Below are 114,542 nucleotides of genomic sequence, written 5' to 3' on the forward strand. Positions count from 1 at the left end.
AGCCTCACCGACCCCGTCGCCAACATCGTCGCCGCCGCCAACTACGCCGCCGACAAATACGGCTCCATGGACAACGTCAACTCCGCCTACTAACCCGCCCAACCGACCACACACCACCCCAACCACCTGAGTCCGAGGGACGGCTGACACCTCCGGGAACAGCAGGACTCAGGTTCTGACGAGGGCCGGAACCGGTACACCCACCCGTTCCGGCCCCCGCCCATTCTCCTCCCCACCCCACCCCTGGGGTGCACGGCTCAGCTGCCGCGCAGGACGTCCGGGAGACGACGGATGGAGTCGATGACGTAGTGGGCTCCGGCGGCCCGCAGTTGGAGCTCCGTGTGGGCTCCGGTCAGGACGGCGACCACCAGACCCGCTCCGGCGCGCAGGCCCGCCTCGACGTCGTACGGAGTGTCGCCGACGACGACGGTGTGGTGGACGGAGGGCGTCCTGGTGCGCAGGACGGCGGTGAGCACCATGTCGGGGTGCGGTCGGCCGCGACCGGCGTCGGCCGGCGAGAGCACCTCGTCGGCGAGGTCCAGCCAGCCGAGGGATGCCAGCAGGCCGTCGCGGGTCCGGGGCGAGAATCCCGTGTTGAGGACGACGGCGACGCCGGACGCCCTGAGGGCTTCGATGGTCTCCCGCGCTCCGGGGATCGGTGTGCAGCGGCCGGCGGCGACGAGTTCTGCGTAGGCTCGCTCGAAGATGTCGTTCGCCCGGCCCGCGTCGTCCGGTGCACCGAGAAGATGACGGAACACGGAGATCTTGGACTCGCCCATGGTGGCACGGACGTGGTCCATCATGCGGGCGTGGGGTTCACTGCCTTCCGCTGTCCATGGGGCAAGGGCCTGGACGAAGGCGTCCTCCACGGCGCCCGCATCGGTGACCGTGGTACCGGCCATGTCGATGACGGCGAGGCTGATTTCGTCGCGGGACCCCATGCGCTGAGCAGTCCGGGGAGCGGTGTGATGAGCAGAGGCAGAGGGTGTCAGGGGCACGGTGCTTCCTCCGGTGCTTGGTTGCTGCGGACGATGTCCGCCTGCAGGGCGGCTGCCAGGGCGAGGGCCGCGATGTCCGATCCGGTGCAGCCGCGCGAAAGGTCGTGCAGGGGTGCGGCAAGACCCTGGAGCAGTGGGCCGACGGCGGCGGCTCCGCCGGCCCACTGGGCGATCTTGTAGCTGATGTTGCCCACGGCGAGGCCGGGGAAGATAAAGGTGTTGGCTCGGCCTGCGACGTCCGATGCGGGCGCCTTGGACCGGCCGATCGCAGGGACAGCCGCCGCGTCGTACTGCAGCTCGCCGTCGACGACGAGGTCCGGTGAGGTGGCACGGACCAGGCTCAGTGCCTCGCGCACCCGGTCCACCTGCGGGTGGGAGGCGCTGCCCTTGGTGCTGAAGGACAGCAGCGCCACCCGGGGTGGCTCGCCGGTGAGGGCCCGGTAGGTGACGGCGGTGGCCAGGGCGATGTCGGCGAGTTCTCTACTGGTCGGGTCGACGACGACCGCGCAGTCGCCATAGCCGAGCAGGCCGCCGTCGGGCATCACCATCAGGAAGCTGCTGGAGAGGGTGCGGATACCGGGGGCGAGGCCGACGACGTGCAGTCCGGCCCGCAGGACGTCTGCGGTGGGGCGGTTGCTGCCGGCGACACACGCGTCGATGTCCCCCAGGCGCAGCGCTGTCGCGGTGAGGTAGAGGGGATCGGCGGCGAGCGCGCGCCGTCCGGCGAGTGCGAGACCGCGCCGGGCGGACAGCGCGTCCGCGAGGGTGCCGGCGCAGCGGTCGTCGGCAGCCAGCGCTGCCGGGTCGAGAAGGTCGAGCCGGTCGGGGTCGTCGGGCAGCTTCAGGCCGAGTTCGGCCGCACCCGCGCGGATGTGTGCCGGGTCGCCGACCAGTACCGGGGTGACGGCGTGCTGTTCGGCGAGGTGGACCGCGGCCCAGAGCGCCCGTGGGTCGGTTCCTTCGGCCAGGGCGACGCGGGGGCGGCGGGGGGCAGGCCGCAGCCGCTGTGCCCAGGTGTCGCGCAGGTGCTGCACAGCGGCTCCGGCCGGTCCTGCAGGGGGCCGCGCCGGGGCGAGCGGGTCGATGAGCATGGGGCAGTTCCCTTGACGTGGGCGGACCGGGGTCGGTGCACGGGCCGTGGCGCCCGGATTCCGGAAAGGCGCCGTGCGCGTGAGGGGCGCGCACGGCCACCGGCGCGGAGGCCCTGGCCCCTGGCAGGGCAGCCGGGGCCGGGACCTCCGCAGTCGCAGCCGGACGTGAGGGCGCGAGCGCCCGCCGGCCGGAGTCCCTCAGACGTAGTCCTGGTACTTCTCCAGGTAGCGCACGGGCTTGGACAGCGCGTCGCGGCGGAACGGGTCGCCGAGCTCACGGGTGCACATGATTTCGATGACCGTGGTCCTGCCCTCGTTCATCTGGGCGTCGACGGCCTTCTGCAGGGCCGGACCGACATCGGACAGCTTCTCCACGACGATGCCGTCGGCGCCCATGGCCTCGGCGATGGCGGCGAAGCTTTCGTTCTCCAGCTCTCCCGCGATGAACCGCCGGTTGTAGAAGTCGACCTGGTTCTTCTTCTCCGCGCCCCACTGGCGGTTGTGGAAGACGACGGCAGTGACGGGGATGTCGTGCCGTACGGCGGTCATGATCTCGCCCATGCTCATGCCCCAGGCGCCGTCTCCCGCATAGGAGATGGCCGGGCGGTCCATGGCTGCGGCCTTGGCTCCGATGATGGTCGGCAGGGCGTAGCCGCAGTTGCCGAAGCTCATCGGCGCGAAGAAGGAGCGGGGCTCCTCGAAGCGCAGATAGCTGTTGGCGACGGAGTTGATGTTGCCGATGTCGGTGGAAACCATGACGCGGGGCGGCATGGCGCGCTCCAGCTCCCGCAGCACTTCGCGCGGGTGCAGCCAGTCGCCCTCCTCTTCCTCCTGCTCGGCGATCATGTCGAGGCTGAACGGGTCCTTCTCGTGGGTCCAGGCGCTGAGTTCTTCCTCCCACGCGTCCTGTTCGGCCTTCATGGTGGCGGCACGCCGCTCGCGTGTGGCGTCGCAGTCCAGGGTCCGGCCGGTGAGTCGTTCGGTGAGAGCGGCGGCAGCGTCCCGAGCGTCGCCGCAGATACCGACCGTGATCTTCTTGACCAGGCCGAGCATCTTGTGGTCGGCGTCGATCTGGATGATCTTCGCGTTCTTCGGCCAGTAGTCCATGCCGTGCTGCGGCAAAGTGCCGAACGGACCGAGGCGGGACCCCAGCGCGACCACGACGTCGGCCTGCGCGATCAGTTTCATTGCCGCCTTGGAGCCCTGGTAGCCCAGCGGTCCGCACCACTGCGGGTGACTCGCCGGGAACGAGTCGTTGTGCAGATAACTGTTGACGACCGGGGCGCCGAGCCGCTCGGCGAGTGCTTTGCACTGGTCGACCCCGTCGGCCATGACGACGCCGCCGCCCGAAATGATGACCGGGAATTCGGCGGTGGCCAGCAGTTCGGCGGCCTCGTTCAGGCTCTTCTCACCGCCGGCGCCGCGATCCAGCCGGTTCGGCCGCGGGATCTCGGTGTTGATGTCACCGTAGAAGTAGTCGCGCGGGATGTTCAGCTGGGTCGGGCCGATCTCGGACATGGCCCGGTCGAAGGCGCGGCCGGTGAACTCGGCCATGCGGTTCGGATTGTTCACGTGGGCCTGGTACTTGGTGAACTCCTGGAACATCGGCAGCTGGTTGGCCTCCTGGAAGCCGCCCAGGCCCATGCCCATGGTGCCGGTCTCCGGGGTCACGATGACGACGGGGCTGTGCGCCCAGTACGCGGCCGCGATGGCGGTGACACAGTTGCTGATGCCCGGGCCGTTCTGGCCGATGACGACACCGTGCCGGCCGCTGACCCGGGCGTACCCGTCGGCCATGTGGGCGGCGCCCTGCTCGTGGACGACCGGCACCAGGCGGATACCGGCCGGCGCGAAGATGTCCATGGCGTCCATGAACGCCGAGCCCATGATGCCGAAGATGTCGGTGACGTCATTGGCCACCAGCGTCTCGACGAACGCCTCCGACGGGGTCATCCGCTGCGGGTCTGCGGCGACAGTACGGCTGGTGTCCGCGGGGTTCTCGCTCATGGTTCCACTCCTTCAGCACACCGGATCTCTTAAAGAATCGGTACGTGGCGTTCCTGAAATCAGGATCTGAGTGGACCATAGGAGTCCTACCTCGCTCCGTCAACGGAATGTTCCGAAAATCGATACCTGATACGCTAGTTTCCGGAACTTGGATCTACCTGGAGCTACCGTGGACCTGTCTCGAGAACCCGACTCCGCCGCACTGAACGGCGACACGCCGACCATGCGGCTCTTCGCGCTGCTCGAACTGATCGCTTCGAAGGACCAGTTGGTCTCACTCCAGGGACTGGTCGAGGAGACCGGCATGCCCAAACCGACGCTGCACCGCATGTTGCAGCAGTTGGAGAGCGCGGGCCTGCTCATTCGCCAGAGCGACGGCAGGCACTACGGCACCGGATCGAGGCTGCGGCGGCTCGCCGAGAACCTGCTGCTCAACGCCACCCATCACGGTGCACGCCACGCGGTGCTGCGCAGTCTGGTGGACGAGCTCCGCGAGAGCTGCAACATCACCACGCTCTCGGGCAACGAGATCGTCTATCTCGACCGGGTGGAGACCCCCGAGCCGCTGCGCTTCTATTTGCGGCCCGGTTCCCGGGTGCCCGCCCACTGCTCGGCCAGCGGCAAGATGATCCTCTCCCAGATGCTCCCGGCGCAGCGGCGCAAGCTGCTCGCCCACGCGCCGCTCAAGCAGTGCACCCCCAACACAGTGACCGATCTCGAAGCTCTGGAGGAGGAGTTCCGGCGCGTGCGCCGAGACGGATTCTCGCTGGACGACGAGGAGTTTCTGCCCGGTCTGGTGTGCGTGGCCGTCCTCGTGCCCACCGCGGGCACCCGTTCCAACCTGTGCGTCGCCGTGCAGGCACCCGCCGTACGGCTCACCGCCGACAAGGCCCTGCAGGTCCTGCCCGCGCTCCAGCGCGCCGCTGCGGCGATCAGCCGCATCGAGGCGGAGGGAACGCCGGACGGCGGCACCGACTCCCCCTGATGAAGGGAATTCCCCATGACGACCTGTACCGCGACCGCGGGCCACACCGACGGCGCGGCGGAGGCCGAGCCCGCTCCTCCGACGTCCGCACCGGACGTCAGGCTGGCCGTGAAGGACGTGTTCGGCATCGAATCACCCCTCACGGTCCCCGCATTCTCCGCGCCGTCCGAGCACGTGCCCGAGACCGATCCCGCCTACCGGTTCAACCCCGATGTGACCCTGGCTCTGCTGGCCGGCTTCACACACAACCGGCGGGTGCTGGTCCAGGGACTGCACGGCACCGGCAAGTCCACCCATATCGAGCAGGTAGCTGCCCGGCTCAACTGGCCCTGCGTACGCGTCAACCTGGACGGCCACCTCAGCCGCCTCGACCTCGTCGGAAAGGACGCGGTGGTGCTGCGCGAAGGCCGCCAGGTGACCGCCTTCCAGGAAGGGATCATCCCGTGGGCGCTGCGCCGGCCGGTCGCCCTGATCCTCGACGAGTACGACGCGGGGCGCCCGGACGTCATGTTCATCATCCAGCGGCTGCTGGAACGGGAGGGCAGATTCACCCTGCTCGACCAGAACGCGGTGCTGCGCCCGCACCCGCAGTTCCGGCTGTTCGCCACGGCGAACACGGTGGGTCTGGGCAACCTCAACGGGCTCTACCACGGGGCGCAGCGCCTCAACCACGCCCAGATCGACCGCTGGAACATCGTGGCGGCCCTCAACTACCTGCCCGCCGACGAGGAAGCGGCCATCGTACGGGCACGCGTCCCCGCGTTCGCCGACGAGGCGGGACGCGAGCTGGTGACCGCGATGGTGGCGGTCGCCGCGCTGACGCGTGCGGGGTTCCGCGCGGGCGATCTGTCGACGCTGATGTCTCCCCGTACGGTCATTACGTGGGCGGAGAACGCCGAAATATTCGGCGACTGCGCCGCGGCGTTCCGGCTGTCCTTCCTCAACCGCTGCGACGAGGGCGAACGCCCCGTCGTGGCCGAGTACTTCCAGCGCTGCTTCGGCAGGGAGCCCGAGCAGCCGGAACGGGTGTCCGGTCACAGCCCGCTCGTCGGCGAGCCGGTCCGGGGCGCCTGAGGTGGGCGGTACCCAGGCCGCGGCCCGCAACCGGCAGCAGGTCCAGGAGCTGTGCGGGGCAGCGGTCCGCGCCCTGTGCGGTGTCCCGGACCTGCACTTCCGCGGCGGGCGGCCGCACCGCGGGCGGCAGGCGCTCCCGGTGTTCGCACCGCATCTGTATCCCTCCGCGCAGGACGACTTCGGCTCCTTCCGGGGCGCGGCGGACGGCCTGGCGCTGCGTCTGGCCCACTCCGACCAGGAACTGCACCTGCGGCTGCGCCCGGACGACCGGACGGCGCGGCTGGTCTTCGAGATGCTGGAGCAGTTCCGGGTCGAGTCGCTGGCGCCGGCGCACCTGCCCGGGATGGAGCACAACCTGCAGCATCGCCACGAGCAGTGGTCGCTCGCCTTCCACCAGTCGGGGCTGACCGAAACAGCAAGCGGCCTTCTCCTCCACACGGTCGCGCAGGTGTGCCGGGCCATAATCACCGGACGCCCGGTCGTCGAGGAAACCGAGGGGGTCATCGAGGCCACCCGCGGCGCCCTGGCCCCGGTGATCGGCCATGAGCTGGCGGGGCTGCGTCAAGACCGCTCGGAACAGGCCCGATTCGCCGTGCATGCCCTGGCGATCGCCCGTGCCGTGGCGGGGATGACGGCTTCCGCCGGGGCGCCCGCCCGCCGGGGCCGCGCGGAGTGCGACGACGCACGGCCCGCTCCCGCACGCAACGGATTCACCCTGCTGACGGAGTTCGATGACGGCCCGGGAGGCAGCGCCGCCGCGCTCCACGGCACGGACACCGGCGAGGACGACGGTTACCGCGTCTTCACCACCGTCTACGACCGGCAGTGGCGGGCGGGCACTCTGGTGCGCCCCGCGGCGCTGACCGGTTACCGCGAGCGTCTCGATCGCCGGATCGCCTCGCAGGGCGTCAACCTGTCCGCAATCACGCGGGAGTTGGCGGCGCGGCTCGCGTCGCCCACGACCCGGGGCTGGGACGGCGCGCAGGAGGAGGGGTACATCGACGGCCGCATGCTGGCCCGGCTGATCGGATCCCCGACCGAGCGGCGGGTGTTCAGGGCCGAGCGGACCGAAACGGCGACCGATGCGAGGGTGACGTTCCTGATCGACTGCTCGGGCTCCATGAAGGAGTACGGCGAAGCGCTCGCCCTGCTGGTCGATGTGTTCGCCAGGGCACTGGACCGGGCCGGGGCCGAGTGCGAGGTTCTGGGCTTCACCACCCGAGCCTGGAACGGCGGACGGGCCCGGCGCGACTGGCTGCGCGCCGGACGGCCGCCGCGACCCGGGCGGCTCAACGAACAGTGCCACCTGGTGTTCAAGGACGCCGCAACCCCGTGGCGCACCGCCCGCCGGGACATCGCCGCGCTGCTGAAACCGGACCTCTTCCGTGAGGGTGTGGACGGCGAAGCAGTAGCCTGGGCGGCCCGCCGCACCGCGGGCACAGCGGCGGAGCGTGGCCCCGGGAGCCGACGGCTACTGTTCGTGCTGTCGGACGGTGGCCCGATGGACACCGCGACACAGCTCACCAACGACCGGTACTTTCTCGACCGGCATCTCCAGGACATGGTGGCGCGGTACGAGCAGTCCGGCGCGGTAGAGGTCTACGGGGTCGGGCTGGGTCTCGATCTGAGCCCGTACTACCGCCGTTCCCGCGTCCTGGACCTCTCGCGAGGCCCGGACAACGGGGTGTTCCGGGAGATTCTCGGCCTGATCGGCAGTGATCCGCCCCCGGCAAGCGCCGCCTAAGCCGCCGCCAGCATCCTCTCCACCAGCCCGCCCAGAATGCTGATGCCCGGGTCGATCGCGGGTACCTGTGGAGCCGCGAAGCCGATCCGGAAGTGGTTCAGTGGCGGCTGCCCCGAGAGGAAGTAGATGTCGCCGCGCTCGATGAGCACGCCGCGCCGCTGGGCCAGCTCCACCAGTTTGCGGCAGTCCAGTTCGCGTGGCCCGGTCATCCACAGGCTCACCCCGCCCTGCGACGGCGCGGTGTGCCAGGGCAGGTGGGTGTTGACGGCAGCGGTCATGGCCTCCCACTTGCGCATCAGCTGGCCCCGGTAGCGGCGGACGGCGCGGTGGTACTCGCCCGACTGGATGAGCAGCGCGAGGGCGCGCTGGATGTGCCCGGACGGATGCCGTACGGAGTAGCGCCGCAAGTCACGTAGTTCCCTGATGAGTTCGCGGGAGGCCACCATGTACCCCATGCGCAGTCCGGGTGCCAGAAACTTCGAGAACGTCCCCAGATAGACGACCTGGCCGGTGCTGTCCAGCCCCTTCAGCGCGGGGGTCGGGCTGCCCTGGTAACGGAACTCGCTGTCGTAGTCATCCTCGACGATGACCGTGCCGCTCTCCCGCACCAGCGAAAGAAGCTCCCTGCGCCGTCCGATACTCAGCGTGACGTTGGTCGGATGGTGGTGGGACGGCGTCACATGCAGCAGATCCACCCCCGCCAGACCGGCCGGCGGGACCACCCCGGCGGAGGTGACCGGCAGCGGGAGCAGCCGGGCGCCGGCCCGTACGAAGATGTGTCTGGCGTCCAGATAGCCGGGGTCCTCCACGGCCACGGTCGAGCCCGTTCCCAGCAGGGCCCGGCTCAGCAGGTCCAGCCCCTGCTGGGACCCCACGGTGACCAGGACCTCGTCCGGCGCGGCCTCCACCCCGCGGGCGGGCAGTAGTTGGCGGCAGAGCATCTCGACCAGCAGCGGGTCGTCGGCGGCGATGCTGTCCTGGAGACTGTACTGGGCGTGCGGCTGGTAGAGGGCCTCGTTGAGCGCTCTGGACCAGTCGCGGGCGGGGAAGGCCCGCAGGTCCACCTGCCCGGCGAGGAAGGGGTACGGGTAGTCGGCCCAGTCGGGCAGCTTCTCGATGTGCGGCAGCCGGTCCTCGGGGTGACCGCGCAGCCGCGCCCCCCAGTCGAAGCGCTCGGCCGGCGGGCGCACCTCCACCGCGCAGTAGGGGCGCATCTCGCGGTTGACGAAGATGCCCTGCCGTTCGCGGCTCTCCACGAACCCCTCGGCGACCAGCTCCTGGTACGCCGCGTTGACGGTGTTGCGGGAAAGGCTCAGCTCCCGGGCCAGCTCCCGCGATGAAGGCAGCCTCCGCTCGGCGTCGATGGTTCCGACGGCGATGCCGTGTTCGAGCGCTTTGCGGATCTGCCGGTAGAGCGGCTCCCCCGACGTCCGGTCGATTTCGATCAATGTACGTGGCATACGCGCCTCCTGCGGATGACGTGGGCCGCGCGCGGCCCACCGGGCCGGGCCCCGGGCGCGGTACTCCGCAGTCCCCATCCGGCAGGCCGCTTCCGGGCTGCTCGGGGGTACCAGCTGACCGGCAGCGTAGCCGTGGAACAGCCTTTACTCCAGAGGTCGAAGCGGGCGAGATGCCGGGATCCCGCTTCCGGGCTGGACCCGTCGGACTGCGCAGAACTGGCGCTTTCCCCCGGACCAGCCGGTCGGCAGTCTGGTGGTGCATTCAGCACGGTGTGCCCCGCCGGGGTACCCGTCCGCATTGCGGGTCAGCCGTTCCGGGCCTGCCCCGGCACGGCTCCAGCGCTCCGGCACGAGCCGCAAGCGCCCCGCATCACCGAGGGGAGATCGTCGTGAAGATCGGGATTCCGCGCGAGGTCAAGAACCACGAATACCGGGTGGCCATCACTCCCCCCGGCGTCCATGAGCTGGTCCGGGCCGGTCACACCGTCAAGGTCGAGAAGGATGCCGGCACCGGCTCGTCGATCGCGGACGCCGACTACGTCCGGGCGGGCGCCACGATCGTGCCGACCGCCGATGAGGTCTGGGCGGATTCAGCGCTGGTACTGAAGGTCAAGGAGCCCGTCGCGGAGGAATACCACCGCATGCGCGCCGACCAGACGCTGTTCACCTACCTGCATCTGGCGGCCTCCAGGGAGTGCACGGAGGCGATGCTGGAATCCGGGATCACCGGGGTGGCGTACGAGACGGTGCAGTCGGTCGACGGCTCGCTGCCGCTGCTCTTCCCGATGTCCGAGGTAGCCGGTCGGCTGGCGCCGCAGGCCGGCGCCCACCACCTCACCCGGGCGGCGGGTGGGCGTGGCGTACTCATGGGAGGCGTCTCAGGGACCAGGCCCGCCAAGGTCGTCGTGATCGGCGCCGGGGTGTCGGGGATGAACGCGGTGGCAGTGGCTACCGGTATGTGGGCCGACGTGGTGCTGCTCGACAAGAACATCGACAAGCTACGGGCCGCCGACCGGATGTACGGGGGCCGGATCACCACCGTCGCCTCCAACGCGTACGAGGTCGAGGCGGCGGTTCTGGATGCCGATCTCGTCATCGGCGCGGTGCTGATCCCGGGCGCCAGGGCGCCGAGGCTGGTCTCCAACGACCTGGTTTCGCGCATGAAGCCGGGGTCGGTCCTCGTCGACATCGCCATCGACCAGGGCGGCTGCTTCGAGGACTCCCGGGCGACCACCCACGCAGATCCCGTCTACCGCGTGCACGGCTCGGTCTTCTACTGCGTCGCGAACATGCCGGGCGCGGTGCCGAACACCTCCACCTACGCGCTGACCAATGTCACGCTTCCGTACGTTCTGAACATCGCGAACAACGGGATCGCCGCCGCCGCGGAGTCGGACGCCGCCATCGGGCGCGGCATCAACATCGTGGGCGGCCAGGTCACCTACCGCCCGGTGGCCGAGGCGCACGGTCTCAAGTACGTCGAGGCCGAACAGGCGCTCGTCTAGGCCGCCGCGGCACTCGTCCGGGCCGCATCGACGGGCCGGCTCAACTGCCGCCGCATCCAAGCACATCCGCAGTCCACCGCACACCACTCGCCCGGCGGCTGCCGGGCCAGGAGGGGAGATCCATCGTGACCACCGAGTCCGCGTTCCGTGCCAGGGCGCAGCGCCATCTGGGGCAGCACTTCACCCGCCAGGATGTCTGGCGGAGCGACGAGCTGCCGGTCTTCGTTCGGGGCGAGGGATGCTATCTGTACGACGAACAGGGCCGGCGTTTCCTCGACGGTCTGGCGGGCCTGTTCTGTGTGAACATGGGTCACAGCCGCGGGGACATCGTCACAGCCGCCACCCGGCAGATGGAGACGCTGGCTTATTCGACCAACTGGGGCGCCGCGCACCCGCCTGCTGTGGAAGCGGCGAGCCTGATCGCGGAACTCGCCCCCGGGGACCTGGAGGTCACGTGGTTCGTGAACTCCGGCTCGGAGGCCGTCGAAACGGCGATCAAGTTCGCCCGGCAGTATCACCGCAGCCAGGGCCACTCCGAGCGTACGAAGATCATTAGCCGTGACATGTCCTACCACGGCGTCACCCTGGGCGCCCTGTCGGTCACCGGCCTTCCCAAGATTCGCGATCCGTTCCTGCCGCTGCTGCCCGGCATCCGGCATGTGCCCAACACGCTCGGCCACACCGGCGACTGTGGACCTGCCGACGAGCTGGATTGCGTGCGGGCGATCGAGGCCGCCATTCTCGAAGAGGGCCCCGAGACCGTCGCGGCCGTCTTCGCCGAGCCGGTGCAGAACGGGCGCGGCGCGCTCGTCCCGCCGGACGGATACTGGCGCGAACTGCGCCGGATCTGCGACCGGTACGGGGTCCTGCTCGTCGCCGACGAGGTCATCTGCTCCTTCGGGCGGCTGGGCCACTGGTTCGGCAGCGGCTATTTCGGCGTGGTGCCGGACATGATCACCTTCGCGAAGGGCTCCACTTCCGGCTACGCCCCGCTCGGCGGCATGATCGCCCGTGAGCCGCTGGTCCGCGGGCTCTACGAGGCTCCCGGCGGCGGAACGTTCACCCACGGCGCCACCTGGGGCGGGCACCCGGTGTCCACCGCCGTCGCGGTCGCCAACATCACCGCGATGCGGGACGAGAAGGTCCTGGACAACGTCAGCAACCTCGGGCCCGAACTCCGCGCCGGCCTCGACGAGATCAAGCGGCGCCACCGCGTCGTCAAGGACGTACGGGGCATGGGCTTCTTCTACGCGGTCGAGCTGACCGCAGACCGTGACACAGGGCGCGAACTCAGCCCGGAGCAGGCGCAGAAGGTGCTGCGTGAGGTGCTCCCGCAGGCGTTCAGGCAGACCGGGGTGATCCTGCGACCGGACGACCGCGGCGCGACGATGCTGATGATCTCGCCGCCCCTGGTGGCCGACCGTGAGGTGCTCGACGAATTGCTCGCGGCGGTCGACGTGATGGCCGGCGACGTCCAGAAGAGCGTCAACGGCTGACGGGAAGCAGCCGTATGCCGGTGCGGCGGGAGAAACGGTCCTCCTCCCCGCACCGGCTGCCCCGCTGTGCACCCGCGTACGCCTTCACCGCCCCTGGCCGGAATTCCACCCCGTTCCGCTCGTGAATACGCGTGAATACGCGTGAATACGCTGCGGAGATTCCGGTGGGACCGGAAACCAGGGACTGGTACCGGGTCAGCGGCCCGTCCTGGATCTTCCTCATGCATCCACTTTTCAGCCAACATTCCGGGCACTGCTGATTTCTCGACGGCAGCTCCACGCACTTTCCGACATAAGGGGTCCCCGTGGCAGAGAACAACGGGTCCGGCGAGATCGGACGCGAAGAGACCGGAGGGGCCGGACTCCGGAGCGAACTCAAACAGCGGCACATGACCCTGATCGCGCTGGGCGGGGTGATCGGAGCAGGGCTCTTCGTCGGCAGCGGAGTGGTGATCGACGAGACCGGGCCGGCCGCGATCATCGCGTTTCTGCTGGCCGGCGGGCTTGTCATCCTCGTCATGCGGATGCTGGGCGAGATGGCGGTGGCCCGGCCGGCGGTCGGCTCCTTCTACGCGTACGCCCGGCTCGCCCTGGGCAACTGGGGCGGCTTCACCATCGGCTGGCTCTACTGGTACTTCTGGGTCAACGTGGTCGCTCTGGAAGCGGTGGCGGGCGCCAGCCAGATCCATGCCTGGCTGCCCGGGGTCCCTCTGTGGGTGGTCAGCCTCTGCCTGATGGTGCTGCTCACCGGGGTCAACATGTTCTCGGTGCGTTCGTTCGGGGAGTTCGAGTACTGGTTCTCCTCGATCAAGGTCGCCGCCATCACCGTCTTCCTCGTCGTCGGCCTGGTCTTCGTCCTCGGTCTGTGGCCCGGAGCCCATGCCGACGTCAGCAATCTGACCCAGCACCACGGTTTCGCCCCGCACGGCGTCGGCGCGGTGCTCACCGCCGTGATTCCGGCAGTCGGCTTCTTCACCGGCGCCGAGATCGCCGCGCTGGCCGCCGCCGAGTCCAAGAACCCGCAGCGCAGTGTCGCCAGGGCGACCCGCTCGGTCGTGCTGCGCGTCCTGATGTTCTACGTGGGCTCGATCTTCCTCGTCATCGCGATCGTGCCGTGGAACGACCCGTCGGTGGCGCAGGGCCCGTACGTCGCGACGCTGCAGCACATCGGGATCTCCGGCGCCGGCAACCTCATGCGCGTGCTGATCCTGGTCGCGGTGCTCTCCTCGCTCAACGCCGGCCTCTACAGCGCCTCCCGGATCGTGTTCGCCCTGACCGGGAACAACGACGCGCCGCGCAGCCTGACCAAGCTCAGCAAGCGGGGCGTACCCCGGCGCGCGATCCTGCTCGCGACGGTGCTCGGCTATGTGTCGGTGACCATCGCGTATGTCTCGCCGGACGCCGTTTTCTCCTTCATCGTCCACTCCTACGGGGCGGTCGCGCTCTTCGTCTATCTCCTGGTCGCCCTCTCCCAAGTGCGATTGCGGCGGCGGCTGGAGCGCGAGGACCCGGGGTCGCTCACGCTGAAGATGTGGTGCTTCCCCTATTTGAGCTGGTTCACCATCGGCGCGATGGCCGTGGTCATCATCACGATGGCGGTCCTGCCGTCCACCCGCTCCGACTTCGCCGCCAGCGTGCTGACACTCGCGGTGGTGCTGGGCGCGTACGGAATCCGTGCCTACCGTGCCCGCAGTCAGGCGCGTACGGACGGCGGTCCCGCCGCGACCGGCCCTGAACCGGTGTCCCGCCCTGTTCTGGACTCCCAGAAGTGATGTCGAAGCCATACCTGCGGCAGCCCGGTGATCGGGGCAGCCCTGTACAACGGCCAGGCACCTGTCCCACCAGGCGACCGATGAGTTCCGGGGCCCGGGGCGGTCTGTCTCTGCACAAGCAAAAGCTGCGCACGAGCTCTGTGAGGGACCATGACCACCCACGCACTACCGCCCGTCGTCGACGCCGCAACCTGGGAACGCCGGCTCGAGGACCTGCGCGCCCGGGAGAAGGCCGCGACGCGGGAGCTTGACGCCATCGCCGCCGAGCGTCGTCGTCTTCCGATGGTCGAGATGCCCGACTACACCCTGGAGGGCGAGGACGGCGCCGTTCGACTGGCGGACGTCTTCGAAGGCAAGAGGCAACTGATCGTCTACAACCACATGTGGTTCGCCGACAAGGAATGGCAGTGCCCGGGCTGCACGGGCTTCACCTCGCAGTACACCCGCCTGGCCTTCCTGGACAACTACGATGCGCGCTTCGTCGTCGTCACCCCGGGCCCGATCAAAGAGGCACTTGCCTACAAGCAGCGGGTCGGCAACCGGATGACGTGGTACTCGACTGCCAATAGCTCATTCGGCACCGACGTCGGCGCACCGCCGGACGGAGGATTCGCGGTCAACGTCTTCCTGCGCGACGGCGACACCGTCTACCGCACCTGGCACACCAACGGCCGGGGAACCGAGCAGCTCAGTCACACCTTCGCGCTGATCGACGTCCTGCCGTACGGACGGCAGGAGCGATGGCAGGACTCGCCCGAGGGCTGGCCTCAATCGCCCACCTACAGCCGGTGGGCGACGTCCCAAGACATCGCGGCGCTCCACGGCTCGGGCTCCGGCGGCGGCTGAACGACCTGCAGCACGGTCGACGAGCAGGTGAACCGGTGTGCCGACCGGGCTGCTGCCGGCCCTCGTCCGGCGCTCGACGATCAACGCACCGGGGCGTCGAACCGCGGTGTCGTCGTGAGCAGATGAGAGACGTCCGACCCCACCGGAAGCTCCTGCGGCTGTGCGCCGCGGCCGAATAGCCGGGCGGGGCGGGCGCCCTGCACCCGGGCCTGGCGGCCGTCGACCCGCAGCCATGACCCTTCGCGCAGGCCGAGTACCGGCACGTCGTTCTCCTCCAGGAACTCGGCGAGCCGCTCCGCGCGGGTCTCGCCCTTGTGGGTGCTCTCCGGGTCCGGGTCCAGATAGTGCGGGTTGATCTGGAACGGGACGAGGCCGAGTGTCTCGAACGACGGCGGCTGCACGATGGGCATGTCGTTGGTGGTACGGAGGGTGGGTGCTGCCATGTTCGTCCCGGCGCTGGCCCCCATGTACGGCAGCCCGCCCCGGACCGCTTCGGTCAGGGCGTCGCGCAGACCGGTCCGGTACAGAGCGCTCAGCAGCCGGAAGGAGTTGCCGCCGCCGATGAACACGGCGTCGGACGCGGCGAGTTCCGCGACCGGGTCGGTGTTCTCATGGACGCCGCGGACACTGATGCCGGACGGCGCGAGGGCGTCGCGCACGCGTGCGGTGTACGTGTTGTGGTCGGCGAGAGCGTACGGGACGAAGGCCAGCCGGGCCCCGGAGGGCAGGAACGCGGCGACGGTGTCGAGGGCGTGTTCCAGATAACCGCGGCCGTACTGGGTGGAGTTGGAGAGCAGCAGCAGATTCACGAGTTTCCTTTTGGTTTTGTTCTGATGCGTCAGTCGGTGCGGGGGCGGCGGGCGCGCGGCTTCGGGCGCTGCGGAGGGTGGGTGAGCCGCCTCTCCAGCAGCTGGGCCGCGTGGCGCAGCGCGTCGAGCCGGTCCTCCGGCGCCTCGCGGAAGAGCGCCTCGGCGCCGCCGAGGCTGAGGCTCCCGTACGGTTCCCGCCCGAGGAAGACCGGGACGGCGACGGTCGCAATACCGGTGTCGTACTCGCCGACCGTCCAGGCGTAGCCCTGGGCGCGGACCCTGAGGAGCTCCTCCTCCAGCCGGTCCGGATCGGTGACCGTCCGGTCGGTGAAGCGGGCCATCGGGCGGCCCCGGAAGAGCCGGTGGCGCTGCTCGTCGGGCAGATACGCGTAGTACGACTTACTGGTGGCCCCGGCGTGCGCCGGGTAGAGCTCGCCGACCAGCGGGTAGTAGCGCAGCGGCCCTGCCTCCCCTTCCTCCGCGGCGACGCACCGCATGTGGAAGCTGTCCGGCAGACAGAACAGGACGGTGTCGCCGGTGACCCGGCGCAGTTCCTCCAGGACCGGTCCGGCCAGCAGCTCCAGCGATCCGGAGCGTTCCCAGAGTCTGCCCAGGCGCAGCACGGCGGGGCCGATGCGGTAGCGGCGCGTAACCGGATCCGAGACCAGGAAGCCGCGCCCCGCGAGAGTGGCGAGCAGCCGCTGGGCCACCGAGGTGTCCCAGCCGAACTCCTCGGCGACCTCGCTCACGCCCAGGTCGGGCCGGGTCCGCTCGAAGGCGAGCAGTACCAGGAGCGCCCGGTCGACGGTTTGCAGAGCCCCGGCCGGGGTGCGCCGGTCCAGATCGAAATCCGCCATCGTCATCTCACCATTCAGACCTGAATTGCAAATAACGGGAAACAGTTGCGCTCAAGGCTATCCGATCCCGAATGTGGCCTCAGCACCCAGCCCCGCGCGCCCTGTCGGGTGTCGGCCCGGGTGCCCGGATGAGTGAGAAAGGCCCCCATGTTGAAGCACGTGCTGGACATCGTCGATCTGCTGGACGATCCCCAGGTCAATGGCAAGACAGTCGTCGAGTACCTCGACTCCGTAGCCGGGGCCGAGGGCTCGTCCGCACAGGTGACCACGGTCGCCGGCGAGCAGGGCTCGACGGACTTCGTGATGGTCCGCATCCCGGGCGCCCGAGGGCGTGCATCCGGAGGCGGCGCCCGCACGCTGGGCGTGGTGGGCCGGCTCGGCGGGATCGGCGCCCGGCCCGAGGTGACCGGCATGGTCTCCGACGCCGACGGCGCGGTCTCCGCCATCGCCACCGCGGCCAAGCTGCTCGACATGCGCCGCCGGGGCGACGTGCTGCCCGGCGACGTGATCGTCGCGACCCACATCTGCCCGAACGCGCCGACCGAACCGCACGATCCGGTGCCGTTCATGGGCTCGCCCGTGGACATCGCCACCATGAACCGCCACGAGGTGACCGGCGAGATGGAGGCCGTGCTCTCCATCGACACCACCAAGGGAAACCGGATCATCAACCACAAGGGCCTCGCCCTGTCTCCCACCGTCAAGCAGGGCTGGGTGCTCCGGGTCAGCGAGCAGCTCGGTGAGCTGCTGGCCGTGGTGACCGGTGAGCCGTTGGTCACGTACCCCGTGACCACGCAGGACATCACCCCATACGGTAATGGGGCACACCACATCAATTCGATCCTGCAGCCCTCCACCGCGACGGCCGCCCCTGTCGTCGGCCTTGCCATCACCTCGGCCGCCGCGGTGCCGGGCTGCGGTACGGGCGCGAGTCACGAGAGCGACATCGCGTCCGCCGCCCGCTACGCCGTGGAGGTCGCCAAGGCCTACGGCAACAGCCACCTGGACTTCCACGACGCGGTGGAGTTCGAAAACCTCGTCAACCGCTACGGGTCGCTGGCTCACCTGCAGACCTTCGGCCGTACACCCCAGGAGTCCTGATGGCAGCCGCCCCGCAGGCCGAGGCACTGGCCCCCGAGGCCAAGAGCATCGGCAGCGACGACTACGCGCTCTCCCGCGTCCCGCGTGACGAGCGTTTCGGGTTCTGGTCCATGCTGCTGCAGTGGCTGGCCCAGTCCGGCTCGATATCGCAGTTCACCCTCGGCGCCACCATCGGTGTCGGCATGACCTTCGGGAACGCCTTCCTCGCCTTCACGCTCGGCGCTGTGATCCTGGAGGTCGTGATCTTCGCGATCGGCCTGGCCGGGATGCGCGAGGGTCTGGCGACCCCGTTGCTGACCCGCTGGGTCGGCTTCGGGCGCAACGGCTCGGCGCTGGTCAGCTTTGTCATCGCGGTCAGTCTCGTCGGCTGGTTCGGCGTCCAGAACACGATCTTCGGCACCAGCGTCTCGGCGCTGGTCGGCGGCCCGTCCTGGATGTGGTGCGTACTGGCGGGCATCGCCATCACCGCCCTGGTGATCTTCGGCTTCCGTTATATGGCCGTCTTCGCCAAGGTCGTGACGCCGCTCTTCTTCGCGATGGTCGCCTGGTCGATCATCGCGACACTGAAGGACCACTCCCTCAGCGACCTGATCCACTCGCCGGCCCCCGGCCGGACGATCCCGCTCGCCGTCGCCGCCACCGCCATCGCGGGCGGTTTCATGACCGGCGCGATCGTGGCCCCGGAGATGACCCGGTACAACAGGAAGGGCTCGCACGTCTTCCTGCAGAGCGCCTCGTCGATGATCCTTTCCGAGTACATCGTCGGCCTGACCGGTGTACTCCTGGGCCACCTGGTGCGGAGCAACGAGGTCTCGCACATCGTGCTGTCCACCTCCGGTGCCTTCGGTGTCATCGTGGTCCTGATGTCCACCGCCAAGATCAACGACTGGAACCTGTACGGCTCATCCCTCGGCGTCGTCAACTTCTTCCAGGTCGTCTTCGGCAAGCGGATGCACCGCGGCGCGGTCACGATCGCCCTCGGCATCGCCGGCACGGTACTGTCCGCGGTCGGGATCATGACCCACTTCACCGAGTTCCTCTCCATCCTGGGCGTCGCGATCCCGCCGATCGGCGGGATCATCGTGGCCGAGTACTGGGTCGTGAAGCGAATGCGGGCGCCGCTGGACGCCACCCGTGAGGCCGAGACGCTGCCGACGTCATCGCCGACCTGGGTGCCGATGTCCCTGGCCATCTGGATCGCGGCGTTCTGCGTCGGCAAGTTCTACGACGGCGGCATCCCGGCCCTGAACTCGCTGGCCACCGCCTTCATCCTGTACAGCGTCCTGGGCCTGCTGGGCTGGGTGAAGCCGTACGGCACCTCCACCCTGGCGGATGAGGACAGCGCGGTCCCCGCCGCCCACGTGACAACCTCTGTGGGAGCAGCATGACCACCCCCGGCACCACCGCTTCGTTCGTCCCGGCCTCCGACGAGGCCCAGGACGAAGTCATCGAACTGTGCAGCGAACTCATCAGGTTCGACACCTCCAACCCCACCAGCGACGAGCGCGCGAGCGCCGACTGGGTGGTGGGGCGCCTCGCCGATGCGGGTATCGACTCCCAGCTGATCGAGTCCGCCCCGGGCCGTGCCAGTGTCATCGCCCGGATCGCGGGCAGCGACCCCGAGCGCGGTGCCCTGCTGGTCCACGGCCACCTGGACGTCGTACCCGCCGACGCCTCCGAGTGGCAGGTACCGCCGTTCTCCGGCGAGATCCGCGACGGGTATCTGTGGGGCCGCGGTGCGATCGACATGAAGGACACGGTGGCCGTCATGCTGGCCACCGCCCGTCACTTCGCCCGTACCGGCACCAAGCCGTCGCGCGACCTGGTCCTCGCCTTCCTCGCCGATGAAGAGGCAGGCGGCAGGTTCGGCGCCCACTGGCTGGTCGAGCACCGGCCGGAGCTCTTCTCCGGGGTCACCGAAGCGATCGGTGAGGGCGGCGGTTTCTCCTTCGCCATCGACGACACCCGTCGCCTCTACCCGATCGAGAACGCCCAGCGCGGCATGGCCTGGATGGAACTCACCGCCACCGGCCGGGCCGGCCACGGCTCGTCGCCCAACGACGAGAACGCGGTCACCGACCTCGCCGAGTCGCTGACCCGCATCGGCCGCGAGACCTTCCCGATCCGCCTGATCGAACCGGTCCGCGCCCTGCTCGAAGAGGCAGCCCGCCTGTTCGGTGTCGAGTTCGACGAGAACGACATCGAGAGCAGCCTCAACAAACTCGGTCCGGTCTCCGACTTCATACAGGTGGTGCTCCGCAACTCCGCGAACCCCACCCTGTTCAACGCCGGCTACCAGACCAATGTCATCCCCGGAAAGGCGACCGCCCGGGTGGACGGCCGCTTCCTGCCCGGCCACGAGCAGGAACTGATCGACACCATCGACAAGCTCCTCCTCCCTTCGGTCACCCGCGAATGGGTCAACCACGACATCGCGCTGGAGACGACGTTCGACGGCCCGCTCGTCGACGCCATGTGCGCAGCCGTCCGCGCCGAGGACCCGGACGGCCACCCGGTCCCGTACTGCAACCCCGGCGGCACCGACGCCAAGGCCTTCACCCACCTCGGCATCCGCTGCTTCGGCTTCAAGGGCCTCAAGCTCCCGCACGACCTGGACTACGGCCGCCTCTTCCACGGCGTGGACGAACGCGTCCCGCTGGAGGGCCTGCGTTTCGGCGTCCGCGTCATGACCCGACTCTGGCAGAGCTGCTGACTTCCACATCGCAGCCCGGCCCTGCCCCGACCCGGGACCGCTGCTCCTTCGCCCCCGCCGCTGCCACCGTCGGAGGCGAAGGCCGCAGCGGGAGTCAGAGCGGTATCCGGTCAAGGTCGTTTCCGACCACCACCCGCCCGCTGAACCCCTTCGCCGCCCGGCGACGCCAGGAGGCATTCGGGACCAGGTAGGTGTCCGCGGGGACAAGGTGGGTCAGCACAAGCATCGAGACCCCGCACCGCTCGGCGATCGGCCCGAGCAGCGAGACGTCGGTGTGCGCGGCGGCGAAGTGGTCCAACAACGCCTGGCTGTAGCCGGAACTGTGTCGGTAGAAGTCCAGGTCGATAGCCTCGTGCACCAGGATGTCAGCGCCCCGGGCGAGGCGGACCAGGTTGTTGCTGGGGGCGGTGTCGCCCGAGAACACCACCGATCCGTCCGGAGTGTCGAAGCGGTAGGCGAAGCTCGGGTACACCAGGCCATGCGGCACCAGCACCGCGCTGACCCGCACCGTTCCGTCGTCCATGACCGGGAACGGCTCCATGTCCGGCGCGCGGTCGCCGAGCGGGTCGGCCGCTACGTCCGGCACAGTGATCTCGTGCACCTGTACACGGGTACGCGGGTCCGAGGCTCCGGACTCCCGGCTGAAGATGTTGCTGCTGTAGGCGCTGGCGTTCAGCGAATCCCTGGTCAGCTCCCGCAGCCCCGGCACGGGGTCGGCAAGGTCGACCGGCGGCGCCCCGTCGCCGCCTCCGACGGGCAGGGCGCCGGCGGACCCCGGCCCGTAGGCGGGAAACGGGGTGGGTGCGGCATCGCCGACGTCGTTGCGGCCATGCGCCGCGAGCAGGACGAAGTTCGGGTAGTCCGCGATGTGGTCGATGTGCAGATGAGTGATGAACACCCCGGCCAGATCACCGAACTTCAGCCCGGCTCGCCCGTACTGCGTGACGGCGGAACGTCCGCAGTCGACGACGTACACCCGGCCGCGCACCGACAGTGCGGCGGCGGTGCCGGTCCGGGTGGTGACCGGTGGCGGGCCGCCGGCGGTGCCGAGCAGGCAGAGCACAGTCCGGTCACGCGGGGCAGCGGACAGCGACTCGTGTGCGGCAGCGGTTTGGCCGCTTCCATGTGCCGCCGCGAAGGCGTCCTGTGCCCCGGTCCCCTCGGCTCCCACTGTTGCGGCCGCGACGATGGAAGCGCCAAGCAGTCGCCGCCTGGACAACGCCCCCGAACTGTCGCTGCTCCGACGGTCTGTCCTCTTCACCGGCTGCCTCCCAGGTTTCTCACGCAGGGCGCCCGAGCATACATATGGTTAAGTGCTTAGAGAAGTGGTCGAGGGCGATCCCGGATCGCCAGCGGCGCCGCCCGGACGGTGCGGTGAAACTGCACAGGCGTTGGTTACGAAAATGTCCGCATTGCGTAAAGTGAGCTGAAGTCTGCGCCTCAGCCAGGGGCCCAGGCTTCAGAGTGTGGTCTCCCCGGCTTGTTGAGCCGGGACCGCACCGCGCATGGCCCTGACCTGGGCCCGAGCGCCTGTACTTGAGGGGACATCACTTGTCTGCTTCTCATTCCGTCCGTCGTCTCGTTGCCACCGTCCTGCTGGCTGGGTCCGTCATCGCCGCGATGGCGACGCCGGCCTCCGCACACGACCGTGGCCGTCACCACCAGGAGCACTCCCACTCGGCCCGCGACCACCGCGACCACCGCGACCACCGAAACGACGGCCGCGACCACCGCGACCACGGCCGCGACCACCGCCGTGACCACCGCGACCACGGCCGCGACCACCGTGACCACGGCCGCGACCACCGCAACGAGGACCACGGGAACCGTCGTTGACCTGACCCCCGCCCGCTCGCTACTGATCACGCGGGCCCTTGCGTAGCCCAGGCGTGCCGCCATATCCCGCTCCGAGGGGTGGCGGCACGCCGCTGGGTCCCGTCTGCCATAGCGCCATCACCGGTGGACGCAGGGAAGGTTGGGCCTCTTTGGAGTGCCGTGCCGCGCGGCAGTGGTTCGGCGCCGAGACGCCGGGGACGCCGCCGGCGATGCCGCGCTCCCGCCTCCAGCGGTGTGCCTCGTGTCACACATCCAAAGAATGCCCAAGTTGCGTGGCTCACAGCGGAAATGTCCCTTTAGCGTGCATGCTCGGAACAGATGCCGACCTCCGAAGTGGAGCGCAATGGCATCGACTTGAGTACGAACTGTTGAAGTGAGTCATGTCACAGCACGCGTGGCATCCCCATCGTTCTGCGCAGAAAGGTGCGAATTTTGACTGCTTATCTGTCTCCTCCCGCGGTGATACACGGCGACTACGCCGTGGAGACCAGCCAGATAGCGGCGGAAGTGCGCGGCCGGCACCCGCACGCGGCATGGGCGCCGCGGATCGACGGAATCGCGGCCAGCACGGGCATCGACACCCGCGGATGGATGCTGCCGCTGGAGACGGCCGTCGCGCCCGGCAGCGGGAGTGGCCTGGGTACTCCCGGCATCGGCCCGGCCCGAGAGGCACTGGCCCGTGACGGGTTCACCGAGCAGGACGTGGACCGTGTGATCGCCACCCTTGAGGCAATACCTGCGCCGCAGACCGTCCAGGAACGTACCGCGCCGGCCTGGGAGGCCGTGCAGTCCTATGGGGAACGTGCAGCGCGCGGGGCCCTGCAGAGCGCCGGGCTGGATGCTTCCGATGTCGACTGCCTCATCACCAGTCACTCCACCACCCCGGCGCTGCCGGGTCTGGACGTCGCCCTGGCCAACAAGCTTCCGCTCCGCGATGACGTGATGCTGCTCCCAGCCACGCAGTGGGCCTGCATCGCCGGGACCCGCTCCTTGGCGCTGGCGGCGGATCTCGTGGCCGCGGACCCCGACCGGGTCGTCCTGGTCGTGATCGCGGAGGCACTGAGCACCACCTACCAGCCCGCGGACGACACTCTGGAGTCCTTGATCGTCCGGCTGCTGTTCGCCGACACCGCGGTCGCCGCCGTCGTCACGGGCCGCCGAAGGCCCGAGTCAGTGCTGCGGCTGGACGCGGCCTGGCATCACACCCTGCCCCGCACCCAGGATCTGCACCGCCTGGAGACGCGGGCCGACGGCGCCCACTTCGTGATGGACCGGCGCGGGCCGCGCGCCGTGCAGGACACGGTTACCGCGATGTGGGAGTGGCTGCGGATCCGTCACCAGGACGACCCCGACTCCTGGCACCCCGACCTTCTGCTCGCGCACCCCGGCGGGACCCGGGTCCTGGAGTACATGGAGCAGACGATGCCGGCCGAGTGGCCCTCGGGGCTGCTGGACTACAGCCGGGACAGCTACACCAGCGGCAACCGCGGAGGCGCCGCCGTGTTCGACATCCTGCGGCGGGCCCACGACTCCGGGCAGCAGCCGGGCAGCCGTGCCGTGCTGTTCGCGGCGGCCCCGGGCCTCACGGCCACCGCCGTGGAGGGAGAGTGGCTGTAGCGCAACCGTGCGTCAGCCGTGCCACCGGATACGCCGGCCGTGACCGGCCGCGCTACCTGGCGACTTCCGCCCAGACGACCTTGCCGGTGTCTGTCCACCGCACCCCCCACCGGGTGGTGAGTTTGTGCACGACGTGCAGGCCGCGCCCGTTGTCGTCGAGCACCCCGCCACGGCCCAGCCGAGGCCTGCCGTTGCCGGTGTCGCCCACCTCGCACAGCAGGCCGTGACCGACCCTGATCAGCCGCACCGTGATGGGTCCGGTAGCGAAGCGGACCGCGTTGGTGACCAGCTCGCTGATCAACAGCAGCACGCTGTCCCGGGTGTCGTCCCTGGTGCCCCATTGCAGCAACAGCGCCGAGACCAGCGTGCGGGCCCGGGCGGCCGCGTCGACGCGGGCGGGCAGCCGCCAGGTCGCGGTGTCCCGTTTGCGGCAGCCGACCATGCGCGCGAGCAGCAAGGTCACGTCGTCGCGCGAGTGGCTCTGCGCCGCCAGTTCGGTGACCACGCGTCGAGCGGCCTGCTGCAGATCGTCCCAGGGATGCACCGCGCACACGGTCTCCGCCAGTCTGCCGATGCCCTCGTCGATCGAGACGGCGGGATCCTCCACCAGGCCATCGGTGTAGAGAGCGATCACGGAACCCGGGGGAGCGGCAAAAGTTTGCACGTCGAACGGTTCCCGCAGCGCGAATTCGGCGCCCAGGCTGGGGTGGGGGCGGACCGCGAGCGTGCTGACGGACCCGTCCGGGAGCACCAGGACCGGGGGGAGGTGACCGGCGCTGGACAGCACCACCTGGTGGCTGACCGGATCGTAGACGGCGATGCAGCAGGTCGACCCGAGGGCGCTGTAGCCGGCCGCCAGCCCGGCTTCCGCCTCGTCCAGCAGCGTCACTGTCTCGTCCAGGTGCTCCAGCACCTCGTCGGGTGCCAGCCCCGCGGACAGCAGCGCACGGGCCTCCATGCTCAGCTGGCCCATGACCGCCGCGGCCCCCAGGCCGTGCCCGACGACGTCACCGACCACCAGAGCGGTACCGCCCCCGGGCAGCGGAAAGCTGTTCACCCAGTCACCGCCGACACCCGCGCTGTCGGGGGTAGTGGGCTGATAGACGCTGGCGACCTTGATGGTGTCGCCGCCGGCCCGCGGTAGCAGCCGACGCTGCAGCGCCAGCACCTGCGTGTGCTCGCGCTGGTGCTGACGGGCCAGGTCGACGTGATGGGCGGTCCTGGCCACCAGCTCCTGCAGGTCGAACAGCTCGCTGTCGTGGAAGGGACGGTCCGCTCGCCGCCAGACCTCCGCCACGCCCAGCACGACGGGCGCGGCGCCGTCCAGGCCTGCCAGCACCAGCGGTATGCACGCGACGCTCGCCGGCCGCTCACCGGGCACCAGAGCACGCACCAGCCGCGGATCGCCGAGTACCCGCTCGAGCGCCTCCCGGTCGGGTATGACGATGGCCTGCGGGACGTCATCACGCCGGACGGCGAGGGACAGCAGGCGACTCGCGTCGCCGGGCAGGTCGTCACCCAAAGTGACGTACCCCTCGGGCCACGCCCGGTCCGGCACCAAGGCCGCCCGTCGCAGCCGGATGCGCTCCTGCGCCTGCTCAGTGACCGCCTCGCCCGTCCACACGGCGAAGTCGAGATCGATGGCGGCCACGTCTCCCCAGGCCAGCAGGGACTGGGCCAGGGACTGCGCGGTGTCGCCGATGTCCAGCGAGGTGCCGACCGCGGTCTCGGCGGCGTACAGGTGCAGTCTCCTGGCCATGGCGATCACGGAGACGGTCACGCCCTCCTGAGGCGCCGCGGCGGGCAGGATGCTCATCGAGACCACCAGCTCCGACCCGTCACCGCGCCGCAGGCGCTGGACCCGGGCGACGTGCGCCTCACCTGTGTCAAGGACCTGCCGCAACCGCCGCGTGACCGTCGGTACGTCGCCGGGGGGCAGAAGGTCGACGAAAGGACTACCGGTCACGGCATTCAGCCCCGCGAAAACAGGGGCGTCCAGATTGCAGCGGGTGATTCTCAGATCACGGTCCAGGTTGACGGCACCGAGTATCTGCTCCTGATGGCCCGCCGTCATGCCGGCGTTTCCTGGATCGGGGGTGGAGTGTTCCTCCCCCTGCGAATCGGCAGGACCGGCGGCCGCTGCCGCTCCACCGCGCGGAAGGTAGTGCCCCAAGGCACTGCTGACCAGGTCGAACGGCGACGAAGACGAGGGGGAGGGTGTGGAGTCCATTCGGCTCTCTCAGCTCGCTCGCCGACCCCGGCACCTTGCCGGGACTTACCCGAATCCGTGCGATGGAGCCCCCGAGTTCCCGGACCGCACACCTCATTGAATAACACTCGAGGCCGCTTCGCCCACACCAGCAGATCGTGCACCGAACGCGGACGGTGACGAATCGGCACCCGTTCCGCTGCGGCGAGCGCCGTCACACCTGTCCGAAATTACCGTGAACTTTCTCGCCGTCGAGCGCATCACACTTCTTGTAGGACGCCGCAAGAACGCGAACCGCACAGGTGAGAGTGGAGATCGATCGACATGGCTGAGCAGCACCGGACCAGCGCCGTCACGCGCGCCCGCGCACCCCGTACCCGTACCCGTACAGCCCGCCGTATCGGAGGTGCGGGGCTCGCCGTCTTCGCTGTTGCCGGACTCGGCCTCGCCGGAGCCGGGGCCGCGCAGGCGGCGGGCAGCCGAACCGTGCCTACCTGCACCACCTCGGGGCTCTCCGCCTCCTTCGGGCAGGGCCTGGCCGGCGGGATGAACCACCAGGGGGTCGTCCTCAAGCTCAAGAACATCAGCAGTCATACCTGCGACCTGCGTGGATACCCGGGACTCGGGCTCCAGGACGCAGGCCACCACACACTCGCCTCCTCCGTGCACTGGGGCAGCACCTGGTACACCAAGGGCCCGGCCAAGCAGACGCTGACCCTGAGGAGCGGTCAGAGTGCCGAGGCGGTCATCGCCTGGACGCACGCCAACACCGGCACCTCCGACGCCAGGCATGCCTCCTACCTCGTGGTCACTCCTCCCGCCGCCACCACCCACAAGACCCTGAAGTTCCCCCAGTGGGTCGACAACGGCGAACTGGACGTCACCGCGCTCGCCTCACACATCGGCATCACCGGCTGAGCGGGCGGCGGCACACCGGGAATCAAGCCTGGGGCGTGGTCGGCATCAGCGCTCCATGACCGCGGCGCCGGCCACGCAACAAGCACGCCGGGGCCGGCGCTGTACGCGACCGGCCTTCCTTCTGCGGCAGTCGGCGGCCTCTGAAGCGCCCGATGTGCCCGTGACAATGGCGACGAGTGCGCACAGCATGGCCATACCGACGAAGACGCCGGGGTTCACCCAGGCAATGCCCGTGTAGAAGTTCCCCAGTGAGGCGATGCCACCGAGCGCGAAGAACGCACTCACCTTGGCCGGCCCGTTCCTGACGGTTCCCGTGCCGGCGTGGCCCGCGCTCGCCTGACTCCGAGTGTCACTCAACGTCGTTCCCCCTCTTGCTTACGGTCAATGATCTTACGGAGCCGTGACGGCCGTTCCACACGTCCCCGAGACGCCGGTGGCCCGCGGCGGCGAACACCGGGAGACTGGCCGCGGTGCCCCAGGGGGCTCGTTCCGTTTTTGCTCGAAGGAAGGCAGTGACATGACCGTTCTCGACTCTCCGATCCCGCGGTTCCACCTGGCCATGCCGGTGGACGACCTGGCCGCCGCGCGCCGTTTCTACGGTGAGGTGCTGGGCCTGGAGCAGGGCCGCAGCGCGGACACCTGGGTGGACTGGAATCTGCAGGGCCACCAGTTCGTCACGCACCTCGCCCCGGAGCGCGCACCGCGCATACACAATCCGGTCGATGGCCATGACGTTCCCGTGCCGCACTTCGGGCTGATCCTGACGATCCCCGGGTTCCAGAAGCTCGCGGACCGGCTGCGCGCGGCGGGCACCGAGTTCGTCATCGAGCCCTACGTCCGCTTCGAGGGTCAGCAGGGCGAGCAATGGACCATGTTCCTCCTCGATCCGGCCGGCAACGCCTTGGAGTTCAAGGCGTTCGCCGACGACTCTCAGGTGTTCGCCGCCTGACTGCGGACGCTGGTCGGGTTTCTCGTGGGGTGCGCTGTTGCAATTCCTTATTCTGTCGGAGTGTTGACGGAATAATTCGGGGTTCCTACCTTGACCGGCATGCAGATGCCCACGGGAGTGCACGCGTTGGTGAGGCGTACCCATGAAGAACGCGTGCTGCGTGCGTTGAGGGAGCACGGCGCCATGAGCCGCGGCGAGATCGCCCGCTTCGTCGGTCTGTCCAGGACCACTCTCTCGGAGATCACCGGCAGCCTCCGCCAACGGGGCGCCATCGTGGTCGTGGACACCGACGCCGCCAGGCGGGAGGGCAGCGGGCGGCCGGCCGAGCGGCTGGCGCTCGACCCGGCCTCCGGACAGTTCATGGGCGTCGACTTCGGGCACCGGCGGGTCCACGTCGTCGTTGCCGATGCCTCACACGAGATCATGGTTTCGGGGTCCGTCCGCTACGACGCCACGGCGTCCTGGCGGACGCGGACCGAGCTGGCGCTCGAGCTGGTCGACCAGCTGAGCAACGGGGCCGGCGTCCACTACGGAGCACTCCAGGGCATCGGGATCGGCGTACCGGGGCCGTACCCCGTCCCCGAGGGGGCCTGGTCCAGCGCCGGCTCGGGGACGTCGGTGCTGCGCCCCGCCCCGGAGGGCGTCGACATGGCCTTCGCCGAGCGCTTCGACGCGCCGGTGGTCGTGGACAACAACACCCGCCTGGCAGCCCTCGCGGAGGCGATCAGCGGCACCGACAGCGTCGCTGACCTGGTGTACGTGCGCGTGTCGGACGGCGTCGGCGGTGGCCTCGTCGTCGGCGGCCAACTGGTCACCGGCTCGTCGGGGCTGGCAGGCGAGTTGGGACACGTGACCGTCGAACCGACGGGCCGGCCGTGCCGGTGCGGCAAGCGCGGCTGCCTGGAGACCGTGGCTTCGGTCCCCGGGATCCTCGCCTCCTGCCGGGTGCTCGGCCTCCGCCTGGAGAACCTCGGGGATCTGGCGTCCGCTGTGGCTGCCGCGCATCCCGTCGCGGACCGGGTGCTGCGGGAGGCGGGTGCGGCGCTGGGACGCGTCGTCGGGGCAGCGACGATGACCCTCAACCCGGCGAAAGTGGTCATCGGCGGCGAGATCACCCGGCTGGCGCCTCTCCTCGTCGAGCAGGTCGCCGCCACCCTCGCCACTGAGCTCTTTCCGACCGCCCCGACCCGCCCCGTCGTCGAGGCGGCACGGCTCTCCGACGACGACGGCGCCCTCGGTGCCCTCGCAGCGGTCTTCCACAGTTCCCCCCTCCTGGCCAGGTACCCCGGAACCGCCGACGTGACGGGCCGTTCCGATGCACACCACACCACCACCGAAGGAGCCGCGCATGTCCGTCGTTGACCAGCAGGGCGCCGGCCGGCCGGGCCCGGTACCCGACAAGGAGCCAGGGGCCTCAGCCGGCTCCGGGGCCGTCGGCGATACGAAGACCGCACCGCAGCGCTCGCCTTCGGGGCGACGCGGGCTGCCTCTGGTGCTGAACGCCGTGTCCGTCGCGCTGGGTATCGCGATCTGGTGGGGCCTGGCAGACGCAGGTTTCAAGCTGCCGACTCCGCCGGAGGTCGTGTCGCAGGGATGGACGCTGATCGGCAACGGGACGCTCGGCGAGGACGTCGTCGCCAGCCTGACGCGGGTGCTCATCGGCTTCGCGCTCGGCACGGCCGTGGCCGTGCCGGTCGGCTTTCTGATGGGCTGGTACCCGGTGCTGCGTGGCCTGATCGAGCCGTGGATCCAGTTCTTCCGAACCATCCCACCGCTGGCGATCATTCCGATGGCCATCGTGGTCATGGGCATCGACGAGACACCGAAAATCTTCGTCATCTTCCTGGCCGCGTTCCTCGCGTGCGTCATCTCGACGTTTCAGGGCGTGGTCAACGTCGACCGGACACTGATCAACGCCGCCCGGGTCCTCGGCGCCAAGGACATGACGATCTTCGCCCGTGTCGTGGTACCGGCCTCCACGCCGTTCATCCTCGTGGGCATGCGGGTGGGCCTCGGCTCGGCCTGGGCCACCCTGGTGGCCGCCGAGCTGATCGCGGCTCAGAAGGGCCTGGGCTACCGGATGCAGAACGCCCAGCTCTACTACGACCTGCCGACCATCTTCGTCGCGCTCATTTCGATCGGAATCCTCGGGCTCCTCATGGACCGCATCCTCCTCCTCGCAGAACGCAAGCTCACCGGATGGCAGGAACGCCGATGACCAGCAACCCGGCCAAGATTTCCGTCCAGGGCGTCACCAAGACCTTCGCCCTGGGACGCGAGACGTTCACCGCTCTCGACGACGTCTCGCTCGACATCGCGGACAACGAGTTCGTCACTGTCGTCGGCCCCTCGGGCTGCGGCAAGAGCACCCTGCTGAACATCCTCGCCGGACTGGAGGAGCCGACCAGGGGCCGGCCCCTGGTGGACGGCGTACCGGTGTCGGGGCCGGGGCCCGAGCGCGGAGTGATCTTCCAGCAGTACGCTCTCTTCCCCTGGCTCACCGTCCGTCAGAACGTCGAGTTCGGCCTGCGGACCGCCGGCATGCGGAAGGGCGAACGCCGGGCCCGGGCCGAGCACTTCATCAGTTTGGTCGGGCTTGATCAGTTCGCCGATTCGCTCCCGAAGACGCTCTCCGGCGGTATGCGGCAACGGTGCGCCATCGCACGCGCGTACGCCGTCGACCCCTCGATCCTGTTGATGGACGAGCCGTTCGGCGCGCTGGACGCGCTCACCCGGGTCAAGCTCCAGGAGCAGCTCCTGGATACCTGGAGCAAGGAGAAGCGGACGGTCCTGTTCATCACGCACGACGTCGACGAGGCCGTCTTCCTGGCGAACCGCGTGATCGTCATGGCCGCCGGTCCCGGACGCGTCTACGACGTCATCGAAGTCGGCCGGAACCACGAGCGGAACGAGCAATTCCGCCTCAGTCCGGAGTTCGCCGCCCTACGCAATCGCGTGTGGCACTCCGTTTACCACCAGGACGGCCGCACCGCCGTCTCCCAGCCGTCGACGACGGCCTGACCACAAGGGATGCACGTATGCCCCTCGCCACCTCACGCAGAGGCTTCACCGCAGCGGTCGCCGGCCTGGCCGCCTCCGCCCTCCTGACCGCCTGCGGCAGCGACTCCTCTTCCGGGAAGGGGGGTGAGACGGTGCGCATCGGGTACATCGGCGACTTCAACGGCACCAGCCTCATCGCCATCGCCGACGCCAAGGGTCTGTGGAGCAAGCACGGTCTCTCGGCCGAGAGCAGGGTCTTCACCAATGGGCCGCTGCAGATCCAGGCCCTCGGCACCGGCCATCTCGACTTCGGGTACATCGGCCCCGGTGCGATGTGGCTGCCTGCTTCCGGCCAGGCGAAGGTCGTCGCGATCAACACCCTCGGCAACGCCGACCGCGTCCTCGCCCAGCCGGGCATCACCTCCATGAAACAGCTCAAGGGCAAGACCGTCGCCGTGCCCGAGGGAACTTCGGGTGACATGATCCTCACCCTGGCCCTGGAAAAGGCAGGGATGAGCAAGAGTGACCTCAAGATCGTGCCGATGGATCCCTCGACCATCGTCTCGGCGTTCTCCGCCAGGAAGGTGGACGCCGCAGGCTTCTGGTACCCCGCGGCCGCAACCATCAAGAAGCAGGTGCCGGACCTCGTCGAACTGGCGAAGAACTCCGACTTCGCCGAGCAGGTCTCCTTCCCGACGGCCTTCGTCGCCGGCAATGATCTCGTGGCCAAGCATCCGCAGAAGGTGAAAAAGGTCCTCGCCGTGCTGCGGGAGGCGATCGCGTTCCGCTCCGCGCATACGGCCGAGGCCATCGAACTCACCGCCGCCAAACTCCGTATCCCGGTGGAACAGGTGAAAGCGGATGCCGCCAACGTCGAACTGCTTGATCTGACCAAGCTGGACGCGCTGACGAAGGACGGCACCATCGACAAATGGCTCAAGGGCATGAACGACTACTTCGTCCAGGTCGGCAAGCTCAAGCGGCCGGTCGATCCGAAGACCTACTACACCGGCGATCTCTTCACGGGAGCAGGAGAGTGACCCCTTCCGGCACGCCCAGGAACATCCTCTTCCTCATGACCGACCAGCACCGGGCGGACACGCTCGGCGCCTATGGCAACCCACTGGCGCACACCCCCGCCCTCGACGAACTCGCCGCCACCGGCACCCGCTTCGAACGCTGGTACACCCCCACCGCGATCTGCACTCCGGCCCGGGCCAGCCTGCTGACCGGCCAGGCTCCGTTCCGGCACAAGCTGCTGGCCAACCACGAGCGCAACGTCGGCTACATCGAGGACCTTCCCGATGACCGGTTCACATTCTCCCGGGCGCTGCGGGACAACGGCTACAACTGCGGCCTCATCGGCAAATGGCATGTCGGCAACGAGCGGAAGGCAGCCGACTACGGATTCGACGGCCCGGATCTGCCCGGCTGGCACAACCCGGTGGATCACCCGGACTATCTTGCCTACCTCAGCGAGCACGGCCTCCCGCCGTACGAGATCAGCGACCGGATCCGCGGCACGCTGCCCAACGGCGGTCCCGGTAACCTGCTCGCCGCCCGGCTGCACCAGCCGGTCGAGGCCACCTTCGAGCACTACCTGGCCACCCGTGCCATACAGAAGCTTGAGCAGTACGCCGCGGACTCCACCGAGCGTGAGCAACCGTTCTTCCTCGCGCTGCACTTCTTCGGCCCGCACCTGCCGTACATCCTCCCGGACGAGTACTTCGACCTGTTCGACCCGGCGGACGTGGAACTGCCGCGATCCATCGCGGAGACCTTCCAGGGCAAACCTCCGGTGCAGCGCAACTACAGCGCGCACTGGACCTTCGACACCCTGCCGATCGAGACGACCCGCAAGCTCATCGCGGTCTACTGGGGCTACGTGGCCCTGATCGACATGCAGATCGGCCGAGTCATGAAAGCAATGGAGGAACTCGGCCTGGTGGACGACACCGCCGTGTTCTTCACCTGCGACCACGGCGAGTTCACCGGATCCCACCGGCTGCACGACAAGGGCCCGGCGATGTATGAGGACATCTACCGCACGGCCGGCCTGCTCCGTGTCCCTGGCGCGCCCGGCGGTGTCGTGCGCCCTGAGTTCGTCAGCCTGCTCGACTGCACCGCCACCATCCTGGAGCTGGCAGGCATCGACCCGGGGCCGGCGGTCGACTCGCGCAGCCTGCTGCCGCTCGTGCACGGCGAGGAGGTGCCGTGGGACGAGGACATCGTGTGCGAGTTCCACGGCCACCACTTCCCGTACCCGCAGCGCATGCTGCGCACCGACCGGTACAAGCTCGTCGTGAACCCCGACTCGGTCAACGAGCTCTACGACCTGCGGACCGACCCGGACGAACTGCTGAACGTATACGCCCACCCCGAACAGGCGGAGGTCCGCTCCCGGATGATGCGCCGGCTCTACGACGTCCTGCGAAAGCGCGGCGACAACTTCTACCACTGGATGACGTCGATGTACGACGTCGGCGAGGTGGCACACGACCCGACGCTGAGCGGGCTCGACGAGTCCACCTACCAGGCACAGAAGAGGTGACGCCGAAGACAGCTCGCCGGATCGAACCGACCCGCGGAACCGCACACCGGTCCGCCATCGAGGACGTCACCATGGCCCACGAGCACCACCCCTGCTGCGCGCCCACGAACGTATCGGCCACCACGCCCGGGTCCGCCCGGTCCGCGGTGCTGCCGATGCCGGTCCGCACCGCCCGCCGTCGCTCGCTACGCGGGCAGATCAGCCTGCCCGGCGGCGAGTTCGCGATGGGTGACGCCTTCGGTGAGGGCTATCCCGCTGACGGCGAGACACCCGTCCACCCGGTACGGGTCAAGCCCTTCCACATGGACGAGACCGCCGTGACCAACGCTCGGTTCGCCACCTTCGTCAAAGCCACCGGTTACGTCACAGAGGCCGAGCGCTACGGTTCCTCTGCGGTCTTCCACCTGGTGGTCGCCGCATCCGCTGCCGACGTTCTCGGCAACGCCGTCGGAGCCCCGTGGTGGATCAATGTCCGCGGCGCACACTGGCGCCGGCCGGAGGGTGCCCGCTCCGATATCACCGACCGGCAGCACCACCCCGTCGTGCACGTCTCCTGGAACGATGCGAGCGCGTACGCCCGGTGGGCCGGCAAGCGTCTGCCCACCGAGGCCGAGTGGGAGTACGCCGCGCGCGGCGGACTGACCGCCCGCCGGTACGCCTGGGGTGACGAGCTCAAGCCCGACGGCCGGTGGCGCTGCAACATCTGGCAGGGGCGTTTCCCCCACACCAACACCGCCGATGACGGCTATCTGACCACCGCGCCCGTCAAGTCCTACCGCCCTAACGGCTTCGGTCTGTGGAACACCGCCGGCAATGTGTGGGAATGGTGCACCGACTGGTTCTCCCCCACCTACTACACCCAGGCCCCCCTGGAGGACCCGCACGGCCCGCAGAGCGGAACGGCACGAGTCATGCGCGGCGGCTCCTACCTCTGCCACGACTCGTACTGCAACCGCTACCGGGTCGCCGCACGCTCCTCCAACACCGCTGAGTCCTCATCGGGCAATCTCGGGTTCCGCTGCGCCAACGACGCTTCCGGCTCGATGGCATAGCAACCGCCCGGCGCCGTCGTGGACGGCGGCGGCCGGCCTCCGTCCACGGAGAACCGGACCGCCGCCAGGTGCTCAACCGCTGATCGCGCGTCCCCGGTTCCGGCGCTGGACGTACAGCCGATCGCCCTGCGGACCGGTCCATTCAAGCCGCACGACGCCGGGCACGGCAGCGTCGGCGACGCGGGACGGGTCGGACCAGTAACCAGCAGCCGGGTTGCGGAAGAACGTCGCCCACAGGTGGCCGCTGCCATCGACGAAGAAGTTGTTGTGACCGGCGCCGACACCCGCGGTCCACCGCTTGGAGTAGGGGCCTTCGAAGTGGTCGGAGACGGCGACGATGGCGTCGTACTGGTACTGCACGCGACCGGGGGCGGGCGGAGCGTAGGCGTACCGCGTGCTGCCGTCGGAGTTGAGGGATGTCCAGTCCCACGCGGACTGGACGAGGTAGTACTTGCCCCCGTACTTGAACACGTACGCACCTTCGAGGTACGGCTCGGGCGAGTAGGGCGTCTGCTGGAACTGCGGGAGGTTCGTCGCCGGGATGATGTCCTCCATATCGTCCCGGAACTTCGCGTAAAAGTTGTTGTGCAGCACGAGCCACGCGTCGTCGCCCTCGCTGTAGAGACCGCCGTCGATGTGGTGGTAGGCACCTGGTTCGATGAACTTGGGTCCCCCGATGAACGAGTCGCCGAATGGCTTGTCGAGGTTCCCCTCGATGAGCCGGTAAGGTCCCTCGACCCCGCCGTCGCTCACGAGCATGAACGAACCGACCTTTCGGGAGTGGTCGCCCATGCACGCGACGATGTACCACCTGCCGCGGAAGTAGTGCAGCTCCGGGGCCCATGCCTCGCCCCGCTTGCCGAACTGGTCGTCGTACCAGTACTCCTGCCAGGGAGCGACGACCGTACGCCCGGACCGGTTCTCGCCGACGAACTCGGGTGACCACACCTTGCCCTTCTCGGCTCCGGGCCGGATGCCGGTCGTGTCCGCCAGCCGCCATGGACCCTGCAGGGACGGGGCCAGCCACACGAAGATTCCGTCGTTCCACGGGGCGGCCGCTTCCAGGCCGGGCACCCGGGTGGTGCCCGTGGCGACGTAGGTCGGGCGACCGTCGACGACGAAGCAGTTGACGTAGGTGTCCCGCATCCAGACCCTGCCACGCTCCTCATCGCGGGGACGCAACTCGAGCGGGAGGATGAGGGAGTTGTCGTCACGCGGCCACAGGTCCAGCCGCGAGTCCGCGAGGCCGTAGGGCTCGAGGTCGGGCCGGTTCGAAGGGTATCGCCGCCTCGACGGGCCCTCCGCCGGAGCCGCCTGCGCGGCGGTCGCGGGCAGCGCCGCGGCCATTCCCAGGGAGCCGACGACGCCGGCCAACAGGGACCGCCGGCCGACATGCCACCCGTTCTCGGAGCTGGTCATACAGTCACGTCCTCCCTCGTCGGCAGGACGCCGGTGCCCTGCTCGGGAGAGACACTAGTGAGACTCATTTCGACAGTGAACAGGCGACAAAAAGGCTTTTGGGACGCACCGCGGCGCTGCCGCCTTCGCCTCTCTCACCTCCAGGTCCACCGCCGAAGTCCGGTCGGCTAGCGGTCGGACCGCTCCAGCGGCTGCATGAAGGCCCGGAGCGGGGGCCCGTCCATGGTTGCCGCGGTGCCGCCGATGTCCTGCCAGCCCCAGGCTCGGCACACGGCCAGGCCGTCGTCATCTGCCTGCTCAACCAGGGTGACGCCCACCGTCGCCTCCTGGTCGGACAACAGCTGATCGCGCAGGCTGGCCCCGATACCGCTGCGCCGGTGGTCGGCGAGCACCATCAGCTGCGCCACGGCGAACACCTCGCCCGCTGCTGTCAGTTGTTCCACGCTGGGCGGCAGGCCGGTCTCCAGCTCGGGCCACCACGAACCGTCTCGGTCCACGAGGTAACCGTAGGCACATGCGACCAACGTCGATGTCTCTGCGATGAACATCGTGAATCCCGGCCGCCGGGTATCGGCTTCCAGACGCGCAAGGAAGTCCTCCCGACGCTGGTATTCCTCGCCGGGCGTGGCCGGGGAGGCCGCCACGTAGAGATCCGCAAGCTCCTCACGGTGATCATCGGCCTGCCAGCGGTCGAAGGGCCGGAAGTGCACCTCGGGGACGTCCGTCCCGCCGGAGCCCGCCAGGTCCTCGGGCAGGGAACCGGGCAGGGAGGTCATCGACCGCCACCGCCCGTCGCCGGTATCAAGGGAACGTCCGCGCGACGTCGATGAAGCATGTGGCCTCCCAGGGTCCAACGGTCTGATCGGGCGGGGCATCTGCCCCCAGCCTTCCCCGAGTGCCGGGGCCCATGCGCTGGGCGTGGCCGGCCGGCTGAGGGCCGGTCAGCGCATGCCTTCCGACGGACGACCGGACCGCAGTCGCCGTATGCCGAGCGGGGCGGCGGCCTTGCGTCACGGACGCAGTGTCGCGGCGGTCTCGACGAGGATGGCCGCAATGGCCCCGGCCGACGGGGTGAGTGGGTGGTCACGCAGCCGGGCGAGCAGGAAGGCGATCTGCGCATCGACGACGACGCACGCGTGCTGGACCTGAGCGGCCGCCCCATCACGGGAGTCTCAACGCGGTGGCGTGGAGTGTGCCGACGCTGGCAGCTGCGCCGTTGCTGACCGGCATGGGGCTGTCGGCGATTCGTGTTCGTCTTCGGCGCGCTGGGACTGCTCGCCCTGCCCCTGGTCGACCGGTTGCCGGAGAGTCCGGGCCGGCTCGGCCGTGCGGACTCGCGTATGGGCTCACGTTCAACACGGTGGCCATCGTGGCCTTCGGGTTCTGCGTCAATGCCCTCATCCGGACCTTCGCCGCGCTGCTCTATGCGTACACACCCGAGCTCTACCCCACGGAGCGGCGCAATTCAGGCAACGGACTGGTGTACGGGGTGGGCCGACTCGTATACGTCGCGGCCTGCTGGGTGGTAGTGGCTCCGGTTCATCCATCAAGCTGGTTCTGCCGGCCGCCGCCCCGCGACGGCCGGCAGAACCGCGTGTGGGTCGGGGGCCGCGGGCGGTCCGCTTCCGGTCTCCGGTCGGCTGTGGGGTGCGATCCGGGCTAGCGTCGAATGTATGAACATTCTCCGGTGGGAGCCACCGCACCGTGTTCTTCAGCTGATCACGGCCGTGGCCGCTCTGCTCCTGGCGCTCGGTACCGTCGTGACGACGGCCCCGGTGGCCCGAGCCGACTCCGATCTCTCCGCCGTCGCGGACGCCTTGCGCAAGGGGCCTGTGTATGTCGACCCCTCGATGCGGAACCAGGTCTCCCGAGCGGACCAGGACGCCCTGGCCAAGCGGATCAAGGACGCGGACAAGGCCGTCTTCGTGGCCGTCCTGCCGGCGGATACGCCGACGTCGCAGCTCTTCAGGAATCTGCGGACCAGGACGGGCATCACCGGCGTGTATGCCATCCGCCTCGGGAACCGCTTCGATGCCAGAGCGGACTCCAGCGTCATGAGCGGCCAGTCCGTCCGGTCCGCGGTCACCGCCGTTCAGGGCGAGAGTGCCCGTAAGCAGCTCGACGATTTCACGGACATCGCGGTGCGCAGCGCTCGCGGCTCGGCGCCGACGTCGTGGGGTGGCGGGGGCGGCGGCTCCGCGACGGGCGTGTTGATCGGTATCGGTGCGGTGGTCCTGGTCGGCGGGGTGGGTCTCTACGCGGTCGGCCGGCGCCGGCAGCGCAAGCGTGCGGAAGAGCAGCACGCCGCGCTGGACAAACTGCAGATCGTCGTGGACGAGGACATCACCACCTACGGCGAGGAACTCGACCGGCTGGACTTCCGGCCGGACGAGGAGGGCGCGAACGACGCGATGCGAGCGGATTACCAGCGGGCCCTGGACGCGTACGAACAGGCCAAGGCGGTCATGGCGGCTGCCCGGCGGCCGGAAGACGTCCGCGGTGTCACGGAGGCCCTCGAGGACGGGCGGTTCTCGCTGGCCACACTGGAAAGCCGCCGCAACGGGACTCCGCTGCCGAAACGGCGTCCGCCCTGTTTCTTCGACCCCAGGCACGGCCCCTCCGTCGCCGACACGGTGTGGGCGCCGCAGGGCGGCGCGGAGCGCGAGGTGCCTGTCTGCGCCGCTGACCTCGCACGTTTGCAGGACGGTCGGGACCCGGACATCCGCACCGTGGCAACTGACATGGGCCGACGGCCGTACTGGGAAGCAGGCCCGGCCTACGGCCCCTGGGCGGGCGGCTACTTCGGCGGCGGCATCCTACCCGGCCTGCTGTTCGGCACGATGCTGGGCAGCATGATGGCCGGCCCTGGCTATGGCGCGTACTACGGTGGCGGTTACGGGTACGGCGATTACGGCGGCGGCCCGGACAGCTTCGGTGGCGGCGACGTGTCCGGCTCCGACTTCGACCCCGGGGACTTCGGCGGCGGCTTCGGTGGTGGGGGTTTCGGCGGAGGCGGCGGGGACTTCGGAGGCGGTTTCTGAAGGCCCCGGTGCTCGGAGGACCGGCCGTGCAGGGCGCGCGGCGCGTTTCACGGCCGGCCGGGCCACCCTGGTGCTCGGCATGTTCCGCGCCTCGCGACGTGGTGGATTCGCCACTACCGGACCCGCCCGCGAGAACCTACACGCTGAGTCAGGGCGGCATCAGTCCTGGCTGATCGGCGGGGCCCACGCGGGTCGGCGGATGAGGCAGAACGGATGACCCGCCGGATCGGCGTAGACGTGCTTCTCGCCGTCGAGTTCCGTCGCCCCCAGCGCCAGGACTCGAGGTCCGGCCTCGACGACGTCTTCCACCATGATGTCCAGGTGGAGCTGGATCGGGACCGCGGGGTCCGGCCACGTCGGCGGACGCTGATCGGGCGCACGCTGGAACGCGAGACCCGAGGTTGCCTCGCCGGCCGCGACCACAACCCAGTCATCGCTTCGATAGGTGACCGGCTGTGCCAGCAGCTCCGAGTAGAAAGCGGCGAGTGCGGCGGGGTCGGGACAGTCGATGATCACGTGGTGCAGCCTTCCGATCATGCCTACCACAGTGCCAGGCGAGTCGATCGGCTGCAGCCTCGCGTCTCCGGGGCAGCGCTTGTGTGCGGCGAGGCCGGCCGAGGCGGGTGGGCCCGGCCGGCCGGGGCGTCAGCTCTGGGCGAGGGCCGCGATCTCGGCTGCCGTCAGCGTCTTGCCGTACACACGGAAGTCGTCGACGGCGGCCTTGAGATACGGGTCGGGGTACTGGGACTTGCCGATGTAGGCAGCACGGATGTGGTTGCCGAACCATTCCGGCTGGGCGGTGACCTCCTCGTTGCGCCCCACCTCCCGGCCGTTCACGTACAGCACCGCTGTCCCGTCACCGTACGTCACCGCTAGGTGGACCCATTCGTCCGTCGGAAGTGGATCGGCGTCGATGCGCTGCTCCGCTCCCCCTCCTGCGACGGTGATCGCGAATCGCAGGGTTTCCGCGTCGCTGCGCGGGGTCACGAACATGTTGGCCGTGACGCCGGTGCCGATGTCGAAGATCCGGCTCCAGGCTTGCGGCCGGCCGTTGAGCCGGACCCAGGTCGCAACGGAGTACGCGGACGCTCCCGCCAGGACGTCCTCCGCGAGCCGTACGTGTCCGCCGGAGCCGTTCAGAGCGACGGCTCCACCGATCTTCCCGGCGGCCCAGGAGGCGCCGTCCACCAGTTGCGCGGCCTTGCCGTTGCCGGTGGCGTCTGCGGCGGTGGTGCCCGAGGACTCATCGAAGCGGTGCCAGGCGGCGAACGCCGGCGGAGGCTGCGGTGGTTCACCGGTCAGCCAGTAGACGTTGTAGTGCTGGTGATGCATGCGCGCGACGGGAAGCAGGGTGACGGTGTCGCCGCCGGCCCGCGCGGTGAACCGCATCGCGCCGGTGCCCTGCTTCTGCACGGACTGGGTGTCGAGGCGCGGCATGCGCATCGCGGCGCGGTCTCCGTAGGCGCCGGCGAGCACCACTGGACCGAACCGCACGGCTTGTACGTCCGGGTCGTCCGGTGTCGGCTCGATGGCCAGTCGCATCGGCAGGGAGACCTCCACCCGGTCGCCGGTCTGCCATGGGCGGTTCAGTACCAGCCAACTGCCGGGCTGCGGACGGTCCCGGAGCGGGCGGTTGTTCAACGTGACGCGCGCGCCGGAGGCCCAGGACGGGATACGGATACGCAGTTCGTGTTTCGCCTTCCCGGCGGCAACGGTGAGGGCGACGGAGGACCGGTCCGGAAAGTCGGTGGTCTGTCGCCAGGTGATGTCCTTCTCCCGCCACTTCACCTCGGAGGGGACGAAGAGGTTGACGAACAGGGTGTTGGCGCCGTGCGTGTAGATGGTGTCCGCGAACTTCGCCTGGGTCTCCATGCCGGTGCCGTGGTCGCAGGAGAAGTTGTCGTAGTCCGTGGAGTAGGCGTTCGGGTCGGTGCCCATGAAAGACGGCTGCTGCTTGAAGGCTCCCGGTACCAGACCGGTGTAATAGATATTGAAGCCGTGCGCGGAGTCCGGGTCCTGCTCTCCGAGCATCTGATTGAACAGAGTGCGCTCGTAGTAGTCGAGCAGATCGGTCCGCTCGGGTGCGCGGAAGTGCATCAGCCGGGTGAGCTTGAGCATGTTGTAGCTGTTGCAGTTCTCGCAGCAGGTGTTGGACAGCTGAGAGGCGATGGCGTCCGGTTCGTGGAACGCCTCGCCATTACTGTTGCCGCCGATGACATACGTGTGGTGATCCGTGACGATCTGCCAGAAGTTCTCGGCGATGGTGCGGTACCGGTCGCCCAGCCCTTCCTCCCAGAGCCGCATCGCACCGACCATCTTCGGTATCTGGGTGTTGGCGTGCAGTCCGGCGAGCCGGTCGTCGTTCTTCGCGAGCGGATCGAAGACGGCGGCATGGGTGAACCGCTCGGCGACCTTCAGCCACGTCGCGTCGCCGGTGACCGTGTGCAGGTCGGCGAGCACGTCATTCATGCCACCGAACTCGGTTTCCAGCACCTGCTGCATGTGCTGGTAGCTGAGCTCGGCCGTACGCGCGTCCACCCAGGCGGCCTGGCGCAGCACGACATCGAGGGCCTGCTCACTGCCCGCGGAGCGGTACTGCTCGAGGAGACCCGCCATGATCTTGTGGATCGTGTAGTACGGCGCCCAGACGCCGGTTCCGGCCTCGAGGCGGTCGAAGAAGCTCTCCGGGAACGCCGACAGGTACCCGGTGCCGTATCCGGCCTGCGGGGACGCGGCCTGGCATTCGGCGAGCGCGGCGACCAGCTCGCGGCCCTTGTCGCGCAGCGCCCGGTCCCCCGTGTTGGCGTAGGTGAGGGCGAGGCCGGACAGCAGATGGCCGGTGCTGTGGCCACGCAGTTCGACGTCCGGGGCCTCCCATCCGCCGCATGGCTGTGCGCTGCTCGCCAGGCCGACGTTGCGGCGGAAGGTGTGCAGCAACCGGTCGATGTCCACGAAGTGGAGATAGGCGGTGTTACGCGACTGATTGTCGCGGAAGGCGCTCGGGAGCAGGGTCACGGCGTCGAGCGGGAACGGGTGGCTGGTGCTGTCGCTCGCCGGTGCGGGCCGGGCGGGGACGTCGGCACGGGAGGCACTCGCCTGCGCTGTACCGGCGCTGTTTGCGGTGAGCATCGCGGCCGCGGCGCCGGTGGCGGCGGTCGCGATGAAATGCCGTCTGCCCAGCGGGCCGAGGTTCCGGGTGGGGGCGGGGGTTGGTTCGTGGATGCGGCTCACGGCGGTCTCCTCGCACACTCAGCGTTCGTTATATCGAACAATGAACGTAACTTCGGACGAGGAGACCATAGGATCCCCGAACATGGTCGTCAACGCCTGACGCAGACCCACTTCGGTTCCCAACTGCCCTTATCGCGTCCGGCGTTGCCCTCGCCCGGGCATAGCGCCCCAGCCCACCACGGGCGCACGAGACACACCCTCCGCGCAGAGGTCTTGGCGCGGCACGTTAGCCTGACCGGCGTACCGGACACGGGGTGCCCCGCCCAGGGGCTGAGATCACACCCGCCGAACCTGAACCAGTTAGCACTGGCGGAGGGATGTCAGACATGTCATTGCCACCTGCTCCGAGCGGCACGCCGGACACCGGCTCGCGCTCCGTCTTCGACGGCCGGATGCCTGCCGCGCCCGGCGACCTGCGTGTCGAGGCGCGCGGTATCACGCCGGTGCCGGAGCACCATCGCTATGGCGGCCCCGGGCGGCTGTTCACCGTATGGTTCGCTCCGAATCTGACGATGACCGGTGTGTTCACCGGCACCGTGGGGATCGCGCTCGGCCTGGACCTGCCCACCGCGCTGCTGGCCGTGGTGCTGGGCACCCTGGTCGGCGCCGTTCCCACCGCATACCTCGGCACCTGGGGAAGTCGGACCGGCGCGGGCCAACTCCCGCTGGCCCAACTCGCGTTCGGCCGCTCCGTAGCGGTGCCGGGGCTACTGCAGTGGCTTTCCTCGGTTGCCTGGGATGCTCTGATCGGACTGTTCGGCGGGGACGCACTGGCCCGGCTCTGCGGCTGGCCCTTCTGGCTGGGCGTGCTGGTGATGATGCTGGGGCAGGGGGCGCTCGGCGTGCTGGGATACGAGGCCATTCACCGGCTGCAGAAGCTGATGACCTTCGTGCTCGCTGCCGCGTTCATCGCCCTGGCCGTCAGACTCCCGCACAGCGCCCATCCCGCGGCCACCGGCAGCGCCCACGGTGCCGACCGTGTCGGCGCTTTCGTCCTGACCAGCACGATCGCGCTGAGTCTGGCGCTGTCGTGGGCGCCGTATGCCAGTGACTTCAGCCGCTATCTGCCGCGCAGCACGTCACGCCCGCGCATGTTCTGGTACACGCTCCTCGGCGTCAGTGTGTCCTTCGTGGCCGTGCAGACGCTCGGTCTGTGGGGAGCATCGGTCTTTACGGACCAGACCGCGCGGGGTGTCGACGCGTTGTTGGGTGGTGGCGTACTCGGCGGACTGGGGCTGCTGGCCGTGGCGCTCGCCGCGCTGTGCAGCAATGCGATGAACGACTACAGCGGCTCGCTGGCCCTGCAGACCATCGGCTTGCGCGTCCCGCGTCCGCTCGCGGCGGCTCTCGCCGCCGCACTCGGCTTCCCGCTGGTCCTGTGGATGCACGCCGCCGACACCACGGCCCGGTTCCAGAACGTGCTGTTGTTCGTCGGCTACTGGATTCCGGGCTTCGTGGCCGTCGTGGTGGTGGACTGGCTGGCCCGGGCCCGGACGGGTGCGCCTGTCGACCTGGCCACCGGGAGCAACCGTTCCCCGTCCGGCCGGGCCGCGCTGGTGGCCTTCTGCGCCGCCTTCGCCGCAGCGGTTCCGTTCATGAACACCGGCCTCTACACCGGTCCGGTCGCTGCCGCACTGCACGGTGCCGACCTCGCCTATTACGCGGCGTTCATCGCTGCACTGGTCGTCTACGCCCCCCTCAGACTGCGCCGCCGCACGGTCCGCTGAACGAGCCGCCGCGGGCGAAGGCCGAGGCGGCGAAGCGTTCGCCGATGCGGCGATGTGTGGCGGCGTCCGGGTGGAGCTGGTCGGGCAGCGGCAGTTCGGCGTGGTCCGTCTCGCCGTAGAGGTCACGACCGTCGAGGTAGTACACGTTCGGGTCCTCCCCCGCCCGCTGTGCCACGATCCGGGCGAGCTCGGCCCGGATGACGTTGAGCGTCAGCTTCCCGCTCGCGCGTTCCGCCGGAGCACCCATGGCCTTGAACTGGAGCCTTCCCTCACCGATGTTGCTGAAGTCCGGGGCGGCCGGGCCGGGGGTGTCCTCGTGGATCGGACAGTAGATCGGCGAAACGACCAGCAAGGGCGCGGTCGGGTGCCCGTCCCGGATGGTGTCGAGGAAGCCGTGGACAGCGGGGCCGAAAGCGCGCAGGCGCATGAGGTCGGCGTTGACCAGATTGATGCCGATCTTGACGCTGATCAGATCCGCAGCGGTGTCGCGCATGGCCCGTGCGGTGAACGGGTCGAGCAGAGCACTGCCGCCCAGGCCGAGGTTCACCAGATCCACGCCGCCGAGGGAGGCGGCGAGCGCGGGCCAGGTGGTGGTAGGGCTCGCGGCGTCGGAGCCGTGGCTGATCGAGCTGCCGTGATGCAGCCACACCCGGCGGTTCCCCGGCGGCGCGGGCTCGACGGGGGCGTCGGTGCGCAGGGCGATGAGTTCGGTGGTCTCGTTGTGCGGCAGCCAGATCTCGACGTTCTTCATGTCGTCGGACAGCCCGGCGAAGCGCAGGGTGCCGGCCGGGCCGGACCGGGTATCGGCCTTTCCGGTGGTCATGTCGATGGTCAGGGTGTTGCCGCCGGCAACGCAGGCCTGCTCGATCAGGCGGCCGTCGACGAGCAGGTCGTACACGCCGTCCGGGCGGGGCGGGGCGCCTGCGTAGACCCGCTTGGTGGGCAGCGCATCCAGCTCGATCGCGGTGGCCCGGGTGCGGAAGAGCAGCCGTACCCCGGAGGGCTGGGACTCCGCCATCGCCAGCTGTCCGTCGGCGCATTGGGCCCGGGCGTGGGCGGGCAGCCGGTGCGGCAGCACGCCGTGAGCGGTGTGCTCCACGTCGAGGCAGCCGCGCAGGAGGTCGGCGGTGACGGGTGTGGTGATCCACTCGGGCTTCGTATGCATGCTCTCGTCCTGTTGTTCACGACAGTGGTCTGTTGGTCAAAACGGTCGACGAGTCAGCGTGCGGGCCAATTCCGCAGCAGGGCGTCCAGGGCGTCCAGGACCCGCGACCAGGTTTCCTGCGCGTCGGGGGCGCTGTGGCTGAACCCGCCCTGCATCTCCAAGCTGACGTAGCCGTGGAAGACACTGCCCAGCAGCCGGACTGCGTGGGTCTGGTCCGGCTCCACCAGGTCGTAACCGCGCAGGATGGCCCGCGTCATTCGTGCGTGCCTGCCACCGGCGCTGTCGGCCGCCGTCTCCGGGTCGAGCCTCAACTGGGCGGCGGCATAGCGGCCGGGGTGTTCCCGGGCATAGTCGCGGTAGACGTTCGCGAAGGCGATCAGGGCGTCCTTGCCCGCCCGCCCGGCAAGGGCGGCGGCGCCTCTGTCCGCGAGTTCCTCCAGGGCCAGCAGGGCGATCCTGGTCCTGAGGTCCTGCGAGTTCTTGAGGTGCGAGTACAGGCTCGCGACCTTGACGTCGAACCGCCTGGCGAGCTCCGAAACGGTCACCTGGTCGAAGCCGACCTCGTCGGCCAGTTCCGCCCCGGCCCGGGTCAGGCGTTCCGGAGTAAGTCCTGCGCGTGCCATGACCGTCCTCGCTCGCCTGCGGCTACTAGGGCCATACCTAATAGCATTAGGCACCAGCCTAGCATGGTCCGTCCACGGTCGGCGAATCGGTCGAAATTGTTGATTCCGGGCAGGAGGTGCATGGTTGACACGAAAGCTGCACTGAGTTGTTGACCGCCGAGCCACGGAGGTTGACCGCATGCGAGAAGGTCGAGCGCCACGTTCTTCGGCCGGAGAGCTCACTCAAGAAGTCGCGAAATTCAGCGTGGTCGGTGGCGCGGGAGTCCTCGTCAATCTTGTTTTCTTCAACCTGGCCCGCCACTTCGGTCATTTCCCGGTGGTCCGGGCCGGCGTGATCGCGACCCTGGTCTCGATCGCATTCAACTATGTGGGACTCAGATATTTCACCTACCGGGGCCGCAGGAAACGACAGCAGACAACGGAAATGCTTCTCTTCCTGGTTTTCAGCGCCCTCGGGCTGCTCATAGAGAATGGAGTTCTCTACACGGCCACCTACGGTTTCGGCTGGGACAGCGGGCTGCAGAGCAACATATTCAAGTTTCTCGGCATCGGCCTCGCCACCCTCTTCCGCTTCTGGTCCTACAGAACCTGGGTCTTCAAGGCGCTCCCCAGGGCGCGAGCCGGATGAAAGAGCGGTCCACGGCTTCGGGCGGGCGAAGCCGTGGACCGGTGTCTCAGGCGACGGCCGAGATGAGCAGGGCCATCAGCAGCCCGCAGACGCTCACGATCGTCTGGATCATGGTGTGCGATTTCGTGGCCTGCCCCAGAGTCATCCCGAAGGACTCCTTGACCAACCAGAATCCTGCGTGGTTGACGTAGTTCAGGCCGATCGAGCCCGCACCGATGGCGACGACGAGCAGCGCGGTGTGCAGGCTGCCGCCGTTCTCCGCCAGAGGCGCGAGGATCCCGGTCGCTGCCACGATCCCCACCGTGGCCGATCCGGTCGAGAAGGAGAGAAGCAGGGCCAGCAGCCAGCCGAGCAGCAGCACGTTGATGTTCAGTCCGGATGCGGCGGCTTCGACGGCCTTCCCGATACCGGAGTCCTCCAGTACCTGGTTGAATGCACCGCCCCCCGCGATGATCAAAAGGATGCCGGCGACGGCCTTGAGGCTGTCCGTCAGCGAGGAGCGGATCTCGTCCGGTGCCAAGTCACTGCGGTAGCCCAGGGCGAACAGCGCGAAGAGGAATCCGGCGAGCATGGCGACCACCGGCTCGCCGGTGAAGGTCAGCACGTGTCGTACCGGGCTGGACTCGCCGTACAGCAGCTCGGCGATAGTGCGCAGCAACATCAGCACCACGGGGACGAGCACCGCGGTCAGGGCCCAGCCGGTGCGGACCTTGTTCCCACCAGGTGCCTGCGGGGCCTTGTCGGCCGTCGGGTCGTTCCCGGTGAATTTCGCGATCAGCTCGGGGTCGGGACGGACATCGAGGCGCGGTGCGATCCACCGGCCGTAGACCGGTCCGGCGATGATGATCGTCGGAATCGCGCAGGCCAGGCCGATGAGAATGGTGATGCCGAGGTTGGCGTGCAGCCCCTCCACCGCGACCAGCGGGCCTGGGTGCGGTGCGACCATCCCGTGCAGCGTCGACAGGGCGGCGATTGCGGGCGTGGCCAGATAGACGTACGGCGAACCCTTGACCTTGTGGGTGCTCTGCAGGCGCTGGGCCACGCTGAAGATCAGCGGAAGCAGCACGATCAGGCCGATCTCGAAGAACATCGGAATGCCGATCACGAAGGCCGCGCCCGCCATGTACCAGGGCAGCGAACGGGTGCTCGCGCGGTCGACGATCAGCCGGGCGATCTTGTCCGTGGCTCCCGAGGCGGAGAGCAGCCTGCCCAGCATCGCGCCGAACGCCAGGGTGACACCGACGTTGCCGAGGATGCTGCCCGCTCCCGACTCCAGCGAGTCGGCGATCTTCTCGGCCGGCAGTCCCGCCGCCAGGGCGACGCCGATGGAGACGGTCATCAGCGCGACGAAGGGATGAAACCGCAGCCGCGAGTTGATCAGCGTGATCAGCGCTGCGATGGCCGCCGCCAGGATGATCAGGAGCGTCCACGTGTGGCCCGTCACAGCCGGCCTCCGGCGGCACGAGTCGTACGCCGGGATGGCTCGGTGCGCGTTATCTTCATCGAAGAACTCCTGGTTTGCGGCTCGTTGTGTTCCGGCCCGGAAGTTATCCGGCGCGCGCCGCGCTTCTCCAGGTTCTGCGCGCAACCCGCGAAAGCTCTGATCCGGACGTTGTGCGCGTTCTGTGCACGGACGCGCGCCGGTTACCGTCGGCGGGGTGAGAATCTTCGAGCCGTCCGCCCGGCGGCCGTCGGTGCGCCGGCAGGGGCATGTGCGGCTGAGAACGCAGGTGCTGCTCCTGCAGTGCGCGGTCGTCGCGGTCACCCTTGCCGCAGCGTTCGGCGCCTTCGCGTATTCCAACGAGCACCGGCTCGTCCGGGAGTACCAACTGCGCGCACTCGCGGTGGCCCGGACGGTCGCTTCCGAACCCTCCGTCCGGCGCGGCGCCGCGCAGTATTCGGCGGCGAACGCCCGCCCCGGGGGCGGTGCGGCGCACACTCCTCCCGCGACGCTGGCCGCCGGCCAGGTCCAGGCGGTGGCCCAGGCGGCACGAGCCCGTACGGGTTCGTTGTTCGTGGTGGTCACCGACGACCGGGGAATCAGACTGGCCCACCCGGAGATCTCGCAGCTGGGCAAGAAGGTGAGCACCGACCCCTCTGTCGCGCTCTCCGGGCACGAGGTCATGGCGCGCGACCACGCTCACCTCGGCGACGAGGTGGTGGCCAAAGTCCCGGTATACGCACCGGGCTCGAAGAGAGTGGTGGGTGAGGCCAACGCGGGTGTCGCCGTCTCGGACGTACAGGCCCAGCTGATCCGCGTCCTGCTCGGCGGGCTAGGCTGGCTGGTGGTGGCCCTGCTGCTCGGTGTCGGTGCTTCGGCGCTGCTGGCCGGGCGCTGGAAGCGGCTGACTCTCGGTCTCGAACCGGAGGAACTGGCCGGTCTCGTGCAGGAGCAGGAGGCGGTCCTGCACGGCATCGGTGAAGGGGTGCTGGCCATCGACACCGAAGGAAGGGTGACCATCGTCAACGACGAGGCGCGCCGGCTCCTGGCGACCACCGCGAAACCCGGCAGAGCCGTCGCTGACCTCGGGCTGACGCCACGGGTGCTGGAGACGCTCCACGCCCCGTCCGGAAGCCCGGTGATGGCGGCCGTCGGCGAGCGGGTGCTGGTGATCTCGTCCCGGCCCGTCGAACGTGACGGGCGCGATCTCGGTACCCTGCTGACCGTCAAGGACCGCACCGATGTGGAGTCACTGACCCGCCAGCTCGACGCGGTGCAGGCCATGAGTTCCGCGCTCCGTGCCCAGCGCCACGAGTTCGCCAACCGGCTGCATGTGATCTCCGCGCTGGTCCGCGGTGACCATCTTGCGGAAACCACCGACTACATCGAGACGCTTCTCGGTACGGGGCCGCTCGGTGAGTCCCTGCCCGGCATCGACGCAGTCCGGGACTCCTACCTGCGCGCCTTCCTGTCCGCGAAGGCCGCACAGGCGAGAGAGAGCGGCGTGACCATGGTGCTCGGGGGCGCGACCTGGACCGACGGCGTCGTGGCGGCGCCGGTGGACGTCACCACCGTGTTCGGCAACCTCGTCGACAATGCCATTGATGCCGCCCGGCACGGGGCGCGCACCGCTTCCCTCGTGGAAGTCGAGCTCATGACGGAGGGGGCGACCCTGCTCATCACCGTCGCCGACACCGGCGACGGTGTCGCTGACGGCCTGGCCGACGATGTGTTCCGCGAAGGCGTGTCGACGAAGAACCACGCATCGGTCATCGGCGGGCGTGGCATCGGCTTGGCGCTGGCCCGGCAGATCGCCCGGACGCGGGGCGGCGACGTCTACCTCGCCGAGCCCGGCGGCCCGCCCGGCGGCGACGTGCTTAACGATCGTGAACGGGTCTCGGGCGGCGCGGTGTTCGTGGCCCGGCTGCCGGGCGTCATGGAGATCAGCCGATGAGGGACCACGAACCACTGTCCGTGCTGGTCGTCGACGACGATTTCCGAGTTGCCGGAATCCACGCCTCCCTGGTGGACGGCGTACCCGGTTTCACCGTGGCCGGCACGGCGAACACAGCCGGTGCGGCGCTGGATGCTGCCGTCGACGTCGACCTGGCCCTGGTCGACGTGTATCTGCCCGACGGGTCCGGCATCGACCTGCTGCGCCGCCTGGACTGTGACGCCTTCGTCCTCAGCGCCGCAGCCGAGGGAGCGGCGGTACGCCGCGCCATGTCGGCCGGCGCGCTGGCGTATCTGATCAAGCCGTTCCCGCCGGAGCTGCTCGCGGAGAAGCTGCGGGGATACGCCAGGTTCCGGCAGCTGACGGATGCGGAGACGGTCGATCAGGACGCGGTCGAGAGCACGTACGGTGCGCTGCGGAGCCCGGCGGGCGGCCGTCCGGTCCGTCGGCCCACCATCCGTACCGTCACGGGTGATGCGGTGCTGACAGCGGTACGCGACTCCGAGGTCCCGCTGTCCGCGGGCCAGGTCGGCGAACTCATCGGAGTCTCGCGCGCCACCGCACAGCGCTACCTCGCGGGTCTTGTGACCGCAGGGCTGCTGCGGATGAAGTTGCGTTACGGGGCGACCGGGCGTCCCGAGCAGGAGTACCGGATGCCGTGAGTGCCGGGTGCGCCCCAGGGCCGCGGCCCGCTACCGGCCGTCGCGGGCCTGATCAGGCGTCGAGGTCACGGCTGATCAGCAGCGACAGCTCCTCGATCGCCGCTTCGGCGCCGGCGCCCTCGGCGGACAGCACGACGGATTCGCCGCACTGGGCCCCCAGCGCCATGACGGAGAGCAGACTCCGGGCATCGACGGGGGCGTCACCGTCGCGGCCGATGGTCACCTTGACGGGCTGGCGGGCCGCTGCCTGAACGAACAACGAGGCCGGCCGGGCGTGCAGTCCGCTGGCAGAGGCGATGACGACGGTGCGCTGCGACATGGGGCGACTCCTGCATGGGTTGCGAAAGACGGACGGGCCGGACAGATGTTGATTTTGATCCGTTTCATGTCCGACCCTGTGGCTCTGCGGATAGATTAAGGGCCCGTCTCGGCGAAGTAAACAGAGTCGGGCAAAAATGGGGCACAGACGGACTGGTCCGTGCGAGTCGCCCACCGTGCCTGCACCGCCGCACCACCGGCGTCCGTCAGGTGGAACGGCGTATGGATTCCGTTAGGGTGTGCGGTCCCCCCGAAACGCCCCTGTGCCGTGCCGATGGGCGGCGCCAGGGCCTCCTGGCAGGGGGTTGCGGGTGGCGGCCGGACTCGTATGGCCGATTCGGCGGCGGGTCGGCGGCCGCCGAGCCCATCGCCCACGCCTTACGCTCCCCGACGTGGCAAAACTTGTTGATGTGGTCAAGCGGGTCGTCGTCGGACGGGCGCTGCCCAGTGAGGGCCTGCAGGAAACCCTGCTGCCCAAGCGGCTGGCGCTACCGATCTTCGCATCGGACCCGCTGTCGTCGGTGGCGTATGCGACGCAGGAGATCCTTCTGGTTCTCACGCTGGGAGGTCTGGCCTTTTTGCATCTGACGCCGTGGATCGCCCTCGGCGTGGTGCTTCTGATGGCCGTGGTGGTGCTGTCCTATCGGCAGGTCGTGCACGCCTACCCGTCGGGCGGCGGCTCGTACGAGGTGGTCGCCACCAACCTGGGCCCGTCAGCCGGACTGGTGGTGGCCGCCTCACTGCTGGTGGACTACGTAATGACGGTGGCCGTGTCGGTTGCCTCAGGTGTCGACAACATCATCTCCGCGGCCCCCTCCCTCAACAGCTACCGCACGGTCATGGCGGTGGGGTTCGTGGTGGTGCTCGCGGCGGTCAACCTGCGGGGCATGCGCGAGTCGGGCCGGGCGTTCGCCGCCCCCACCTATCTGTTCGTCGCCGGAATCCTGATCATGTGCGGTACCGGGCTCTTCCGGTGGGTGGCCGGTGACGCCCCGGTCGCGGAATCCGCCGCCTACGGTGTCACCGCGGCCCCCGGCGACAGCAACCTCACCGGACTGGCGCTGCTGATGCTGGGCCTGCGCGCCTTCTCCAGTGGCTGCACCGCGCTGACCGGAGTCGAGGCGATCTCCAACGGAGTGCCCGCCTTCCGTAAGCCCAAGTCCCGCAACGCGGCCACCACGATGGGTGCCATGGGACTGATCGCGGTCGTCATGTTCTCCGGCATCACCGCACTCGCCATGATCGCGAAGGTCCATATCACCGAGGACACGTGCCGGCTCACCGGATTCACCGGCGACTGCGCGAACACCCCGCAGCGCACCGTCATCGCCCAGCTGGCCTCCGCGATCTTCGGCGGTGACCACAGCTTCGGCTTCTTCTTCATCCAGGCCGCCACCGCGCTGGTCCTGATCCTGGCGGCGAACACCGCCTTCAACGGCTTCCCGCTCCTGTCGTCGATCCTCGCCCAGCACCGCTATCTGCCCCGCCAACTCCACACCCGCGGGGACCGACTCGCCTTCTCCAACGGCATCGTGGCCCTGGCCGTCGTGGCCGGTGGCCTGCTCTGGGCCTTCCACGCCTCGGTCACCAATCTGATCCACCTCTACATCCTTGGCGTCTTCACCTCCTTCACCCTCTCCCAGAGCGGCATGGTCCGGCACTGGAACCGCGCCCTGCGCACCGAGACGGATCCCGCGCTGCGCCGCCGCCACCGCACCGCGCGCGCCGTCAACGGCCTGGGCGCTCTGGTCACCGGACTGGTGCTGGTCATCGTGCTGCTCACCAAGTTCACCCAGGGCGCCTACCTCGCGGTGATCGCGGCGGTGCTGCTCTGGCTGATGATGCGCTCGATCCGGCGGCACTACGACAACACCGCCGACGAGCTGGCCATCAGCGGACCCGCCGAAGGCACGGTTCTGCAGGGCCGCGTCCACGCGCTGGTCCTGGTCTCCAAACTCCACAAACCCACCGTGCGCGCGCTGGCCTACGCGCGTGCCTGCCGCCCCGACGTCCTGGAAGCCCTCACCGTCGCCGTCGAACGGGACGAAGCGGACTCCCTGAAACAACAATGGGCGGACTCCGACCTCGCGCTTCCGCTCAAGGTCCTGGACTCTCCGTACCGGGAAATCACCCGCCCCGTGCTGGAATACGTACGCGGCATCGCCCGCAGCAACCCCAATGACGTGATCAGCGTGTTCATCCCCGAGTACGTCGTCGGACACTGGTGGGAGAACCTGCTCCACAACCAGACCGCGCTCTGGCTGAAAAGCCGGCTGCTCTTCACACCGGGCGTCATGGTCATCAGTGTTCCCTGGCAGCTCAGCTCCTCCACGAACAAACCCGCGCGCCCCGCCCCCCGCGCCCCCGGATCCGTCCGCCGCGGCGAACCGGCTCAGCGCCCCCTGGACCGGCAACCGACGTCCGCGAAGAAACCGCACCCCGGCCCCTGACCGCGAGCCGCGGATCTCCTGCAGGCGCGCCGGCAGTGCCTGCTGAAGCGCCTCTCGTTGTGCGGGCAGGGACGTACGGAGCGAAACTTGACGCGGAGCCGCCTGCGACGGCAGTGGAGGAGCTGATGGACCCGGTCACCGCGTTGAGGCGGATCGCCTTCCTGCTGGAGCGCTCCCGGGCTGCCACCTACCGGGTGCAGGCTTTCCGCCGGGCCGCCGACGCGGTCGGCGCGATGGCGGAGGGCGAGCTCGCGGAACGGGTGGCAGCCGGGTCGCTGGAGGCGGTCGGCGGCATCGGGCCGAAAACGGCCACGGTGATCCGAGAGGCACAGGCCGGAGAGGTTCCCGGGTACCTGAAACGGCTGGAGGACGAGGCAACCGCGCCCCTCACCGACGGTGGTGAACGTCTTCTTTCCCGGATGCGGGGCGACTGCCATGTGCATTCGGACTGGTCCGACGGTGGAAGTCCGATCGAGGAGATGGGCCGCTCCGCAGCGGAGCTGGGTCACGAATGGGCGGTGCTCACCGATCACTCCCCGCGGCTGACCGTGGCCCGGGGGCTGTCGCCCGAGCGGCTGCGGCGGCAACTGGACACGGTGGCCGAACTCAATACGCGCTGGGCACCGTTTCGCCTGCTCACCGGTATCGAGTGCGACATTCTTCCGGACGGCTCGCTCGATCAGGAACCGGAGCTGCTGGACCAGCTCGACGTCGTGGTGGTGTCCCTGCACTCCAAACTCCGGATGGAGACCGGGCCGATGACTCGGCGTCTGATCGCAGCGGTCAGAAATCCGCGCGCGGATATCCTGGGACACTGCACGGGACGTCTGCTCACCGGACGTGGGCGCCCCGAATCGGATTTCGACGCGGACCGGGTCTTCGCCGCATGCGCCGAGGCAGGCACGGCAGTGGAGATCAACAGCCGTCCCGAGCGGCTCGATCCGCCCAGGCGCCTCATCAGCCGGGCCGTTGAGGCAGGCGTCCTCTTCGCGATCGACACCGACGCTCACGCGCCGGGGCAGCTGACCTGGCAGATCCTCGGATGCGCCCGGGCGGAGGAGTGCGGCGTACCGGAGCAGAGTGTGATCACGTCCTGGACGGCGGAAGAGGTGCTGACCTGGACACGCACCGGCTCGACACCGCTCGCTTCCCCGGGCAGCACAAGCGCACGGGGGTCAGCCGTGTAGGGCGAGGTAGGGCGCGAGCGCGAACAGGGTGACGATCAGCACCTTCTTCAGGCTGCGGGTCGGCAGCGCGTGGGCGATCTGCCAGCCCAGCAGCACACCGGCGAGTTCCGGAATGCCGACCAGGGCGGCCAGGGGCCAGTCGATGGCGCCGTGAAGGAGATAGCCCAGGGTTCCGACGCCGGCGATGACGATCGACTGCGCCTGGGCCGAGGCGAGAGACTCAAGTGCCGGCACGCCGAGGGCGACCAGCAGGGGGACGGCGAGCATGGGTCCGCCGATGCCGACGATGCCCGCTGCCAGTGCCACCGAGAAACCCAACCCGGCCAGCAGCGGCGCCGACGGGTGGGACCGGGTCGCTGCCGGACGACGGCGTTCGCGAAACCACACCAGTGCGGCCACAGCCGCCACGAAGAGCCCGAGCACCGGACCGAAGGCACGCTGGGACACGAACGTGTTGGTCCAGACACCGATCGGAGTGCCGACGACGGCGGTCCCGGCGAGGATCAGCGCCGTGCGCCTGGTTTCGGGTTCGCGCAGCTGGCCGGATCTGGTGTAGGCCGCAGTGCCCAACGCCCCCGTGGCAATGTGGGTGACGATGGCCGTGCCGGCCACCGCGGCCGGAGACAGTCCGGTCAGGGCGAACAAGCCGATGGTGGGGAGCACTCCACCGGGTCCGACGGCGGTGATGCCGATCCCACCGACGAGCCCGAAGACGCCCAGCACGCACAGCACCGGTATCGACAGCCCTGCCATTACCGGCTCGCCTCGGCTTGCATCGGGCGCGGCGCGGGACAGGTGGGATCCGACGGCAGACCGCGGTACATCGTGGCGCGCAGGGCCATCCGGTCCGCCCGGATGCGGATCGACTCCGCGTCCACCGGGCGCCCGTCGGACAGCCGGGTCAATCGCTCCAGCGCGAAGATCGCCGCTCCGACCGGTACCTCCAGCAACGCGGCGGTGTCCGGATCAGCCGTGACCGCATGGACCACGATGTCGGCATGCCCCAGGCGGCAGCCGGTGGTCTCCTCGATGAGGGAGAAGACATCGCGGCCTGCCAGGTCGCCGGCCAGCACGCCGGAGCCGACGTCAGCGGTGAGGTAGGAGGTGTCCAACGACAACGGCAGTCCGTCCAGCCACCGCACCCGTTCCAGACGCACCCCGCCCGCTGCGGCGGGCACCTCCAGCCGCTCGGCGATCGCGGCCGGCAGTTCGGTCACCGCCTCCGCCACCCGGACGTCGTTGGTCACGGTGCCATACCCGGTCAGCACCTCGGCCAGCCCCGCCAGCCGGTCCAGCCCGTGCCCGTACTTCGGCATCACCACTGTGGTGCCCACCCCGCGCCGTCGGGTGATCAACCCTTCCCGGCGCAGCAGGCCCAACGCCTCGCGTACCGCGTTGCGGGAAGCGCCGAACTCCCGGCCCAGGCTCGGCTCGTCGGGCAGCATGCCGTCGTCGAAACGACCCGTGGTGATCTGGTGCCGCAGTACGTCGGCCATCTGCCGGGCCCGCTCGGCGCGAGGGCGCGACGAGACCCGGTCGGCAGGAATCCTCCGGCCGGGCGGGCCCGGCGGTGATGACAACGGACGGGCTCCCGCTCCGCCGTCGTCCCTGGTGCGGTTCATATCCCGGAGGCTAGCCGAAACATGTTACGCCAGAGTTTCGCCACCCTCATTGACCTGGCCATATGCCTGACCAGCCGGTTCGCGTCAGGCGGCGGGCGTTCCGCCGGGCGTCGCCTCCGCGAGGCCCGGAGCTCTGCGTCCGGATCCCGCCAGCAGGCCGGCCCGGAGGCAGCAAGGCTGTCCCTATGGCCACTACGTACGCACCTCTTCCCATCTCTCCTGCCGCGCTGAAAGAACTGCGGCACGTCGATGACCTCGGGCGGACGCCCCAGCCGTACACCGCGAGGGTGGACGGCGTTCCCCTCGATTGCGTGGGCAGCCCGCTGCGCTGCTGCCTGCGGGCCGTCGAGCCCGGCGAGCGCGTCGCGCTCGTGTCCTACGCGCCGCTGCGCCGCTGGGCGACGGCGACCGGGGCCGAGCCCGGCGCCTATGACGAAGCCGGGCCCGTCTTCATCCACGCCGACGCATGCCAGGAGCCGCCGGTCATCGATAGCTACCCGTTCGCACGCCAGGGGGCGCTGCGCACCCTGCGCCGCTACAACGCCGCGGGACACATCGTCGGCGGTCGTCTCTTCGAGATCCCCGGGAACGCAGACGCCGGGTTCGACCAGGTCTTCGCAGAGGCTTTTGCCGATCCGGACGTGGCGGTGCTGCACGTGCGAGCCCTGGAGTACGGCTGTTTCCAGTTCGAGGTGCGGCGACCGTAGACCGTACGACACCCCGCGGCCGCGGCCACTGTGACATGAGACACCCAGTCCGTACGGGCTCATTTCCGACCGCACCGGGAGTGCCGGGGCGGATCGGGGGTAGAGGACCGCACGTCCGCACAGTGCGGACGTGCGATACGGGGACGAAACGAATGATTCCACCGGCACTGGGCTGCGGGACAGAACTGGCACTTCCGGTGCCTGTTCGACGGGCCGGCGCGGCCTTTGACGGTCAGCCGGAGACCATAGCTGCCGCACGGCACTTCGCCGCGGACTTCCTGGCCGAGGCGCATTTCGTCAGCGGCGTGCCGGCGTCGTCCAGGGCGATCGGCGTGGTCCAGCTGGTCGTGAGTGAACTGGTGACCAACGCGTGCAAGTACGCTCCCGGCCCCTGTGTACTGGACCTGGAACTGCACGGCCGTTTTCTGGAGATCACCGTGTGGGACGCCGACCCGGTCCTCCCCCGGGCCCGAGCGGCCGAGCCGGGCAGGATCGGGCAGCACGGGCTGGAGATCGTGCTTTCGTTGTCCGAAGACTACGAGGTGCGGCAGGAGCCGGTCGGCAAGCGCATCAGAGTCCGGATCGCCCTGGAAGCCGGCGACGTCACTCCGACGGCCTGAGTGCGCCGACGGCGATGAAGTCCGCGACGACCGCTTCGAAGCTGGTGTCCTGCTGTGTGCGCTCGGAAAGACGCCACCGGTGTTCGAGCAGTTCGTGGTAGAGCTCGGCGGGGTCCAGGTGGCGGCGGAGATCCAGGGGTACGGCACGGATCGTGGGCCGGAACACCTCGCGTACCCAGCGGTGGGCCAGCACCTCGGTGCGGGCGCCGAGCGGGTCACCTGGCGCGTAGTCGTCCTGGGTGGCCATCCACGTATCGAGGTCGTTGAGGAGTCGTCTGGCCTGGTTCTCCTCGGCGTCGAGGCCGGTCAGCCGCAGAAGTTGGCGCTGATGGTGTCCGGCGTCCACCACCTTCGGAACGAAGGTGACCGTGTCGCCCTCCGCGGAGTCGACGATCTGCATTTCTGCCACATCGAAGCCCATGTCGTTGAGCCGGCGCACGCGCCGTTCTATGTAGTGGTATTTGCCTGCCGGATAGACCGAGGTGCGGGTCAGTTCGTTCCACAGATCGTGGTACCGCCGGCAGATCTCGTCGCCGAAAGCGATCGGGTCCACCGAGGGGTGGAGCGCCCCCGCCGCCTCCAGATCCAGCATTTCGCCGCTGATGTTCACCCTGGCCAGCTCGATGTCGTAATCGCGCTGTCCCGTGCTCAGTCTGCTGTGCGTCTCGCCGGTCTCGGCGTCCACGAGGTAGGCGGCATAGGCACCTGCGTCACGGCGGAAGAGTGTGTTGGACAGCGAACAGTCGCCCCAGGCGAATCCCGCCAGGTGCAGCCGGACCAGCAGCACGGCCAGCGCGTCCATGAGCCGGTGGACCGTGCTCGGCCGCATCGTCGTCTCGAACATCGACCGGTAGGGCAGGGACCCGTGAAGGTGGCGGGTGATCAGCACCGGCTCCAGCGGCTGCCCGTCGCTTCCGGTACGCCCGGTGACCACCGCCAGCGCGTCCACCGCCGGGATCCCGAGGCGGGCCAGCGTACGCAACAGCTCGTATTCACGCAGTGCCGGCCGCTCGGCGAGTTCCTTGACGGCGACCACATCGGCGCCGGCTCGCGCGTAGCGCACGATGTGCCGGGAGATGCCTCGCGGCAGCGTCACCAGATACTTCTCCGGCCACTGCTCGAGCGGCAGCTGCCAGGGCAGTTCGAGAAGGAGCGCGGGGTGCTCCGGGTTGGTGGCACTGATCTGCAAAGCCATCGGTCGCCTCGCTCATCCTGTGGCGGGGCACCAGTCTGCCGTACCGGGTGTCGCGCCCGCCGCGGGGGGACACCAGGAGCGGTCGGCGCTCCCGGTGTCCCTCGGGGTTCAGCCGCCGTTGACGAGGCGGATGTACCGCGTCCAGTCCCAGTAGGGCCCGGGGTCGGTGTGATCGGTCCCCGGCACCTCGACATGGCCGATGATGTGTTCACGGTCCTTGGGAATGCCGTAGGTGTCGCAGATCTCCGCGGTGAGCGCCGCGGAGGACGCGTACATGGCTGCGGTGAAGTAGGCGGGCTGATCGACCCAGCCTTCGTGCTCTATGCCGATGCTGCGGGTGTTGTAGCTCCAGTTCCCGGCATGCCAGGCGACGTCGTGTTCGCGGACGCACTGTCCGATGGAGCCGTCGGAGGATCTGACGACGTAGTGGGCGCTGGCCGCGTGCGCGGGGTCCTGGAAGAGCCGGATGGTGTCGGCGTAGGTCTCCTGTGTGACGTGCACGACGACGAGGTTGATGGGGTAGCTGGTGATCCGGTTGGACGCCGTGTAGTTCTTGGTACTGGCCGGCGACCACACCGCGCCGGGATGGTCGACCGTGCCGGCCACGGCCTTGTCCGCGGCGCCGACAGCGACGGTGGCAGCGGCCGCGAAGGCAAGACCGCTGCGCAGCAGGGCGCGACGCGAAGGGGTGGCTAAGGGGCGGGGGGTGGGGGGTACGGCCCTGTCCATGAGGAAGCTCCCTGGGTAAACGATGCGTGGACGAGTGCATGACAATGCATCCGACGCGACCATCGTGGGCCCCAACGGAACAGCGGACAAGAGCTCGGCGGATTGGCAGTGGTGGAGACCAATGGAGGCGTGCTGCCGGGGTTTCGAAGGTGCTGAGGTGCGGCCCGCGACGGCGGAGTCCGGTCCGGCACGGGTGTGCCGGACCGGACAGCTGGCTCAGCCCCGCGTCAGACGCAGCGTCACCAGCTCGAACGGCCGCAACGACAGCTGCACCCCCTGCTCCTGCAGGGCAGGCGCGGAAGTCCCGTCCAGCGGCCGCTCCAGCAGATCGGTCACCGCCACGCCCGACGCGTCGAAGCCGAGGCCGAGCCGTACCCGCGCGCGACCGCCCGTCGACTCGTACAGCCGCACGACCACATCGCCGCTCGCGTCGTCGGCCAGCTTGACCGCGCTGATGACGACCGCGTCGTTGTCCACGGACACCAGCGGGGCCACCTCCCGGTCGCCCGCGACGCGGCGCTCCGGCAGATTGACGCGGAAGCCTTCGCGGACCGCGTCGCCGATGCCGGCGCCGGGTGCCAGGGCGTGCCGGAAGCGGTGCACCCCCTGGTCGGTTTCCGGGTCGGGGAAGCGCGGGGCCCGCAGCAGCGAGACCCGGACGGTGGTGGTCGTTCCCGCGTCGGTCCCGCGGACCGTGCGGGTCACGTCGTGTCCGTACGTCGAGTCGTTGAGCAGCGCGACACCCCACCCCGGCTCCTCCAGATGCACGAAGCGGTGATTGCACGCCTCGAACTTGGCCGCCTCCCAGCTGGTGTTGGTGTGCGTGGCCCGGTAGAAATGGCCGAACTGCGTCTCCGACGCGTACCGCTCGGCGTGGATGTCGAGCGGGAACGCCGCCTTGAGGAACTTCTCCGTCTCGTGCCAGTCGACCTCCGTGTCGATGTCGAGCCGCTTCGCGCCCGGCGCGAGCGTCAGCACCTGGGTGACCTGCGAGTCGCCGAAACTGCGCACGACGCGGACTGCGGCCGCCCCGTCGTTCTCGAGCGGGGTGAGCTCGTCGATGTCCGTCAGATCGGTCACCGTGTTGCGATAGAACACGTCGACGTCCCAGGCATCCCACATGTTCGGGAAATCCGGGTGGATCTGCAGCAGGTTCGCCGCCAGGCCGGGCGCCACCGACTCGCGCTCGGCACCGGCGTCGTAGACGGACACGACCAGCCCGCGTCCGTCGATCTCCACGCGGAGCAGACTGTTGTCCAGTACGTAGCCCCCGCTTTCGCGGGGCGCGAGACGGCTCGCATCGCCTGCTGCTGCGGCACCCTCGCCGCTGACGATCGAGGCACCGCCGGCCGGAACGCCGCCACGGGCATGCGGAGCCGCGTTGTAAGCGACCGTCGTGCCCGACCCGCAGTCACCGGACAGGGCGCGCTGGGCATCGCCGATCACCTGGTTCAGCTCATCGGCGACGGCTGCGTACGTCTTCTCCGCCTCACGGTGCACCCAGGCGATCGACGAGCCCGGCAGGATGTCGTGGAACTGATGCAGCAGCACGGTCTTCCAGACGCGGTCCAACTGCTCGTACGGATACGGCGCAGCCGCCCGCACCGCGGCGGTCGCGGCCCACAGTTCGGCCTCGCGCAGGAGATGCTCGCTGCGCCGGTTGCCCTGCTTGGTCTTCGCCTGACTGGTGAGCGTGGCGCGGTGCAGCTCCAGATACAGTTCACCCACCCACACCGGGGCGTTGGGATACTCCGCCTCGGCCTTGGTGAAGAAGTCCGCGGGTGTCTCCCAGGTCACCGTCGCCGATCCTTCGAGATCGCGCATCCTGGCGGCCTTCGCGATCATCTCGCGGGTGGTGCCGCCGCCCCCGTCTCCCCAGCCGGTCGGTGCCAGTGAGTGGCGTGCGACCCCCTTGTCCTTGAAGTTCTTCGCCGCGTGGGCGATCTCACTGCCCTTCATCGAGCAGTTGTAGGTGTCGACGGGCGGGAAGTGGGTGAAGATGCGTGTGCCGTCGATGCCCTCCCACTGGAAGGTGTGGTGCGGGAACTTGTTGGTCTGGCTCCACGAGATCTTCTGGGTGAGCAGCCACTTGGAACCGGCGGCCTTGATGATCTGCGGCAGTCCGGCGGCGAAGCCGAAGGTGTCCGGCAGCCATGCCTCGTCGTTCTCGATGCCGAACTCGTCGAGGAAGAAGCGCTTGCCGTGCACGAACTGGCGGGCCATCGCCTCGGAGCCGGGCATGTTCGTGTCGGACTCCACCCACATTCCGCCGGACGGCACGAACCGGCCGGCTGCCACCGCCTTCTTGACCCGGGCGTAGACCTCGGGCCGGTGCTCCTTGATCCAGGCGAACTGCTGCGCCTGCGACATGGCGAAGACGAAGTCCGGCTCGTCCTCCAGAAGCGCCGTCATGTTGGACGTGGTGCGGGCCACCTTGCGGACCGTCTCGCGCAGGGGCCACAGCCACGCCGAGTCGATGTGCGCGTGGCCGACCGCGCTGATCCGGTGCGCCGAGGGCTCGGCGGGGGCGGCCAGGACGGCGGCGAGCTGCTCACGGGCGGCGGCCGCGGTGCCGTTCACGTCCTGGAGATCGACCGTGTCGAGTGCCTTTCCGATCGCCCGCAGGATGTCCCAGCGGCGGGCCGACTCGACGGGAAGCTCCTGCATCAGCTCACCCAGCACCTCGAGGTCCTGGACGAGGTGCCACACGTTCTCGTCGAAGACCGCGAGATCCATCCGGGCCAGTGTGTACTGCGGTTCGCTGCCCGCCGTCTCCCGGTCGCCGAGGGCGGTCGGCAGGAAGGGGTGGTAGTCGAGAATGACGGGGTTGGAGGCTGCCTCGATGTGCAGCAGCACCTCTTCGCCGCCCGCGGCCGGCGCCCCCACACGCACCCACTGGTTACGCGGGTTGAGGCCCTTCACCGGCGTGCCGTCGGGCCGGTAGACGAGGCCTTCACACTGGAAGCCGGGCATGTTGTCGTCGAACCCGAGGTCGAGCAGCGCCTCGACGGTGCGTCCCGCCCACTCGGCGGGCACGGTCCCCGACACCCGGAACCAGCAGGTGCTCCAGGGCGCGCCCCACCGGTCACCGACGGCTGCCGGCACAGTCGGCGCGGCGAGGCCTTCCGCGACGGGGACGGGCTCGCCCGGCGCGTTCCAGACGGCGACGTCCAGGGGCACCGAATGCGGGTACACCGCGGGTCGTATGCGTTCGTCGAGGACACGCTTGAGACGGGCTTCGACCAGGTGGCGGTCGTCATGCATGAGGTGGCTCCGTTACGGATGAGGGCGGGCGGGGGCGGGCCGGCGGTGCTGTGCCGATGCGTGGGGCGAAACGCGGCGGGGCCACGGTCACGTGACCTGGTCCGGTCTGAGTACGTCGGTGATGGAGCGGGCGGCAAGGTGCTTCGCGTCTTCGGCCCGGCTCGCCAGGACGGCGGTGGGGCGGACCCCGTCGGCGGTGAGGCGGGCGAAGGCTTCGTAGAACTGTCCGCCGGGGGCGCACGTCGAGCGGTTCGGCGCGGTGTCGTCGCCACCGGTGTCGACGGTGAGTGCCGTGGTGCGCGGAGCGGGCCGGTGGGGCCTCCCCCGCCGGTCCTCGACAAGCCGGGCGATGGTCCGGCCGGCCGGTTTCACCTGCCGGTCGTTGGTCAGCAGCCCGAGGCCGTATTCGAGTTCGGGGAAGTCGGCCAGTGAACGTGACACGTCGTGGGAGCACCACCAGGTGACGCCCCATACGTCCTCACAGTCCAGGGCGTTGGAGACGGTCGCCTCGGTGAACGCGGCGGCGTGTTCGGCGGGGATCAGCGGCGCCGGGGCGCCGACTTCCTGCAGCCACACCGGCCGGTGCGGTTCGATGGCCCACGCCTTGGACAGCTCGATCAGGTACGCGGCGTGGTGTTCGGTGGCGGTTCCGGTCCGGCCGTGCCGCTGGGCCGTGCCGTTGAAGACCCAGGAGTGCACAGCGGTCGCGGCGCCGATCCTGGCCGCCTGCGCGGGGGTGAAGGCATGGGCGTCCTGGTACCAGGCAGCGTCGTACTCCGCGTGCAGGTGGAACTTCCCGGGGGCGCCCTCCTCGCAGGCGGCGAGCAGAGTCCGCAGCCAACTACCGGCCTCCTCCGGGGTGATGGGGTCCGGGTCGGGATGCGGGGAGCCGGAGAACTGGTTGATCTCGTTGCCGAGCGTCATGCCGATGAAGTTCGGCCGGTCGGCGAGTGCGCTCGCCAGCGTCCGCAGGTAGGCGGCCTGCGCCGCGACCACGTCGGGGTCGGTGAAGATGTTCCGCCGGTGCCAGGTCTGCGTCCACGCGGGCAGGAAGTCGAAACTCGACAAATGACCCTGAAGGCCGTCCACATTGACGTCGAGGCCACGCTCCGCGGCGGCGTCGGCGAGCTGGACGAGCTGGTCGACGGCGCGGGGACGGATCAGAGTGCGGTTGGGCTGGAACAGCGGCCAGAGCGGGAAGACTCTGATGTGGTCCAGGCCCAGCCCGGCGATCGAGTCCAGGTCGGCGCGTACCGCGTCCAGATCGAAGTCGAGCCAGTGGTGGAACCAGCCCTGGCTGGGGGTGTAGTTGGCTCCGAAGCGCGGCGTGAACGGCGCGGTAGCGGGCAGTACGGAGGCGGGCGGTGCGGAGGTGCTCATACGGAAGGGGGATCCTCGTTCTGTCGTGCGGGGGCGGCGGATTCAGCCCTTGACGGCGCCTTCGCCGACGCCGCGGAAGAAGAAGCGCTGCAGGCAGGCGAAGAGCACGATGAGAGGGAGCACCGCGATGATCGTGCCCGCGGCGACGAGCCGTTCGTCGTTCGCGAAGGTGCCGTGCAGGTAGTTCAGCCCGATGGTGAGGGTGAAGTTCTCCGGGTCGCTCAGGACGATCAGCGGCCACAGGAAATCGTCCCAGGCGCCCATGAACGCGAAGATCGCGACGACGGCGAGCGTGCCCCTCACCGAGGGCAGAGCGATGCGCAGGAAGCGCTGCCAGGCGTTGGCTCCGTCCACGAAGGCCGCTTCCTCGACTTCCTGGGGAAGGTGCAGGAAGGCGTTGCGCATCAGCAGGACGTTCATCGCACCGATGGAGCCGGGCAGCAGCACACCGATCAGGGTGTTGTTCAGCCCGAGGTCACGCATCGTGGTGAACTGGGCGATGATGATGCCCTCGACGGGGACGAGCATGGCGAGGATGAACGCGAGCGTCGCCGCCTTGCGGCCCCGGTACCGCATTCGGGCGAGCGCATAGCCGGCCAGCGCCGCGCCGACGCAGTTGGTCACCACGTTCGCGGTGGCCACCTTCAGCGAGTTCAGCGCGTAGTCCCATACCGGGATGGTGTCGGCGACGCGAGTGTAGTTGTCCAGGGTCGGGTGGCTGGGGAAGAACTTCGGCGGGGAACTGAAAATGTCCTCGTGCGGACCCTTCAGCGAGGTGGACAACTGCCACAGGAAGGGGCCGACCGTCAGCGCAAGCACCACGAGCAGCAGCGTGTAGCGGAGGGCGAGCTGCCAGGCCGGGATGCGGCGGCCTTCGGCGTCGGTGATCCTCGGGAAGCTCACGCGTCCTCCTTGCGGTCGGCGCGCAGCACCAGGAGCATCAGGGCGACCGTGACGACGAAGATGACGACGGAGATGGCCGAGGAGTAACCCACCCGGCCGGTCAGTCCGGTGCCGACCCGCTGGACGAGCATCACCAGAGTGGTGTCCTCGCCGGCCGGTCCGCCGCTGGGGCCGGCCATCAGATACACCTCGGAGAAGACCTTGAAGGCGGAGACCGAGGCCAGGGCGCCCACCAGCACCATGGTGGAACGCACCGCGGGGACGGTGACGGTGATGAAGCGCCGTACGGCCCCGGCGCCGTCCACCGCGGCTGCCTCGTGCAGCTCCCGCGGTACGTTGGCCAGCGCGGCCAGGTAAATGATCATGTAGTAGCCGAGGCCCTTCCAGACCGTGACGGCCATGGCGCTGAACAGCAGCAGCCACTGATCGCTGAGAAAGCCGATCCTGCCGACCCCCACGGCCTCCAGCAGCGAGTTGATCAGCCCCCGGTCGTCGAGCATCCACACCCAGATCAGGCCGACGACGACGATCGATGCGACCACCGGGGTGTAGAAGGCGGAGCGGAAGAAGGTGATACCGGGGATCTGGCGCTGTACGAGCATCGCCAGCAGCAACGGCAGCAGGACGAGCGCCGGGACGACGCACAGGACGTACAGCGAACTGTTGCGCAGACCGATCCAGAACATGTCGTCGTGGATCAGCTCCCGGAAGTTCGCCAGGCCGACAAACCGGCCCGGCACGAGAGTCCGGCGGTCCGTGAAGGCGTTGACCAGCGTGCTGAAGAACGGATAGAGGCTGAAGGCGCCGACGACGAGCAGGCCGGGAGCCGCGAACAGCCAGGGGCTGAACGCCAGATGCCGTCTGATGGAGCGGGCGGGCCGGCGGTCACCGGGGGGCGAGTTCCGGGCCGCGCGGTCTGCGGGGCTGGTGTCCCGCAGGGTCGCGCGAGATGCGGTGGGGGTCTTCATCGGTGGCTCAGCTCTGCTGCAGGAGCCGGTCACAGGCCTTGACAGCGTTGTCAAGGGCTTCCTTGGGACTCTGCTTACCCTGCAACGCCTTGGCGATCTCGTTGCGCAGCGCGGTCTTCATCTGCTCACTGAACAGAACGGGGGTGTAATTGACGGCTGTCTTCAGCGACTTGGCCGCGGCGATGCGGACACGGGTCTCGTCGGTTCCGTCCTCCTTGGTGAAGTACGGGTCGTTCAGGGACCCCGCGGTGCTCGGGAAGATGGCGACCTTCTTCGCGAACTCCATCTGCCTGGTGGCGTCGGTCACGTAGTGCGCGAAGGCGACAGCAGCGGGCTTGTGCTTCGTGCGTGAGTTCACCATGACCCCCATGACGTACATGTTGGCCTTACCCGTGTTGCTGACCTGGTCGGTGATTCCGATGTTCTTGTACAGGCTCGGCGCCTGCTTCTTGAAGTTGGCCAGATCCAGGGCACTGCCGGGGTTCATGGCCACGGATTCGGTGAGGAACTTGTGTCCGGAGGACTCCGGGGTGGCGGTCAGCGCCTGCGGGTCGAGCGCCTTGGCGTCGTACAACTCCTTGTAGTGTGTGAGGAGTTCGACCCCCTTCGAGTCGTTGAAGGCGAAGCCGGTGCCTTCCTTGTTCATCAGCTGCCCGCCGTACCGGCCGAAGTCCTCGATGGTGGGGACGTTCGCGAGCGTGGCCACCCTGCCCTTGCTCCTCTTCGCAAGCTGCAGGCCGTCGGCGAAGATCTCGTCGTACGTGGCCGGCGGCTTCTCGGGGTCGAGTCCGGCCTCCTTGAACAGACGCTTGTTGTAGAACATCGGCCCGGTGTTCAGATACCAGGGGAAGGCGTACGTACCCTGCATGCCCGGTACTTGGTGAGCTTTCCAGGCACCGTCCAGGTACTCCTTGCGGTACTGGGGGGCCGCCTTGTCCAGGTCCAGGGCGAGGCCCGCCTTGGCGAGCGGGGCGACCAGGTCGGGCGACACATTGACGACGTCCGGGAGCGTTCCGCCGGCGGCATCAGCGCTGATCTTGTCGGCATACCCCTCGCCCGGCCGGTCGACCCACTTCACGTGGGTGTCGGGGTACTTCTTCTCGAAGTCCGCGATCAGGCCGTTGAAGTAACCCTTGAAGTTGGCCTGCAGGTTCCAGGTCTGGAAGGTGATGTGGCCTTCGACTTTGCCGGAGGCGTCGGACGCGTCGCCGTCTCCGTTTCCTCCGCATGCGCTGAGCGGCAGGACGGTGGCGAGAACGACGGCAGCAGCGGCTGCTCTGCGAGGGATGCGCACGGTGGACGGCTCCTTTGCTCGGACCAGGCATACGGGCGGCGAGCCGAAATCCGGCGTACCGTCGGCTGCTCGCGCCCAGCAGACCTTGCAATGCCGTCCTGAGAAAGTCAATACATTCGCTCGCAACTGCCTTCTGACGCCTCACGAACCTGCAGGTCACAGGCATCTTCTGGCACGATGATCGGTCACCCACTAAAGCGCTTTAGACTGGTTCGACTCAAGCGCTTTAGTTCACCCAAGAACCAGGCCACGATGTCGAGCACTTAAGATGCCCCGGTGACCAGCACAGGGGTGCCGCGAGGCATGGCCGGCCCAACCGGAGAGAGTGGGACACGGATGGCAGGGAAGCAGCCACCGGCAGCCGCCGGTTCGCCGCCCGGAACGAGTTCAGCGGCCCGGCGCACGCCTGCCCGCCGTCCGACCATGAAGGACATCGCCCAGCGCGCGGGGGTCTCGGAGAGCGCGGTCTCCTTCGCGCTCAACGACCGGCCGGGCGTCTCGGAGGTGACACGCGACCGCATTCGGCGGGTGGCCGAGCAGTTGGGCTGGCGGCCGAGCACCGCTGCCCGCGCGCTCTCCGGCGAGGGTTCGGCCACGGTGGGCCTCGTGGTGGCGCGTCCGGCGGCGACGCTGGGAGTCGACTCGTTCTTCCTGCAGCTGATCTCCGGCATTCAGGAGGTCCTCGCCGATCGCCAACTCGGTCTGTTGTTCCAGGTGGTGGAGGACGTGATGGCGGAATGCGCGGTCTACCGACGCTGGTGGGCCGAGCACCGGGTCGACGGCGTCCTGGTGGTGGATCCCAGAACGGACGACCCCCGCCCTGCCCTGCTGGACGAACTCGGACTGCCCGGCGTCGTCATCGGGGCGCTGCCCGGCAGTGACACCGGCGCACATCCGGGACTCTCCCAGGTACGCGTCGATGACGCGGGCGCCATGGCGTCCATCGTCGAGCGGTTGCACGAGTTGGGGCACCGCCGCATCGTGCACATCGCGGGGCTGCCCTCGCTCGCGCACACCGACCGGCGCATCCGGTCCCTGCGGGCAGAGGCCGACCGGCGCGGGCTGGTCGAAGCCAGGTCGGTGACCACGGATTACTCCGACACCGAGGGCGCGGCAGCGACCCGTGGGCTGCTCGAGGGCGACTCCCCACCGACCGCCCTGATCTACGACAACGATGTGATGGCCGCCGCGGGGGCGGCCGGAGCCGCAGCGCTCGGCTTCTCCGTTCCGCGTGATGTCTCCGTCGTCTCATGGGAGGACTCGGCCCTGTGCCGGTTGGCCGTGCCGTGGCTGACCGCACTCTCCCGGGACACGATCGCCTTCGGCCGGACCGCAGCGCAGGAACTTGCCGCATTGCTGGACGGGGGGCCCGCGCGAACGGTGCAGATGCCACTGCCCGGCCTGATCGAGCGGCAGAGCACGGCGGCGGCTCGCGCCCTGCGGGCGTGATGGCCGACCGGCAGAATCCTTTCGGCGAATTTATTGTCAACAATTTCGTCAACGGTTAGATTGGGGAGCCGGCCGCCCTGCCCCGCCAGGGACGCTGTTCCTCGGAAGGATGAGCAACACCATGCACGAACTCGGAGTCGTCCACCGCACTGTCACCCGCCCGGCCCGCTCGGAGATCGCGGCGCTGGAGCCGTTCGGCGTGAGCACCGTCCACGAAGCCATGGGCCGCTGCGGTCTGATGCGCCCTTACCTGCGGCCGGTCTATCCCGGCGCCAGGCTCTGCGGCCCCGCGGTCACCGTTCTGCTGCAGCCGGGCGACAACTGGATGCTGCATGTGGCGGCGGAACAACTGCAGCCGGGTGATGTGCTGGTGGCGGCTTGCACCACCGAGTGCGAGGACGGATTCTTCGGTGAGCTGCTCGCCACGTCGGTGCGCGCGCGAGGAGGCGTGGGGCTGGTCATCGACGGGGGCTGTCGAGACGTCACCGCACTGCAGCAGATGGACTTTCCGGTCTTCAGCCGCGCGATCAACTCCAAGGGAACCGTCAAAGCCACCGTCGGATCGGTCAACGTACCCGTGGTCTGCGCCAACGCACTGGTCCGACCCGGCGATGTGGTCGTTGCCGATGCGGACGGCGTGGTCGTCGTCCCGGCCGAGCGCGTCGGCCCGGTCGCCGATGCATCCGGCCTGCGGGAGGCCAACGAGGAAGCTAAGCGGCAGCGCTTCGCGAAGGGCGAGCTAGGTCTCGACATGTACGCGATGCGCGAGCCGCTGAAGGCCGCGGGCCTGCGGTACGTCGACTGACGCGCCTGGCGCACGGGCGTACGCGATCATGCTGGAATCGACCTCGCTACGCCCCGTGCCTGCATTGGAGACCGCACCATGGCATTCGCCGTCATCGCCCACTACCGCTGCGAACCCGCCGACGTGACCACGGTTCGGGCCGCGCTGCTGAAGCTGCGGGAACGCACGCTGGCCGAACCGGGCAACCTGGCGTACGTGGTGCACGCCGAGGCGGACCGGCCGGGCTGTTTCGTGCTGTACGAGCAGTACACCGACCGTGCCGCCTTCGACGCGCACACGAAGGCGGACCACTTCGTCGAGCTCAATGTGGAATGCGTGCGGCCGCTGCTCACGGACCGCACGGTGACGTTCACCGAGGTGCTCTGAGGAGCCGCCTCACCCCGCGCTCCATTTGTCTACAGACAAGTAGACGCACTACGCTGTGTTGTCATGAGGTGGCAGACAGTCAACCGGGAGTGCGCTGTGGGACAGTCGGAATCTCTCGCCGAGGCGGACATCTCCGGTGCGGGCCGGTACGTGACGAAGAAGCTCCCTGAGGTCACTCCGGCCTTCTGGATCATGAAGGTCGCCGCCACCACGCTCGGTGAGACGGCCGGAGATCTGCTCTCCCAGACGCTGCAACTGGGCTACTTCCTCACCACCATCGCACTGTTCCTGGTGTTCGTGGTGACGCTGGTGGTCCAACTGCGGTCCAGGCGCTACCACCCGTTCTTCTACTGGTCGGTCATCCTGTCCACCAGCATGGCCGGCACCACCATGTCCGACTTCATGAACCGTGACGCCAGTGCCAAGTTCCTGACGGTGGGTGCGACCTCGCTGGGCTGGGGTCCGCAGGGCCTCGATCTGGGGTATCCCACGGGGGCTGCGATCCTGCTCTCGCTGCTGGTCACCCTCTTCATCGCTTGGCGGATCACCGGGCAGACGTTCGCGATCCGAGACATCGTCACCTTCCGCGGCGAGGCTCTCTTCTGGTCCGCGATCCTGGTGTCGAACACGCTGGGCACGTCCATGGGCGACTTCCTCTCCGACAGTTCCGGCCTCGGCTACGCCGGTGGCGCCCTGCTCGTGACGGGGTTGCTGACCGTGCTCGCCACCCTTGTGCGGGTACCGGCGGTCCCCAACGTGGCGCTGTTCTGGATCGCATTCGTCCTCACCCGCCCCCTGGGGGCCACGGCCGGCGACTTTCTCACCAAACCGGCTGCCAAGGGCGGACTCGACCTGGGCACGGCAGGCTCCTCGGCCGTGCTCGTGGTCGTCCTGCTCGGCCTTATGGCCCACGCCCACCTGCACGAGCGGAACGTCACCGCTGCTCGAGACAGGCGCCCCGTCCAGTTGTCGTGACCCCCCGGGTCGCTGGGGTCCACGAGCCGGCGGGACGGCTCAATTTCGTTTCCCGTAGCCGTGCCGGGGGTGAGGCTACGACCGGCGGCGAGGTTTGCCGCGCTTGCCGCCCTGACCGCCGCCCGAGCCGCTGCGGGAGCCGCCGCGCGGATTCTTGCCGGCCGCCCTGCCTGCGGCGGGCTTCTGTCGGGCGCCTCCTGTTTCGGGGCGCTTGCGCGGCGGCTGTTGCGGGGTCTCGCGGCGGCCGCGTGAGCTGTTGACGGTTCGCCCGCGGACGATCCCGATGAAGTCCTCCACCAGTTCGGTGGTTCCGTCCTGCGGCCACGACAGCGCGACGCGGGACTCGGGGGCGTCCAGGATGGGCCGGTAGGTGAGGTCCTTGCGGTGGTGCAGCCGGGCGAGCGACTGGGGGACGACGAACAGTCCCACCCCCGCCGCCACCAGTTCCACGGCGTCCGCCGTCGTGGCCGGGCGCTCGTTCGCGGGCCGGCCTGGCCGGTCCTCCCAGTCGAGGGTGTCATCGAGGGGGTGCAGGACGATGTCGTCGGCCAGCTCCGCCGCGGACACCTCGCCGACCGCTGCCACGACATGATCCTTCGGAACCACGACCACCGTCGTCTCGGTGTACAGGGGGATCGCGCTGAGGTCCGTCCGGTCGATCGGCAACCGTACGAAGCCCGCGTCGGCGCCACCGTCCCGCAGCAGGCCGGCTGCTTCGGCGGCGGGCACCGCGACGAGGGTCAGTGGGACGTCCGGCAGCCGCTCGTTCCAGATCCGCACCCATTTCGTGGGTGTCACCCCGGGGACGTACGCGAGGCGGAACGAGGGGGGTACTTCCGAGCCGGTCACTCCGCCAGGTTACCGGTCGTGGTCAGCGGTCCCGTACACGCTCGATACTCTTGACACCATGACGTCGCACCAGAAGACCCAGACGATGAAGCCATCAACCGCGGCGAAGAAGCTGGGTGTGTATCTCGAGGCCACTCCCGCGGAGTTCCAGGAGGGGGTCGTCTCGCGCGACGAGCTCGCCGCACTGCAGACGGACCCGCCGGAGTGGCTGCTGGAACTGCGCCGGGTAGGCCCGCATCCCCGGCCGGTGGTCGCGGCGAAGCTGGGTGTCTCCATCGCTGGTCTCGCCCGCGGCGGAGTCACGGAGGCCCTCACCACGGAGCAGATCGAGGCACTCAAGAATGACCAGCCCGACTGGCTGCGCAAGGAACGTGCCACCCAGGCCGAGGTCCGCAAGGAAGCGGTGCGTATCAAGGAGAAGAACGCGGCGCGGGGCGATCAGGACCACGGCTCGCGTTCCTGAATCCACCGAGTCAGTCGCGAGGCGCCAGCAGGGTCTGTTCGGTCCAGATGACCTTGCCGTCGCGGGTGTAGCGGGTCCCCCATCGGTCGGCGAACTGGGAAACGAGGAACAGTCCGCGGCCGCCTTCGTCGGTGGTGGCCGCCTGCCGCAGATGGGGCGAGGTGCTGCTGCGGTCGGAGACCTCGCAGATGAGAGCGCGGTCACGGACGAGCCGTACGCCGATGGGTCCGGTGGCATAGCGGATGGCGTTGGTGACCAGTTCGCTGAGGATCAGCTCGGTGGTGAACGACGCTTCCGTGAGGTCCCACTCGGCCAGCTTGCCGGTGACGTCGACCCGTATCCGGGACACTGCTGACGGGTCGGAGGGAACCTCCCATTCGGCCACGTCCGCGGCGTCCAGCCTGCGGGTACGGCCGACGAGCAGCGCGATGTCGTCGCGGGCTCGCTCGGGGACGAGGACGCGCAGGACCGCCTCGCAGGTCTCCTCAGGCGTCCGGTCGGCGAGGTCGGCGAGGGTGCGTCGGAGGAGACCCAGCCCTTCGTCGATGTCGCGGTGCCGGTCCTCGACGAGTCCGTCCGTGTAGAGGACCAGGCGACTGTTCTCCGGGAGCTGTACTTCCGTCGTCTCGAAGGGAAGGCCACCGAGGCCGAGCGGCGGGCCACCCGCCACGTCGGCGAATGCCGCACTGCCGTCCTGATGGACGATCACCGGCTGGAGGTGCCCGGCCCGGGCCATGGTGCAGCGTCCGGACACCGGATCGTAGATCGCGTAGAGACAGGTGGCGCCGGTGACTCCCGCATCGGCGCCGTCGAGTGCCTCCTCCTGGTCGATCCCCGCCACGAGTTCGTCGAGGTGCCACAGGAGTTCATCGGGCGGCAGGTCCAAAGTGGAGAAGTTGTGGACGGCGGTACGCAACCGTCCCATGGTCGCGGCCGCGTGGAGTCCGTGACCCACCACATCGCCCACCACCAGGGCCACCCGGGCGCCGGGCAGCGGGATGATGTCGAACCAGTCACCGCCCACTCCCCCGAGCCCGCCGAGCCCGGCCTGCGCGGGGAGGTACCGGTAGGCCGCGTCGATGGCGTTCTGTTCGGGCAGGCCGCGTGGCAGCAGGCTGCGCTGCAAGGTCACGGCCATGGTGTGCTCGCGGGTGTAGCGGCGTGCGTTGTCGATACTCACCGCGGCGCGGGCGACCAGTTCCTCGGCCAGGGACAGGTCCTCGTCCTCGAAGGGGGCGGGCTGCTGGGAACGCCAGAACATGGCCACTCCCAGCACCACACCGCGGGCACGCAGCGGCACGGCGATCATGGAATGGATTCCGCACTCGAGCAGTTGCCGGGCCCGCACCGGATTCTGCTGTTGCCAGTCGGAGAGAGCACCCAGGTCCGCTTGCAGGACCGCTTCGCCCCTGCGGAGGCCGGCACCCATCGGCGTGATCGGCAAGAAGCGGATCACCGAGCCCAGCGGGTAGAGCCCGGTGTCCTCCCGCGGGCCGCTGAAGGCCATACGGCGCATGGTGCCGCCCGCGCCGGTGGCCGTCGGCTCCTCGCCCCGCAGCACCGCCTCCGCCAGGTCCACGGTGACGAAGTCGGCCAATCGGGTCGCGGCGAAGTCGGCCAGTTCCTCGCAGGTCCGCACCACGTCGAGGGTCGTGCCGATCTCCGCGCCCGCGTCGTACAACAGCTTCAGCCGTCCCCGCGCCACATCGGCCCTGCCGGTGAGTGCCCGCAGGTCGGTGGTGTCGCGCAGCGTCGCCACGCTGCCGGGTGGCCCGCCGTCCTGGTCCGTCGGACGCTGGTTCACGGCAAGCAGGCGGTCCCCTATGGGGTGGACCTCGTCGGTCGCGGCTCTTCCCGAGACCAGCAGCGCGGTGGCGACCGGGTCGAGACCCAGCTCGGTCACCGAGCGTCCTTCGACGTCCGCCGACAGGCCGAGCAGCCGTCGTGCCTCGTCATTGGCGAGCAACAGCCGGCCTTCGCCACCGACAATGAGCACCCCTTCCCGTACAGCGTGCAGGACGGCGTCGTGGTGCTCGTACATCCGGGTCATCTCGGTGGGACCGAGGCCGTGGGTCTGCCGGCGCAGCCGTCTGCTCACCAGCGCCGTGCCGCCCGTGGTGACGAGCAGAATGCCTCCGGCGGAGCCGAACAGGAGGGGAAGCTGCCCCGTCACGACGCCGCTCACGCGTTCGATGGTGATCCCGGCGGACACCATCCCCACGACCTTGCCGTCCCGTCCGAAGACGGGCACCACGGCCTGCACCAGAGGCCCGATGGTCCCGTTGATCGTTTCGGTGCTGACGTGACCGGCGAGCGCGGGCTGCAGGTTGCCGACGAACTTCTTTCCGATCCGGTTGGTCAGCGGGTGCGTATAGCGGATTCCCTGCCGGTTCAGCACGACGACGAAGTCGACGCCGGAGCCCTTGCGGGCGGCTTCGGCCCGTGGCTGCAGCACGGCTGTCGGGTCCGGGCTCGCCAGTGCCTTCTCCATGCCCGGCGCATTCGCGAAGGTCTGGGCCACGGCGACCGACCGGTTGCGGGCCTCCCGTTTGCTGTCGGCCCGGGACTCCAGGACGAGCGCGGTCAGGGCGGCGGCGACGAGCAGCACCACGATCGCCACCTGCAGGAGAAAGACCTGGCCTGCGACAGTTCGCATCCTGAGAACCGAACGCGGGCGGCCGTAGCGTCCGGCCATGACCTCTTTCTACACCCTCGACATACGCCGGGCGAACCGCGCACCGTCAGCCGGGCATCAGGCCCTGGCCCGTGCCCGGCGCGACACCACCGCGCGGACGACATGGCGGCCTTCCGTCGTCAGATCGAGAGCTCGGCGCAGGGCACCGGGCGCTGGATCCGAGAGGAGACCCAGGATTTGTTTCTGGCGCCGGAGTTCCGCTGCGACGAGGGGTACCGTGCCATGAGCGCTGCCCTCACGTGTCGCCGTCACGGACCAGGTGGCATCGCTGGTGCCGGACAGCAGCCGGTGAATCTCCAGCGCGGCAGTGGAACACGCGTCGGCCCAGGCGTACAGCGGGCCGCGGGCGGAGGCGCCTGCCGTGCCCTCCAAGTACGGAAGGAGTTCGGCAGGCGCCTCGTCGAGCATGGTCCGAGCGAGCTCGGCCGCCTCGACCAGGTCCGCGTCGACCGCGGTGCCGGGGCCGGCCGGCGCGGACCGAGCGGAGTCCAGGCCTTCGCCCCAGCCCCTGCCTTCGTTCGCGAGCCCTGTCCACAACGGCCGCAGGACCTCGTCGTCAGCACACAACAAGGGCACACAGCGGTCGAGGCAGGCGAGCCCGCTCACCGCGAGGCCTCGTCCATCGGCCTGCGAGATCACTTCCACCACGCTCATCACGTCTCCGTCTGCACGACCGGGCATGTCCCTTTCAGCGCACGGGGCCGCAGAAACGTCACACCCGCGGCGATCATCACAGCCGGTAAAGCACCTTCTGCAGCGAATCGAGCGCCGATTCCAGTTCCTCCCGGGTCAGAGTCAGCGGCGGGGCCAGCCGGATCGTCGAACCGTGGGTGTCCTTGACCAGAATGCCCTCGGCGAGCAGCCGCTCGCTGATCTCGCGTCCCGTGCCGATCGCCGGGTCCACATCGACGCCTGCCCACAGCCCGCGTGCGCGGAAGGCCAGCACCCCGCGGCCGACCAGCTGGGACAGCCGCTCGGTGAGCACACTGCCCAGTTCCCGGGCACGCTGCTGGAACTCGCCGGTGTTCAGCAGGTCGACGACCGCGGTGCCGACGGCGGCGGCCAGCGGGTTGCCACCGAACGTCGAACCGTGCTCGCCGGGACGCAGGACGCCCATCACGTCCCGGCGCCCGACCACGGCGGACACCGGAACGATGCCGCCGCCGAGTGCCTTGCCGAGCAGGAGCAGGTCGGGGCGCACCCCCTCGTGCTCCACGGCCAGTGTGGCGCCGGTGCGGCCGAGGCCGGACTGGATCTCGTCGGCGATGAACAGGATGCCTCGACGGCTCGCCAGTTCGCGGACACCCGCCAGGTATCCGTCGCTCGGGATGCGGACGCCGGCCTCACCCTGGATGGGCTCCAGCAGGACAGCCGCCGTCGTCTCGTCGACGGCGGCCTCCAGGGCTGCCAGGTCGTCGTAGGGAACGGTGCGAAATCCCGGGGTGAACGGGCCGAAGCCGGTACGCGCGGTCGGGTCGTCGGAGAAGCTGACGATGGTGGTGGTGCGCCCGTGGAAGTTGCCGGAGGCGACGATGACGGTCGCCCGGTCCTCGGCGACGCCCTTCACCTCGTACGCCCATTTGCGAGCGATCTTGACGGCGCTCTCCACGGCTTCGGCTCCGGTGTTCATCGGAAGCGTCATGTCGAGCCCGGTCAGTTGGGCAAGGCCTTCGGCGAATCCGGCGAGGCGGTCGTTGTGGAAGGCTCGTGAGGTCAGGGTGACGTGGTCGAGCTGACTGCGGGCCGCCTCGATGAGGGCGGGATGACGGTGACCGAAGTTGAGTGCCGAGTAGCCGGCCAGCATGTCGAGATAACGACGGCCTTCCACATCCCGCACCCACGCGCCTTCCGCGTGGGCCACGACAACGGGCAGCGGGTGGTAATTGTGCGCGAGGCAGGCATTCTCCGCCTCGATCAGGGCGCCCGAAGAACGGCGGGCGGCCGGAGCCGGTGCGGTCGGAGCCGGTGCGGTCGGGTCCGGTGCGGTCGGGTCCGGTGCGGTCGGGTCCGGTGCGGTCGTGGTCATGCGGTTCGTACCTCCTGGGTGCAGCACTTGGCGCCGCCACCGGCCTTGTGCAGTTCTGACAGGTCTACGGGGACGGGGACGTATCCACGGCCCGACAGCTGGGCGATGAGCCCGGTGGCCCGGGGCGCCACGATGACGTGGCGGCCGTCGGACACGGAGTTGAGCCCGAAGGCGAGTGCGTCCTCCCGGGTGGCGATGATCGCGTCCGGGTAGAGCCCGCGCAGCACCTCGCGGCTGCCTGGCGAGAACGCGTCCGGGTAGTACGCGACGTTCTCGTCGTCCAGGGCGAACAGCGCCGTATCGAGGTGGTAGAAGTACGGATCGACCAGCCGCAGGCTGATCGTCGGGACGCCGAGAAACTCCTGGGCCTCCTGATGCGCGGTGGGAACAGTCCGAAATCCCGTGCCCGCCAGCAGGAATCGGCCGACAGGCACCAGATCGCCCTCGCCCTCGCAGGTGGACTCGGGTTCGTGGACGTCGAATCCGGCGTCCTTGAACCAAGCCTGGAAGGCCGCTGCCTCCGGCTGGCGCTGCGGTGCGTGGAAGCGGGACCCGAGGACGCGTCCGCCCATGACGACGGCACCGTTGGCGGCGAAGACCATGTCGGGCAGATCGACCACCGGATCGACCGTCTCCACGGCGTGGCCGAGGCGGCCGTAGGTGTCGACGAGGACGCGCCACTGGGCCAGGGCTCGCTCCCGGTCGACCTCGACGCCGTCGGCCATCCAGGGGTTGATGGTGTAGCGCACGTCGAAATGACGTGGTTCGCACAGCAGGTAACGGCGCGGGCGCGCGACAGGAATGGACGGCACCAGGGGTTTCCTTCCGCCGAAACAACTCTGAGGATTGGCAGCAATCGTAGAAATCCATGGTGCGGTGCGGCAAGGACCGTCGATTGTGTGAACGCGCAGCTTCGTTGCGTTCTGCCCGCTTTCAGTGACGTTTCTTTTCGTCGACCGGATCAGTCGTCAGATCCGTGGCCAGATGGGCGGGCAGCAGGTGCGTCAGGACCATCACACTGTTGGTCCGGTGGACGAAGGGTTCGGCCCTGATGCGCTCCAGGACCTCTTCGAAGTGCTCCATGTCCGCGGCTCTGATGTGCATCAGGGCATCGGCGCCTCCGGTGACCGTCATCGCCTCCACGACCTCCGGGTAGGTGCGTGCGACTTCGGCCAGCCGGCGCGGCGGTGCGGCGCTTTCGCAGTAGACCTCGACATAGGCCTCGGTGCGCCAGCCCAGCGCGCTGGGGCGCAGCAGCGTCGTGAAGCCCGTGATGACCTCGGTGTCCCGGAGCCGGTCCACCCGCCGCTTCACCGCGGCGGGCGACAGCCCGATGTCCTGTCCGATCTCCACGAAACTCATGCGGGCGTTGGCCACGAGCGCCGCAAGAATCTTGCGGTCGAGGTCGTCAAGGGCCGGCTGATGGGCCATGAGTCGGTGTGCGCCTTTCCGTCGTGCCCGTCGTGGAACCCCGCTCGGTTCCGCGACGGCCGGGCCTGACGGCGGCTCAGTGACGGGTCGATGCGAGAAGCAGGGGCAGCGAGATCGTATCCGCCTCCGCTTGCTGCCCGGCGATGTTCACGTGGATGCCGTCGCCGTTGTCGTACGCCCGGTTGATGCTGTTGGGGTGCACCGGGTCCTTGATGACCTGGTCGAAGTCGATCACCCCCTCGCAGGCACCGCCACAGCTTCCCTGGTTGGAGGCGTACATGCCGACATCCCAGCGGTACTGGTTCATCTGGTCGGTGTACGAGGGCCTCGGGGTACTCGGAACCACGTAGACCTTGATCCCCGCTTCGTGCAGGCGAGTGAAGACCTCGCGATAGCTGTCGATGATCTGGGCCGAGGTGCAGCCGTCCGCCAGGTCGTTGGTTCCGTAGAAGAAGATCACCCCGGTGACACCGTGCAGTGCCAGAACGTCACGGCCGAGTCGCGGAGCGGCTTCCAGGCCCACGACGCCCGCGGGTTCGTTGGGGCATTCTTCCGAGCTGGTGGTGCCGCCGATGCCGGCGTTGGCGACGGCGAACTGCTGATGCGGGGTCAGTTCCCCGGTTACCCGCCGGGCGAGGTCGTCCGTCCACCGCTGGTTGTTGCCGCTGGTGGTGCAGCCGGGGCCGCAGTTGGTGCTGCCGGTACCGTCGACGACCGAGCTGCCGTACGCGACGACGGTTCCGCGCAGCTGTGGGTTGTGCACGTCGACCGCGCTGACCAGGTAGGTCGAGCCGACGGTCCGGGTGAACGCCGTACCGGCGGTGTCCCGGACGTGGTCACCGCTGCCGGCCGGAGTCAGGTAGTTGTCACGGAACGCAGAAATGTGGCGGCCGGGTCTGGCGGTCCCCGGTACGTACAGGCTCACCGCCAGATCGGCCTCCGGTTCGGTGACGACGCGGAGCGGATCGCTCCATGCCTCGCCACCCACCGGTACGGTCACCGAGTGGTCGCCGTGAAAGGTGAGCGTGTGACCGGTACCGCTGCGAACCGCCGGTCCCTTCCCGTCGCTGAGGGCCACGGCGCCCCCGCCGACCTCGAGCGGCTCCGTGCCGAACTGGTTCTGGATACGGATCCGAACGGCGTCCCCACCCTGGCTCAGGTGCGCCAGGGAACGAACCGACTGGTTGTGCAGCGGCGAGGGCGCGGCGTCCTGTTGGGACTCCGCCCACGACGTGTACCAGCCACCGTCGTGGGCTGCCCGTACCGAGGTGGCTCCGGTTGCCTGCACCGCGCCGCCCAGCGACAGCAGGAGCACCGGCACACCCAGCAGCGCGCCGAGCCGCAGCATCCGCCCCGCTCCTCGTCTTGTTCGCTTCATATCCCCGCCCTCATTGACGTGATCCGTGATGCGGACAACGTTGTCAATCCGCCGCCCGGCACCACCTCTCAAGGGACCGTAGGAGACCCGGCGGCTTACGACAAGACCGCCGAACGGGGTGTGGAGCGCCTCGCGAAACTCGTGATGGTCGGGTCAGTGCCCCTCGGGCACGGCCTCGAGGACGAAGACCGGGATCTCGCGGTCGGTCTTCTTCTGATAGTCGGCGTAGTCCGGAAACGCCGCGACCGCGCGCTCCCACCACACGGCCTTCTCTTCTCCGGTCACCTCACGGGCCGTCATGTCCTGGCGCACTGAACCGTCCTGCAGCTCCACCCTGGGGTCCGCCACCACGTTGTGGTACCAGACGGGGTGTTTGGGAGCGCCACCCAGGGATGCGACGACGGCGTACTTCCCGTCGTGCTCCACCCGCATCAGCGGGCTCTTGCGGATTTTCCCGCTCTTCGCGCCGCGAGTGGTGAGGACGATGACGGGCATACCGCGCATCGTTGTCCCGTCGGTGCCGCCGGAGCTCTCGTACAAATCGACCTGGTCGCGAACCCATTGTTCCGGACTCGGCTCGTACTGACCGTCAAGAGGCATGGTTCTACCGTCCCATCTCAGAAGTTGCCCGTGATGTGCGACTGCAGGGGATCACAGCCGATGTCACGAGCTTCGCTCACCGGCCGGGGCCGACGCAACGGGCGACGCGCCGCCGAGCGCGTTTCTGCGTGCGGGCATGTTCAGGCTCACCATCCGGTGCCAGCCCCCCAGGCGTTCGTACCCGTACAGGCCGTGGATACCCGCGGCCAGCACACCGGCCTTGCTCTTCGGCCAGTCGAGCAGTCGGCCCATCTCCCCCATCACCGCGAGAGTGACCTCCCGGTACACCCGGATCTCGGCCAGCGCGCTCTCCCTCAGCACCGTACGGATGGTGCGTGCGTGGCCCCGCGCTGCGAGCCGCAGCAGTTCCTCATGACAGTAGGCGAGGTGGTTGTCCTCGTCCCGGCTGATCATTCTCACCGCCCGGCCGAGCTCGGTCCGCGCTCCGAGACAATTCACCAGAACGTGCATCTGCTCCGCGGCCCGCTGCTCGGTGACCCGACTGTGGGCGAGGTAGACGACGATATCCCGCTCGGACAGCTGCTCACTCCCGTGCAACTTGTGGTGGCTCAGCCCGATTCCCTGCCGTTCCAGCAGCATCGTGTAGTCGGTCTCCGGCGGCACCGTCACCGGATCGAGTCCGCGCTTCCTGAGCAGGGCGTTGAAGATCCTGCCGTGCTTGTCCTCGTCCGCGCCGTGCCGGGCGATCTTCGGTGCGAGATCGCGCATGCTGTCGGGTACCAGGGCGGCGATGCGGCCGTTCTCCCAGCCACCTTGGGACTCCCCGCCGGCCGCGATGGAGCAGAAGAGACGGAAGGAGTGCTCGCCGTCGACGATTTCCTGGAGAATGCTCCGCGCCGAAAGCATCACTGCCACCTCCGTGCACCAAGGCGCCGACAATCCGGTTCTGGGTCTGACGGGAATCAGTCAAATGCCATACCGGCGAACCGGCAATCCATGATCCCGGGCTCGGGCCGGCCGGCGGAGCGTGTGGCGCAGGCGGACGCCGATCGCGCCGGTGGACGCGGTGACGGCAGCCCCTACGCCGAAGGGGTGACCGCGCAGGCGTCCCGGACGGTGGGGCCCGTCACGGGTCACGCCACGGGCGCCGAACCCGGCAGGTCCGGCGCCCGTGATCACCGTCGGGTCACCTCAGACCGCGCACGGACATCGTGTAGATGCCGCGACCGTGGGTGGCCGCGTACAACTTGTTGTCCGGGCCGACCCTGAGCTGGAGCACGGCCACCGCGGGCAGCGAGCCGAGCCGTTCCCACCGGGTGGTGCGGTGTCCGCGGTAGACGACTCCCAGATCGGTGGCGACTGCGAGGCCGCCACCCGGCAGGACCACCGCGGCGTCGGCCGGAATGTCCGGGAAGTTGCCGGAGATGTCCTGCCAGGTGCTGCCACCGTCCTTGGTCTCGAAGACGTGGCCGACCCCTGCGCCGGGGCCCTCGGTCCACTGGCGGGAGAAGCCGTTGACCGTGAGGTAGGCGTGGTCGGCGTTCTCCGGGTCGATGGCGAAGCCGCTGAGGTAGCGGTTGGGCACGGAGCCGTCCACCGGAAGGGCGACCTGGTGCCAGCCGGTGCCGTCCACGTTGCCTACCGCGATGCCGCGGGTGAAGTCCTTGCTGTCGCACGGTCCGCACCAGGCGGCATAGACCTTGCCGCCCGAGGAGGCCACCGCGGTGGCGGTGTGCCCTTTGCCGAGGTCGAAGGCGCTCGACCACTCCGCGCTGCTGCGGATCGCGTAACCATGGGTCTGCACCCACACATGCCGGCCGCCGGCTACCCAGGTCGAACTGTCCTTGCCGTCCGCCGCCATGGGGGCGACGAAGCGCGCCTCGCCGGTCAGGTTGTCCGGCGGGGCCACGGAGTACGAGGTGGCGTTGGCCGGGTCGTCCTCCCACGAGCCGTCGTTGACCGCGCAGTTCTGGGTGACCTGGATCTGCAGGTAGACGTAGGCCTGGGCGATGTTGCAGCCGTTGGCGGGGTCGGTGATCGTGTCGGTGCCGTCACCGCCGAAGTTGGAGCCCATCACCTTGTCGTTGCTGCGCAGCTCCGACTGGCCGTTGTCCTGCAGGCCGCCGGTGACCGAGACGCCACCGTGGTCGAGGTCCTTGCCGATGCCGACCGAGTAGTACTGCAGGGTGTCGATGGTTCCGTCGTTCAACGAGCTCCAGTCGGTGGCGTGGCCGTCGGCGTCCTGGGAGCCCTGCACCGGACGCTTGTACGCTCCACCGTCGTTGCCGACGTATACGTACGCCTTCCCGTGGTAGCGGCCGATCGCGACACCGTGCTGGTCGGAGTGGGTGGTCGGGTTGCAGTCACCCGTCTGCTCGGCGGGGTCGATGTTCCAGCAGGCGAAACCGAAGTTCCAGTACGGACCGACGGTGGACCACCGGGCGCCGCCGTCCTGGCTCTCGTAGACCTCCTCGAGACCCGCGTAGACATGGTCCGCATGACCCGGGTCCACGGCGAGGAACTGGTTGTACCAGGCCTGCACGCCCGGCATGTACCCGGGGTCGGTGAGTGCCGAGCCCGAGGCGGCCAGCTGCCGGTAGTCGGCGGTTTTCGTCCAAGGACCGAACGGGGAGCCGGACTTGGAGACGTAGATGCCCTCCAGCGAGCTGTCCGGGTTGTCCTCCAACTGCTTCGGCGACTGGTCGATGGCGTAGTAGCGCGAACCGTCGGCGGAGGCGGCGAAGGTCACCTCTCCGACCGTGTCCGGGTCCGACGGGAGGTCTCCCAGCCCCGTGGTCAGCCGCTGCCAGCTGCCGTCCTTCTTGGCGTAGAAGCCGTTGTAGTCGTCACCGCTGCGCCAGCCGACTGCGAGCACGACCCGGGAAGGGTCCTTCGGGTCGATGGCGATGTCGTTGGTGATGTTCTTGTATGCGGCGTCCGGATCATGCGCCTTGGCGTGGCCCGGCAGGTAGTCCGGGTTCGGGGCGTACTCCAGCTTCCAGGAACCCGAGAGGCGGCTGGTGGAGTGGGACCAGACGCCTTCGCTGGTGGCCGCCCACACCCGGCCCGCACCGAACCGGAGTTGGTGGATGGTGGTGCTCTCCAGTTCGTCACCGCCGACTCTGCCGCGCTGCGAGAACGTGCCGTGGTGGGGTCCCGACAGCACATAGACGCCACTGCCGAGATAGGAGTCCGCGTTGGTGGTGGCCTCACCGGTGCCCAGCCACAGCCGGCCCGCCCCGTCCAGCGCCAGCGCTCCGGTGGACTGGGTCGGCAGCTTGTCGCTGATGGGCGCCCAGTGGCCGCCACCGGTGCGGGACCGCCAGACACCGCCCCCCGCGCTGCCAGCGTACACATAGCCGTCGTTGTCGGCGGCCATCGCGGCCATCCGGCCGGTGACTCTGCCGGAGCCGCCACTCGAGTTGGAGTCGAAGTCCCGGTAGCGGGGGTCGTCGGAGTCGTACGGCAGATCGGTGATGTTCTTCCAGCTGCTGCCGGTACGGCGCAGGCCGTTCAAGCTGCTCCAGGCAGCTCCGAAGGCGCCGGGCGATACCACCCCCGGCGCGGTGCGGGCTTCGGCGAACTGGTCCGCGCCCTCGGCGATCTCGTCGGATTCGTTACCGTCGTCGTCACCTGCCACCTGGGCGGCGAAGTTGCCGTGGGACGCCGTACGTTGATGTGCGAGGCGGTCCATGGCGCGGGGGCCGAAGGGGCTCGGTTTGCCGCCGGACGCCGCGCCTGCGGGTACGGCGACGAGTGCGGCGGATGCTGTGATGGCGCAGATCGTGAACCATCGTCTCTTACGGGCGGATGATGCCACCGTGTTCCCTCCCGATGCGGGCTCTGTGTCAGCCGATCGGGATAGACCTGATCACGGTCGCGCGAGCAAGTGTGCCTCGGTGTACGAGATTTGGCCAAATGTTTGTCAGGCCCCTGCCATGGCGTCGCCGCCGCGCCCTCGCTGGGAGTTCCCGACGGGAAGCCCGCTCGAAGAAACCGGCGCCGGAGGCGGCACATGATCACCAGAAGCGCCGGCAGGCCGCGGGGCCACCGCACCGACCGATCCGTGGGACGCCGAATGCACCCTTTTGACCGGCATTGTCCATAATTCCGGTGATATCGTCGAGGCCATGGTTGACCGTACACACCGTGTCGTGATCGAAGGTTCGCGCATCACCACTCCCCGGCTGGCTTTGCGGCCCTGGGCGACGCGTGACGCCGAAGCGGCGCTGGCGATCTACGGCGCGGGGGAGGTCTCCCGGTGGCTGGCCCCGGCACTGGAGCCGGTGTCCGATGTTGCGGCGATGCAGCGACTGGTGGACCGGTGGGTCGCCGAAGCCGGCACTCTGGAGCCGCCTCAGGGTCGCTGGGCGGTCGAGCTACGGGAAACAGGCCAACTGGTGGGTGGGGTCAGCCTGCTGCCCCTGCCGCCCGACGACGGCGATCTCGAGATCGGCTGGCAGCTGGCCCCGAACGTCTGGGGCCGGGGCCTGGCCGCCGAGGCGGGGCACGCCGTCGCGCATCAGGCCTTCGAGTCCCCCTCCGGCATCGAGGAGCTCTTCGCCGTGCTGCGGCCGCGCAACAACCGGGGAGCCGCCACAGCCCGGCGGGTGGGGATGGAATGGGTCGGGGAGACCGACAAGTACTACGGACTGCGGCTGCAGGTCTACCGTCTGCGAAAGGGAGACCTCGACGACCACGGGCCCACCACGACGCTCCGGGCGCATTGACCGGCCCGGTGTCACTCGGACGACGGTGTCACTCGGACGACGGTGTCACTCGGACGACGGCCCGGGGCTCGGGACGAGGTCCGTAAGCGGCACGCCGGGGTCGGCCAGCGCCTCCGCGTCGACGGGGCGCCCCCCGGTCACGAGTGCGCGAATCGGGTCGGTCACGTCCCAGACGTTGACATTCATCCCCGCCAGCACCCGGCCACCGGAGAGCCAGAAGGCGATGAACTCCCGATTTTCGGTGCTGCCTCGGAAGACGACCTGGTCATAGGCGCCCGGCTCGACATAACCGGTGTACTCCATGCCGAGGTCGTACTGGTCGGTGAAGAAGTAGGGCATCCGGTCGAAACTCACGTCCTGGCCGAGCATGGCCCGGGCCGCCGTCCCGGGCTGATGGAGTGCGTTGGCCCAGTGCTCGACGCGGATGTGCTGGCCCAATACCGGGTGGAACGCGTTGGCGACATCGCCGGCTGCGTAGATGTCCGGGTGCGACGAACGGAGTTGCGCGTCGACGCGGATGCCGTTGTCCACGTCGAGGCCGGCCACCGCGGCCAGCCGGCTGTTGGGCACGATGCCGACGCCGACGACCACTGCATCCGCCGCGATCAGGGTGCCGTCGCCGAGCCGGACTCCGTCGGCGCGGCCATCACTCCCGGTGATCTCCGCCACCTGGGTGCCGAAACGGAGGTCGGCTCCGTGATCGGTGTGCAGCCCGGCGAAGATCTGTGCGACCTCCTGGCCCAGCACCCGCAGAAGCGGTAGTTCCGCCGCCTCCAGCACCGTCACCTCGACACCGGCCGAGCGAGCGGCGGCAGTGGTCTCCAGACCGATCCAGCCGGCACCGATCACCACGATGCGCGACGCGCTGCGCAAGGTTTCCTTGAGGCGGTCGCTGTCCTGGAGCCGTCGCAGATACAGCACCCCCTCGAGGTCCGCCCCCGGCACCGGCAGAAGGCGGGGCGAGGACCCGGTCGCCAGCAGCAGCTTCGCGTAGCCGATGCGACTGCCGTCACTCAGCGCCACCTCGTGGCCGTCCGCGTCGATGCCGGTGACCGCGGTGCCGGTCCGCAGGTCGACCTCGTGATCCGCATACCACCCCTGCGGGTGCACGTAGACGCTCTCCTGCTCGGACTTGCCCAGCAGGTAGCTCTTCGACAGGGGCGGGCGCTCGTAGGGGCGCTCGGTCTCGTCACCCAGCAGGACGACCGGGCCGTCGAAGCCCTCCGTGCGCAGGGTTTCGGCGGCTTTGGCACCGGCGAGGCCCGCCCCGGCGATGACGAATGCTCTGTTTCCTGCCATGTCCAGCTCCTCTGTCGTTGCCGGTTCAGGACGCGATGCGGGTGAGGGCGAGGAATTCGCTGCGGGAACGCTGGTCCCGGCGCAGCAGGCCCAGCAGTGTGGACGTGACGGTGGTCGAACCGGTGGCCTGAACGCCTCGCAGTGTCATACACGTGTGTTCGGCCTCGATGACGACTCCAACCCCTTTGGGATCGAGGTGCAACTGCAGCCAGTCGCCGATCTGCTTGGTCAGCCGCTCCTGCACCTGGGGACGGCACGCGAAGTGCTCGACCACCCGTGCGAGCTTGGAGAGCCCCAGGATCCGCTGCCCCGGCAGGTAACCGACGTGTGCGGTGCCGACGAACGGCAGGAGGTGGTGCTCGCAGACCGAGCGGAAGGGAATGGAACGGGCGAGCACCAGTTCGTCGTATCCCTCGTCGTTGGGGAACGTCGTCAGGTCGAACGCCCGGGGGCTGAACAGTTCGGCGTAGGCGCGAGCCATCCGGCCGGGCGTGCCCTGCGTACTTTCGGTGTCCGTACGTATCCCGAGCGCGTGCAGGAACCGGCGCGCCGCCTCTTCCGCCGCCTCCAGGTCGACACCGTCCGTCTCGTTCACCACGCGCAGCGGGGCGTGCGGCGCGACGGGGCTGTCCTTCCGTGACCGAGGGGGCGGGGCTGTCGGCGTGAAGTGCGGATGCTGTCCGGGCGGTCCGGCGATCGGTGTGATCAGCGGAGGCTGCGCCCGAAGCTGGGGCTCACTCGTCATGGCACACCTTCTTGATGCGGGATCCCGAGGGGTCTTGGCTGCGTCATTCCGCTAACAAGTATTGGTTTTATTCTGAACGACTGTCAAGGCGCCTGGTTACACCCATGCGCATCGGCGATATCGTGGAGGTGTGGAAAAGTACCCGAGCTCGCCCTCCCCCGAAGAGTCCGGTGACGCGCCGGTGGCAGCGGTTTCGGTGCTCGCGGACGAGCAGCGTCGCCGTCTCTACACCATCGCTCGGCGTGCGCGGCGCCCGGTCACCCGCGAGGAGACCGCTGCCGCTGCCGGAATCTCCGTCAAGCTGGCCGCCTTCCATCTCGACAAGCTCGTCGCGGCGGGGCTGCTGCGCGCCCGGTACGAGAATCCCGGCGGTACACCCAGGGTGGGGCGGAAGCCGAAGGTCTACGAACCCACGGACGCGGACATCCGCGTCAGCATCCCGGAACGGCGACCCGATGTGATCGCCGAGATCCTCATCGACGCGGTACTCACCGAGTCACCCGGCGAAGGCGCACGAGCGGCCGCTCTGCGTACGGCCCGGCAGCGCGGCGAGGATCTGGGAGCCGCCGAGCGCACCCGTGTACGACCCGGTCGACTGGGCCCCGAACGCTCGATCAGCACGGCGGAAACCATGCTTGAGCAGTACGGTTTCGAGCCCGACCGGCAGGCTCCGACGAGGATGCGACTGCTCAACTGCCCCTTCCACGCGCAGGCTGCGCGCTCACCCGAGCTTGTCTGCGGAATCAACCACGCGTTCCTCTGCGGCTTCCTCAACGGTCTGCAAGCCACCGGCGTCGCTGCCGTACTCGCTCCCCGGGCAGGCCAGTGCTGCGTCGAGTTGCGGGAGCCGTCCCGGGGCGGTACCGGCGGCGACGGCACGACGGAGGGAGACTGCGGGCGGGAGGCTCCCTGACGGAGGAGGCGTTTTGGCGATCGACTTGGGCACCGGCGCACTCGCCGACGAGTCGAGCAGCCACCGCTGCTGCGCGGAACCGTCGCGAAGCTTGACGACCACATCCACGTCCGGGTGGATGGATGTAGGGGCGACGGCCAACCCGTTGCGCCAGCGCGGCAACAGCTCACCCTGGACCGTGAGGTCGTAGCGCACGTCGTCGGCGCGCCCCGCGGGGCGGCCGGCGCACCTGCTGAGCGTTGTCAGACCGTCGGCCGATCGGGAGTCGAGACAGAGTTCCGGGTCGGCGAGACTGCGCAGCAGGCCGTTGTCCTCGTACGACCACTGCTGGGTCGGGCCGGAGGAGCAGGCAGCCAGTTGCGTGTCGGCCCCGGCTTCTGCCTCCCCGCCCCTGACGTCGAGACACAGCCCCGCGGCGGCGTTGCGCAGCCTCGTGCGGATCGGCGTGCCGGGCAGCCCTGCGGACATGTCGGCGGACGGCCCTGCAGACGGAGCATCGGAAGGGGGCAGAGCGGTGCTGGAGCGCGAACCGCCGGCACCCGTGGCAGCGGCGGGGCCCGAATGTCCGTCGCCGTCGGAGACGAGGCTGAGGGTGAGCGCGGTGGCGAGCAGGGCTGCCGCGACGAGACCCACTCCGCCGATGCATGCATTCGACTGCCGCTGCCCGGGTGTGAACCGTGCGCGGATATCGGCGAGGCGAGGCCGCAGGCGATGACTTCCGGCGCCCGGCTGCCGCAGCCCGTCTCCCGCTGGTTCCCGGGCGTGCAGCCCATGGGCGACGCGAGCAGGCCGCGACTCGACATAGCGCCGGGCGCCCCAACCGAGTACCGCTTCCGCCAACAGGGTGCCCACTGCGCCCTCGACGTACCTGAGCTGCTCGGCCGCATCGCGGCAGTAACGACACTCCACGAGATGCTGCTGGACATCCGGAAGGAGCGTGTCACCACGGTGAATCGATACATCGAGCAGTCGACTGTAGGAACGGCATTCCTTACTCGGCGCGAGTTCCCGGTGGGCCCGTACGCAACCCGCACGGAATTGCTCGCGCGCCTGTTCGAGCGCGGCCGACGCCTCGTGGACATCCATGCCCAGCAAACCGGCCGGCACGGAGATGGGGTCGGCCTCGACCTCGATGTGCCAGAGCAGGCACTGCGCGACTCCGGACAATGTCCGAAAGGAGCGACGGGCAAGCTTCCTGTTTTCGGCCGTAATGGACTTCGCGGCCCGCATGCCGCGGCCGCCCGTCGGCTTCCGGAGTTCCGGCATCAGCGTGGTGATGTGCTGCTCCGCGGACCATGCCCGGACGGTGTCACGCACCACAACCAGGAGCCGCGGGCGCAGAGCCTCAGCCGACTCGCCCCGCGCCACGCGCTCGAGTACCTGGTGAAAGGCGGCAGCGGCGACGACCGGCGCGACACCCCCCGAGGACGCGACACAGATGACCGCGTAGTCGTATACCGCCTCCCAGTGGCAGGAAAGCAGCACCGCCACCGGATGCGCCGGGTTGTCCTCGGAGGGCATTCTCAGCTGAGCTGCGAGGCTCTCGTCGGGCTCCCTCGGAACGGAACCGGCGGGAGGAAAAGAGGACGAACGCGGGGTGGGGGGGGTGTACACAGCACTGCTTCCTTCCAAGGCGCAAAAATGGCACAGAGAAGTCCCGACCGCCGGAAAGCGGCCCTGATTGGTGCGTACCTATTTCACAGATGGGGCCACCGGTGAAAAGCCTTTTGGGCGACCGGTACGGCGTCTCGAACGCCGGAACGGACCGGCGATTGTCCATGCGTGACGCCTGTCACCCTTGCACAAGTGACTCACGGGGAACAAGGCGCCTGTACAACTTCCATTCCCCGTAACGGAATTCGCTGACGTGGCACATTCAGGGCAGTCGCGCTTGCATTCCGTTCAGACCTGACACGCCCGGCAGTTGACCTCGGCCGGCGGGCGGGGACGTCGAGCCAGGTGTCAGTTAGGCGGTGTAGCACGGGAGTTGCTTCACGTCCGTCAGCGGCGTGAATCCCGTTGCCACGGCCGCCGGCCACCATCCGCCCGCTCCGGACGGCCCCGCCGTCGGGCGTTGGTTCCGAGCCCCGAAGTCTTGGTCAGTCGCATGATCCGGATGTGTCCTGGCCACCAGGCCACCGCATTGGCTACTACGTGTTGTAGAAACAGCGACTCGCCACGGCAAACCGCAGCCCGCCCCGCACTGCGAGGAGGGGCATCCCGTCGGAGCATGGTACGAGGAGCAGACACCGGCACGAAGGGGCACCGGATGGGTGGCGGACGGGATGAACCGGATCCTGGGGAATACGCTGCCGAGCTGAGCCAGATCGATGCGCTCAACCAGCGGGAAGCCGTGGCGCAGGCGATCGACGGCCGGCGCGCGGACCGCCCCGGACCGGCGCTCGGGCCGGAGGCGGACCCGGACGGCTCGCGCACCACGTCCCGCAGCCGTGACACCTTGCTGCTGGGCGCCGGCCACGCGGTGGCGGTGGCGGAGACGCTCGACGACATATTGAAGGTGCTGTCCCGGCTGCACGCGCCGGATTTCCAGCTGGACGGCCAGGCCGTTTTCGGCGTAACCGGAAAGTTCCTCAACGCTCTCGGCGAGCACGGTTTCCGCCCCGGAGGGATCGACCGGACGTTCCGGATGCCTCTGACGACCCACTATCCGGCGGTGGAAGTGGTACGGACCGGGCGAGCCGTCTATCTGGAATCACCGGAGGAATACCGTCGGCGTTTTCCGGCGACTTACCCGCTTTCCGCCCGCAAGGGGCGGCTTTCGTGGGCCTTCCTGCCGCTGGTGACCGCCGGCCGGATCAACGGGGTGTGGCTGGCGGGGTTCCGTTCTCCCGTCGCGTTCACCGCTGACGAGCGCACCCTGCTGGCCCAGGCGGCGCGGCTGGTCGCGCAGGGGCTGGAACGCGCCAGTACGGGCGAGGCAGAGCTCGCGCTGTCCCACGGGCTGCGGATGAGCATGGCAAACGATGGTCCGTCGTTCCCGGGGATCAGCCTGGCAACCCGCTACCTGCCGGCCGGCGGGGGTCTGGTGGTGGGCGGCGACTGGTTCGACAGCATCGAGCTGCCCAACGGAAGACTCGCTGTGGTCATCGGTGACGTGCAGGGCCATGACGTGCACGCGGCGGGACTGATGGCTCAGCTGCGGACCGCGGTGCACGCGTACGCGTCGGAGGGGCACCGGCCCGATGCCGTGCTCTCGCGGGCCTCGCGCTTTCTGTCCGCTCTGGACGAGGACAGATTCGCCACCTGCATCTACCTCGAGGCAGACCCCACCACCGGGATTCTCCGGATCGCCCGAGCGGGCCACCCGCACCCGGTGCTGCGCATGCCGGACGGCACCTGCGTGATCAAGCACATCGACGGCGGACTGCCGCTGGGGCTGCTTCCCGGCGAGGACGACTACCCGGTCTCCGTCCTGAAGCTTCACGACGGGGAGACCATGCTGCTCTGCACGGACGGGCTGATCGAGACCGGCGGCCACGACATGTACAGCGGCTGGGCGCGCGTGCGGGACGCCCTTTCGCCGGGACCGGGATCGGACCTCGAGGCGATGGCCGACCGGCTGCTCCGGGCGGTGAGCGGTCCACTGCCGGAACACGACCAGGACCGGCCGATCACCCTGAACGAGGACGACATCGCGCTGTTGCTGCTGCGTCGCGACGGCGGCGTGCCGAAGCCGGACGTGCCGGAGCGGCGACTCGTGCTGACCATCACGCAGGACCGGGCGCAAGGCGTGTCGGAAATGCGGACGGAGCTGAAGGCGCTGCTGCACGACTGGGCGTCGCCCGACCAGATCGACACAGCCGTGCTGCTGGCCTCCGAGCTGCTCGGCAATGTGCTGGTGCACACCGACCAGGCCGCCGCATTCACCGCCACCGTCAGCGGGGAGCTCGGCAGCCGCGTCCTGCGAGTGGAGGTCACCGACCGAGGCGACGAGCTGCCGCACCAGCGCGCACCCGGTGAGATGGCCTCCTCCGGCCGTGGTCTGGTGCTGCTCGACATCCTCTCCGACCAGTGGAGCGTCCGTCCGGAGCCGGAAGGCAAGACCGTGTGGTTCTCGGTCGAGGAGGCCGCAGGCCGGCACGCCTGACGCACGGAGGGTGCGGTCGGCGTGTTGTCCGCTCCGGGCCCGCCATTTCGGCATCGCACGCGGCGAACGCGCCGTTCGCCGCTCCAACACAGCTGCCCTACAGCCGAAATGGCGTGTGACCCACATAACTCGGCAGCCCTTTTTGCGGGCCTCAGCTCGTGACACCCGACACAGGACCTACGTCACGTACGACGGCGGTTAGTGGTGACCTCCCCCTCTCCTTGCCCGAAAAACCCTATCAATATCGGGCATTACCCCTTTTCTCACTATGAGGGGTAGTAGAAGGGTGCATTGCCTCCGCCGAGAAGCGGCGCTAACCATGGTTCCCGGCAAGCACCGAGAACGAGCCTGCGAACAACGCCAAGCCCGGCGGACGCGGCCAAGACCCTCGGTTCCCCTGGACACGCGCCACCGAAGGCCGCCTCCCCGTCCCCGCACCTGGAAGAGGTCCGCATGCCCCGCTTCACCACGTTCCGCATCACCCGCTCGCACAAGATCGCCACTGCTGTTCTGGTGAGCGCAGGCGCAGCCACCGCTCTGACCGCCACCGCTGCACCGAGCAGCGCACACACCACGACGGCGGCCGCCTCCACCACCGTTCAGCCGGTCAAGGCCAACGGGCTGCCCACCACCGTGAAGCCGGTCACGTCGAACATCACGCAGGCCGAGGACACGGCCAAGGACACCGCGAAGACGGCGAAGACGGCGAAGATCGTGGATGCCTCATCCGTCTCCGACCACCTCAAGCTCACGGCCATGGCCCAGTCCAAGGCCGCCAAGCACGCCGCGAAGCAGGCTGCCAACCGGTCCACGCACCGCAAGGACCTGGCGCCCAAGCACTACGCGAACAACCTCGACGGGTGGATCCGCCAGTCGCTCGCCATCATGAAGGCCAAGGGCATTCCCGGCACTTACGAGGGCCTGCACCGCAACATCATGCGCGAGTCCAGCGGCAACCCCAACGCCGTGAACGACTGGGACATCAACGCCATCAACGGCATACCCTCCAAGGGACTGCTGCAGGTGATCCAGCCCACCTTCGACACCTACCACGTCACGGGTACCGCCGATAAGCTCACCGACCCGGTAGCGAACATCACGGCAGCGGCCAACTACGCGGCCCACCGGTACGGCTCCATCGACAACGTCAACTCGGCGTACTGATCGACCCGTCCACCCCGCGACCGCCGTCCGGCCCGGAAGAAGGGCCGGGCGGCGGTCAGGGTGTGTCTCCCTGCCAGTCCCATCGCGAGGGGTCCGCTGCGCGGGGGCCGTAGAGCGTCCGCCCCCCGGGGCCGTACGAGCCGATCTCGGTGACGAGGACCGCCCCCTCCCCCAGCTGAGCTCCGCTCCAACCGGTCACATCCAGCAGCAGGCCGTCCAACGGCCCACCCACCAGCTCCCGGTAGGCATGGCCGGGCCGGGGGCCCGGGTCCGGGTCGTCATGGTCGGCGCCGTACACCCTGCGCTGTCTCAGTTCGTCCATGCCTTCCACCCTGCCAGCCACCACTGACAGGCACGACAGCACAAGGTCGTCGAAGCGGATCGGGGTGCGGCGGATCACGTCGTCGTCGGGTCGCCCTTGATGAGGGCGAACTGGGCGCCCGCGGGGTCACGCAGCATGGCCAGACGTCCGACACCCGGTGCGTCGCTCGGCGGCATCATGACGGTGGCTCCGCGTTCGGTGGCCGCGGTGAACGTCGCATCGCAGTCCTGCACGCCGAAGTACGGGTGCCACTCGGATGTCGAACCGGCCAGCACGTTCTCCTTCGGGAGCTGCATGATGCCACCCTGCCCCGTGTCACCTTCCACGCCCCCGCCGGGCGAGGAGGCCACGGTGTACACCATGTCGCCCGCCATCGTCATGTCCTGATAGTCCCAGGCGAAGACCGAACGGTAGAACTCCTTCGCTGCCGCCGCGTCGATGGTGTGCAGCTCCGTCCAGCACAGGGAGTTCGCGTCCATCACCGCTTCCAGACCCCCCACGCCGCCCGGTTGCCACACGGCGAACTCGGCGCCCGTGGGGTCCGTGAAGGCGGCCAGCCGCCCGGCGGTGAAGACATCCATGGCCGGACGGCGTACCTTCCCGCCGGCCTGCCGCACGGCGTCGGTCGTCCGGTCGGCGTCCGTGCTGTGGAAGTACACCGTCCAGGAAGAACTCGCACCGTCCTCGGTCAGCGGACCGACCGCGGCGACCGTCCTGCCGTTCAGCTGGAAGAATCCGTAGCCGCCCGCATCGGGGCCGGCGGACACGAAGGTCCAGCCGAAAACGGCGCTGTAGAAGGAGACCGCCGCGTCGATGTCGGGGGCTCCGAGATCGAGCCAGTTCGGTGTGCCCGGCACGTAGCTGGTCGTCAGCATGGGAGTTCCTCCGATGTGCTGGTGACGATGTCACCGCTGTCCACGGTCGCGGAATACCATCCTTACCCGTACCGACGAAACCCGCGCGGCGTGTCCCTGGCCTTGCGTGTCGTCCGTGCTAGCCCTTCTTGTGCTCGTCCCGGCCGACGACGGGTACGCCGAGCGGGCGGGCCAGCCCTGCCACGCCTTCGTCCAGACGTTGCAGGTGACGCAGCACGCGGAAGGTCACCGTGCCCGAGCGTGGAATTCCGGAGCCGCTGTCCTCCAGCATCGAGGCGATGCTGGCGCCGGACTCCACCTCACCGCCCGCATCCTCGTCCAGAAGGTTGGCGACGAGCACGTCGATGTTGTGCGCGATGCGCCTGCCGGCCCGCTCGAGGCGTGGGTCCGCCGCCACAGTCCTGCTGTACGGCACCAACTCGGCCGTCGCGGCCAGCGAACGGGTGTGATAGGCGCAGGTCTCCAGCAGCGCCACCAGGTAACGGGCCGTCTGGCGCCGCACCCTCAACGGGGTGATGGGGTGGGTCAGCGGCCTGGTGGACCGGCGCAGGTCGTCCAGCGCGGTGTCCAGGTCACGCGCCATGTCCAGCAGATCGACCGCGGGACCGCCACTGAGCTGCGAAACCGCGGCGGTGGAGATGTCCCGCAGCCGGGCGAGGACGGTGCGCAGCAGCTCGTCGGTGCGGCGGTCGGTGTGCACGGGAAGTACCAGCACGGCGGCGATGACACCACAGGCAGCACCCAGCGCCGTCTCCTCGATCCGCAGCACGAGCACGGCGAAGCTGTAGGTGTGCAGCAGGGTGTAGAGCAACCCCAGCATCGCGGTGACGAAGAAGGACATCAGCGCGTACGACAGGGGCGCTGTGAAGAACATCCCGAAGATCAGGACCAGTACCAGGGCGAACGCCGTCCACGTGTGGTTGCCGACGAGGCCGGCGAGGCCGACCCCGGCGACCACCCCGAGGCCCGTACCCAGCAGCCGGCGATAGCCCTTGATCACGATCTCGCCGGTGGACGCGGTGTTGAGGAAGACCACCCAGCAGGTGAGTACCGCCCAGTACCAGCGCTGGCTGGACAGGAACTCACCGCCGACGATGGCCAGCGTGGAGCCCACCGCCACCTGGAAGGCGGCGCGGGTGGTGGAGCGTTGCAGTCCGGTGCGGGCCTCCTCGGCGTCTTCCGGACCTTCCGCGAACGCGATGTCCTCGGCCTCGAACTCCTCGCGCGAGCGGGTGGTTTCGGGTGCGTCGTCCGACTCGTCCTGCGGTCCGTCCAACGCCAGCCGCAGGCCCAGCACAGAACGTGCGGCCTCGCCGAGTCCGCGGAAGACGTCCTGGACAGCGAGCGAGGCGGGCGGCAGGTTTTCCTCGTCGCGGTAACCGAGCAGTCGGTTGCGCAGATGGGCCAGCGCCGTGCCGCGGCTGTCGGGGCCGAGCCGGGTCACCAGCAGGTGCAGCGCGGTCAGGTCGCGGCGCAGGGCCGCGGTCGTGTCGTCCTCATGGCGCGTTCCCACCGCCGGACCGGCCGGAGCCGGGACCGGCGCGTGCGGAAGGTGCAGGGTGAGGGTGTCCGCCCGCTCGGCACTGCGGGCGTTGAGCAGCAGGACGCCGAGCCGTTCGGCGGCGATCTCGGCCTCGGCGACGCGGCGTTGCACCAGTGCCGCATCGCCCGCGTCGCGGGTGCCCTCCTCGAGGCGGCCCTGGATCATCAGCGCGGCTTCGTGCAACCGTGCGGTGTGTCTGCGCAGGTCTTCGAGGACCTTGTCCAGCTGATCCGGGGTGGCGTCCAGCAGTTCGAGCTGAGTGGCCACCAGCTGGGCGAGACGCGCTCGGAACGCCTCGCGCAGTCGGCCAAGGGTGCGTTCGGGCGTCTCGGGTACGAGGGCGAAGCGCACGATCGCGCTGCCGGCGACGGCGATGGTCAGGGTCACGTACAGCTCCGGCAGGCCCGCGGGTGTGGCGTGCACGAAGAGCGAAATGAAGTAGACCTGGAAGCCCATCAGTCCGAGCGCGGTGGCCCGGTCACCGAACCGGCGGAAATACACAGCACCGAAGATCAGCAGAACGAAGAAGGCGTCACCGGCGAGGATCCGGGTGTTGAGCAGCGCGCCCAGCGACATGGCCGCGAGGACGACGGGCAGCCCCAGCGCGAGGGTGATCGCCTGGGCCCTTAGCTGCTTCTCCCTGATGGCGAAGGTGGCGACCATGGCCGTCATGGCACCGGCGACCAGATGTGTGACGGCTGTGTGAAGCACGGCGAGTACGACCAGAGTGAGTGCGATCGACCCCACCGTGCGCAATCCGGCCATCAGCCGCAGAAGCCCCGGGTCGGATGCCGCGAATCGGCCCCAGATACCGGTTCCGCTACCCCGTTTCACTGCCATCGCGCTGCCGTACTCTCCTGACTTCTGCCTGGTCCGGTTCCGGACAGGCCCCAGCATCGCACGACCGGCCCCCACCGGATCGGTGCCGGTCAGCAGCTGGACATCCGGGGCGGTGACGCCGCGTTCACACGGCTGGGCCCGGTGAGACCTCCGGGGGATCAGTCCTGAGATGGTCGGCGCCCGAGCGGACCGCCCAGCCGAACACGGCGAGCGAGACGGCGCCCACCGCCACGGTGTCGTAGGGCGCGGGCAGGTGGCCGGAGCCTCCGAACGTGCCCAGCCATGACAGCAGGGTGAGTGCGGCCAGATAGCAGACCAGCCAGGCCCCGTGCCGCAGTTCGTCGCGCGGCGACGGCCCGTCCGCTTCCCTGCGCAGTGCCAGGAACAGCGGGACACCTACCAGCACGAGCGGCAGGGCGAGCCGCAGATCGTGCCAGCCCGACCAGTAGACGAATTCGCCGGCCACCACAAAACTCACCGGCGCGATCCAGCGCACTCCGGGCACCTGGCCTTCGGTCCGCGGCCGCCCCTGTTCCCGGTCATGCGCCCGGAACGCTGCGACGGCGACGGCCGATGCCGCGTAGATGAGCAGATACATGTCCCCCATCACGCTGACGATGTCCTGCCAGCCGCCGAACGGCAGCATGAAGATGATGATGACCGCCAGGTTGAGCACCAGCGCCCGGCGGGCCATCCCGGAGCGGGCATCGATGCGCATGAAGAAGCGGGGCAGCAGGCCGTTCTTGGCCAGTGCGTAGGTGTGCCGGGCGTCGATGGCCACCCCGACGTAGGCCGAGCCGCCAGGAGAGAGCACTGCGTCGGCATAGAGCAGCGTCGCCAGCCAGTGCAGATTGAGCACCAGGGCGAGCTGGCCGAAGGGCGATTCGAAGTTGACTCCGTGCCAACCGTGGCCGAGCAGTGCGTCGGGGACCGTGAAGAGGAACGCCAGCTGCAGTCCGAGATAGACCAGGACCGCCAGACCGATGCCGGTGAGCACCGCGGCCGGTACGTTGCGGCGTGGCCTGCGGGCCTCGCCGGAGAAGTCGAGCGGCGCCTGGAATCCGTTGACCGAGTAGACGATGCCGCCACCGGCGAGTGCCGTCAGGCAGGCGGCGTATCCGTACGGGGCGAAACCACCGTGGTCGGTGAGGCGTCCGGAGTGGGTGCCCGACAGGAACAGCGCGACCACGGTGACGACCGGAATGATGACCTTGAACAGCGAGACCAGGTTGTTCAGCCGGGCGAACACCCGCACGGCGAACCAGTTGAGCCCCGTCAGCAGCACACTCAGCGCGGTGGCGACACCCAGGCCGGACGCACTGAGCCTGCCGTGCGCGTACAGGCCGGGCAGGTAGTGCGCGGCGTACTGCATGATCGCGCTGATCTCCGCCGCGGTGCCTCCGACCGACAGCAGCACGGACCAGCCGATGACCGTGCCGACCAGCCGCCCGCTTGCGTACAGCGGCCAGCGCACCGTGCCGCCGCCCTCCGGGCGGGTGGCTCCGAGCTCCACCATCACCAGGGCCACCAAGGCACACAGCACGCCCGCCGCGATCCAGGACAACAGGGCGGCGGGGCCGGCGGTCTGTGCGGCGTACAGGGCGGCGAACAACCAGCCCGAGCCCAGGATGTTGGAGAACCCGATCGCGGTCAGGCCCCAGAAACCGAGATCCTTACGGAGTCTGCGTTCCTCTGCCAGCACCGCCGGCACGACAGGAAGCTGCGATGGGTGATTTTCCGGCACCTGACATGTCTCCTCGCAGCAGCCTGAGCCACGGTTGGCTGCCGCAGACGGTGCGGCCGCGAGGGTCGCCGCGGCCGCACACGATTTCTGCGGTCCGTCAGATGACGCCGGAGTCCGAGATGATGATCTTGGCCTTGGTCCGTCCGTTGGACGAGCCGTATCCCTCGATGCGCTTGACCAGGTCCATGCCCGCGCTGTCGGCGACCTCGCCGAACACGACGTGCTTGCCGTCCAGCCACGGGGTCACCACGGTGGTGATGAAGAACTGGGAGCCGTTGGTGTTGGGGCCGGCGTTGGCCATCGAGAGCAGGCCGGGCCTGTCGTGCTTGAGGGTGAAGTTCTCGTCCGCGAACTTCTCACCGTAGATGCTCTTGCCGCCGGTGCCGTCGCCCCTGGTGAAGTCGCCGCCCTGCAGCATGAAGTCCGGGATGACCCGGTGGAAGCCGGAGCCCGCGTAACCGAAGCCCTTCTCGCCGGTGGCCAGCGCACGGAAGTTGTCGGCCGTCCGGGGAACCGTCTCGTCGAACAGGTTGAAGGTGATCCGCCCGGCGGGCTCGTCGTTGATGGTGATGTCGAAGTACGCCTTGATCGTCATGTTTCCATCCTGACATCCCCGGCGCCGAATGCCCGAATCACCCCCCGGACGGCGGACCCATGACGCCCGGAGAAACCGGGCATCGTCCGTCATCGGGGTCTTCGGGACCTCCGGCACGGGTGGGCGATACGGTGCCGTTCATGACACTCGATGATGTGGCGGGGCCCGCCCGGGCACCGGAAACGATCTGGGAGCAGTGCGTCGAGTGGGCCGAGCTGCTGGTACGGATCCAGGCCGGCCACCGCCGGCGAAAGAGACTCTTCAGCGAGACCGACAGTGTGACGCTCACCGGCTCGGACCGTCCGCTGGTGGTGGTGCTGCTCGCTGCGGCACTTCACGCCCAGGCCGTCGTGCTGCGCGCGGAGGCCCCGCGGGACGCCCTCCGCATCCCGCTCGCCACCGCGACGGAGAAGGGGCTTTCCGCGACGCTGCGCCGGGCCCCGTACGCCGCGCTGTGCGACGCGCCGCAGGTGCGCGGCGCCGGAGCGGTGCAGCGTGCGGTGCTCATCGCCCGAGCGGAGAGCGGGCATCCCGACGACACGCTGCTCTGGCACCGGGTCCGTACGGCCGCTGCTGCCGCCGTGGAAACCGCGGGGCGCAGTTGTGCCTCCGATGACGTCGACTGGTGGGAAGGCGGGCACACCATCGCCGACGTCATCGCCGCGCACCCGCCGAGCCGGTCCGTGTGATCCGGTCCGTGTGATCCGGAGCAGGCAGCAGGTCCGACCGGTTCCCGGGGCGCGGGGGCCAGTCACGGGTGGCACACTGGAAAAAGTCGAGGTGCGCCAACCCGTGGTCGTCGTGCGGGCTGCTCGACCGTGTGGGAGGTACCAATGACGAGCTGGGCGTCGTGGACAACGAGTGGCGTCTTCACGGGCGCAGGCGGGGTCAGAACGGTTGAAGTGGGCCCCATCAGCGGCGACTTGACCGTGCACACCACCTGGATCGACGGTCAGGCCGAAGTGGCGGTGCAGTTCACCGGTGCGCTGGACTGGTTCACCCTGCCTGGCAGTCCGGTGCCGTGCCCTTCCCAGGAGGAGAGCCGGTCGCTTCATCAGGCCGTGATCGAGGCGATCCGTCTGGGCGCCACCGAGACGGCTCTCTCCACAACGGGCCGAAGGGGCTCCGCCTCGGCCTAGCGCCGATCGAGGTGGCCGTCCAGGACATTGCTTTTCAAGACAGCGAGGATGTGAGCGGCTGTGGCTGAGGAAGACAAGACCCGAGCGAGGGCCGAGCAGGCCAAGGGCAAGGCCAAGAAGGCTGTCGGCCGTACCGTGGGCAACGAATCCATGGCGGCAGAGGGCCGAGCCGATGAATCCAAAGGTGACCTGCGCCAGGCCAAGGAAAAGGCCAAGGACGCCTTCAAGAAGTAGGAACCGTTTCGCAGAGCGCGTTCCCCAGCCACCGGTGTCCCCACGCACCCTTACGACAGGCTTTCTCCTGGAATAGGGTGGTCGGTGCGGTGAAGGAGTCCCGCGAGCCGCATCCGGGCGAGACAGAAACGCGTTGGACGAAACATGACACTGAGCATGGTTTCAGGCGAAACATCGAGCAGCGACGTGCTGGGCGCCCCTTGCTGGGTGAGCCTGATGACCCGTGACCTGAAGAGTGCGCAGGACTTCTACGGCGCGGTGCTCGGATGGCGGTTCCGCCGGACGAGACTCGGGGACGACTTCACTCTCGCGCTCGTCGACGACGCCCCGGTCGCCGGGATCGGCGCTCTGGCACCATCACTCCAGGTGGCCGTCGCCTGGACCTCGTATTTCGCGGTCGATGACGCCGACCGAGCGGTCTCCCGGATCCGCGAACGCAGCGGTACGGTCGCCGTCGGCCCGCTCACCTTCCCGGTAGGACGGGGCGCGCTGGCGGCGGACCGGGACGGGGCGACCTTCGGGATCTGGGAGGGCCGGCTTCCGGTCGACTGGCCGATCTGGCGCCGGAGGACTCCGGCCTGGCTGCATCTGCGCACGCGTGACGCGCTCGACGCCGCGATCTTCTACGGTGAGGTTCTCGACTGGGCAACCGGTCGGCCGGGATGCTGCGAACCGGACTACGAGGGGGAAGAGGTAGTCCTGTACGGCGGCTCCCAGGTGCTGGCCCGGCTGAGTTCAGGTGCGGTGGGTGCCGCGCCGGATCCCCGTATCCGTCCCGGCTGGCATGTCCACTTCCCGGTGGCCGATGTGGCCGCCACGGTGCGGGCCGCACGCGAACACGGCGGTGTTGCCCTGCACGAGCACTGCACGAAGGAGAAGAGCGAGGCGACGCTGCGCGACCCCGACGGAGCGCTTTTCACCGTCACCACGCGCTCCTTTCCCTCCTGAGCGCGACTGCGCTGTCAGCGGCGGGTGCCGCTCGACTCACGGACCACGAGTTCGGGCTGGAGCACCACCCGCTGGTGCCGGTGGTCCCGGGCGTCCGGGCCGACCTCCTCGAGCAACAGGTCTGCGGCCATTCTGCCCATCGCCACCGCGGGCTGGCGTACGGAGGTGAGCGGCACGGCAGCCGCGGCGGCGAACTCGATGTCGTCGTATCCGACGATCGCCAGGTCCTGCGGCACCGCGAGCCCGGCCGCGTACACCACCTGCAGAACACCCAACGCCAGCAGGTCGTTGGCACAGAAGACCGCGGTGGGGCGTGGGGAGAGCCCGAGCAGCCGGGAACCCGCGTCGCGGCCGGCCGCCACGTCGAGGCGGTCCGCGGGAATCTCCAGCAGCGCCTCGGCGGGCAAACCCGCCTCGGCCAGTGCCAGCAGCATGCCGTCGCGTCGGTCCTTGACCTGCTGGAGGTGGGGTGGCCCGCTGATGTACGCGATGGTGCGGTGCCCGGCGCCGATCAGGTGCCGGGCCGCCAGTGCGCCGCCCACCGTGTCGTCGACGGACACCGAGCATTCACCGTCCTCGTCTCCCACCCGGTCGACGAGGACGAACGGAATGTTCTGCCGCCGCAGCGACTCCAGATTGGCCCCGGTCGTGTCCGCCGGTGACAACAGGACGCCGCGCACCCGCTGTTCCATGAAGAGCGAGAGATACGTCGCCTCCTCGGCGGGGCTCTGCCCGCTGTTGCAGACCATCACACCGAGCCCAGCACTGCGGGCCGACGACTCGGCGCCGCGGACGACGTCGACGAAGAACGGGTTCCCCATGTCCAGTACGAGCAGCGCCATGATCCGGCTGTGCCCGGCCCGTAGCTGGCGGGCCGATTCGCTGCGCACATAGCCCAGCCGCCTGATGACCGACTGCACGCGCTCCCTGGTCACCTCGGAGACCGTCTCGGGTCGGTTGATCACATTGGAGACGGTGCCCACCGAGACGCCGGCCTCCCTTGCCACGTCCTTGATTCCGGCCATGGGGTCCTGCGCTCTCTCCCGGGTCCAGCGATTGTCCCCATTGAAACAGTTCATTCGCCGAATGCGATCCGCCGGTCACTTCTTCGCGGGGAGCCACTTCTGCCAGACGTCCGGGTTCTTCTCCACCCAGCGCTTGGCCGCCTCATCGGCGGACAGTCCCTGGGAGGCGATCATCTCGGACACCTTGTTCTGGTCGTTCTTCGTCCACTTGAAGTTCTTCAGGAACGTGGCGGCGTCCCCGCCCGTCTTGACGAACTCGGTGTTGAAGTACTTCTGCAGCGGTGTGGACGGGTAGGCGCAGTCCACCGTCGTCGGGTCCTTGACACCCTTCTTCGCACACGCGTCGGTGTACTCGGGAAGTTCGACCTCCTTCATCGGCACCTCGTTGAACAGCCACTGCGGCTCGTACCAGTAGGTGAGGAAGGGCTTCTTCTCCTTGGCGAACTGCTGGATCTGGGTGATCTGGGCCGCTTCCGAACCCGCGAAGACGACGTCGAAGTTCAGTTTGAGGTTCTTCACCAGCGCCTTGTCGTTGGTGACATAGGACGGTGAGCCGTCCATGAGCTGGCCCTTGTCGCCGCTCTCCGCGGTGCGCAGTTGCGCGGCGTACTTGTTGAGGTTCTTCCAGTTGGTGACATCGGGGTGCTTGTCGGCCCAGTACTTCGGCACGAACCACCCGATATGGCCGGTCACCCCCAGGTCGCCTCCTGCGGTGATCGTCTTCTTGTCCTTGACGTACCGCTGCTCCTGGTCCGGGTGGCCCCAGTCCTCCAGGATGGCGTCGACCCGGCCCTGGCTGAGTGCGTCCCAGGCGGGGATCTCGTCCACCTGGACGGTGTCGACCCGGTAGCCCATCTTGTGCTCGAGCAGATACTTGGCGACGGCCACGTTGGACTGTGCGCCGACCCAGCTCTGCACGGAGAGCGTCACGGACTTGGCGCCCTTGGCGGCGGCGAAGGGTGAGGACTGTTTGGTCATGTCCGCGGCGCCACAGCCGCTGAGCGAGACCAGCAGGGAACCCGCCGCCAGGGATGTGACGACGGCCGTGACCCGGCGGTTGCGGGTGGTCCTGATACGGAACACGGGTCAGGCTCCCTTCCGTGCGTGACGCTGTGTCGGTTGGGTGACCCGGTCGAGCATCAGCCCCAGGCACACAATGGCCACTCCCGCGACGAGGCCGATCGCCAGGTCGCCGGTGGCAAGGCCGGTGACGACGTCGTAGCCGAGCGCGCCTCCGCCGACCAGGCCGCCGATGATCACGACCGCGAGCACCAGGACCACGCCCTGGTTGACCGCCAGCAGCAGCGACGGGCGGGCCAGTGGCAGCTGGACCTGGCGCAGCAGTTGCCAGCGGGTGGCGCCGAGTGAACGGGCCGATTCGACCGCGGCCGGCTCGACCTGCCGCAGGCCCTGGGTAGTGATGCGGATGACGGCGGGCAGCGCATACACGACGGCTGCGGCGGCCGCCGGGGCACGGCCCACGGCGAACAGCGCGACCACCGGGATGAGGTACACGAACTGCGGCATGGTCTGCATGACGTCCAGGATCGGCCGCAGCACTGCTTCGGCCCGCCGGCTTCCGGCGGCCAGGATGCCCACCGCGAATCCGATGACGAGGGTCACGACCAGGGCGGCCAGCACCTGGGAGAGCGTGTCCATGGAGGCCTTCCAGGTGCCGAGAAGGCCGATGACGCCCAGGGCGAGTACAGCGGTCAGGGCTGTCTGCCAGGTGCCGATCAGCCAGGCCAGTGCGGCGACGATCAGCAGTGCTCCCCACCAGGGCAGCCCGGTCAGGCCGTCCCTGAGCGGGTCCAGGACCCAGGAGGTGAAGTGGGCTGCCCAGTCGGCAGTGCCGCCGACGACCGGTACTCCGGAGTAGAGATGGTCGACCATCCACTCCTTGAAGTCGTTGACCGGTGTGGTGATGTCCACGGTCAGACTGCCCGGCCAGAGGGTGGAGGCGGCCAGCCGTACGGCCACGGCGACCACGGCGCTCAGGACGACGACCATGGCCCATCCGCGCAGGCCCCGAAGGGCCCATGGCCCGGTGGGCTCGCTCCCCAGCCGGGCGCCCGCGGCCGCGGTGGTGCGGTCCATGACGATGGCAAGCAGCACGATCGGAAGGGCGGCCGCCAGCGCGGCGCCGACGTCGACGGAGGCCAGTGCCTGGTAGACCCGGTCACCGAGACCGGCCGCACCGATCAGCGAGGCGATGACGACCATGGACAGCGCCATCATGATCGTCTGATTGAGGCCGAGGAGCAGTTCCTTGCGGGCCAGCGGCAGCCGCGCGGTGACCAGCCGCTGCCGGGCGGTGGAGCCGAGCGAAGCGACGGCCTCCAGGACGCCGGCGTCTGCGCCGCGCAGTCCGAGGGCGGTGAGCCGGGCCATCGGCGGCGCCGCATACACGACGGTGGCCAGCAGCGCGGCCGGTACACCGATGCCGAAGACCAGGACGACCGGCAGCAGATACGCGAAGGCAGGCAGGACCTGCATGGTGTCGAGCACCGGCCGCAGAATGCGGAAGAGCCGGTCCGACAGTCCGCCCGCGAGACCGAGGACGACGCCGACGAGGACCGAGACGACGACCGCCACCACCATCAGCGCGAGTGTCTGCATGGTCGGCACCCACATGTCCAGCACTCCGCAGACCAGCAGGGAGGCCAGTGCGGTGATGCCGATGCGCAGTCCGGCGACGCGCCACGCCACCAGGGTCACGGCGGCAGTGACGCCGGCCCAGCCCAGCGCGAGCAGCAGCAGGTACACCCCGCGGACGGCGATGATCACGGCGTTGCTGAGATAGCCGAGGAAGTAGATGAAGACCGGGTGGGTGTCCCGGTTGTCGATGATCCAGTCGCTGACGTTCCCCAGCGGTTTCGACACGTCCACGGTCAGCGCGTGGGGCCACAGGCCGCTGCCCCAGTTGGCGTTCGCGATGGGTACCAGGATCGCGGCGATGACGGCGAGCACCAGGAGCTTGCGCACACCACTGTGGTGCAGCGCGGCGTTCAGCCGGGAGGGGTTGTCGGGTGTCGGCGGCGGGTTGGCCCCGGTTCCGACGCGGGTGGCGGTGGCGGTCGTCATAGGTGCCCCCGCTTCACCGTTGCGAGCGGCGCATTCATCGCCGCGGGTCGTGTCGGCGCGCCGGGGACCGGGTTCGGGTACCTCATGCGGCCACCTCCGCCTCGTCGAGACGCGCCACGACACCGAGCAGGCAGGCGTGGTCGACGATGCCCAGGCAGCGCCCGCCGTCGACGACCCGGGCTGCGCCGCCGGAGCGTACGACGACCTCGATGGCGTCGGAGATCAGCGTGCCCGGACCGACGCTCTCGCCTTCCGCCGCCTCGTTGCCCCGGGCCGGCCGCATCGCCCTGCGGACGGTGAGGACCTGCTCGCGCGGCACGTCCCGGACGAAGTCCCTGACGTAGTCGTCAGCCGGGGAGCCGACGATCTCCTCGGGGGTGCCGAGCTGAACGATCCTGCCGTCGCGCATCAGCGCGATCCGGTCGCCGAGGGTCAGGGCTTCGGACAGGTCGTGGGTGATGAAGACCATGGTGCGGCCCTCTTCCTTGTGCAACCGGACGACCTCGTCCTGCATATCGCGGCGGATGAGCGGATCCAGGGCACTGAACGGTTCGTCGAAGAGCAGGACCTCGGGGTCCACGGCGAGGGCGCGGGCCAGGCCGACGCGCTGCTGCTGGCCGCCGGAGAGCTGGTGCGGCCGCCGGTTCTCCAGGCCCGTCAGACCGACCTTCTCGATGAAGTCGGCGGCCGTCGTACGGCGTTCCGCCTTGCTGACGCCCTGGATCTCCAGGCCGTAACCGACGTTGTCCAGAACCGAGCGGTGCGGCAGCAGCCCGAAGTGCTGGAAGACCATCGAGGCACGGTGACGGCGCAGTTCACGCAGCTTGGACTTGTCCATCGCCCGCACGTCCTCGCCGTCCATCTCCAGATCGCCGCTGGTCGGCTCGATCAGCCGGGTCAGGCAGCGAACCAAGGTGGACTTGCCGGAGCCGGACAGACCCATGACGACGAAGACTTCGCCCTCATGGACGTCGAAGGACACGTCGCGAACGGCTGCCGTGCAGCCGGTGCGCTCGCGGATCTCCTCCCCCGTCAGACCGTCGAGGGAGCTGTCGCCGGGAACGCGCTCGGCCTTGGGGCCGAAGACCTTCCACAGGTTGCGGACCGAGAAGACCCGCGGGCGGTCCCCGCCGTTCCGTGCGGTGTGTTCACTCCCGGCTGCGGTGCTGTCGTGCTCGACATTGTCGGCCGACTCTGCGGCGGTCGTCGCCATCATGCCTCGCCTCCCGGCTCGGTGGTCGCGGTCAACAGTTCGGCGCACTTCTCTCCCACCATCAGGACTCCGATCATGGGGTTCACCGCGGGCATCGTCGGAAAGACGGACGCGTCGGCGATGCGTACGCCGGAAAGGCCACGGATCCTCAGCTGGGGATCGACCACGGCCGACGGGTCGTCGACCGCGCCGATCCGGCACGTTCCGGCAGGGTGATAGACGGTGTGTGCGACCTTGCGGGCGTACTCACTGATGTCCTCGTCGGATGTGACCTCCGGGCCGGGGCAGACCTCACGCTTCAGCCACTGTGCCAGCGGCTCGGTCCTGGCGATCTCGCGGGCCAGCCGGATGCCGTCGACGAGGGTCTTGCCGTCGTAGTCGTCCTCGTCCGTGAAGTACCGGAAATCCAGAGCGGGTTTGACTCCGGGGTCGGCGCTGGTGAGGGTCAGCCGGCCGCGGCTGCGCGGCTTGGGGATGTTGGGCGTCATCGACACACCGTGCTCGGGCCTTTCGTAGCCGAGGCGTTCGGGGTTGTCGGTGAAGGGGATCTGGTAGAAGTGGAACATCAAATCCGGACCGCGGGAAGCGGGGTCGCGGCGGACGAAGAGTCCGGCGTCGGAATCCATCGCGGAGTTCTCGGGAATGGGGCCCTCGGTCTCCCACACGATGACCGACTCGGGGTGGTCGAGGAGGTTCTCGCCGACCCCCGGCAGATCGTGCACGACGGGGATGCCCAGAGCTTCCAGGTCCTGCTTCGGACCGACCCCTGAGAGCATCAGCAGCCGCGGTGTGTCCACCGCCCCCGCACAGACGATCAGTTCACGGTCCGCCCGCAGGAAGATCTCCTCGCCGTCCTTGGTGCGGACCCGCACACCGGTGGCCCGGGTGCCCTCGAGTTCGACCTTGTACGCCCAGGTCTCCAGCAGGATCCGGAGATTGGGCCGGTCGCCGGCCTCGATGTGCGGGTGAAGGTAGGCAACCGAAGCGGAGGAGCGCTTGTTGTTCTCCGGGTGGTAGGCGAGATCGAAGAAACCGACGCCCTCGTGGAACGGCTTCTTGTTGAAGCCCTCCACCCGAGGCACGTCCGCGGCGCTCCGCGCGGCCTCGACGAAGTCCCGGGCGATGGCGTTCCGGTCCTTCTCGTCGACCGCGACGATGTTGTTGCGGAGCTTGGCGAAATACGGGTCCATGGACTTCGCGTCCCAGCCGGCCGCACCGTTTTCGGCCCACTCGTCCCAGTCGCCCGGCAGCGGCTTGAAGGAGATCAGCGTGTTGTGCGACGAACAGCCGCCGAGCACCCTGGCGCGGCTGTGCAGGATGTGCGAATTGCCGCGAGGCTGCTCGGTGGTGGGGTAGGCGTAGTCGAGATCGCCGCCCAGCAGGCCGAGCCAACGGCGAAGGGTGAGGACGTCGTCGCGGTCCATGTCGGTCGGACCGCCCTCGACGACCACCACACTGACGTCGGGGTCCTCGGTGAGGCGGGAAGCGATCACCGAGCCTGCGGTTCCGCCGCCGACGACGATGTAGTCGGCGGTGATCGTGGATATCTCCGGTGGCATGACAGGTTGCTCCTTCTGCAAAGTGCTGACGCGTATGCGTGCTGCCGCGAACAGACGGGCGCTCAGCCCGCGAACCAGCGGACCGGCTCAGGCTTCAGGTTTTCGTAGATGTGCTTCGACTCGCGGTACTCGTCGAGCCCGCTGGGTCCCAGCTCCCGGCCGATGCCCGACTTGCCGAAACCGCCCCACTCCGCCTGCGGAAGGTAGGGGTGGAAATCATTGATCCAGATGGTGCCGTGCCGCAGCCGCGCGGCGACGCGGCGGGCCCGCGCCGTGTCACCGGACCATACGGCGCCGGCCAGTCCGTACTCGGTGTCGTTGGCCAGGGCCACCGCCTCCTCCTCGTCATGGAAGGCTTCCACGGTCAGGATCGGCCCGAAGGTCTCCTCACGGATGACCAACATGTCGCGGTGGCAGGAGTCCAGAACGGTGGGGGCGTAGAAATAGCCGGTGGCGGGGCGCTGCTCCGAGGGCTCGGGACGGCTTCCGCCGCAGCGCAGTTTCGCCCCTTCTGCCAGCGCGGACGCCACGTAGCCCGCCACCTTGTCGAACTGCTGCTGGGAGACGAGGGGACCGCATTCGACGCCCGCGGCGGTGCCCCGCCCGAGTTTGATCCGCTCGGCGCGACGGGCGAGCTCGGTGACGAAGCGGTCCCGGACGGATTCCTCGATGATAAGCCGGGAACCGGCCGAACAGACCTGCCCACTGTGGATGAAGGCGGCGTTCAGCGCCTGGTCGACGGCGGTGTCGAAGGCCTCGTCGGTGGCACAGGCGTCGGCGAAGACGACGTTGGGGTTCTTGCCGCCCAGCTCGAGAGCGATCTTCTTCGCGCCGGCCACCGCCGACTGAGCGGCCGTGGTGCCACTGGCCAGTCCCCCGGTGAAGGAGAACAGGTCGACCTGCGGGTGTTCGGCGAGCCGGGCACCGACAGGAACGCCGGCTCCGGTGACGATGTTGGCGACCCCGGCGGGCAGGCCCGCCTCCACCAGCAGTGCCACCAGATGGACGGTGGACAGCGGGGTGACCTCGCTGGGCTTGATGACCAGGGTGTTGCCCGCGGCGAGGGCCGGTGCGATCTTCCAGCTGGCCTGCAGCAGCGGATAGTTCCAGGGGGTGATCATCGCGCAGACGCCGACCGGCTCATGCACGATCACGCTGTGCACATCAGGTGATCCGGCGTCCACGACCCGGCCGCCGCTCTCGTTGACCACCAGATCGGCGAAGTAGCTGAAGGCGTTGGTGACGTCGTCGACGTCCACCCGGCCTTCCTCCAGCGTCTTGCCGGTGTCGCGGCTCTCGATGAGCGCGATCTCTTCCCGGTCGCGCTGCAGCAGGCCGGCGACCCGGCGCAGCAGTGCGGCCCGCTCCGACGCCGGGGTGCGCGGCCACTGCCCCTGGCCACCGGCGAAGGCCCGGTGCGCGGCCTGCACCGCAGCGTCGACGTCCTCGATGCCGCCCTCGGCGACCACCTGCAGGGTCTGCGCGTCGGCGGGGTCGAGCACCGCCCGCGTGGCGCCGGACATGGCGGCTCGCCACACCCCGTCTACGTGAATGGTCTCGCTTGCCGGCACCTGGGTACGCCTTTCCTCACTGGGCTTTTTTGCCACTGGTTCACACCAGCGGTCTGGTCGTCTCCCCCGACGCCCGTGACTTATGCCTGTGAATCAACGGAAAGTTACGCGTGTCACTTTGCGTGCACGGTCAGCCGCGGCTCAGCCCCTCGACCTACCAGTAGGTACAGTGCTGTCATGAGTACGCCGGAACGCCTCATCGAAAGTACTCGGGACCTGTTGTGGGAACGCGGGTACGTCGGCACCAGCCCCAAGGCCATCCAGCGGCGTGCCGGGGTCGGCCAGGGCAGCATGTACCACCACTTCGAAGGCAAACCCGGCCTCGCGCTCGCTGCGATCAACCGCACCGCCGACGAGATGCGCAGCAAGGCAGCGGCCCAGTTCGCGTCCCCCGGCACCGCCGTCGAGCGGATCACCGCCTATCTGCGCCGGGAGCGTGAGGTGCTCAAGGGCTGTCCGATCGGCCGTCTCACTCAGGACCCGGACGTCATGGCCGACCCGGAGCTGCGCCGCCCGGTCGGCGATACCTTCGCCGGGCTGACCGACCGCATCGCCGAAGTACTGGCCGAGGGCCGCGACCGCGGCGAACTCGATGCGGCACTCGACCCGGCAGCCACCGCGTCCACCGTGATCGCGGTCCTTCAGGGTGGGTACGTACTGGCCAGGGCGGCCGGCCGTACCGAGCCCTTCGACCGGGCCGTCGACGGAATTCTGGGCCTGCTCGCCGTGAGCTCCCTCCCTGCTCAGCGCTGAAGTCCGGCCGGGAAGCGAGCGATATACGTAAGCTTAGAAAGGCTGTTACGGTCGGGCCATGAGCACTGACCTGCAGACTCTGGGACGAGCCGTGAAGCAGGCCCAGTACCGGCACCATCGGGCGCTCGACATCCGGCTCTCGACCGTCGGGACCACGCTCGCCCAATGGGACGCACTCCGTGCCATCGACCGCTCGCCGGGAGCTTCGGCGCACACCCTGGCGTCGGCCACGTTCCAGAGCGACCAGGCTTTCGGGACACTGGCCAACCGCCTCTTCGCGCAGGGGCTGATCGAACGCCGGCCGGGCCGGGGCCGGCGCATCGAGCACTACCTCACGGAGCGCGGGGTGGAGCTGCTCGCGGCGGGACACGCGGTCGCCGACGAGGTCCTCGCAGCGTCGTTCGCCCCGCTGTCGGATGCAGAGCGCACCATGCTGCTGGACCTGCTCCTGCGGATCGGCGACGAGCAGGGGTGAGCGGGAAGGGCAGCCCGGGATGCGCCGCCGTCAGCCCTTCGCGTAGGCGTCGATCAGCCCGAACACCCTGTCCGGCTGCTCCAGGTGCGGCAAGTGTCCGGCTTCCGCAATCAGCTCGAAGCGGGCGTTGCCCAGGGCGTCCGCGTACGCCCGTCCGTAGGCCGGGGTGACGATCCGGTCGCTCGCACCCCACAGCACCAGGACCGGCAGGGTGACTCCCGGCAGACGCTGCAACAGCATGGGGTCGTGCATGTAGGGATCGCCCGCCACCGCGTTCATCGTCGCCATATTGGCGCGCTGCCGCTCTTCATGCCCGGCCGCCATCGCCGCCGGGGCAACTCGGAAACGCTCGGGGTCGTGGAAGGAGTACCGGGCCACTTCGCGGGCATCGAGGGCGAAGACGTCCCGGATCGATTCGCCGCCGACGTGCACTCCGACGGCATCGATCAGGACCAGTCCGGTCGTGATTCCGTCAGCGTCGCGGAGCGCCATCTCGGCGCCGATCCAGCCACCGATGGACGAACCGACCACGAGGACGTCGTTCAGCCCGCGGAGCTGGAGATAACGCAGATAAGCGCGTGCGATGTCACCGATGCTGCGGGCCCCTTCGGGCCTCGGGGTGCCGTTCCATCCCGGATGAGTGGGGACCAGGGTGTGCTGGTTCCGGGAGAGGTGCGCCGCCAAAGGGGCGACCGTGGCCGGTCCCCCACCGCCGTGCAGGATCAGGACGGGCCGCCCGGTTCCGGCTTCGTCGAGGGTGATCGCGAGGTCCGCGCCGAGAGTCGCGGTGTGGGTCTGTGCCGAAGTCGTCATGAGACCCGACCCTAGACAAGGATGTTTATATAAGCAAGCTTATATCGCGCAACATCGCCCGTTCCCGGCTGAGTTGCTGTGGCAGACTGCGCGAGCAGGGCGTCGTGGGCCGACCAGCGGCCCCTGCCCGCTTCGGCCCGGTCCACCCCGAACGCAACGGAGTTCGTCATGACGGCAGGTTCGCCCCAGCCCCGGATAGACACCAGCAGACCCCATCCGGCGCGGGTCTATGACTGGCTTCTGGGCGGCAAGGACAACTACCCCGTCGACCAGCAGGTGGGCGAGAGGCTGCCGCCCGAGGCGAGGGACGCCGCACGGCAGAACCGGCAGTTCATGCGTCGCGCCGCGGCGTGGCTGGCCGGTACGGGCATGGACCAGTTCCTGGACATCGGCACCGGCATCCCCACCCAGCCGAATCTGCACCAGATCGTGCAGGGCACCGTGCCGGCCGCCCGGATCGTCTACACGGACAATGACCCCATCGTCCTCCGCCACGCGGAGGCCCTGCTGGTCAGCCGCGCCGAGGGCGCCACCGACTACGTCCAGGCCGATGTCCGGGAGCCAGACACCATCCTCGGCCATGCACGCAAGTTCCTGGATTTCGAGCGTCCCATCGCCCTCTCGCTCATCGCGCTCATGCACTTCATCCCCGACGACCAGGACCCGTACGGCATTGTCCGCAGTCTGGTGGACGCGCTGCCGTCCGGGAGCTACCTGGTGCTTTCCCATGCCGCATCCGATCTCTATCCCGAGCTCGCCGAGATGGTCACGGCCGAGTACGCCAAGGGCGGCATCGAGCTGGGGTTCCGCACCCGCGCCGGGGTCGGGCGGTTCTTCGACGGACTGGATCTCGTCGATCCGGGGCTGGTGACGGCGCCCGAGTGGTACCGGGACACCGCCGTTCCGGAGGCCGAGGGAAGCGGCATCTACGCCGGCGTGGCCCGCGTGCGTTAGGGAGCGGCCGGCCAACCGTGCGGCGACACTGCCCTCGCGGCATCGCGCCGCCGGAAAAGATCTGCCGCCTGTCTCGCCCCATGTCCCCGGTCGGAGGGCACGGTGTCATTAGAGTCACCTCGCGAAGACACCTGGAGGCGGAGAGCTTTGAACCGTGACGTGATGCTTGCCCTGGTCCCCGACGAACACGGCGTGCTGCATGTGGCGGCGGCCGATGTGAGCAACATGCTCCGGACCCTCGGCGCCGGCTGGCTCCGGGCGGTGCGGGAGGAGTCGTCGAACGCCGATGAGGAGACGGTGGCCGCACTGACGATCGAACTGGCCAAGCTCGCCGACCAGATCGACGTCGAATGCATCGCCCACACCACCAAGAAGGACGAGGAGGGGTCATGAACCCCGGCAGGCCGAAGAATTGACCTGCGCGGGGTGGAGGCCCGCCCACGTCCGGTCTACGCTCTGTCCTCCGACATCCATGTGACGGGGGATCAGTGACCTTCAAGCCGCTCCGCGTTGCCGTTGTGCTGGCCGGCGCCTTCGCGCTCTCCGCCGCGGTCGTGCCTACTGCGTCCGCGTCCGCGGGCAGTTGGACCGAATCCGCCACTTCCTACACCGGCTCGCTGACCGGCGGCGAGGGTCTGGCGAGCCGGGCGGACGGCTCCCTGCTCTTCCGCGGCCTCGCCTCGATCCCGGTCGCACTGCGGGTGAAGGGCTGGAACCACGTCGGCGACCCGGACATCGCGCAGGGCGATACCTTCGACGCCTACCAGGGGGGCGACGGCGCCACCTCGAAGATGTACGCCGTCACCACCTCGGACGGCCGGCGTTACGAGTACGTGCACCCGCTCGACCCGGGCGAGAAGCTCAACAATTCCTTCGCGACCGTCTCCCCCGACACCCAGTGGCTGGTGTCGGGCGAGTGGGGCGACCAGGACCGTCTGCAGGTCTTCCCGACTCCGCTGCTCAATCCGGCCACACCTCGTACCGGTGGCGCACTGTCGCAAGCCGGCCGGATCACGCTGGACCGGACGGTCAGCGACATCCAGGCCTGTGACTTCGTCTCCGGCACCCGGCTGGTGTGCGTCTCCGACGACGCCGGCAAGGATCTGCTGCAGGTCGATCTTCCGCACCCGCTGGACGGCACGGCGGTCACCGGCACGGTGACCACCCTGCTCCAGCTGCCCACGCGCAGCATCTGCTCGGGAACTTTCGAGGCGGAGGGGGTCGATTACGACGCCGGCTCCGGCACACTGCGCGCGGAGGTCGTCCAGCCGGGGGTGTGCGCCGTGTCGACCACCGTTTACTCGTACTCCCCCGGCGCGTGACCCCGGCTCGCCGGATCAGAAGTTGAAGACCACGCTGTCGGAAAGCGCTGCGTTCAACCGACAGCTGTTGCCGTACGTGGCCTGCCAGGCGATCCGCCGCCCCTGCCAGACGCCGTCAGCGGTCACCGTGACGGGCTCCCACACCTGAGTACAGTCCCCGCCGTCACCGGCAGTAGCCAGCAGCCCGATGTCACCCTGGACGGCTCCGAGTTCGTCACAGGCGGCCCGGGCGGCCGGGTGGGTGCCCTGGGGCCGAGGTGCGCAGCTCAGGGTGACGGCCCGCACGGCACCGCCGACGGCTTGACCGGCGCCCCCGTACCCGATGGTCAGAACCAGCGCGGAGGGGGCGTAGAGGCTGGTCGACTGCGCGTGTGCGGTACCTGTGGCGCTTGTCGCGCACACTGCTGCGGCAACAGCCGCTGCGCCGAGCACCTTCAAGCCGGTCATCTTCAAGCCGG

98 protein-coding genes, 1 pseudogene and 1 riboswitch (1 of these 100 running past the window's edge) are annotated in these 114,542 nt (G+C 69.0%); of the genes and pseudogenes, 47 read left to right on the plus strand and 52 right to left on the minus strand.

Annotation, left to right across the window (positions count from 1 at the left end; genetic code table 11):
- Positions 1-257 precede the first annotated feature (257 nt).
- From AB0436_RS11180 to xsc, 3 genes are all read right to left on the minus strand, one after another.
- The gene (locus AB0436_RS11180; RefSeq protein WP_365852442.1) at positions 258-941 is read right to left on the minus strand and encodes an HAD-IA family hydrolase; all 684 of its coding nucleotides are present in this window, start codon (positions 939-941) and stop codon (positions 258-260) included.
- Between the two features lie 47 nt (positions 942-988).
- Positions 989-2,089: a phosphate acyltransferase gene (locus tag AB0436_RS11185; RefSeq protein WP_366467510.1), complete on the minus strand. Its 1,101-nt coding sequence runs from the start codon at positions 2,087-2,089 to the stop codon at positions 989-991.
- Between the two features lie 198 nt (positions 2,090-2,287).
- A complete protein-coding gene (gene xsc, locus AB0436_RS11190; RefSeq protein ID WP_366467511.1) occupies positions 2,288-4,096 on the minus strand; it encodes a sulfoacetaldehyde acetyltransferase in 1,809 nt (602 codons plus the stop codon).
- Positions 4,097-4,265: 169 nt separating this feature from the next.
- On the opposite strand from xsc, the gene AB0436_RS11195 reads away from it, so the two are divergent.
- The 3 genes from AB0436_RS11195 to AB0436_RS11205 are packed head-to-tail and all read left to right on the plus strand — an operon-like array spanning position 4,266 to position 7,899.
- Entirely contained in the window at positions 4,266-5,081 is an 816-nt protein-coding gene (locus AB0436_RS11195; protein ID WP_366467512.1) for an IclR family transcriptional regulator, read from the plus strand.
- A 15-nt stretch (positions 5,082-5,096) separates the two neighbouring features.
- Positions 5,097-6,155, plus strand: coding sequence for an AAA family ATPase (locus AB0436_RS11200; protein ID WP_365852434.1), 1,059 nt, complete (start codon positions 5,097-5,099; stop codon positions 6,153-6,155).
- A gap of 1 nt (position 6,156) precedes the next feature.
- Positions 6,157-7,899 carry a cobalt chelatase gene (locus tag AB0436_RS11205; protein WP_366467513.1) on the plus strand — a complete coding sequence of 581 codons (1,743 nt, stop codon included), beginning with the start codon at positions 6,157-6,159 and terminating at the stop codon, positions 7,897-7,899.
- Here the strand turns inward: AB0436_RS11205 and AB0436_RS11210 are convergent.
- On the minus strand, positions 7,896-9,359 hold the full coding sequence (locus AB0436_RS11210; protein WP_365852430.1) for a PLP-dependent aminotransferase family protein: 1,464 nt from the start codon (positions 9,357-9,359) through the stop codon (positions 7,896-7,898). The two genes, AB0436_RS11205 and AB0436_RS11210, sit on opposite strands and share 4 nt — an antisense overlap.
- A gap of 389 nt (positions 9,360-9,748) precedes the next feature.
- On the opposite strand from AB0436_RS11210, the gene ald reads away from it, so the two are divergent.
- From ald to AB0436_RS11230, 4 genes are all read left to right on the plus strand, one after another.
- The gene (gene ald, locus AB0436_RS11215) at positions 9,749-10,864 is read left to right on the plus strand and encodes an alanine dehydrogenase (protein ID WP_366467515.1); all 1,116 of its coding nucleotides are present in this window, start codon (positions 9,749-9,751) and stop codon (positions 10,862-10,864) included.
- Between the two features lie 125 nt (positions 10,865-10,989).
- Entirely contained in the window at positions 10,990-12,360 is a 1,371-nt protein-coding gene (locus AB0436_RS11220; protein ID WP_366467517.1) for an aspartate aminotransferase family protein, read from the plus strand.
- Positions 12,361-12,665: 305 nt separating this feature from the next.
- Positions 12,666-14,132: an amino acid permease gene (locus AB0436_RS11225; protein ID WP_366467518.1), complete on the plus strand. Its 1,467-nt coding sequence runs from the start codon at positions 12,666-12,668 to the stop codon at positions 14,130-14,132.
- A 150-nt stretch (positions 14,133-14,282) separates the two neighbouring features.
- Entirely contained in the window at positions 14,283-14,978 is a 696-nt protein-coding gene (locus AB0436_RS11230; RefSeq protein ID WP_366467519.1) for a DUF899 family protein, read from the plus strand.
- 80 nt (positions 14,979-15,058) lie between these two features.
- On the opposite strand, the gene pepE is transcribed toward AB0436_RS11230, so the two are convergent.
- Together pepE and AB0436_RS11240 are read right to left on the minus strand one after the other, a co-directional pair.
- Positions 15,059-15,787 (minus strand): dipeptidase PepE, encoded by a 729-nt coding sequence (pepE, locus tag AB0436_RS11235; RefSeq protein ID WP_366467520.1) that lies wholly within the window; start codon positions 15,785-15,787, stop codon positions 15,059-15,061.
- A 29-nt stretch (positions 15,788-15,816) separates the two neighbouring features.
- The gene (locus tag AB0436_RS11240) at positions 15,817-16,644 is read right to left on the minus strand and encodes an IclR family transcriptional regulator (RefSeq protein WP_366467521.1); all 828 of its coding nucleotides are present in this window, start codon (positions 16,642-16,644) and stop codon (positions 15,817-15,819) included.
- A 147-nt stretch (positions 16,645-16,791) separates the two neighbouring features.
- On the opposite strand from AB0436_RS11240, the gene AB0436_RS11245 reads away from it, so the two are divergent.
- The 3 genes from AB0436_RS11245 to AB0436_RS11255 are packed head-to-tail and all read left to right on the plus strand — an operon-like array spanning position 16,792 to position 20,458.
- Positions 16,792-17,745, plus strand: a complete 954-nt coding sequence (locus tag AB0436_RS11245) for a DUF1177 domain-containing protein (protein ID WP_366467522.1) — start codon at positions 16,792-16,794, stop codon at positions 17,743-17,745.
- Positions 17,745-19,133, plus strand: coding sequence for a cytosine permease (locus AB0436_RS11250; RefSeq protein WP_366467523.1), 1,389 nt, complete (start codon positions 17,745-17,747; stop codon positions 19,131-19,133). The genes AB0436_RS11245 and AB0436_RS11250 overlap by 1 nt, the downstream gene beginning before the upstream one ends.
- Positions 19,130-20,458: a M20/M25/M40 family metallo-hydrolase gene (locus AB0436_RS11255; protein WP_366467524.1), complete on the plus strand. Its 1,329-nt coding sequence runs from the start codon at positions 19,130-19,132 to the stop codon at positions 20,456-20,458. Before AB0436_RS11250 ends, AB0436_RS11255 begins: the two co-directional genes overlap by 4 nt.
- Positions 20,459-20,552: 94 nt before the next feature.
- Here AB0436_RS11255 and AB0436_RS11260 read toward each other — a convergent pair whose 3' ends face one another.
- A complete protein-coding gene (locus tag AB0436_RS11260) occupies positions 20,553-21,719 on the minus strand; it encodes an MBL fold metallo-hydrolase (RefSeq protein ID WP_366467525.1) in 1,167 nt (388 codons plus the stop codon).
- 290 nt (positions 21,720-22,009) lie between these two features.
- Between AB0436_RS11260 and AB0436_RS11265 the strand changes: the two genes are divergently transcribed.
- Entirely contained in the window at positions 22,010-22,294 is a 285-nt protein-coding gene (locus tag AB0436_RS11265) for a hypothetical protein (protein WP_366467526.1), read from the plus strand.
- Positions 22,295-22,726: 432 nt separating this feature from the next.
- Positions 22,727-23,911, plus strand: a complete 1,185-nt coding sequence (locus AB0436_RS11270; protein WP_366467527.1) for a type III polyketide synthase — start codon at positions 22,727-22,729, stop codon at positions 23,909-23,911.
- 52 nt (positions 23,912-23,963) lie between these two features.
- Here AB0436_RS11270 and AB0436_RS11275 read toward each other — a convergent pair whose 3' ends face one another.
- On the minus strand, positions 23,964-26,141 hold the full coding sequence (locus AB0436_RS11275) for a SpoIIE family protein phosphatase (RefSeq protein ID WP_366467528.1): 2,178 nt from the start codon (positions 26,139-26,141) through the stop codon (positions 23,964-23,966).
- A 303-nt stretch (positions 26,142-26,444) separates the two neighbouring features.
- On the opposite strand from AB0436_RS11275, the gene AB0436_RS11280 reads away from it, so the two are divergent.
- Positions 26,445-27,038, plus strand: coding sequence for a DUF4232 domain-containing protein (locus AB0436_RS11280; RefSeq protein WP_366467529.1), 594 nt, complete (start codon positions 26,445-26,447; stop codon positions 27,036-27,038).
- Between the two features lie 45 nt (positions 27,039-27,083).
- Here the strand turns inward: AB0436_RS11280 and AB0436_RS11285 are convergent, their stop codons facing one another.
- Positions 27,084-27,395 carry a hypothetical protein gene (locus tag AB0436_RS11285; RefSeq protein WP_366467530.1) on the minus strand — a complete coding sequence of 104 codons (312 nt, stop codon included), beginning with the start codon at positions 27,393-27,395 and terminating at the stop codon, positions 27,084-27,086.
- 160 nt (positions 27,396-27,555) lie between these two features.
- Between AB0436_RS11285 and AB0436_RS11290 the strand changes: the two genes are divergently transcribed.
- The 7 genes from AB0436_RS11290 (at position 27,556) to AB0436_RS11320 (ending at position 34,590) form a co-directional block, all read left to right on the plus strand.
- A complete protein-coding gene (locus tag AB0436_RS11290) occupies positions 27,556-27,987 on the plus strand; it encodes a VOC family protein (RefSeq protein WP_366467532.1) in 432 nt (143 codons plus the stop codon).
- Between the two features lie 99 nt (positions 27,988-28,086).
- Positions 28,087-29,349, plus strand: coding sequence for an ROK family transcriptional regulator (locus tag AB0436_RS11295; protein ID WP_366467533.1), 1,263 nt, complete (start codon positions 28,087-28,089; stop codon positions 29,347-29,349).
- Positions 29,336-30,205 carry an ABC transporter permease gene (locus tag AB0436_RS11300; RefSeq protein ID WP_366467534.1) on the plus strand — a complete coding sequence of 290 codons (870 nt, stop codon included), beginning with the start codon at positions 29,336-29,338 and terminating at the stop codon, positions 30,203-30,205. Before AB0436_RS11295 ends, AB0436_RS11300 begins: the two co-directional genes overlap by 14 nt.
- Positions 30,202-31,008: an ABC transporter ATP-binding protein gene (locus AB0436_RS11305; protein ID WP_366467536.1), complete on the plus strand. Its 807-nt coding sequence runs from the start codon at positions 30,202-30,204 to the stop codon at positions 31,006-31,008. The genes AB0436_RS11300 and AB0436_RS11305 overlap by 4 nt, the downstream gene beginning before the upstream one ends.
- A 17-nt stretch (positions 31,009-31,025) precedes the next feature.
- Positions 31,026-32,027, plus strand: coding sequence for an aliphatic sulfonate ABC transporter substrate-binding protein (locus AB0436_RS11310; protein ID WP_366467537.1), 1,002 nt, complete (start codon positions 31,026-31,028; stop codon positions 32,025-32,027).
- A complete protein-coding gene (locus AB0436_RS11315) occupies positions 32,024-33,538 on the plus strand; it encodes a sulfatase-like hydrolase/transferase (RefSeq protein ID WP_366467538.1) in 1,515 nt (504 codons plus the stop codon). The genes AB0436_RS11310 and AB0436_RS11315 overlap by 4 nt, the downstream gene beginning before the upstream one ends.
- Positions 33,539-33,693: 155 nt before the next feature.
- Entirely contained in the window at positions 33,694-34,590 is an 897-nt protein-coding gene (locus AB0436_RS11320; protein ID WP_366467935.1) for a formylglycine-generating enzyme family protein, read from the plus strand.
- A gap of 72 nt (positions 34,591-34,662) precedes the next feature.
- Here the strand turns inward: AB0436_RS11320 and AB0436_RS11325 are convergent, their stop codons facing one another.
- Both AB0436_RS11325 and AB0436_RS11330 read right to left on the minus strand, forming a co-directional pair.
- Entirely contained in the window at positions 34,663-36,009 is a 1,347-nt protein-coding gene (locus tag AB0436_RS11325; RefSeq protein WP_366467539.1) for a family 43 glycosylhydrolase, read from the minus strand.
- 167 nt (positions 36,010-36,176) lie between these two features.
- The gene (locus AB0436_RS11330) at positions 36,177-36,785 is read right to left on the minus strand and encodes a GNAT family N-acetyltransferase (RefSeq protein ID WP_366467540.1); all 609 of its coding nucleotides are present in this window, start codon (positions 36,783-36,785) and stop codon (positions 36,177-36,179) included.
- 897 nt (positions 36,786-37,682) lie between these two features.
- On the opposite strand from AB0436_RS11330, the gene AB0436_RS11335 reads away from it, so the two are divergent.
- Positions 37,683-39,050, plus strand: coding sequence for a hypothetical protein (locus tag AB0436_RS11335; protein ID WP_366467541.1), 1,368 nt, complete (start codon positions 37,683-37,685; stop codon positions 39,048-39,050).
- 159 nt (positions 39,051-39,209) lie between these two features.
- Here AB0436_RS11335 and AB0436_RS11340 read toward each other — a convergent pair whose 3' ends face one another.
- Positions 39,210-39,587 (minus strand): VOC family protein, encoded by a 378-nt coding sequence (locus AB0436_RS11340; protein ID WP_365852379.1) that lies wholly within the window; start codon positions 39,585-39,587, stop codon positions 39,210-39,212.
- Between the two features lie 108 nt (positions 39,588-39,695).
- The gene (locus AB0436_RS11345; RefSeq protein ID WP_366467937.1) at positions 39,696-42,179 is read right to left on the minus strand and encodes a beta-L-arabinofuranosidase domain-containing protein; all 2,484 of its coding nucleotides are present in this window, start codon (positions 42,177-42,179) and stop codon (positions 39,696-39,698) included.
- Positions 42,180-42,521: 342 nt separating this feature from the next.
- A riboswitch (TPP riboswitch) is annotated at positions 42,522-42,616 on the plus strand.
- A gap of 57 nt (positions 42,617-42,673) precedes the next feature.
- On the opposite strand from AB0436_RS11345, the gene AB0436_RS11350 reads away from it, so the two are divergent.
- Positions 42,674-44,008 (plus strand): cytosine permease, encoded by a 1,335-nt coding sequence (locus AB0436_RS11350; protein WP_366467939.1) that lies wholly within the window; start codon positions 42,674-42,676, stop codon positions 44,006-44,008.
- Here the strand turns inward: AB0436_RS11350 and AB0436_RS11355 are convergent.
- Together AB0436_RS11355 and AB0436_RS11360 are read right to left on the minus strand one after the other, a co-directional pair.
- Positions 43,980-45,173, minus strand: a complete 1,194-nt coding sequence (locus AB0436_RS11355; RefSeq protein ID WP_366467542.1) for a GDSL-type esterase/lipase family protein — start codon at positions 45,171-45,173, stop codon at positions 43,980-43,982. The genes AB0436_RS11350 and AB0436_RS11355 overlap by 29 nt on opposite strands.
- A 53-nt stretch (positions 45,174-45,226) precedes the next feature.
- The gene (locus AB0436_RS11360) at positions 45,227-45,796 is read right to left on the minus strand and encodes a WHG domain-containing protein (protein ID WP_366467543.1); all 570 of its coding nucleotides are present in this window, start codon (positions 45,794-45,796) and stop codon (positions 45,227-45,229) included.
- 178 nt (positions 45,797-45,974) lie between these two features.
- Here AB0436_RS11360 and AB0436_RS11365 point away from each other — a divergent pair, with 178 nt between their 5' ends.
- The gene (locus tag AB0436_RS11365; RefSeq protein WP_366467544.1) at positions 45,975-46,424 is read left to right on the plus strand and encodes a GtrA family protein; all 450 of its coding nucleotides are present in this window, start codon (positions 45,975-45,977) and stop codon (positions 46,422-46,424) included.
- 46 nt (positions 46,425-46,470) lie between these two features.
- Here AB0436_RS11365 and AB0436_RS11370 read toward each other — a convergent pair whose 3' ends face one another.
- Positions 46,471-47,868 (minus strand): gluconate:H+ symporter, encoded by a 1,398-nt coding sequence (locus AB0436_RS11370; protein ID WP_366467545.1) that lies wholly within the window; start codon positions 47,866-47,868, stop codon positions 46,471-46,473.
- 214 nt (positions 47,869-48,082) lie between these two features.
- Here AB0436_RS11370 and AB0436_RS11375 point away from each other — a divergent pair, with 214 nt between their 5' ends.
- Both AB0436_RS11375 and AB0436_RS11380 read left to right on the plus strand, forming a co-directional pair.
- Positions 48,083-49,819 (plus strand): sensor histidine kinase, encoded by a 1,737-nt coding sequence (locus AB0436_RS11375; RefSeq protein ID WP_366467546.1) that lies wholly within the window; start codon positions 48,083-48,085, stop codon positions 49,817-49,819.
- Positions 49,816-50,481, plus strand: a complete 666-nt coding sequence (locus tag AB0436_RS11380; RefSeq protein WP_366467548.1) for a response regulator — start codon at positions 49,816-49,818, stop codon at positions 50,479-50,481. The genes AB0436_RS11375 and AB0436_RS11380 overlap by 4 nt, the downstream gene beginning before the upstream one ends.
- Positions 50,482-50,533: 52 nt before the next feature.
- Here the strand turns inward: AB0436_RS11380 and AB0436_RS11385 are convergent, their stop codons facing one another.
- Positions 50,534-50,800: an HPr family phosphocarrier protein gene (locus tag AB0436_RS11385; RefSeq protein WP_365852363.1), complete on the minus strand. Its 267-nt coding sequence runs from the start codon at positions 50,798-50,800 to the stop codon at positions 50,534-50,536.
- A gap of 391 nt (positions 50,801-51,191) precedes the next feature.
- On the opposite strand from AB0436_RS11385, the gene AB0436_RS11390 reads away from it, so the two are divergent.
- Positions 51,192-53,249 carry an APC family permease gene (locus AB0436_RS11390; RefSeq protein WP_366467549.1) on the plus strand — a complete coding sequence of 686 codons (2,058 nt, stop codon included), beginning with the start codon at positions 51,192-51,194 and terminating at the stop codon, positions 53,247-53,249.
- A 125-nt stretch (positions 53,250-53,374) separates the two neighbouring features.
- The gene (locus AB0436_RS11395; protein WP_366467550.1) at positions 53,375-54,436 is read left to right on the plus strand and encodes a PHP domain-containing protein; all 1,062 of its coding nucleotides are present in this window, start codon (positions 53,375-53,377) and stop codon (positions 54,434-54,436) included.
- On the opposite strand, the gene AB0436_RS11400 is transcribed toward AB0436_RS11395, so the two are convergent.
- Both AB0436_RS11400 and AB0436_RS11405 read right to left on the minus strand, forming a co-directional pair.
- Entirely contained in the window at positions 54,425-55,189 is a 765-nt protein-coding gene (locus AB0436_RS11400) for a sulfite exporter TauE/SafE family protein (protein ID WP_366467551.1), read from the minus strand. The genes AB0436_RS11395 and AB0436_RS11400 overlap by 12 nt on opposite strands.
- Positions 55,189-55,932, minus strand: coding sequence for a GntR family transcriptional regulator (locus tag AB0436_RS11405; protein ID WP_366467940.1), 744 nt, complete (start codon positions 55,930-55,932; stop codon positions 55,189-55,191). Before AB0436_RS11405 ends, AB0436_RS11400 begins: the two co-directional genes overlap by 1 nt.
- A 311-nt stretch (positions 55,933-56,243) precedes the next feature.
- On the opposite strand from AB0436_RS11405, the gene AB0436_RS11410 reads away from it, so the two are divergent.
- Positions 56,244-56,765, plus strand: a complete 522-nt coding sequence (locus AB0436_RS11410) for a DUF1203 domain-containing protein (RefSeq protein ID WP_366467552.1) — start codon at positions 56,244-56,246, stop codon at positions 56,763-56,765.
- A 197-nt stretch (positions 56,766-56,962) separates the two neighbouring features.
- Positions 56,963-57,385, plus strand: a complete 423-nt coding sequence (locus AB0436_RS11415) for an ATP-binding protein (RefSeq protein WP_366467554.1) — start codon at positions 56,963-56,965, stop codon at positions 57,383-57,385.
- Here the strand turns inward: AB0436_RS11415 and AB0436_RS11420 are convergent.
- The 7 genes from AB0436_RS11420 to AB0436_RS11450 form a co-directional block, all read right to left on the minus strand.
- Entirely contained in the window at positions 57,369-58,580 is a 1,212-nt protein-coding gene (locus AB0436_RS11420) for a DUF4032 domain-containing protein (protein WP_366467555.1), read from the minus strand. The genes AB0436_RS11415 and AB0436_RS11420 overlap by 17 nt on opposite strands.
- 108 nt (positions 58,581-58,688) lie before the next feature.
- The gene (locus tag AB0436_RS11425; RefSeq protein WP_366467556.1) at positions 58,689-59,309 is read right to left on the minus strand and encodes a peptidoglycan recognition family protein; all 621 of its coding nucleotides are present in this window, start codon (positions 59,307-59,309) and stop codon (positions 58,689-58,691) included.
- A gap of 216 nt (positions 59,310-59,525) precedes the next feature.
- Positions 59,526-62,573 (minus strand): glycoside hydrolase family 38 C-terminal domain-containing protein, encoded by a 3,048-nt coding sequence (locus AB0436_RS11430; protein ID WP_366467557.1) that lies wholly within the window; start codon positions 62,571-62,573, stop codon positions 59,526-59,528.
- Between the two features lie 87 nt (positions 62,574-62,660).
- Complete coding sequence (locus AB0436_RS11435; protein ID WP_366467558.1) at positions 62,661-63,953, minus strand: glycosyl hydrolase; 1,293 nt, start codon at positions 63,951-63,953, stop codon at positions 62,661-62,663.
- A gap of 42 nt (positions 63,954-63,995) precedes the next feature.
- Positions 63,996-64,856, minus strand: coding sequence for a carbohydrate ABC transporter permease (locus tag AB0436_RS11440; RefSeq protein ID WP_366467559.1), 861 nt, complete (start codon positions 64,854-64,856; stop codon positions 63,996-63,998).
- Positions 64,853-65,824, minus strand: a complete 972-nt coding sequence (locus AB0436_RS11445; protein ID WP_366467561.1) for a sugar ABC transporter permease — start codon at positions 65,822-65,824, stop codon at positions 64,853-64,855. The genes AB0436_RS11440 and AB0436_RS11445 overlap by 4 nt, the downstream gene beginning before the upstream one ends.
- A 7-nt stretch (positions 65,825-65,831) precedes the next feature.
- A complete protein-coding gene (locus AB0436_RS11450) occupies positions 65,832-67,118 on the minus strand; it encodes an extracellular solute-binding protein (RefSeq protein ID WP_366467562.1) in 1,287 nt (428 codons plus the stop codon).
- Between the two features lie 423 nt (positions 67,119-67,541).
- Here AB0436_RS11450 and AB0436_RS11455 point away from each other — a divergent pair, with 423 nt between their 5' ends.
- The 4 genes from AB0436_RS11455 to AB0436_RS11470 all read left to right on the plus strand — a co-directional run bounded on the left by AB0436_RS11455 (position 67,542) and on the right by AB0436_RS11470 (position 70,713).
- On the plus strand, positions 67,542-68,567 hold the full coding sequence (locus AB0436_RS11455; RefSeq protein ID WP_366467563.1) for a LacI family DNA-binding transcriptional regulator: 1,026 nt from the start codon (positions 67,542-67,544) through the stop codon (positions 68,565-68,567).
- Positions 68,568-68,688: 121 nt separating this feature from the next.
- Complete coding sequence (ligK, locus tag AB0436_RS11460; protein WP_366467564.1) at positions 68,689-69,372, plus strand: 4-carboxy-4-hydroxy-2-oxoadipate aldolase/oxaloacetate decarboxylase; 684 nt, start codon at positions 68,689-68,691, stop codon at positions 69,370-69,372.
- Positions 69,373-69,450: 78 nt separating this feature from the next.
- Positions 69,451-69,738 carry a putative quinol monooxygenase gene (locus tag AB0436_RS11465; RefSeq protein ID WP_366467565.1) on the plus strand — a complete coding sequence of 96 codons (288 nt, stop codon included), beginning with the start codon at positions 69,451-69,453 and terminating at the stop codon, positions 69,736-69,738.
- A gap of 63 nt (positions 69,739-69,801) precedes the next feature.
- Positions 69,802-70,713: a hypothetical protein gene (locus tag AB0436_RS11470; RefSeq protein ID WP_366467567.1), complete on the plus strand. Its 912-nt coding sequence runs from the start codon at positions 69,802-69,804 to the stop codon at positions 70,711-70,713.
- A gap of 75 nt (positions 70,714-70,788) precedes the next feature.
- Here AB0436_RS11470 and AB0436_RS11475 read toward each other — a convergent pair whose 3' ends face one another.
- Positions 70,789-71,562: a LysR substrate-binding domain-containing protein gene (locus AB0436_RS11475; protein WP_366467569.1), complete on the minus strand. Its 774-nt coding sequence runs from the start codon at positions 71,560-71,562 to the stop codon at positions 70,789-70,791.
- Between the two features lie 58 nt (positions 71,563-71,620).
- Between AB0436_RS11475 and AB0436_RS11480 the strand changes: the two genes are divergently transcribed.
- Complete coding sequence (locus AB0436_RS11480; protein WP_366467570.1) at positions 71,621-72,025, plus strand: DUF5997 family protein; 405 nt, start codon at positions 71,621-71,623, stop codon at positions 72,023-72,025.
- A gap of 10 nt (positions 72,026-72,035) precedes the next feature.
- On the opposite strand, the gene AB0436_RS11485 is transcribed toward AB0436_RS11480, so the two are convergent.
- The 9 genes from AB0436_RS11485 to AB0436_RS11525 all read right to left on the minus strand — a co-directional run bounded on the left by AB0436_RS11485 (position 72,036) and on the right by AB0436_RS11525 (position 83,936).
- Complete coding sequence (locus AB0436_RS11485; protein ID WP_366467572.1) at positions 72,036-74,720, minus strand: SpoIIE family protein phosphatase; 2,685 nt, start codon at positions 74,718-74,720, stop codon at positions 72,036-72,038.
- 57 nt (positions 74,721-74,777) lie between these two features.
- Complete coding sequence (locus AB0436_RS11490; RefSeq protein ID WP_366467573.1) at positions 74,778-75,374, minus strand: hypothetical protein; 597 nt, start codon at positions 75,372-75,374, stop codon at positions 74,778-74,780.
- Between the two features lie 76 nt (positions 75,375-75,450).
- Complete coding sequence (gene rocD, locus AB0436_RS11495) at positions 75,451-76,746, minus strand: ornithine--oxo-acid transaminase (RefSeq protein ID WP_366467574.1); 1,296 nt, start codon at positions 76,744-76,746, stop codon at positions 75,451-75,453.
- Positions 76,743-77,558, minus strand: a complete 816-nt coding sequence (ddaH, locus tag AB0436_RS11500) for a dimethylargininase (protein WP_366467576.1) — start codon at positions 77,556-77,558, stop codon at positions 76,743-76,745. The genes rocD and ddaH overlap by 4 nt, the downstream gene beginning before the upstream one ends.
- Before the next feature lie 121 nt (positions 77,559-77,679).
- A complete protein-coding gene (locus AB0436_RS11505) occupies positions 77,680-78,177 on the minus strand; it encodes an Lrp/AsnC family transcriptional regulator (protein WP_366467577.1) in 498 nt (165 codons plus the stop codon).
- Between the two features lie 76 nt (positions 78,178-78,253).
- Positions 78,254-79,555, minus strand: a complete 1,302-nt coding sequence (locus AB0436_RS11510; protein WP_366467578.1) for a GDSL-type esterase/lipase family protein — start codon at positions 79,553-79,555, stop codon at positions 78,254-78,256.
- Between the two features lie 153 nt (positions 79,556-79,708).
- Complete coding sequence (locus tag AB0436_RS11515; protein ID WP_366467579.1) at positions 79,709-80,155, minus strand: nitroreductase family deazaflavin-dependent oxidoreductase; 447 nt, start codon at positions 80,153-80,155, stop codon at positions 79,709-79,711.
- A gap of 63 nt (positions 80,156-80,218) precedes the next feature.
- Positions 80,219-81,022 (minus strand): ferritin-like domain-containing protein, encoded by an 804-nt coding sequence (locus tag AB0436_RS11520; RefSeq protein WP_366467580.1) that lies wholly within the window; start codon positions 81,020-81,022, stop codon positions 80,219-80,221.
- A gap of 280 nt (positions 81,023-81,302) precedes the next feature.
- Positions 81,303-83,936: a glycosyl hydrolase gene (locus tag AB0436_RS11525; protein ID WP_366467581.1), complete on the minus strand. Its 2,634-nt coding sequence runs from the start codon at positions 83,934-83,936 to the stop codon at positions 81,303-81,305.
- Between the two features lie 310 nt (positions 83,937-84,246).
- On the opposite strand from AB0436_RS11525, the gene AB0436_RS11530 reads away from it, so the two are divergent.
- Entirely contained in the window at positions 84,247-84,846 is a 600-nt protein-coding gene (locus AB0436_RS11530) for a GNAT family N-acetyltransferase (protein ID WP_366467582.1), read from the plus strand.
- Positions 84,847-84,891: 45 nt separating this feature from the next.
- On the opposite strand, the gene AB0436_RS11535 is transcribed toward AB0436_RS11530, so the two are convergent.
- Positions 84,892-86,145: an FAD-dependent oxidoreductase gene (locus AB0436_RS11535; protein ID WP_366467583.1), complete on the minus strand. Its 1,254-nt coding sequence runs from the start codon at positions 86,143-86,145 to the stop codon at positions 84,892-84,894.
- Between the two features lie 25 nt (positions 86,146-86,170).
- Entirely contained in the window at positions 86,171-86,890 is a 720-nt protein-coding gene (gene folE / locus AB0436_RS11540) for a GTP cyclohydrolase I FolE (RefSeq protein WP_366467584.1), read from the minus strand.
- A 130-nt stretch (positions 86,891-87,020) separates the two neighbouring features.
- Here folE and AB0436_RS11545 point away from each other — a divergent pair, with 130 nt between their 5' ends.
- Positions 87,021-87,803, plus strand: coding sequence for a transcriptional regulator (locus AB0436_RS11545; RefSeq protein ID WP_366467585.1), 783 nt, complete (start codon positions 87,021-87,023; stop codon positions 87,801-87,803).
- A 72-nt stretch (positions 87,804-87,875) separates the two neighbouring features.
- Here AB0436_RS11545 and AB0436_RS11550 read toward each other — a convergent pair.
- Positions 87,876-89,324, minus strand: a pseudogene (locus AB0436_RS11550) (RICIN domain-containing protein); the annotation flags it as partial.
- 709 nt (positions 89,325-90,033) lie between these two features.
- Between AB0436_RS11550 and AB0436_RS11555 the strand changes: the two are divergent.
- Positions 90,034-91,911, plus strand: coding sequence for a SpoIIE family protein phosphatase (locus AB0436_RS11555; protein ID WP_366467586.1), 1,878 nt, complete (start codon positions 90,034-90,036; stop codon positions 91,909-91,911).
- Positions 91,912-92,364: 453 nt separating this feature from the next.
- Positions 92,365-93,075 carry a transglycosylase SLT domain-containing protein gene (locus AB0436_RS11560; protein ID WP_366467587.1) on the plus strand — a complete coding sequence of 237 codons (711 nt, stop codon included), beginning with the start codon at positions 92,365-92,367 and terminating at the stop codon, positions 93,073-93,075.
- Positions 93,076-93,130: 55 nt separating this feature from the next.
- Here AB0436_RS11560 and AB0436_RS11565 read toward each other — a convergent pair whose 3' ends face one another.
- The 5 genes from AB0436_RS11565 to AB0436_RS11585 form a co-directional block, all read right to left on the minus strand.
- Positions 93,131-93,397, minus strand: coding sequence for a hypothetical protein (locus tag AB0436_RS11565; protein ID WP_366467588.1), 267 nt, complete (start codon positions 93,395-93,397; stop codon positions 93,131-93,133).
- Between the two features lie 74 nt (positions 93,398-93,471).
- Positions 93,472-94,272 (minus strand): VOC family protein, encoded by an 801-nt coding sequence (locus AB0436_RS11570; protein ID WP_366467589.1) that lies wholly within the window; start codon positions 94,270-94,272, stop codon positions 93,472-93,474.
- Between the two features lie 118 nt (positions 94,273-94,390).
- Entirely contained in the window at positions 94,391-96,655 is a 2,265-nt protein-coding gene (locus tag AB0436_RS11575; protein ID WP_366467590.1) for an FUSC family protein, read from the minus strand.
- Between the two features lie 124 nt (positions 96,656-96,779).
- On the minus strand, positions 96,780-98,357 hold the full coding sequence (locus tag AB0436_RS11580) for an APC family permease (RefSeq protein ID WP_366467592.1): 1,578 nt from the start codon (positions 98,355-98,357) through the stop codon (positions 96,780-96,782).
- Between the two features lie 139 nt (positions 98,358-98,496).
- Positions 98,497-98,994, minus strand: a complete 498-nt coding sequence (locus tag AB0436_RS11585) for a peptidylprolyl isomerase (protein ID WP_366467593.1) — start codon at positions 98,992-98,994, stop codon at positions 98,497-98,499.
- A 140-nt stretch (positions 98,995-99,134) separates the two neighbouring features.
- On the opposite strand from AB0436_RS11585, the gene AB0436_RS11590 reads away from it, so the two are divergent.
- The 4 genes from AB0436_RS11590 (at position 99,135) to AB0436_RS11605 (ending at position 101,315) form a co-directional block, all read left to right on the plus strand.
- A complete protein-coding gene (locus AB0436_RS11590; RefSeq protein ID WP_366467594.1) occupies positions 99,135-99,683 on the plus strand; it encodes a hypothetical protein in 549 nt (182 codons plus the stop codon).
- Between the two features lie 144 nt (positions 99,684-99,827).
- Positions 99,828-100,133, plus strand: coding sequence for a hypothetical protein (locus AB0436_RS11595; RefSeq protein WP_366467595.1), 306 nt, complete (start codon positions 99,828-99,830; stop codon positions 100,131-100,133).
- Positions 100,134-100,193: 60 nt separating this feature from the next.
- Positions 100,194-100,367 (plus strand): CsbD family protein, encoded by a 174-nt coding sequence (locus AB0436_RS11600; protein WP_366467596.1) that lies wholly within the window; start codon positions 100,194-100,196, stop codon positions 100,365-100,367.
- 156 nt (positions 100,368-100,523) lie between these two features.
- The gene (locus AB0436_RS11605; protein ID WP_366467597.1) at positions 100,524-101,315 is read left to right on the plus strand and encodes a VOC family protein; all 792 of its coding nucleotides are present in this window, start codon (positions 100,524-100,526) and stop codon (positions 101,313-101,315) included.
- Positions 101,316-101,329: 14 nt separating this feature from the next.
- Here the strand turns inward: AB0436_RS11605 and AB0436_RS11610 are convergent, their stop codons facing one another.
- From AB0436_RS11610 to AB0436_RS11635, 6 genes are all read right to left on the minus strand, one after another.
- Positions 101,330-102,340 carry a LacI family DNA-binding transcriptional regulator gene (locus tag AB0436_RS11610; protein ID WP_366467598.1) on the minus strand — a complete coding sequence of 337 codons (1,011 nt, stop codon included), beginning with the start codon at positions 102,338-102,340 and terminating at the stop codon, positions 101,330-101,332.
- A 75-nt stretch (positions 102,341-102,415) separates the two neighbouring features.
- Positions 102,416-103,414 carry an ABC transporter substrate-binding protein gene (locus AB0436_RS11615; RefSeq protein WP_366467941.1) on the minus strand — a complete coding sequence of 333 codons (999 nt, stop codon included), beginning with the start codon at positions 103,412-103,414 and terminating at the stop codon, positions 102,416-102,418.
- Positions 103,415-103,426: 12 nt separating this feature from the next.
- Positions 103,427-105,424, minus strand: a complete 1,998-nt coding sequence (locus AB0436_RS11620; protein WP_366467599.1) for an ABC transporter permease subunit — start codon at positions 105,422-105,424, stop codon at positions 103,427-103,429.
- A gap of 82 nt (positions 105,425-105,506) precedes the next feature.
- Complete coding sequence (locus AB0436_RS11625; RefSeq protein ID WP_366467943.1) at positions 105,507-106,637, minus strand: glycine betaine/L-proline ABC transporter ATP-binding protein; 1,131 nt, start codon at positions 106,635-106,637, stop codon at positions 105,507-105,509.
- Positions 106,637-108,196 (minus strand): GMC oxidoreductase, encoded by a 1,560-nt coding sequence (locus AB0436_RS11630; protein WP_366467600.1) that lies wholly within the window; start codon positions 108,194-108,196, stop codon positions 106,637-106,639. The genes AB0436_RS11625 and AB0436_RS11630 overlap by 1 nt, the downstream gene beginning before the upstream one ends.
- A 62-nt stretch (positions 108,197-108,258) precedes the next feature.
- Positions 108,259-109,719: an aldehyde dehydrogenase family protein gene (locus tag AB0436_RS11635; RefSeq protein WP_366467601.1), complete on the minus strand. Its 1,461-nt coding sequence runs from the start codon at positions 109,717-109,719 to the stop codon at positions 108,259-108,261.
- Between the two features lie 225 nt (positions 109,720-109,944).
- Here AB0436_RS11635 and AB0436_RS11640 point away from each other — a divergent pair, with 225 nt between their 5' ends.
- Together AB0436_RS11640 and AB0436_RS11645 are read left to right on the plus strand one after the other, a co-directional pair.
- Positions 109,945-110,520 carry a TetR/AcrR family transcriptional regulator gene (locus AB0436_RS11640; RefSeq protein ID WP_366467602.1) on the plus strand — a complete coding sequence of 192 codons (576 nt, stop codon included), beginning with the start codon at positions 109,945-109,947 and terminating at the stop codon, positions 110,518-110,520.
- A gap of 58 nt (positions 110,521-110,578) precedes the next feature.
- Entirely contained in the window at positions 110,579-110,995 is a 417-nt protein-coding gene (locus tag AB0436_RS11645) for a MarR family transcriptional regulator (protein ID WP_366467603.1), read from the plus strand.
- Positions 110,996-111,025: 30 nt separating this feature from the next.
- On the opposite strand, the gene AB0436_RS11650 is transcribed toward AB0436_RS11645, so the two are convergent.
- On the minus strand, positions 111,026-111,808 hold the full coding sequence (locus AB0436_RS11650) for an alpha/beta hydrolase (RefSeq protein ID WP_366467604.1): 783 nt from the start codon (positions 111,806-111,808) through the stop codon (positions 111,026-111,028).
- Between the two features lie 168 nt (positions 111,809-111,976).
- Between AB0436_RS11650 and AB0436_RS11655 the strand changes: the two genes are divergently transcribed.
- The 3 genes from AB0436_RS11655 to AB0436_RS11665 all read left to right on the plus strand — a co-directional run bounded on the left by AB0436_RS11655 (position 111,977) and on the right by AB0436_RS11665 (position 114,084).
- Positions 111,977-112,762: an SAM-dependent methyltransferase gene (locus AB0436_RS11655; protein WP_366467605.1), complete on the plus strand. Its 786-nt coding sequence runs from the start codon at positions 111,977-111,979 to the stop codon at positions 112,760-112,762.
- Between the two features lie 147 nt (positions 112,763-112,909).
- The gene (locus tag AB0436_RS11660; protein WP_366467607.1) at positions 112,910-113,155 is read left to right on the plus strand and encodes a DUF6213 family protein; all 246 of its coding nucleotides are present in this window, start codon (positions 112,910-112,912) and stop codon (positions 113,153-113,155) included.
- A gap of 125 nt (positions 113,156-113,280) precedes the next feature.
- Positions 113,281-114,084, plus strand: coding sequence for a hypothetical protein (locus tag AB0436_RS11665; RefSeq protein WP_366467944.1), 804 nt, complete (start codon positions 113,281-113,283; stop codon positions 114,082-114,084).
- A 15-nt stretch (positions 114,085-114,099) separates the two neighbouring features.
- Here AB0436_RS11665 and AB0436_RS11670 read toward each other — a convergent pair whose 3' ends face one another.
- Positions 114,100-114,542, minus strand: partial view of a subtilase-type protease inhibitor gene (locus AB0436_RS11670; RefSeq protein ID WP_366467608.1) — the 3' portion only. It continues 34 nt past the right edge of the window; the window shows 443 of its 477 coding nt (coding positions 35-477); its start codon lies off the right edge, out of view — the gene reads right to left on this strand; it ends in the stop codon at positions 114,100-114,102.

This window comes from Streptomyces sp. NPDC051322 (assembly GCF_040689485.1).
Classification (GTDB): domain Bacteria; phylum Actinomycetota; class Actinomycetes; order Streptomycetales; family Streptomycetaceae; genus Streptomyces.

What these genes read in the sequence shown, in the direction of transcription:
- AB0436_RS11200 (WP_365852434.1), top strand. Translation starts at nt 5,097, where the DNA reads ATGACGACCTGTACCGCGACCGCGGGCCACACCGACGGCGCGGCGGAG.
- AB0436_RS11590 (WP_366467594.1), top strand. Translation starts at nt 99,135, where the DNA reads ATGACACTCGATGATGTGGCGGGGCCCGCCCGGGCACCGGAAACGATC.
- AB0436_RS11185 (WP_366467510.1), bottom strand. Translation starts at nt 2,089, where the DNA reads ATGCTCATCGACCCGCTCGCCCCGGCGCGGCCCCCTGCAGGACCGGCC.
- AB0436_RS11430 (WP_366467557.1), bottom strand. Translation starts at nt 62,573, where the DNA reads ATGCATGACGACCGCCACCTGGTCGAAGCCCGTCTCAAGCGTGTCCTC.
- ligK (WP_366467564.1), top strand. Translation starts at nt 68,689, where the DNA reads ATGCACGAACTCGGAGTCGTCCACCGCACTGTCACCCGCCCGGCCCGC.
- AB0436_RS11555 (WP_366467586.1), top strand. Translation starts at nt 90,034, where the DNA reads ATGGTACGAGGAGCAGACACCGGCACGAAGGGGCACCGGATGGGTGGC.
- AB0436_RS11425 (WP_366467556.1), bottom strand. Translation starts at nt 59,309, where the DNA reads ATGGACAGGGCCGTACCCCCCACCCCCCGCCCCTTAGCCACCCCTTCG.
- AB0436_RS11535 (WP_366467583.1), bottom strand. Translation starts at nt 86,145, where the DNA reads ATGGCAGGAAACAGAGCATTCGTCATCGCCGGGGCGGGCCTCGCCGGT.
- AB0436_RS11310 (WP_366467537.1), top strand. Translation starts at nt 31,026, where the DNA reads ATGCCCCTCGCCACCTCACGCAGAGGCTTCACCGCAGCGGTCGCCGGC.
- AB0436_RS11290 (WP_366467532.1), top strand. Translation starts at nt 27,556, where the DNA reads ATGACCGTTCTCGACTCTCCGATCCCGCGGTTCCACCTGGCCATGCCG.
- AB0436_RS11365 (WP_366467544.1), top strand. Translation starts at nt 45,975, where the DNA reads ATGCGAGAAGGTCGAGCGCCACGTTCTTCGGCCGGAGAGCTCACTCAA.
- AB0436_RS11355 (WP_366467542.1), bottom strand. Translation starts at nt 45,173, where the DNA reads ATGCATACGAAGCCCGAGTGGATCACCACACCCGTCACCGCCGACCTC.
- AB0436_RS11635 (WP_366467601.1), bottom strand. Translation starts at nt 109,719, where the DNA reads ATGTCCGGCGCCACGCGGGCGGTGCTCGACCCCGCCGACGCGCAGACC.
- AB0436_RS11325 (WP_366467539.1), bottom strand. Translation starts at nt 36,009, where the DNA reads ATGACCAGCTCCGAGAACGGGTGGCATGTCGGCCGGCGGTCCCTGTTG.
- AB0436_RS11605 (WP_366467597.1), top strand. Translation starts at nt 100,524, where the DNA reads ATGGTTTCAGGCGAAACATCGAGCAGCGACGTGCTGGGCGCCCCTTGC.
- AB0436_RS11240 (WP_366467521.1), bottom strand. Translation starts at nt 16,644, where the DNA reads ATGGCGGATTTCGATCTGGACCGGCGCACCCCGGCCGGGGCTCTGCAA.
- AB0436_RS11330 (WP_366467540.1), bottom strand. Translation starts at nt 36,785, where the DNA reads ATGACCTCCCTGCCCGGTTCCCTGCCCGAGGACCTGGCGGGCTCCGGC.
- AB0436_RS11385 (WP_365852363.1), bottom strand. Translation starts at nt 50,800, where the DNA reads ATGTCGCAGCGCACCGTCGTCATCGCCTCTGCCAGCGGACTGCACGCC.
- AB0436_RS11470 (WP_366467567.1), top strand. Translation starts at nt 69,802, where the DNA reads ATGAGGTGGCAGACAGTCAACCGGGAGTGCGCTGTGGGACAGTCGGAA.
- AB0436_RS11480 (WP_366467570.1), top strand. Translation starts at nt 71,621, where the DNA reads ATGACGTCGCACCAGAAGACCCAGACGATGAAGCCATCAACCGCGGCG.
- AB0436_RS11360 (WP_366467543.1), bottom strand. Translation starts at nt 45,796, where the DNA reads ATGGCACGCGCAGGACTTACTCCGGAACGCCTGACCCGGGCCGGGGCG.
- AB0436_RS11350 (WP_366467939.1), top strand. Translation starts at nt 42,674, where the DNA reads ATGCCTGCCGCGCCCGGCGACCTGCGTGTCGAGGCGCGCGGTATCACG.
- AB0436_RS11320 (WP_366467935.1), top strand. Translation starts at nt 33,694, where the DNA reads ATGCCGGTCCGCACCGCCCGCCGTCGCTCGCTACGCGGGCAGATCAGC.
- AB0436_RS11485 (WP_366467572.1), bottom strand. Translation starts at nt 74,720, where the DNA reads ATGGCCGGACGCTACGGCCGCCCGCGTTCGGTTCTCAGGATGCGAACT.
- AB0436_RS11210 (WP_365852430.1), bottom strand. Translation starts at nt 9,359, where the DNA reads ATGCCACGTACATTGATCGAAATCGACCGGACGTCGGGGGAGCCGCTC.
- AB0436_RS11515 (WP_366467579.1), bottom strand. Translation starts at nt 80,155, where the DNA reads ATGCCTCTTGACGGTCAGTACGAGCCGAGTCCGGAACAATGGGTTCGC.
- AB0436_RS11445 (WP_366467561.1), bottom strand. Translation starts at nt 65,824, where the DNA reads ATGAAGACCCCCACCGCATCTCGCGCGACCCTGCGGGACACCAGCCCC.
- AB0436_RS11180 (WP_365852442.1), bottom strand. Translation starts at nt 941, where the DNA reads ATGGGGTCCCGCGACGAAATCAGCCTCGCCGTCATCGACATGGCCGGT.
- AB0436_RS11625 (WP_366467943.1), bottom strand. Translation starts at nt 106,637, where the DNA reads ATGGCGACGACCGCCGCAGAGTCGGCCGACAATGTCGAGCACGACAGC.
- AB0436_RS11575 (WP_366467590.1), bottom strand. Translation starts at nt 96,655, where the DNA reads ATGGCAGTGAAACGGGGTAGCGGAACCGGTATCTGGGGCCGATTCGCG.
- AB0436_RS11655 (WP_366467605.1), top strand. Translation starts at nt 111,977, where the DNA reads ATGACGGCAGGTTCGCCCCAGCCCCGGATAGACACCAGCAGACCCCAT.
- AB0436_RS11380 (WP_366467548.1), top strand. Translation starts at nt 49,816, where the DNA reads ATGAGGGACCACGAACCACTGTCCGTGCTGGTCGTCGACGACGATTTC.
- AB0436_RS11490 (WP_366467573.1), bottom strand. Translation starts at nt 75,374, where the DNA reads ATGAGCGTGGTGGAAGTGATCTCGCAGGCCGATGGACGAGGCCTCGCG.
- AB0436_RS11640 (WP_366467602.1), top strand. Translation starts at nt 109,945, where the DNA reads ATGAGTACGCCGGAACGCCTCATCGAAAGTACTCGGGACCTGTTGTGG.
- AB0436_RS11585 (WP_366467593.1), bottom strand. Translation starts at nt 98,994, where the DNA reads ATGACGATCAAGGCGTACTTCGACATCACCATCAACGACGAGCCCGCC.
- xsc (WP_366467511.1), bottom strand. Translation starts at nt 4,096, where the DNA reads ATGAGCGAGAACCCCGCGGACACCAGCCGTACTGTCGCCGCAGACCCG.
- AB0436_RS11280 (WP_366467529.1), top strand. Translation starts at nt 26,445, where the DNA reads ATGGCTGAGCAGCACCGGACCAGCGCCGTCACGCGCGCCCGCGCACCC.
- AB0436_RS11630 (WP_366467600.1), bottom strand. Translation starts at nt 108,196, where the DNA reads ATGCCACCGGAGATATCCACGATCACCGCCGACTACATCGTCGTCGGC.
- AB0436_RS11565 (WP_366467588.1), bottom strand. Translation starts at nt 93,397, where the DNA reads ATGGACGAACTGAGACAGCGCAGGGTGTACGGCGCCGACCATGACGAC.
- AB0436_RS11395 (WP_366467550.1), top strand. Translation starts at nt 53,375, where the DNA reads ATGGACCCGGTCACCGCGTTGAGGCGGATCGCCTTCCTGCTGGAGCGC.
- AB0436_RS11300 (WP_366467534.1), top strand. Translation starts at nt 29,336, where the DNA reads ATGTCCGTCGTTGACCAGCAGGGCGCCGGCCGGCCGGGCCCGGTACCC.
- AB0436_RS11560 (WP_366467587.1), top strand. Translation starts at nt 92,365, where the DNA reads ATGCCCCGCTTCACCACGTTCCGCATCACCCGCTCGCACAAGATCGCC.
- AB0436_RS11455 (WP_366467563.1), top strand. Translation starts at nt 67,542, where the DNA reads ATGAAGGACATCGCCCAGCGCGCGGGGGTCTCGGAGAGCGCGGTCTCC.
- AB0436_RS11335 (WP_366467541.1), top strand. Translation starts at nt 37,683, where the DNA reads ATGAACATTCTCCGGTGGGAGCCACCGCACCGTGTTCTTCAGCTGATC.
- rocD (WP_366467574.1), bottom strand. Translation starts at nt 76,746, where the DNA reads ATGACCACGACCGCACCGGACCCGACCGCACCGGACCCGACCGCACCG.
- AB0436_RS11420 (WP_366467555.1), bottom strand. Translation starts at nt 58,580, where the DNA reads ATGGCTTTGCAGATCAGTGCCACCAACCCGGAGCACCCCGCGCTCCTT.
- AB0436_RS11305 (WP_366467536.1), top strand. Translation starts at nt 30,202, where the DNA reads ATGACCAGCAACCCGGCCAAGATTTCCGTCCAGGGCGTCACCAAGACC.
- AB0436_RS11345 (WP_366467937.1), bottom strand. Translation starts at nt 42,179, where the DNA reads ATGCTCACCGCAAACAGCGCCGGTACAGCGCAGGCGAGTGCCTCCCGT.
- AB0436_RS11340 (WP_365852379.1), bottom strand. Translation starts at nt 39,587, where the DNA reads ATGATCGGAAGGCTGCACCACGTGATCATCGACTGTCCCGACCCCGCC.
- AB0436_RS11410 (WP_366467552.1), top strand. Translation starts at nt 56,244, where the DNA reads ATGGCCACTACGTACGCACCTCTTCCCATCTCTCCTGCCGCGCTGAAA.
- AB0436_RS11405 (WP_366467940.1), bottom strand. Translation starts at nt 55,932, where the DNA reads ATGGCCGACGTACTGCGGCACCAGATCACCACGGGTCGTTTCGACGAC.
- AB0436_RS11230 (WP_366467519.1), top strand. Translation starts at nt 14,283, where the DNA reads ATGACCACCCACGCACTACCGCCCGTCGTCGACGCCGCAACCTGGGAA.
- AB0436_RS11510 (WP_366467578.1), bottom strand. Translation starts at nt 79,555, where the DNA reads ATGAAGCGAACAAGACGAGGAGCGGGGCGGATGCTGCGGCTCGGCGCG.
- AB0436_RS11520 (WP_366467580.1), bottom strand. Translation starts at nt 81,022, where the DNA reads ATGCTTTCGGCGCGGAGCATTCTCCAGGAAATCGTCGACGGCGAGCAC.
- AB0436_RS11255 (WP_366467524.1), top strand. Translation starts at nt 19,130, where the DNA reads ATGACCACCCCCGGCACCACCGCTTCGTTCGTCCCGGCCTCCGACGAG.
- AB0436_RS11645 (WP_366467603.1), top strand. Translation starts at nt 110,579, where the DNA reads ATGAGCACTGACCTGCAGACTCTGGGACGAGCCGTGAAGCAGGCCCAG.
- AB0436_RS11595 (WP_366467595.1), top strand. Translation starts at nt 99,828, where the DNA reads ATGACGAGCTGGGCGTCGTGGACAACGAGTGGCGTCTTCACGGGCGCA.
- AB0436_RS11570 (WP_366467589.1), bottom strand. Translation starts at nt 94,272, where the DNA reads ATGCTGACGACCAGCTACGTGCCGGGCACACCGAACTGGCTCGATCTC.
- folE (WP_366467584.1), bottom strand. Translation starts at nt 86,890, where the DNA reads ATGACGAGTGAGCCCCAGCTTCGGGCGCAGCCTCCGCTGATCACACCG.
- AB0436_RS11435 (WP_366467558.1), bottom strand. Translation starts at nt 63,953, where the DNA reads ATGAGCACCTCCGCACCGCCCGCCTCCGTACTGCCCGCTACCGCGCCG.
- AB0436_RS11400 (WP_366467551.1), bottom strand. Translation starts at nt 55,189, where the DNA reads ATGGCAGGGCTGTCGATACCGGTGCTGTGCGTGCTGGGCGTCTTCGGG.
- AB0436_RS11250 (WP_366467523.1), top strand. Translation starts at nt 17,745, where the DNA reads ATGGCAGCCGCCCCGCAGGCCGAGGCACTGGCCCCCGAGGCCAAGAGC.
- AB0436_RS11465 (WP_366467565.1), top strand. Translation starts at nt 69,451, where the DNA reads ATGGCATTCGCCGTCATCGCCCACTACCGCTGCGAACCCGCCGACGTG.
- AB0436_RS11295 (WP_366467533.1), top strand. Translation starts at nt 28,087, where the DNA reads ATGCAGATGCCCACGGGAGTGCACGCGTTGGTGAGGCGTACCCATGAA.
- AB0436_RS11610 (WP_366467598.1), bottom strand. Translation starts at nt 102,340, where the DNA reads ATGGCCGGAATCAAGGACGTGGCAAGGGAGGCCGGCGTCTCGGTGGGC.
- AB0436_RS11650 (WP_366467604.1), bottom strand. Translation starts at nt 111,808, where the DNA reads ATGACGACTTCGGCACAGACCCACACCGCGACTCTCGGCGCGGACCTC.
- AB0436_RS11620 (WP_366467599.1), bottom strand. Translation starts at nt 105,424, where the DNA reads ATGACGACCGCCACCGCCACCCGCGTCGGAACCGGGGCCAACCCGCCG.
- AB0436_RS11505 (WP_366467577.1), bottom strand. Translation starts at nt 78,177, where the DNA reads ATGGCCCATCAGCCGGCCCTTGACGACCTCGACCGCAAGATTCTTGCG.
- AB0436_RS11275 (WP_366467528.1), bottom strand. Translation starts at nt 26,141, where the DNA reads ATGGACTCCACACCCTCCCCCTCGTCTTCGTCGCCGTTCGACCTGGTC.
- AB0436_RS11530 (WP_366467582.1), top strand. Translation starts at nt 84,247, where the DNA reads ATGGTTGACCGTACACACCGTGTCGTGATCGAAGGTTCGCGCATCACC.
- AB0436_RS11245 (WP_366467522.1), top strand. Translation starts at nt 16,792, where the DNA reads ATGTTGAAGCACGTGCTGGACATCGTCGATCTGCTGGACGATCCCCAG.